This window comes from Flavobacterium mesophilum, assembly GCF_039581405.1.
GTDB lineage: Bacteria > Bacteroidota > Bacteroidia > Flavobacteriales > Flavobacteriaceae > Flavobacterium.
Genome location: NZ_JBCPXZ010000004.1, coordinates 403,064 through 518,406, shown reverse-complemented (window position 1 = coordinate 518,406; position 115,343 = coordinate 403,064). Strand labels below are relative to the sequence as shown.

The following is a 115,343-nucleotide window of genomic DNA, read 5'->3' as shown; positions in this document are numbered from 1 at the left end:
TATTCGCAATCCGAAAGAAAAAATCAGCCTTTTATAAATGTCGATTTGGGTGCTTTGAATTCGAATATTTTCGAAAGTGAGTTATTCGGATATGCAAAAGGCGCTTTTACCGATGCGAAAACCGATACGCCCGGACGTTTTGAAATGGCGCAAAACGGAACTATTTTTTTAGATGAAATCGGAAATGTTCCACTTCATTTGCAATCCAAATTGTTGCAGGTTATTCAAACCAAAACCGTGACAAGATTAGGTGAAACAAAAGCAAGACCTTTAAATGTGCGAATTATTACGGCAACAAATTTGAATTTAAAACTAGAAGTTGCCGATAAAAATTTCAGAGAAGATTTGTATTACCGAATCAATACAATGGAAATTGTTTTGCCTCCGCTTCGCGAAAGAATTGAAGATAAAATTCCACTTGCCGAATATCTTTTGGAAAAAATCAGTGAAAAATACGGTCGAAGCCAAATTGTTTTCGACAAAAAAGTGTTGGAACAAATCGAAAAACACGCTTGGAACGGAAACATTCGCGAAATGGAAAATAAAATTGAGCGCGCGGTAATTCTCTGCGAAAACAATAAAATCACAGTTTCCGATTTGGATTTGGAACAAATTACTGAATATGAAAATCCAGATGATATTCAGCTTTCTTCGGTTGAAAAAGCTACGGTCGAAAAAGCACTTTTGAAACATAATAACAACATAAGTAAAACCGCCGAAGAACTCGGATTATCCAGAGGTTCGTTGTATCGCCGTTTAGAAAAATATAATATCAGCACCAATTAATATGCTCAAATCATTAAAAACATATCAACTTCTTTTCTTGCGGTTAATTTTGATTTTGGCTGGAATTGAGTTCTCGATTTATCTCCATAAAATCAACTTTGTGTTTGCGCCAATTTTTGGTTTTCTAATTGTTTTTCTTCTAATTATTGAATTGTATAATTATGTAAAAAATATCATTTTGCTTTATGATAAAACCATTTCTTCAATCATTCAAAATGATTTTAGTTCTGATTTTTCGAAGCATAAAACAGAAAAAAATGATTTGTTTCAGTTGTATGATATTTTGAAAAACAAACGAAACGAACAGGTTTCAAAAGATATTATTTACACTTCGATTTTAAATAATATCGAAACCGGAATTGTTATTCTGCAAAAACAGGAAAGCGATTGGAATGTTTTTTTGATGAACGATTATTTTTCGACGCATTTCAATGTTCCGAAATTTTCGAAGTGGAAATACCTTAAAAGTCATTTGCCATCCTTGTGTGAGATTATTGAAAAAGATGATTTTCAGGAAATAAAAACTTCGATTGAAATCAGCATCAATCAACAAAATTCGCAAACTTTTGTTTTGCAGGCTTCACGCACGGAGATTTTTGAAAATGATTATTTTATCGTTTTATTGGATTCGATTCAGAATGTAGTCGAGAAAAAAGAGAAAGAAGCTTGGGTCAATTTGATGAAAGTAATTTCGCATGAGCTTTTGAATTCGATAACACCAATTCGTTCCATTTGTCAAAATTTACAAGATTTGGTTGAGCAGGATTCTTTGTCTTCTGAAGATTTGGAAGATATAAAAAACAGCGTCGGAACCATGCTCAGACGAAGTGACCATTTGCAGAAATTTGTTGAAGGTTATCGAAAACTCGCGATGTTGCCTTCGCCGAAAAAGCAAAAAATTGAATTGAAAGATCTGATGAACAATTGTCTCGATATTATGGAACCAATGTTCAAGAAAGAAAATATCGAAATTGTAAATTCGGTTTCGCTTGATTATTCCATTACTGTTGATGCGCAACAAATAGAACAAGTTCTAATAAATCTTTTGACGAACTCTATAAATGCGCTTAAAAATATTAATCAAAAACAGATTTTCATTTCGGCGGAAGCCAAAGAAAACCGAACTTTCATAAAAATCGCAGATAACGGAATTGGAATCGAAAAAGAAATCGAAAACAAAATTTTCTTGCCGTTTTTTACCACCAGAAATGAAGGCGCCGGAATTGGTTTGACTTTGTCTAAAAACATTATTGAAGCGCACGGTGGTTACATCAATTATAAAAGTGAAAGTGGTAAAACAGTTTTTGAGATTTGTTTGATTGAGAATTTATAGGTGTTTTCTGTTAAAATGATTTTTATTTTGACAATCCTATCTTTAAATTTATGATATTAGCTTTGGGAACGTGCTATTATAGTGAAGTGCGAGTTTAATATTTTATTGAAATTAATTTAAAATGATACAATCAAATTTTGAAAATAATATTTCTAAAGACAAAAATATTCTTGTTGTTTTAGGAGAGAATGAAAACAAAGAAACTCAATATGTAACAGATAATTTTTGCGGAATAGTTGTAAAAAACTTTTCTGAAATTCCATTTTCAACTGAAAATAAAAAGATTTATATCTGCGGTGATATAAATCTGCTCGAAGAAATTGATGCTGATTTGTTTGTTATAAAAGAACTTTCTACCCATTTTGAAAATTCTATAAATAAAAACATACATATAATTACGTTGGGTCAGGTTCCAATTGTGGTTTCTAATGCTGGAGTTTATTTCAGAGAAATGTTTACAGAATTGGATTATTTTTCTAAAATAAAATCAGAACATGCTTTTCAGAATTTAACAGAATCAAACAAAGGATCGCAAGCTTTGCGAACAGGTATTTATTTAACCGATATCGCAAAAGAAGAAGCTGATGCCAAAGAAAAACTGCATTATCGCCTTCTAAGATGTTCGAGTAATTTTACTGGACCAACAGATAATTTCCGTGAAACGGATCATTTTATTATAAATACTTTAAATGATTCGATTAAATATTGTTTTGAAAAAGAAACAAAATTGAATCATGTATTGGCGCAAATTTATGAGAACAAAGTAAAGAGTAGCGAAAATTCTAAGGATGTAAAATCGAAGATTAAAGCGCATTCTGATAAAACAAAAGATATGCCTAAAGATGGTCTTATCGCTTTTACGACTTTCTATGATAATTCTAATTTTGATCAGCTAAAGAAATCAGAAAATGACAGATATGACTGGTGTTACAAACAAACAAGCGGCTTAACAAGACTGCATTTTAAATTGAAAGATAGTGTAAAAGATGAAAATTTAGATAAAGAATTCAGCGTAACATTATATCCAAACTCTGCTTTTTTAATTCCTCTTTCGACTAATAGACTTTACACACATGAAATCAGGCCTTCAATGTTAAATGTCGATCAAATTCCTGTGAGATTGGGTTATGTGGCTAGATGTTCTAATTTGGAAGCTGTTTTTATGGATGATCAAACTTTCATCAAAGAAAATAATGAATTAATAAAATTGGAGCAAATGAGTTCTGATGACATGGTAAATTTGCGAAACTCTTATTACGAAGAAAATAGTACAGAGAAGAATGTGGAATACGGAAAAATTTATTTCAGTATGAATTCAGGCGATTACGAGAAACCTATTTATTAAAAAGATTTAAAGAAAATGAATCATCAGGATTTCTTTGTAAGCACAGTTTCTTTAGAAAAAAATGTATTTGATGAATTGTCAAATTCAATTGATTTTGAAAATGTTGCCAAAGGTAGAATCGGAAACCATTTGGTTAAGATAGCTGAAAAAGGTATTCCAATTGTTCGAACTACAACTTTGTATACGATACCAGCTCATGATTTTGGTTCAATTCACCAACAAATTGTACAAAGTATAAACAATTCGATTCAAAAGGATTTTACAAATCAATTAGCGGAATTGGATTTTAATAATGCTTTGATCGAAATATACGATTGTAATTACAGTAAAATGAAATACCATTCAGATCAATGTATGGATTTAGAAGCCGATTCTTATATTGGTCTTTTTACTTGTTACGAAAATCCGTCTCAATTGACAGAGAGGCTTTTGCGACGACTTAAAATAAAAAATAAAGAAACCGAAGAAGAATTTGAAATTCTACTTCAACACAACTCGGTGGTTTTGTTTTCCTTGGCTACCAATACTAAATATCTTCATAAAATTGTTTTGGAATCTTTTTCGGGATTAAAATCATCGGAATCAGATAATCGTTGGCTTGGAATTACCTTTAGAAAATCAAAAAACTTTATTCAGTTTCATGATGAAAAACCGTATTTTCCGGATGGACAATTATTAGTTTTGGCTGATGAAGAGCAAAAAAAAGAGTTTTTTAAATTAAGAGGAGAAGAAAATAATAACATTAATTTTGAATATCCTAAAATGCCTTATACTTTAAGTTTAGGAGATATTCTGCCTCCAAAACAAAATAATTAACAACAATATGATTTTAGCCTTCGATACCTATTACTACGATAATAAAGCCAAAACGGTCTGCATTGAATTTACAGAATGGAACCAGAGTACAGATTTCAAAGTTCACACTGAAATTATCGATAATGTTTCAGAATATATTCCGGGGGAGTTTTATAAAAGAGAATTGCCTTGTATTCTCAGTTTATTAAATAATATTGACTTAAAGTTAGTGAGCATTATAATTGTCGACGGTTTTGTATATTTAGATGACAATAAAAAATACGGTTTAGGTGGACATTTATATGAAAAGTTAAACAAAGAAATTCCGATTATTGGCGTTGCCAAAACCAATTTTGCCAGTATAGAAAAAGATAAAAAACCATTGTTTAGAGGCGACAGCAAAAAGCCTTTGTATGTAACTTCTATCGGAATTGATTTGGAAGATGCATTTCAGAAAATTGAAAGTATGCATGGCGAATTTCGAATTCCGACTTTATTGAAGGAAATGGATCGATTAACAAAAGAACTTTGAAACAAATATGAATACAGCTTTATGGTCTGAAATTGAAAAATTTGACCTTGATAATCCTGGAGAAGAATATGGATTTTCGGTTAGACTGGCTTCTGAAAATGGTTGGACGATTTATTTTACAAAAGCAGCTATTCTGGAGTATAAAAAATTCATGTACCTCGCGGGAACTTCTAATGAAATGGTTTCACCTTCAGAAGTTGTTGATATTGTATGGCACCAGCATTTGATATTTACGAAATCCTATTCTGATTTATGTGCGATTCTGTCTAAGAAAATTGAACATATTCCGTCAACACATAATAAAGCGGAGTTTGAGAAATTCAGAAAGGCAAAAGAGGCAACTAAAAAATTATACGAACTGCATTTTGGGACACAATCAAAGGAATTCTGGGAATACGCCAATCCGCTGGAGTCGCTTGATTTGGATGTTTCCAATTTAAATTTCGGGATGCTGAAAATAGTTTTTTTAGGTGCTCTGGTACTTTTTATTTATCCTATTTCATTATTCCTCAAACCAATTTTAGTCCAAATCGATAACCCTGATTTTTATATTTATTATATCTTCTTGTTTGCGATTGGAATTATTTTCTTGATGCAGTTTGTAAAGAATTCTTGTGCGAAACTGATGCAAGATTTAAAAAGAAAATTAATCATCAATCATCTTACACCTTTTGAATTGGTGTTTTTGCAAAAGGATCGATTGGATTTTGTAATTCACGGTGTTGTAAATAATTTAATTGAAACTAAAAGAGTAGAAGTTATCGGTAATAAATTAAAGCTAATTAATGCGACTTTAACCAATAATGACTACGAAAATTGTATTATTCAGATCATGGAAGAATATGATTTTATGCCGTATTGGCAACTCAACCAAATCATCAAAAGTAAACCGTTATTTGGACAACTTAAAAATGCTGTTGGGAAAATTCGCGATACTATTTTGAATTCAAAACAGTTTTTAAGAATTTATAAAATAGTATTGCTTGTCTTTGGGTTACTTTTAAGCATTGGTTTTAGCAGAATTTTAATTGGAGTTTCGAGAGGAAAAGCTGTTGAAAATATAGTTGTGGTAATGATTATTTTATTGAGCGTTTCAAATTATTATTTCAAGAAAATGAGCAATTATCTATTTCTTGAAACCATACCTTCTAGTTTCGAAGAAGAACGAATTGCTAATAATGCTGGTTACGATTGGCAATGGAACTATTTCTTATACGGGGGAATTGCAGTTTCTTTTATTCCGCTTACGGCGCACATCAATCATAATTTCAATTCTTCCAGCGGTAATTCCGGTTGTGGAACTTCTTGCGGGAGCTCTTGTGGCAGTTCATGCGGGAGTTCATGCGGGAGTTCGTGTGGTAGCTCTTGCGGAGGTTGTGGCGGAGATTAATTAAATCAAGTTGAATATGAAATTGAAAATCCAATCTCTTTTACCAGAAGATTCTATTTCGCATTTTGTTCACAGTTTTTGGATGGTGGAAAACAAAACGGGAAAGGATATTCCTGGAACAATTTTGCCAAACGGAATGGTGGATTTGACGCTCATGAAAATGAATTCAGAAGATTGGGAAATGTCAATTCGAGGACTTGATACAATACCAGCTCAAGTTATAATTGCGGAAAATGCTAAAATATTTTCGGTTGGTTTTAAGCTTTTGGCTGTAGAATATTTATTTGGAGATTCTATAAAAGATGTTTTGAATGAAGGAAAAGTAATTCCGAATGACTTTTGGCAATTTGATGAAAATGATAGGGAAAGTCTAGAGCGTTTTAGAAATAAAGTAACGCAGAAAATAAACTCAATTTCAGTCAAATCCATTGATGAAAGAAAGAAGAAACTGTTTGAATTGATTTATACTTCACATGGGACAATTTCTGTAAAAGAACTTTCTGAAAAAGTGTTTTGGAGCAGTCGCCAGATCAATCGGTATTTTAATCAGCAATACGGAATTTCATTAAAAGAATATTGCAAGATTTTGCGTTTCGGATCTTCATTTAAAGACTTAAGCGAAGGCAAACTTTTTCCGGAATTGAACTTTACAGATCAAAATCATTTCATCAAAGAAATCAAAAAATATTCTGGTGTGACGCCAAAAGAACTCAGTAAAAATAAAGATGAACGCTTCATGGATATTTTGGCAATAAAAAAACTGCCTCCACAAAAAAACGACTGATTTTTACTATTTTAAAAACAGCCTTCTTCGCAATTTTGTATCGTAATTAAATGATACAAAATATGTTACTTCAAAATAAAAAAGTTGCTATAATTGGTGCAGGCCCCGTTGGTTTGACGATGGCAATATTATTACAGCAAAAAGGAATAAACGTAAAAGTTTATGAAAGAGATATAAGTGCCCAAACCCGAATTTGGGGCGGAACACTGGATTTGCATAAAGGTTCGGGGCAGGACGCGATGCAAAAAGCGGGACTTTTAGAACGTTATTTTGCAAAAGCAATTTCGATGGGAAGAACAGTTGTTGATGCAAAAGGCAACATTTTAAATTCTAGAAAAGTTACTGCTGAAGAAGCGCACGACAATCCAGAAATCAACAGAAATGATTTGAGAACGTTATTGCTCGAAAGTTTAAAAGCGGACACTGTAATTTGGAACAGAAAAATAACCGAACTTGAAGCAAATGAAGAAAATTGGATTTTGCATTTTGCAAATCAAAAGACTGAAACTGCCGATTTTGTAATTGGAGCAAATGGAGGAATGTCTACAATTCGAAAATGTATTACCGACGCCGAAGTCGAAGAAACTGGAACATATATGATTCAAGGCGAAGTTTTGGAAGCTGCAATTAAATGCAAAGAGTTTCTGAAAATGTGCGATGGCAATATTTTGATGTCGGCTTTTGATGGGAATTTATTGGTTGCAAATCCAAAAAATAAATCTTCATTGAGTTATAATGTGATTTTTAAAACGCCTGAAGAATGGGGTTCAGGAAATGAATTGGATTTTAAAAATACCAAAGAAATTGCTTCTTTTCTCGAAAACCGATTTTCAGATTGGAGCGAATCCTATAAAGAATTATTTTACGCGACTTCTTTGTTTATGGGATTGCCAACCAAGAAGATTTCATTAGAAAAAGAATGGAAAAACAATCGCATTTTGCCTCTCACGCTTATAGGTGATGCAGCGCATTTAATGCCGCCATTTGCAGGTCAAGGCGTAAATATCGGTTTGGTCGATGCAATGATTTTAGCTGAAAATCTAACAAGCAATAAATTCGAAACTATTGAAAGTGCAGTTGCAGATTATGAAAAACAAATGTTTGTTTATGCCAAAGAAGCGCAAGAAGAAACTTGTAAAAATGAATTGATGATGCGCGAAAAAGATTTTTCTTTTATGCGATTTTAGAGTTTTAAGTTTCAGGTTTCACGTTAAGTTTAATAACCTGAAACCTGAAACCTGAAACAAAAAGAACTATATTTTTAATGTGAAACCGCTTTTAAACCAACGATAGAACCAACCAAAGTTGCTAAGAAAAATAATCTCCAAAATGCTGCGGGCTCTTTAAAAACAAAGATACCAACCAATACAGTTCCGACAGCTCCAATTCCTGTCCAAACCGCGTAAGCAGTTCCAAGAGGAAGTGTTTCAGTCGCTTTCATTAATAAAAGCATACTTACCGTTAATGATATAAAGAAGCCAATATACCAGTAGTACATTTCGGTTCCAGTGGTTGCTTTTGCTTTTCCAAGACATGATGCGAAGGCTACTTCAAATAGACCAGCAATGATTAAAATAATCCAATTCATATAGTTAAAATTTTGTGGTGCAAAGTTCCTTTATGAAAAGCAGAAAAAATTTAACAAATGATAAAAAATGCAATTATTTTATCTCAGAGCGAATTCTGCTTAGACTGACTTGCGTAATTCCTAAGTAGGAAGCAATATGTCCTAATTGCACTCTTTGCAATAATTCGGGATGGTCTTTCATTAATTCCAAATATCTTTCAGAAGCATTTTTGAATTGCTTCGAAATCAAGCGTTCTTCGGTTTTTATTAATTCTTTTTCAGCGAATTTTCGTCCCCAATTTGCAATATGAACATCTTCATTAAAAAGTTTTCTTAGATTTTCAGTTTTGAGTTCGTATAATTCACAATCTTCCAGAAGCTCGATGTTCTCATATCCTGGCTGATCTTCCACATAACTTTTCATTGAAATGACAGTTTCGCCTTCTTTTCCAAACCAAAATGTAACTTCATTATCTCTTTCTACATAAGCGCGAACTAATCCTTTTTTTATAAAATAAATATTAGATTCCACTTTGTTGGCTCGTAGTAAAATGTGTCCTTTTTGGAAAGCAATTTCAGAGACATTATTTTGCAAAGCCAATTTTGACTGCTCGGGAAGTTCATGTATTTGATCAAGAATTTTGAAAATATCCATCAACGGAATTTTAGTATTTTAGAATAAAGGTAAAAAGTAAACGGGAAATGAAAGGTGTTTTAATAAAAAAATCCCATTTCAATTTGAAATGGGATATAAAACAGCTTCTGCGATGAGCTATTATAAACAGAAGCATTTTTGACCAATATATAAACTAATTAATTCCGCCGCCTAAAGCTTTATACAATAGAACTTGTGAATTAGCATTTCGTAATTGAATGTCAACAAAGTCAAGTTCGGCTTGTAATTTATTTTTCTGTGCATTGATGATCTCCAGATAATTGGCATAACCGCTCAGATACAAATCATTCGAAACATTTACTGCAATTTCGAGATGATCAATTTCTTTCAATTTGTATTTTAGAACATCTTCAAAAGCTTCGTTTCGATGCAATAAAGCACTTAATTCGTTAAAAGCAGTGGTAACCGAATTTTGATATTGAAGAAATGAAATTTCCTGCCTTCTATTCGAAACATAAAATTCCTGTTTAATTTGTCCTTTATTGAAAACCGGAGCTGTTAAACCACCCAATAATTGCCAAGCAAAAGAGCCAGAATCAAAAAAAGTATTGAACGAAAAAGAATTGAAACCGGCATAACCGCCCAAATTTACAGTTGGGAAAAAAGCAGCACGAGCTGATTTTGCATCGGCATTGCTCGCTAATAATTCGAAATATGCTTCAGAAACATCTGGTCTTTTGTGAATGATAGAATCTACACTTGTTTTTTGATTTAAAACCTCTAAATGCCCAGCCAAGAAATCGTTGCTTCTGTCAATTTTTCCGCCATATTCTCCCAAAAGAGTTAATAAAGCTTTTTCAGTTTGATCAATGCTTAATTTTAATTCTGAAGCTTCAGCCTGAATGTTATTGTTTTGGGCATTAAACTGTTGTACAGCCAATTCTGTAGCTTTTCCAACAGATCTTTGGGCCGAAACAATATCCAATGCTTTTTCTTGCGTTTTTAAGTTGTTGTCATAAATCGAAGCTTGTTTGTCTAAAGCTATAAGTTTAAAATACAAGTCGGCAACATCTCCTAAAAGACGTGTTTGCAACAAACGCATTCCTTGTTGAGAAGCAAAAAATCGTTGTTGCGCCGCTTTTTTACGATTGCTTAGTTTTCCCCAAATATCAGCTTCCCAAGAAACTTTCGCTCCTAAAAATAGATTAGGCGTAACATCTTCGTTGATTCTTTGTTTTTCAGTAATATTCTGAGAAAAGTTCGTGTCATAATTACCTACACCTTCCATAGTATATTTTCCGAAATGCGTTCCAGAAACATCTGCAACAAGATCTAAAGAGGGAAGAAGTGCCAGTTTTGCCACTTTTAAATGCGAATTGGCGATTAAAATCCTTTCCTGCATGATTAAATAATCAGGATTTTTGGCAATGGCTTTTTTTAGTAATTCTTCTAATTTCGGATCTTTAAAAAAGGTTTCGGTTTTTAATGGAATAAAATCATCTTTAGAAACTTCTTTTCGTTGCGCATCAAAATTTTCTGGAAGTTTTGCCGCGTCTAGTTTACTGCTGACTTTTGGTGCAGAACAAGCCGTCAAAAGTAAAACTCCGGTTATTACAACAGCATTTTTGGTTGTCCTTAGAAACTGCACATCAGCATTTTTATATTGATTTAATATCTCTTTCATTGTTTTAATTTATTTTGTTCAATCTATCGTTTAGTTTTTTTAACACATAGAAACATAGGTTTTTCTTCTCTAAAAAGGAATGGAAAGAAACTAGTTTCTAACACATAGCTTTTCTATGTTTATTTAAAAGAAGTGAAAACGCCTTTCTAAGCCTTCAAAATCCTATGATTCTATGTGTTTAAAAAAATTAAGCATTAAGATTTACTCATTCGTTTTTCCAATTTCGCAAACAGTATATAAAGTCCTGGGATAATTAAAAGACCAAACACAGTTCCGATTAACATTCCACCTGCAGCAGCAGTTCCGATCGAACGGTTACCAATTGCACCTGCACCAGAAGCGATACATAGTGGAATCAATCCTGAAATAAAAGCAAAAGAAGTCATCAAAATAGGACGGAAACGAAGTCTGGCTCCTTCAATCGCTGCTTCGACAATATCGCGCCCGAGTTTGTTTTGTGCCATGGCGAATTCAACAATCAGAATAGCGTTCTTGGCGAGCAAACCAATCAGCATGACGAGCGCTACTTGGGCATAAATGTTATTGTCCAATCCGACCATTATAAGTGCGATGTATGAACCAAAAACTCCAACAGGCAAACTCAATAATACTGGGAACGGAAGCAATAAACTTTCGTATTGTGCTGCCAATAATAAGTATACGAAAAGTATACAAAGCGCAAAAATGTATATGGTTTGGTTACCCGAAAGAATCTCTTCACGCGTCATACCAGACCATTCCAATTCAAAACGGCTAGGAAGTTTTTCTGCAGCGATTCTTTCAACTGCAGCAATAGCGTCTCCAGAACTGTAACCTTCAGCAGGTTCACCGTTAATCATCGCCGACATATACATGTTGTAACGCGTTAAAACCTCTGGACCATAAACTCTTTCTAATTTGATGAAAGTAGAAAACGGAACCATTTCGCCTGCATCATTCTTCAAATACATATCTAAAATGCTCTCCGGATTTTGACGGAATTGCGGACTTGCCTGAACCATTACTTTATACATTTGGGCGAAACGAATAAAATTGGTCGCATAAAAAGAGCCTAACATCGTTTGTAAAGTGCTCATAGCATTATCAACCGAAATGCCTTTTTTAGCCGCTAAATCGTAATCAATATGAATTAAATACTGTGGGAAAGTGGCGTCAAAACTTGAAAATGAGTTCTGAATTTCTGGCGAAGCATTCAATTCTTTGATAAACTCTTTAGTTACTTTATCGGTATTGGTGATACTTCCTCCAGATTTATCTAATAAACGAAGTTCAAAACCACTCGTGTTACCAAAACCTGGAACGGTTGGCGGTGCAAAAATCTCGATTTGTGCGTCGGTAATGTTTTTCGTTTTTTCAGCAAGTTCTGCCATAAAATCGGTTACAGAAATATCACGTTCGCTCCAGTCTTTCAAGTTGATCATTCCCATTCCGTACGAAGCTCCAGCGATTTCAGTTACGATACTGTATCCTGCAAGAGTCGTTACGTTGTCAACACCTTGAATTCCTTTTGCAATTTTGGTCACTTCGTCCAACGCTTTTTCAGTACGTTCAACTGTTGCTCCCTGTGGTGTTGTAACACTTACGTAAACCATACCTTGATCTTCCGTTGGGATAAATCCCGATGCTAAGAATTTTGTCGTTCCCCAAGTTAAAATACAAAACAGCACTAGTAAACCAACTGTAACCGTGTTACGATCAGCAAATTTTACTAATACTTTGATGTATTTTGAAGTAATAGTATCAAACCAATGATTAAATCTGTGGAAGAAACGATCTAAAAGCGATTTTTTCTCTTTATTCGGGTCGTGCGCTTTCAGCATAATAGCACAAAGGGCAGGAGTAAGCGTAAGGGCGTTAATACCCGAAATCACAATACTAATTGCCATTGTCAACGAAAATTGTCGGTAGAAAACCCCAACTGGACCGCTTAAGAAAGCAACCGGAATAAATACGGCAGCCATTACAATGGTAATTGCAATAACGGCACCCGTAATTTCTTTCATGGCGCTGATTGTAGCATCCATTGGCGACATATGTTCTTCGGAAATTTTTACGTGAACGGCTTCGACAACAACAATCGCGTTATCGACCACAATTCCGATAGAAAGTACTAAAGCGAAAAGCGTCAATAAGTTGATCGAGAATCCCATCATTGACATAAAGGTAAACGAACCAATAAGTGCGACAGGAACTGCTAATACCGGAATTAAGGTCGATCTCCAATCTTGAAGAAAAAGGAAAACGACAAATGCCACTAAAATAAAGGCTTCAACCAAAGTTCTTAATACTTCATGAATCGAAGCATCAAGAAAACGAGATACGTCATACGCAATGTTGAATTCCATTCCGGGAGGAAAAGAAGAGCCTTTTAATTCCTTCATTTTTTCTTTTACGCTGGCAATTACTTCTGAAGCGTTTGAGCCCGGACGCTGTTTCAACATAATCGATGCAGAAGGTTTTCCGTCGGTTTTAGAAACCATTCCGTAACTCATGGCACCAAATTCAATTTTAGAAATGTCTTTTAATCTTAAAATTGTTCCGTCTGGATTGGCTCTTAATGGAATTTCTTCGTATTGTTTTGGTTCAAAGAACTTTCCGCCATATTTAATTACATATTGTAATTGATTGTTCATTTGTCCAGAACCTTCACCTACTTTACCAGGTGCGGCAGAAATATTTTGTTTTTGAAGTGAAGCAATTACTTCATTTGCCGAAATATTATACGAAAGCATTTTTTCTGGATCTAGCCAAACACGCATTGAATATTCTTTTTGTCCCATGATTTCGGCACGACCGACACCATCAATACGTTTTAATTCCTGAAGGATATTAATATCCGTAAAGTTGAAGATAAACTGCTCATCTTGAGTTTTATCGGTACTTGTAATGTTCAAGTACATCAACATGCTGTTTACTTCTTTTTCAGTCGTAACTCCGGCACGAATAACCTCTTCTGGAAGTTCGTCTAGAATCGTTGTAACTCTGTTTTGCACGTTTACGGCAGCCAAATCGGGATCGGTTCCTACTTCAAAGAAAACCTGAATTAAAGTCAAACCATCATTGGAAGTTACGGTTGACATATACGTCATTCCGGGAACTCCATTTATGGCTCTTTCTAACGGAAGGGCGACCGCATTGGCCGAAACCTCTGCATTTGCTCCTGTATATTTTGCTGTAACGGTTACAGACGGTGGTACAATATCTGGGAATTGGGTAATAGGGAGCTGAAACAACGCCAGCAATCCCAGAAGGACTATCATAACCGAGATGATTAATGACAATATTTTCCTTCTGATAAATAACTCTATCATTTTAAATTTTTTAGATAAATAATTAAATAAATAACTGTTTTACAGGTCGATAACCTACATTTGTTTCATGTTGATTTTATCGCCGTCTCTCAATGATTGTGTACCTTCTTGTACAATTAGGTCGTCGCTTTTTAGACCTTCGTTCAAGATATAAACATCATCTAGAGTCGTTTCAATTGTAACATTCGTCATTTTAACTACTCCATCTTTGTTCACGCGGAAAACGTATTGTTTGTCCTGAATAGAAAAAACAGCTTTCTGCGGAATTAAAATTGCATTGGTTTTTGGTTCTGAAATAATCAGTTTTCCAGAAGTTCCGTGTTTGATAAATCCTTGTGGATTGTGGAATTTTGCTTTGTATTGAATAGAACCCGTCTGTCTGTCAATTTCTCCGTCAGCGGTTCTTAATTCTCCTTTTTGGTCGTAAACTTGTCCATTTGGTAATACCAATTTAATATCGCCTTGTGTGTTTAAGGTTTTGTCTTCCATCATCTGGAAATACGTATTTTCAGGAATTGAGAAATAGGCATATACATCGTCTAATTGAGAAACTGTTGTCAATAATGAACCATTTTCAACTAAACTTCCTTCTTTAAACGGAATACGATCAATCGTTCCGTCAAATGGTGCGCGGATTGTGGTAAAACTAATCTGTTGGTCGATTGCTTTTTTCTCTGCAACTGCGTGAGCTACTTTCGCGGAAGCGGCTTCATATTTTGCTTTCGATAATTCTAATTCTTTATCTGCAATTACTTTTTTATTAAAAAGCGTTTGAGCTTGTTCCAGTTCAACAGTTGCGATTCTTAAATCGGCTTTTGAACTTTTGTAAACGGCTTCTGCTTTTAGAAGCTGAATCTGAAGTTCAACATCGCTTATTTTGAAAAGGATTTGTCCTTTTTTTACTTTTTGTCCTTCGCTAACGTAAACTTTGTCTAATAGACCAGGAATACGAACGTGAATTTCTACGTTGTTTTTTGCATGTACATCGGCAACAAATTTGCTCGAAACTATGGTGTCTTTTAAGGTTACTTTATAAACCGGAACTGTTTTTATGTTTTTAGAATCCTTTTTTGACTTATCGCCACACGAGACTAAAATGAATAAAGCTAAGGTGCATAAAAGGAATGAATTTTTATAAGTATGGATCATTAGGTTTTAATTTTTGAATAAATAGATCTTCTCCCTTGTTGTTTAAATACAGGGAGTATGAATTTGGATTTTAAAAATAAAAAGGGTTTCGGAGACTTCTTTTTTTTGGAAGTACCGATTTAGAAAATGTTTTTATAGCAAGGTGTATTCATGTACCATAAGGCCATGAAAAATTACTTCAGAAATAACTCCGAAATTATAAAAACAACAAAATTTTGCAGTTTAGAAAAGTTGGTACAAATGCAAATAAGTATGCCTTTGAACCTGGTATATTGAAGCTATACCATATATTAAGCTTTTTTTATAAAGCTTGAAGTTTATTAAATTGCTAAAATACGGAGCTTTGATTGTGCTTTGTTGCGAAATCGTGGCTCTTGATTTTATTTTCTTCTTGATGATGTAATGAACTTCTAGACTTTTTGAAGAAGAAAAATCAGAAGAGGAAAGTGAGTCGTCTGCGGCAACACTGTCCAAAATGATACAATTAGAAAAAGGAATGGATTGCTGAACCGTTTCGGCGCCTCTAAAAAAAGAGAGCAGCGAAAGCAAAACGATATATATGAACTTTACAGGTTTCATTTACAGCACAGCAGATTGATAAAGTTTTATTCCTTAAATCGAGGATTTATAATTGTTCAAAGTGCGCCAAATATACTAATTTGAAAAGTAAGGTTTCTTAAATTTTTTTTAAAACCAAACAGATTTAAATATTTAATAATAATTGGAGTTGGTTTTTATGAAAAAGAAATTAGCAGTTTTGATGTTTGGCAAATTAATAAAACAATGTTTTTCAGAATGATATAAAAAATAAAGCTCCATCATTTCTAATGGAGCTTTTTAGTTTGAAGTTTACATTCCGGGCCAATATAAAAAATTGAATTTATGTCCGTCAGGATCTGTAAATCCGAAAGTGTAACCTTGCTGAAAATTTTCTGGTTCGGAGAATATTTTGGCACCAGCCTTTTGTACAATTTCATACCATTGGTCCACTTTTTCTCGACTTTCTGCAGACAGCGAAAAGATGATTTCATTTTCATTTTTAGAATCGACGACTTTTCCTCTCATCGCATTGTCAAATCTTTTTGGTATAAAAAAATTGATTACAAAGTTGTTTTCTCCATAAATAAAACTGACTAATTCATCTGTTTCTTTCCCATTTTGCTTGAATCCTAGCTCCGAATAAAATTTTATCGTTTTTTGCAAATCATGTGAAACCAAGTTTGCCCATATCATTTTCGTTTCCATATACTTTAGTTTTAGTTGTATAGTTCATAAACTAAGTTAAACAAATTAATGCTTTAATACTTTTAATGAAATTGTAAAGTTTTGCTTTAATTTTGTACGATTGCTGGAAGAGGCAGAAAATAAAGTAAAAGTGAAAAAAGAAGCAACAAGCTGGAAAATTTGTGAGGTATGCGAAGGACGTGGAAAAAAAAGCCAACGACTTAGTAAAAAAGTACGGCTTCAATACCAATTCGAATTAGAACAATTTGAAAAATCGAATGGAGAAGGAAATGCTCCTGTTCGTCCAAAACCCCACAAAATTGTGTGTTCGACTTGCAACGGAACTGGAATAATTCCGTCTGCTGTTTTTCCTTTAACGGATGATGAAAACTATCCTCATGTGGCTATTATCGGTGGCGGAATTGGTGGCGTTGCTTTGGCTGTAGCTTGTCTTCATCGTGGTATTCCATTCACGTTGTATGAACGCGACAATAATTTCGAGGCGCGTTCGCAAGGTTACGGACTTACGTTACAGCAGGCCAGCAAAGCAATCTCGGGATTAGGAATTTTAGATTTGAAAGATGGGGTTGTTTCGACTAGACATTTGGTTCATACAACTGATGGAAAAGTAATTGGCGAGTGGGGCGTTAGAAAATGGATTCCGGCTGAAGTGAAAACATTTAAAAAACGTTCCAATATTCATATTGCACGCCAATCGTTGCGTTTGGCATTGCTTGAACAATTGGGTAAAAATGAAAATATAAAATGGGGACACCAATTAATGGATTTTCAACAAAACGATGATCAAAGTTTTACACTTAATTTTTCTGTAAAGGAAGAAATCAAAAGTGCAAAAGCTGATATCGTAGTGGGAGCTGATGGTCTTCGAAGTTCAGTTCGGAAATTATGGCTTGGTGAAGATGTTGCTCCTTTGCGATATTTGGATTGTATCGTGATATTAGGAATTTGCCCTTTGAGTGCGCTAGAAGGAGTTGACAATTCGTTATTGGATTCAGCAACTGTTTTTCAAACTGCAAATGGAAATGAGCGAATTTACATTATGCCTTATAAATCTGATTCTGTAATGTGGCAATTGAGTTTCCCAATGCCAGAAAATGAAGCTAAAGATTTAAGTGCAAAAGGAACTCAAGCGTTAAAAGAAGAAGCAATCAAAAGAACCCAATGGCACGAACCGATTCCGCAGATTTTACAAGCAACTCAAGAAGCTCAGATTTCCGGTTATCCCGTTTATGATCGCGAATTGCTGAATGCCGAGATATTAAATAAAGGAGGAAATGTTACATTGATTGGCGATGCGGCACACCCAATGAGTCCGTTTAAAGGACAAGGTGCCAATCAGGCTTTGTTGGATGCGCTTTCACTTGCAAGAGCTATTACCAAAGGTTGCAAATCACTATCGCATAGGAAAAAAGTAGGATTACGAGAAAGTGTCTTAAATGATTTTGAAGCCGAAATGCTAAAACGAAGCGCTGTAAAAGTGAAAGATTCTGCGGCCGCCGCACAATTTTTGCACTCTGATGTTGTGCTTCGAGAAGGAGATAAGCCTAGAGGCAGTTGTTTAGAGTAATGTTTTTTATACTTGTACTCTATTTCTTTAATTGTTAGTTTTGAGTAAACCAAGAAACCAAACAATTAAGATGAAACATTTGAAATATTTGCTTTTTATTTTTTTTGCATTAATTGCTTTTGATTTAAAAGCACAAAATGTCACAGAACTAACCTGGATAGGAACTTTAAACGATAAAATACCAATTTCTTTGTCGTATTCTATTTCAGATGGAATTATTACAGGAGAAATCATATACCTCAATACAAAAAATAAAACGCCAATCAAAGTTATTGGAACTGTTGAAGATGACAAAAGCTACCGAATTTTAGAGTTTGAAAAAGACGGAAATATTTCGGGAATCATAACTGGAAAACCAACAGAAACTGTGTTTATTGGTGATTGGTTTTCACCAAAATCAAGAAAATCATTAAGTCTGAATTTGACAAATCCGAAGAAACAGCAAAAAAAGATTTCTCGAAATACAGTTATAACGAATGCAAGTTATCATTATGGTTATAGCGAAAAAGGTTCACAAGGAGATTTTGAAATTGAAAAACTGAAAAATAATAAATACCAATTCAGAATTATATCTGTAACAAGTGACCCAGCTCGAAACATTGCTAATATTGACGACACTGAAGTAAATATTTCAGGAAATAGTTTTGTCTACAACCTTCCTGATGAAAAAACGTGTCAGTTTAAAGTAACTTTCTATTCAGATTTTCTAGTTGTAAAATATACAAAAGGGGATTTTCAAGGGCAATTTGGACACAACGCCACTATTGAAGGGATTTATTTGAAAATAAAATAAAAAATAATCGGCGGACTTATTGAGTCAAAGTCAAAATAATCAGTATATTTGAAACGGTAAAGTATAGAGTATAGTCTATGCTTTGCTGTTTTTTTTATATAAAAAATAATGTTATGCTTATAAACGAATTATCAAAGAAAACAGGCCTGTCAATACATACAATTAGGTATTATGAAAATTTAGGAATGATCAAAGGATTGGCTAATGAAGAAGTGAAATCTAATAATTATAAATATTACGATGGCAATACTATTGAGCGTTTAGAAATTATCATGGAAGCAAGGGAAGTTGGTTTTACCTTGGCGGAAATAAAAAAAATATTGACCACTTGGTTTGAAGGTACGGATTCGAAACCAGAAACACTTGAGCTTTTTCAAGCCAAAATAAAAGAGATTGATGATAAAATGAAATACTTCAAACAAACCAAAAAGCTTCTTGAAAAAGTTTGCGAGAAATTGCAGAGTAATGATTGATGGTGATTTTAAAAAGAAATAAATTATATGAAAAGCTTGGTGATACTATTTTTACTTCTTAATAGTTTATGTTTATTTGCTCAAAATGGACACGAAAAACCTAAATTATTAAAATCTGAAAGTATAAAAATTGACAGTATAGAAGTTCAGATTTCCATTTATGAATGGGACACATTTGTAACAGAAAGTTATTTTGAAAAAAGTAAAAGTAAATTGAGTATTGCTTATACTAAATTTGGTAAATCATCTTATAGGATTTCAACAAGAGAAAACAGTTCAATGCCTGAGGATTTTTGGCGTACGAATGAATTCAATTTTGAGAATGGAAAAATTTCAAATGGAAAAGAACGATTTTGTTTTAGTGGAAAAATGAATGGAATATTTGGAAAAACGGATGAAGAATACAGGAGGTATTTTAATAAGGCTTTAAATTCTGAGTTCGTTAAAAAATATGTGATAGAATTGTTTTTGAAAATTAAGAGCTACTAGGGACAAATCCATCGCCGAGAGGAGGGTTCAGACCCTGAAGCCAAAAAAGACAAAAAAAACTCCTTAATTTCTTAAGGAGTTTTTTTGTGGGCGATGAGGGGTTCGAACCCCCGACCCCCTCGGTGTAAACGAGGTGCTCTGAACCAGCTGAGCTAATCGCCCTATTTTATTAGGTCGCTATCATTTTATGATTGCGAGTGCAAATATACGTTTGTTTTTGAGTTCTGCAAAGAATTTTTCACTTTTGTGAATTTTTAAATATTCTTGTCAGTTCTCTTAATTAAAAGAAAAACTCCCTAATTTCTTAAGGAGTCTTTTGTGGGCGATGAGGGGTTCGAACCCCCGACCCCCTCGGTGTAAACGAGGTGCTCTGAACCAGCTGAGCTAATCGCCCTATTTTACTAGGTTGCTATCATTTCGTGATTGCGTGTGCAAATGTACGCTAGTTTTCGAGTTCTGCAAAGAAAACACACTAAAAATTTAAACTTTTTTTAATGTGTTTTCTATCTTGTTGATGTAGAAAATGTTATAAACGTAAATTTTTTAGGTATTTTTTACTTTGAAAGCGTCGGAACGTTTCTATAGATGTAATCGCTGTGTTTTCCTGTAAAAGATTTCTCCAATTCATCAAAAAAAGCGTCGGCATCTTTTTCATTTGGCCAGGTCGATTTGATAAGTTCATCTATTTTTTCGCTGGATTTTTCCATGTCGGCTAGAGAATCGTAGAAAAAGGCTTCCATAAAATCAGTGCTATTGGAACCCCATGAATGTCGGAACGGATAATACGCTTTTATATACGGATCTTTAAAAGTGATTTTTTCATTAAACTCCTTAACATTTTGTCCTTTTCCTTTTCCGCTCATTTCTGATTTTCGGATATAGATAATCATTGGTTTTTTAGTAACATCCTTATACGCTTTCTCTCCAATAGAAGTAATGCTCTGATAAATTTCATCGGAATGTTTTTGAGTGTAAAAAGCATCATATTTTTCAAAAAATGCTTTTCTGGCCTTTTCATCCGGCCAAGCTTTTTTGGCAAGTTCATCACTAATGGCATTCGCTTTTTCGATGTCTTCCCAATTTTTGTAAACACTGACCAAAACGACTTCGGTGTTGTCATCCGTGTAATAATGGGTTAAAAGTTCTGAACCGATAATGAGATCATTTTTGCTGATAACTTTGTCAAAGTATTCCTGTTCAGTGGCTTTCCAGTCTTTCGCTTTTCCGTCCAGGTTGCGATGTAGTGTAGTCATGGTAATAAAGACTGGTTTTTCTTTTTCTGGAGCTTTGTCTTGTGCGTACGTGGTTACGCACCATAAGGTCATCCATAGGACGAGCCCTACAAGTGTAGTTTTTGTTTTCATGATTTGAATTTGTTTGGTTATTAAAAAAACTAAACAAATTTAATTCATTAAAAATCAAGTGATTATAAATTTTAAATAAAGTTTTCCTTCCAGATTTGGCCTGAAATTTAAATCGCTGTATTTAAAGGGAGTTCGGCGACTACAAACGTACTTCCACCTGCATAAATGAAATCATTTTTTGTAGCGTTTTTCTTTGCATCTAGAAAAGCTTTTTCAACCGAATCGTATTTTTCTCCAAATAAATCATACTTCTTTGCTGTATCTTGCAGAATTTCAGTGCTTAATCCCCTTGAAGAATCGGGTCTGCAGAAATAATATTTAGCTTCTTTAGGAAAGAGGGGTAAAATTGAATCTAGGTCTTTGTCGTTTACAACGCCCAAAACAATATGTAGATTTTCAAAAGTCTCTTTTTGAAGTTGCTTCATCACAACAGCCAAACCATGTTTATTGTGCGCCGTGTCGCAAATGATTTTTGGGTTTTCGCCAAGTTGTTGCCATCTGCCTTGTAATCCCGTATTTTTTACAACATTTAATAAACCTTCTTTTAATTGTTCGGTTGAAATTTTAAAATCGGTTTCATTGTTTAAAATTGAAATCGTCTGCTGAACCGTTTTTTTATTATGAAATTGATAATCTCCAATTAAATCCGATAAATAAATCTGATCAATTAAATCCGAAGCAAAATATATCGGTGCATTGTTTTGTTCGGCTTTCGCCAAAAATACAGGTTGCGTTTCATCCGTATATTCGCCAATGACAACGGGAACATTTGGTTTTATGATTCCGGCTTTTTCGCCTGCGATAGCTTCTAAAGTATTTCCTAAAAACTGTGTATGATCTAAACCAATATTCGTAATTACCGAAACTAGAGGCGTAATAATATTAGTAGCGTCTAATCTTCCGCCCAGACCAACTTCGATAATCGCAATGTCAACTTTTTCAGTTGCAAAATAATCAAAAGCCAAACCAACAGACATTTCGAAGAAGCTCATATCATTGGCTTCAAAAAAACTTTTGTGTTTGCTGATGAATTCAATTACAAAATCTTCTGTAATTTCTTCGCCGTTAATTCGGATTCTTTCTCTGAAATCTTTCAAATGCGGTGAAGTGTACAATCCTACTTTATATCCAGCTTCATGCAAAACAGATGCGAGCATGTGTGAAGTCGAACCTTTTCCGTTTGTTCCTGCAACATGAATGCATTTTAAATGATCCTGCGGATTACCAAGATGCGCTGCCAGTATTTTGATATTGGTTAAATCTTCTTTATAAGCTGAAGCGCCCTGCATTTGGTACATTGGAAGCTGATTAAACATCCAATTTGTAGTCTCTTGATAGTTCATTTATTTTGGATAAAATGGTTGCCGATTGAAATAAATTTCGATTTTTGTAGTTTAATATTACAGCGAAAATTATCTTTAGTGCAAATTTCAAATAATTTTTAGAATTAATCATAAAAACCAGAATTAAAATATGTTTAGCTTCATTCAATTACAAACAGATACAATCGCAAACGCAGCATCTAACGTAGTTATCGAAAAAATTGCTCCAAATAACGAAATCTCAGTTTTAGACTTTATCTTTAAAGGAGGTGTCTTCCTTATTCCAATCGCTATCTTATTGTTTTATACTATATATGTTATTTTTGAACGTTATCTCTATATCAGTAGAGCTTCTCAAATTGATAGCAGATTAATGCAAGATGTTGGTGATAAATTGCATTCTGGAAATATTGAATTAGCGAGAGCTATAGTTGAACGAAATAATACCGCAGTTGGAAATATTCTGAAAGAGGGCGTTATGGTAATTGGAAGACCAATTGCTGAAATTGAATCAAATATGGATCGTGCGGCAGATATTGAAATTGGAGAAATGGAAAGGCATTTAGGTCATCTTGGACTTATTGCCGGTATTGCTCCAACACTTGGTTTCATTGGAACAATTTCTGGGGTTATCAAGATTTTCTACAGCATTTCGGTTACAGAAAATATCAGTATCGGAAATATTTCTGGAGGTTTATACGAGAAAATGATCAGTTCAGGATCAGGGTTAATTGTGGGTATTATTGCTTATAGCGCATACCACTTGTTGAACGGAAAAATTGATAATTTCGCCTTAAAGGTTCAGAAACAGATTTTAGAATTTGTAAACATAATTCAAAGAGCATAAGGTATGTCAATCAAAAGAAAAAGAAGATTTCATGCTGAGGTGGCGACTTCGTCATTAAGTGACATTATGTTTTTCCTGTTGTTGTTTTTTCTTATTATTTCAACACTCGCAAATCCAAATGTCATAAAAATGACTTTACCGAAAGCTAAAGCAAACGAAAAAACGAATAAGCAATTAATCAGTTTGTCGGTTACTGAAGACAAAAAATTCTATATTGACAAAGAACCAGTTGAGTTTGAAAATCTTGAAGCTAGTTTAATGTCAAAAATTGGAACAGATAAAGAACAAACCGTTGTAGTAAGAATTCCATTTAATCTGCAAGTACAAGATTTAGTTGATGTTTTGCAAATAGGAGTGAAGAACAATTTGAAGTTTGTAATTGCAACAAGTCCGAAGTAAAATTATCATTAGGGCGTGACCCCAATAAATAAAATGGGCCAATCAGCATAACGTTGATTCGCCCATTTTTTTATTGCGGTCGGGCTATTCGGGCTACTGCGGTAGTTTCCTTCTATCCCTCACGCAAACATACGTTCTCCAAGTCATTTTGAGGAACCAAGCAATTAGACGACAATTTTTAGCACAAACTAGAAGAAAAAAGGCTTTCAGATTTCTGAAAGCCTTTTTTGTATTGATATTTTATGGTTTTAATTCAAACTAAAATTATAAATAATTTTGCCAACTTGCTTAACAGGAGCATCACTATCCGATTCCCATTTTGTGTTCATCGCAGCAATTCTTGCCTGGTCTAATAAACAACTTGCTGTATTTGTTGTTCCTTTAATTCCGGCAGTTGCACTAATTGTTTTTCCGTTTTGGTCAACTGTGACTTCAACGACTACTTTTCCTTCTTCATTACAATTGTATTTAGGAGCAGGCTTAGATAATGCTTTTCTGTTTCCTAAAGAATATCCAGGTCCGCCACCAGAACCACTGCCGCTTCCAGCGCCATAACCACTTCCAGTTCCTTTACCACCTCCAGTTCCTCCGCCAGAACCGCCACTTCCGTAATAGCCTTTAGAGTTTAAATCTCCTCCAGGTTTTCCTTTATTTCCGGCCACTTTATCATCACCATCTCCGCCTTTGTTTGAACCTTTCAAGATACTAGACAAAGCATCGTTTGTGGAGTTCGAAACTTTTGGTTTTTCAGGAACAGGTTTTTGTACCGGCTTTTCAACAGGAACAGGCTTTTTTGGCTTTTCTTTTGTCGGAATAACTACGTCATTATCTGCAGTTGTGTTTTCTTGTGAAATTATAGCTTCTTCTTCAGGAGTTGCTTTTGCGGGTGCTTGCTTTACATTGTTTTTTACTTCTAGAACTTCGCTTTTATAATTTGCCCCAGAACCTAAATCGCTGTCGCCAAAGTTCACAGTTACGCCACCACCGCCACCGCCACCATCAGCAAGTGCAACGTTGTTTTCAGGATTATAGGGAGGCCAAAAACGGATGAAAAACAACAATAAAATTATCATACCACATATTATACTTGTCATTATAAGCGATTTCTTTTTATCAGAAAGCGAAGATTTTAAAATAAAACCGAAAAGCAATCCAAAAAAAAGGAATGTAAGACGTCTTATATTTCTTGATGTGATACTCATTTATTCGTGTAATTTATTATTTCTTTTAAAAACGTTTAAAAGTAGTAAAAATTGTTTAGAACGAAAGAACAGGATGCAATTTAACCGCAAAGTCCTGTGGTGAAATTAACCACAAAGTTCGCAAAGGTTTTCGCAAAGAAGCGCAAAGTTTTTTTGAGTAAATCTTTAGATTAAAAGTTTACAAAGCTTCGTCAACACAAAGCTTTGCGAACTTAATATTTAGTTCCTGTTTACGTTCCGACTTAATAAACTTAGCATCCTTTGTGGTAAAAAAACATTTGCGGTAAAAAAAAATGAGCCAAAGAATATTTGACTCATTTAGAAGTGAGTGTTTTATAATTATACCAACTGTTTCAAAGCAATTTCAAAAGCAGTCGCACTAATATTTGTTTTTGAAGCACTTAAAGCATGTGCTTTTACAATAGCATTTTTTATAATTTCGGAAGTATCATTAAAAATAGCCTCATCCGTCATTTGAACTTTTTTCTCCATGAAATAAGCAAAAACTCTTGCCATTCCGCAGTTTGAAATGAAATCCGGAATCAAACTAACTTTGCTGTCAACTTCTTCCATAATCGATCCGAAGAAAATTTCTTTATCGGCAAAAGGAACGTTTGCGCCACATGAAATTACCTCTAATCCGTTTGCAATCAAATTATCAATCTGTGCTTGAGTAACCAATCTTGAAGCTGCGCAAGGTGTGAAAATTTCAGCACCTATCGTCCAGATTTTAGAATTGATTTCTTCAAACGGAATCATATTTTCGGCAACTAATTTGTTTCCGTCTTTATTTAAAAACAACGTTCTGATTTCTTCAAAAGAAAAACCTTCTTCTTTAATCAATCCACCATCACGGTCTATAATCCCGATTACTTTTGCCCCCATTTCAGCTAAATAAAAAGCAGCAGCAGATCCTACGTTTCCAAAACCTTGAACAATTGCTTTTTTACCTTTAATTTCTCCGCCATAAATAGAGTAGAAATGACGAACCGCTTCAGCAACGCCATAACCAGTAATCATATCAGCAACGGTATATTTCCTTGTTACGTCAGGAGAGAATTTTGGATTTTCAATCACTTTGATAACACCTTGACGCAATTGGCCAATTCTGTTGATTTTATCTGCTTCTGTCGGTTTGAAATGTCCGTTGAAAACACCTTCCTGCGGATGCCAAACGCCACATTCTTCAGTCATTGGAATCACTTCGTGAATCTCATCAACATTCAAATCACCACCAGTCCCATAATAACTTTTCAATAAAGGCGAAACGGCTTTGTACCAACGTTGTAAAACGCCTTTTTTGCGAGGATCATTTGGGTCAAAATTAATTCCAGATTTAGCGCCTCCAATTGCAGGGCCAGAAACTGAAAATTTAACTTCCATTGTTTTTGCCAATGATAAAACTTCGTTCATATCCAAGCCTTTTCTCATTCTTGTTCCGCCTCCTGCAGCTCCTCCGCGCAGCGAATTAATAACTGTCCATCCTTCAGCTTCAGTTTCAGAGTCTTTCCAGTTAAAAACAATTTCAGGTTCCTTATTTTCAAATTGCTGTAATAAATCTTTCATTTTGTTGAGATATGTTTATTTTGCGTAAAAGTATAAAATAGAATAATGCGAATAATGTATTTTATGCCAAATTTAATGAAAGAAAAAAAAGAAAGCCGAAAACGATAAGGTTTTCGGCTTTCGGAATTCGAATATTTTTAAGAAATTCTAAATTATATTCCTAACAAGTGTTTTTTCAAAGTCTCATCAACTGGTTTGTCTGAAAGCCAGATTCCGAATAAAGCCTGTTTGAAATCAAATCCTTGGATTTTTCCTTTTGGAACATCATTTTTAATTACGTTAACCGTTTGATCCAACGGATTGTAAAATAAAATGAAAACATCTTTTTCTGTAATAGCGTCGCTTAGGAATGTTTTGAACTGCTCAATTCTTGGACGCAAAGCTTCAAGATTGCTTCCAGCAGATTTTTCAAAACCTGTATTCATCGCTTTTGTCAATTTGTTTGACGAAACCATAGATGAGGTAATTTCAATTCTGATCGCCATTTCAGTATCACTGTCGATAATGAATTTTGGGTCTTGGCTTAATTGAGACAAATAAAGTGCCTGAACATAAACTTCCAACCACATTTTTGATCTTCCGCCGGCACCATTTAACTGCATCGTTTTGCTTTGTACTTCAATTTTTCTTGGAACCGTCACGCCGTTTACATCTAGTTGAGCTTGGGCAGAAACAGTAGAAAATTGTACACTAAAAAGGAATACAAATAATAGTAAAATCTTTTTCATACTTCTATCAATAATTTTTGTTTTTTGGCAAAAATACTTTTAATTTCTAAATTTTGCTCTCTAAAAATACATGTTTTTTATGAAAGCATAGTATTTTTTTTAAATGTATTTATTTCATAATCAAATTAGTAAGACTTGCTTTACGTACATATACGCGCTTTTAAACCGGTTGCGCTTTTTTGGAGGAAAAAATCACTAAATTTTTTTAGTAATGCCATTTTTATGCGCAATTATATTCTTAAATTTTAAAGAAAATGTTGCAGTATTGATGTTAGTCGATTGAAATTTCAGAATAATTACGAAAACGTTATCGTAATTATTGCTGATCTATTAATTTTATATGCACGCATTGTTAATTCGACTTTTAAAAATTATCTTTGAAAGCCTTTTTTGAGGTAAGAACAAATAAAAAAACACAAAAAACAAACTATCTCCACCAACGATTTTTTTCGATTGTGGTTTTAAAAAACAATAAACTAACAAGACTATGGATTTTAATCTTACCGAAGAGCATTTGATGATTCAGCAAGCTGCAAGAGATTTTGCTCAAAATGAATTGCTGCCTGGTGTTATCGAACGCGACGAAAAACAAATTTTTCCGACAGAACAAATTAAAAAAATGGGCCAACTAGGCTTTATGGGAATGATGGTTGATCCGAAATACGGAGGAAGCGGACTTGATGCAATTTCATATGTGATTGCTATGGAAGAGATTTCTAAAGTTGATGCATCAGCTTCTGTGGTGATGTCTGTTAACAATTCATTAGTTTGCTGGGGATTGCAAGAATTTGGAACTGAAGAACAAAAACAAAAATATTTGCCAGGTTTGGCTTCGGGAGAAATTCACGGAGCATTTTGCTTAAGCGAGCCAGAAGCAGGAAGTGATGCAACTTCTCAAAAAACAACTGCGGTTGACATGGGAGATCACTATTTGGTAAACGGAACAAAAAACTGGATTACGAATGGAAATACAGCTTCGGTATATTTAGTTATTGCTCAAACACATCCTGAATTGAAACATAAAGGAATCAATGCTTTGATCATGACGAAAGATATGCCAGGTTTTTCTATTGGTCCAAAAGAACAAAAAATGGGAATTCGTGGTTCTGATACACACTCTTTAATGTTTAGTGATGTAAAAGTTCCGAAAGAAAATAGAATTGGAGAAGACGGCTTCGGATTCAAATTTGCTATGAAGACTTTGGCAGGAGGTAGAATCGGAATTGCTTCTCAAGCGTTAGGAATTGCTTCTGGAGCTTATGAATTGGCTTTGAAATATTCTAAAGAAAGAAAAGCATTCGGAACGGAAATCTGCAATCATCAAGCAATCGCTTTCAAATTGGCAGATATGGCTGTAAATATCGAAGCGGCTCGTCATTTGTGCATGAAAGCGGCTTGGGATAAAGATCAGCATAAAAACTACGATGTGAGTGGTGCGATGGCAAAATTGTTTGCTTCACAAGTTGCAATGGATACAGCTGTCGAAGCAGTCCAAATTCACGGTGGAAACGGATATGTGAAAGAATATCATGTAGAGCGTATGATGCGTGATGCAAAAATCACTCAGATTTACGAAGGAACTTCAGAGATTCAGAAAATTGTAATTTCAAGATCGGTTATTGCAGGATAAATTTAGATTTTCATCCAAATAAATATAAAAACCCTTTCAGCTTTTTGAGCTTCGAAAGGGTTTTTTGATTTTTTTTTGTTATTTTTCAGCAACTTAACGTTAGAAAAAGCGATTGTCTTTTGCTAAATAAACAACCTACTTTATGAAAAAGCTTTACTTTCTTTTTGTTCCGTTGGCTTTATTGAGCTGTAAATCGAGTCCTTCTTTAGTAAATGAAACTGCTGAAACTTCAAGTCCGAAAAAAATAGAAATTAATTATAAAGTCAGTGAATCTGAAGTTTCAGATTTTTTGAAATATCTTTCTTCGGATGAATTGGAAGGACGTGAAACGGGGACAAAAGGAATTGAAAAAGCAGCTGTTTTTCTGGAAGATTTCTTGAAGAATAATAATATCAGACCATATTTCGCTTCTTATCGTGATACATTGACTAACTTTAAATCGCCCGCCTATAATATTGTTGGAGTTCTTGAAGGAACAGATCCTGTTTTGAAAAAAGAATTTGTGGTTTTGAGCGCGCATTACGATCATATTGGAATAGAGAAAAAAAAGCAAGCCGATGTTATTAATAATGGTGCCAATGATGATGCATCGGGCGTAACTGCTGTTGCTCAAATGGTGAAATATTTTGCGACAACAAAATCGAATAAACGCAGTATTTTGGTTGTGTTTTTTGCTGGAGAAGAAAAAGGTTTGTTAGGATCTAAAAGTTTAGTTCCGAAATTAAAAAAGAGAGATTTTAATTTGTACACACAGTTGAACATTGAAATGATTGGCGTGCCGATGAAACGAGATTTTTTGGCTTATGTTACAGGTTTTGATAAATCAAATATGGCGCAGAAAATCAATGAGTACACAGGAAAAAACACTATTGGATTTTTGCCAAAAGAAGCAGAATACAAATTGTTTTACCGATCTGACAATTATTCTTTTTTTGAAGGCTTTGGAAAACCTTGCCAATCGATAAGTACTTTTGACTTTGAGAATTTTGAATTTTATCACCATATTTCAGATGAATTTAAGGTAATGGATATTCCGCATATTACTGCGTTTGTTCAAGAATTATTACCAGCAGTAACTCAGATCACGATTACTCCAACAGAGGAAATTACAATGAATTAATAACATGTCTTTTTGTTGGTTTTGCTTATTTTTGTGGCATGAAAAATATTATCGTTACAGGAACTAGCCGAGGAATTGGTTATGAATTAGCATTGCAGTTTGCAAATGCCGGATATCAAGTTTTGGCAATTTCCAGAAAAATTCCGCAATCTTTATTAGAACATCAAAATGTGACTTGCCTTTCAGTTGATTTGGCAGATGAAAGTGCTTTGAGCGAAGTAGATCATTTTCTTTCTTCAACTTGGAAAAAAGTAGATGCAGTGGTGCATAATGCAGGAGCTTTAATTTGGAAACCTTTTGCAGAAACCACGCAAGCGGATTTTGAAAATATTTATAAAGTGAATGTTTTTGCAGTAGCTAATCTGACAAGAATTTGTCTTCCTTATTTAGAAAAAGGAAGCCATGTTGTAACGATCAGTTCTATTGGTGGTGTTCGAGGAAGCTTGAAATTTGCAGGTTTGGCAGCTTATAGTTCTAGTAAAGGAGCTGTAATCACTTTGACTGAATTATTGGCTGAAGAATACAAAGAAAAAGGAATTTCATTTAATGTTTTGGCTTTAGGTTCAGTTCAGACTGAAATGCTGAATGAAGCTTTCCCAGGATATCAAGCGCCAATTTCGGCAGAAGGAATGGCAACTTATATTTATGATTTTACGCTTAACGGAAATAAATATTTTAACGGAAAAGTACTTGAGGTTTCATCTACTAATCCGTAGATAAATTCCAATATTAAAATTCCAAATTCCAATTGACTAAAAACTTATAACTCATAATTATTTTGAGCGAAACATTAGCTAAATATATCCCTGAACACGCTGTAAAGCCCGTTTTTGATTTGATTGTGTCCAATCAGGTGCACTTGAAAATCGTAAACGAGCGACAGACGCGTCACGGTGATTATAGACGTGGGCCAAGCGGAAAACATGAAATTACGGTAAATGCGAGTTTGAATAAGTACCGTTTTTTGATCACGCTGATTCATGAAATTTCGCATTTGGTTGCATTCGAAAAATTTGGAAGAAACATAAAGCCACACGGAAATGAATGGAAATATACGTTTCAGCGCTTGATGGTTCCTTTTATTCGTCCAGAGATATTTCCAAGTCAGATTTTGCCATTATTGGCTCGACACTTTAAAAATCCTTCGGCGAGTAGTGATACAGATACCACTTTGTCATTAGCATTAAAACAATATGATGCAAATAGCGATAAGAATTATGTTTTTGAAATTCCATTCGGAAGCATTTTTAGAATAAAAAATGGCAAAGTATTTAAGAAACTTGCCGTTCGGACAAAACGCTTTGAATGCATTGAAATAAGTTCCGGAAAAACCTATCTTTTTAATCCGAATGCTGAAGTAGAATTGATGGACTAGATTTTTTTAAATTCCAATATTTAAATTCCAAATTCCAATTAATTTGGAAAACGCAATAAAAAAAATCCCAAATTCCAATTTTAAAAGTTGGGATTTGGGATTTGTCATAAGAAATTTAATATTAAATTTAAACACAGTTCGTTCTACATTTGTAGAATTGTGATATATTTGAAAAAATTAAAAGCAATTTATGACAAAAAAATTACTTAAAACATTTTTGATAGTACTTCTCACAAATGTTGCATTTGGACAAGAAGCAGAAGATTCGCAAAGCAAAGAAAATACAAATCCGATTATCTTTTTTGAAGGTTTTGGAGGCCCGTCAGTAGTTAAGAATCTAGGCGTTTCTGGCGGGGTTGAATTGAATTTTCAAACAGAAAGAAGCCTATTTACTTTTCGATACATTAATTCGGCAGGTTATCAAAGGAAAAGTGACGGTCCAGTTATAATTTTTCCCGCGATGTATAAGTCGGAAGATAATGTTGAGCTTGCCTTAATGTATGGAAGACGCTGGGTGAAGTACCACCATTCTTATAGTATTTCGGCGGGAATTAGCCGAAACAATATAGAATTGGAAAAACGTGATCTTGATGAAAATCGAACTGTATCAAGTGTTGGTTTTTATGGATTTCCTTTTGAAGCTAATTATAAAAGGTTTTACACAAAAAAAAGATCTAATCTTATCTATAATGTGTTGATTCCGAGTGTTGGGTTTAAGATTTTTGGTGATATTGGGAGATATACTTTTGTTGGAGTAGGTATTTCAGTAGGTTTTGGTTTATGCAAGCACTACTAGAAATCCCAATAAAAAAGAAAATCCAAATTCCATTTTATATTGGAATTTGGATTTTTTTTATTTTGGAATTTAAAAAGACTTAACCTTTCAAATAAGCTTCTCTTACTTTTTTAAATAAGTTCGAAGAATAAACAAACTTTACAACTGCCTCGTTGTCGGTTGTGAAGATTTCCTCTTTAGTTCCTTGCCAGGCTTTTAATCCTTTCTTTAAGAAAACAATATTTTCACCAATTTCCATCACAGAGTTCATATCGTGTGTATTAATTACAGTTGTGATATTGTATTCTTTTGTGATTTCCTGAATCAAGTTATCAATCAAAGTTGAGGTATTTGGATCTAAACCAGAATTGGGTTCATCGCAGAACAAATATTTCGGGTTGTTTACAATTGCACGAGCGATGGCAACACGCTTTTGCATTCCTCCAGAAATTTCAGAAGGTAATTTTTTATGCGCTTCAACTAGATTTACTCTTTCTAAAACAAAATCAACGCGTTCTTTGATTTGCGCTTTATTGCTATTGGTAAACATTCTTAATGGGAAAGCTACATTTTCTTCAACAGTCATCGAGTCAAATAAAGCACTTCCCTGAAAAACCATTCCGATTTCAGTTCTTAATTCGCGTTTTTCGTCTGGATTTAAGTCAGAATAAACTCTGCCATCAAACTCAATTGTTCCCGAGTCAGGCGTATGAATTCCTAAAAGAGTTTTTAATAGAACCGTTTTTCCAGATCCACTTTGTCCAATAATCAAGTTGGTTTTTCCAGTTTCAAAAACGGTCGAAACACCTTTTAGAACTTTGCTGTCCCCAAATGATTTTACTACATTTTTTACTTCTATCATTATCCTAATAATAATTGAGTTAATATATAATTTAGAAGGATAATGGTAACAGATGTCCATACAAACGATGTTGTACTTGCTTTACCAACTTCTAATGCACCACCTTTCATGTAATAACCATGAAAAGAAGGAATTGTTGCCAATAACATGGCAAAGATTAAAGTTTTTATGAATGCATAAGTAATATGAAAGGGAATAAAATCCTTTTGAGCTCCCATAATAAAATCTGCGCCAGTTGAAAATCCGCCATAAGCACAAGCAAGCCATCCTCCAAAAATTCCTAAAAACATACTGATCCCAATTACAAAAGGATACATTAATAAAGCTATGATTTTTGGGAAAACAAGATAGTTTACAGAATTAACTCCCATAACTTCTAAAGCGTCAATTTGTTCTGTAACGCGCATGGTGCCAATACTTGAAGTAATAAATGATCCCATTTTTCCAGCCATAATTACCGAAATGAAAGTAGGAGCAAATTCTAAAACCACAGATTGACGTGTAGCAAAACCAATTAGGTATTTTGGAATTAAAGGGTTAGTTAAGTTTAATGCTGTTTGAATGGCAACAACTCCTCCGATGAAGAAGGATATAAAGCAGACAATACCAAGAGAGTCAATAATTAAGTCGTCGATTTCTTTGAAAATTAAATTTTTCATTACAGACCATTTAGTCTGTTTGTTGAAAATCTCTTTCAGCATTAAGAAATATTTTCCTATTTGGGATAAATAACGAATTAGCATCATAAGTTTTACAAATATTGGCTAAATTAAGGATTAGTTTACAGTTTACCGTTTTGGTGGGGAGTTTTTTAATTTTTTTTAAGATTAAAAAAGCTTTTGTTTCATTTTTTCAAAACGATATTTCCTGATAAATTTAGCTTGTTCGGGGTTTACTAATAAAGGAGTTTTGGCTTTTTTCGCTTTCCAAAACCCTCTGATATAATCTAAAAACAGAAATGGTTTTTTCTTCATCATCGCCAGTTTTGCCGAAGCGATTGCTGTAATCCAAAAACCATATCCTAATGTATAAAAAGCTTCGCCTTGTTTATAGCGAGCTGTCTTATTGTAATTTGCTCCTGTTGGTTTTAAATGTTTTACATGTAGAGATTCGTCTGTAACGATTTTCCAATTGTAATATTTACAAAGTAATTCGTCAACGGTATCCCAGCCCATTGCAGGTCTTAAACCTCCAATTTGCTGAAAAGTTGCTGTACGATAGGCTTTCAAAGCACCACGAATATGATCTTTGTCGGTAAGATTTTCTAAAACCCATTCGCCATTTTTATCAATATAGCAGAATCCGCCAGCCATTCCAACTCTTGGATCTGATTCGAAATGTTTGATTATGGTTTCGAAATAGTTTGGAGGAAAAATTAAATCGCCGTCGATTTTTACAATGATATCGTAATTTGAATCTAAAGTATCAAAACCTTTTTGAAAAGCCTGAATTACTTTGCTTCCCGGCATATGAATAGCATCTGAAGTTTTATTTACAACCGAGATATATGGATTTTCTTTTGCAAAACCCAATACAACTTCTTCTGTTTTGTCAGTTGAATTGTCATTTACAACCACAACTTTTGATGGCAAAACGGTTTGAGTTACCAACGATTGTAAAGTAAGACCAATAAGATCTTGCTCGTTGTGTGCGGGTATAACAATGTAATATTTCATAAATTTTAACTTTAAATCCCAAAAGGAAAAAGAAATTCCAATTTTTAAATTCCAAATTCCAATCAAACTGGGTTCAATTGGAATTTGGAATTTTATTTTTTGAGCTTTTCAAAGTTGGAATTTGGAATTTTTATTTCTTGGAATTTGCCTTTAGGCTCTTTCCGCTACAACAATATAATATCTTGGAGTGAAATATCTTAATAATGGTCTTAATCCAAACTTTTTTACCGGGTGTGTAAATTGCAAACGGTCTGTTATTTTCCAGCCTGTTTTTTCTAAAAGCCAATCCAATTGCCAGTCTTCAAATTCATGGTAATGTCTGTCCCACATATCAGTTTTAGAACGATATGCTGGCGAAAACCATAAACGTAACGGAATTGAAATTAGTAATTTGTCACATTTTACGTTTTGTAGAATCGTGTATGGATTTAATAAATGTTCGAAAATCTCAAATGCAGTAAAAACAGTATATTCTTCTGTTTGTAAAGCTGTATGATCGTTGTCTAAATCTTCGCCTTTTGTATTTTTTACCGTATAACCATTTTCTTCCATTATTTTAGAAAACGGATTTGGAACTCCAAAATCAAAAATGGTTTCTGATGTGCTAACGTGCTTTTGTAAAAACTCTAAGGTAAGTTTGAATCTTTTATTCGGAAACGTTTTTTCGTACATAGTCATTGCGAACGAATTAATCTCTCGTTCTTGATTTTAATTAGGTCGCAAATATACTAAAAAAGTAATCAGTGTTCAGTTTTTAGTGTTCAGTTGCAACGCTAAGTTTTGGTGAAAAAATAAACCATATAAGTAATATAAGTTCAATTAAGTAAAACTTAAAATATCTTATATTACTTATATGGTTTAAAAAAACTTTGCGAGATTACTTTACTCGATTTTAAATTTTAATATCTGTAAACAAAAGCATTAATGTTCATTCCTGCACCAACTGAAGCAAAAATAAGAACGTCGCCTTTGTTGATTTCGTGGTTTTCAATTTTTCCTTGTAAAATCAAATCGAATAAAGTAGGAACCGTTGCAACACTGCTGTTTCCTAAATCGTGAATGCTCATTGGCATAATATCTTTTGGAGGCGTTTTATCGTAAAGTTTGTAGAAACGTTCGATAATCGCTTCGTCCATTTTTTCGTTTGCTTGGTGAATCAAGATTTTTTTTACTTCGTCAATTGAAATGCCGCTTTTATCTAAACAGCTTTTCATAGCGCACGGAACATTGCTTAGCGCAAATTCGTAGATTTTACGACCGTACATTTTGATGTATTTAATGTCTGGGTCTAAATCTGGATTATATGATTTTCCGAAGAAAAGATAATTCGCTTCATCATTGGCAAAAGTGGCACTTTCGTAAGATAATAATCCAGCATCGTCTGTTGAAGCTTCTAAGATTGAAACTCCGGCTCCATCAGAATAAATCATCGAATCACGATCGTGATCATCGACAACTCTTGATAAAGTTTCGGCACCAATTACCATCACTCTTTTTGCCATTCCAGATTTAATGAAAGCATTAGCTTGTAAAACACCTTCTATCCAGCCTGGACATCCAAAAAGAATATCATAAGCCACACATTTAGGATTTTTGATTCCTAATTTGTTTTTAACTCTTGTTGCTAAACTCGGTAAAACATCCGTTTGATGCGTTCCAGTCTTTACGTCACCAAAATTGTGAGCAAAAATAATGTAGTCTAAAGTTTCAGCATCAATTCCTGCGTTTGCGATTGCTTTTTGTGCAGCGAAAAATGCTAAGTCTGAAGCTGTGTATTGTGGTTCAGCGTAACGACGGTTTTGAATTCCGGTGATACCCTTGAATTTTTTAATCACAACTTCATTCGGATAACCAAAAGGAGTTCCATCTTCATTTAAAAAAACATGCTTGTCAAAATCTGTGTTTTTTACTTCTAAATTAGGAATATAACTCCCAATACCAATAATTTTTATTTTCATTTTTCCCGTAATTATCCGATAAATTTGATGCTAAAATAGAAATAAAATCATGATAACAATCATAAAAAATATTATGCATGCATATAATTATCAAATAACAGATTTTTTAATGATAAACTGATTATTTTCTAATGATTTTTTAATTTTTACGAGATTTCAAACGTTTGAGATTGATTTACGAGCCAATTTTTATTTTGCTGTTTTATTTTAAAATGTTACAGAAACAAGCGGAATCTGATAGAATGTTATAAAAAATGAAAACACTGTTTTTTTGTTTCAAGTTTCTGGTTTTACGTTATGTAGGCAACTTGAAATTGAAATAAAAACAAAACCCGACAAATTCTTAAAATCTGTCGGGTTTGAAATATGTAAAGAAAACTATTTCTTAGTTCTCCATGTAAGCTTCAATAGGAGCACAGCTACAAACTAAATTTCTGTCACCGTAAGCATCGTCAACACGACGAACAGATGGCCAGAATTTATTTTCAGCGATGTAATCTAATGGATACGCTGCTTTTTCTCTAGTATAAGGGAAATCCCAAGCATCTGTAGTTAACATTGCTAATGTATGAGGTGCATTTTTCAATACGTTGTTTGTGTCATCAGCTGTTGCCGCTTCGATCTCTTTTCTGATTGAGATAAGTGCATCACAAAAACGATCTAATTCTGCTAAATCTTCAGATTCTGTTGGCTCGATCATTAAAGTTCCAGCAACTGGGAAAGAAACCGTTGGAGCGTGGAAACCGTAATCCATTAAACGTTTTGCGATATCACCAACTTCGATTCCGTTTTCTTTAAATGCACGGCAATCTAAAATCATTTCGTGAGCTGCTCTTCCACATTCTCCAGTATAAAGAATTGGGTAGTGACCTTCGAAACGTGATTTCATATAGTTTGCATTCAAGATCGCGTGCTCAGTTGCACTTTTTAATCCTTCAGCTCCCATCATAGTGATGTATCCGTAAGAAATTAAACAAACTAAAGCAGATCCGTAAGGTGCAGATGAAATAGCTGTAATCGCTTGCTCACCACCAACTTTTAAGATTGGGTTTGTTGGTAAAAATGGAACTAATTTTTCGTTCACACAAATTGGTCCAACTCCAGGTCCACCACCACCGTGAGGAATAGCGAAAGTTTTGTGTAAGTTTAAGTGACAAACGTCAGCACCAATTGTAGCAGGATTTGTTAATCCAACTTGCGCGTTCATGTTTGCACCATCCATATATACTAATCCACCGTTATCGTGGATTAATTTTGTGATTTCGATAATTGAAGATTCGAAAACTCCGTGAGTAGAAGGATACGTTACCATTAAACAAGACAAATCATCTTTGTGTTCAATCGCTTTTTCTCTTAAATCTTCTACGTCAATATTTCCTTCTGGAGTCGTTTTCGTAACAATGATTTTCATTCCGGCCATCGCTGCTGAAGCAGGGTTTGTTCCGTGAGCTGATGAAGGAATCAAACATACATTACGGTGACCTTCGTTTCTTGACATATGGTAAGCACGAATTGCCATTAATCCAGCATATTCTCCTTGTGCTCCAGAGTTTGGCTGTAAAGTTGTTCCAGCAAAACCTGTAATTACATTTAATTGCTGCTCTAATTTTTTCAACATTGTAAGGTAACCTTCAACTTGGTCAACTGGTGCAAACGGGTGAATGCTGTTCCAGTTTGGCATTGATAAAGGCAACATTTCAGAAGCTGCGTTTAATTTCATTGTACAAGAACCTAACGAAATCATCGAGTGATTCAATGATAAATCTTTACGCTCTAATTTTTTGATGTAACGCATCAGTTGGCTTTCTGAATGATGATTGTTGAAAACATCATGCGTTAAGAAAGAAGATGTTCTTTCTAACGAAGCTGGTAATTGACTAGCCTCAGTTAATTCAGAAACCGAAACGGTTTCTTTTCCTAAAGCTTCAGCAAAAATCGCAACGATTTGGTTGATATCTGCAACGGAAGTTGTTTCGTTTAATGAAATCGAAACTGATTCAGCATCAGGATAGAAGAAGTTTACTTTGTTTTTCTCTGCTACCGCTTTTACTTTTTGAGCGTCTGCTTTTACTAAAATAGTATCAAAGTAAGCCGAGTTAACTTGAGAAACTCCAATTTTATTTAAAGCCTCAGCAGTAGTAACCGCCGATGCATGAACTTTGTTTGCAATATATTTTAAACCTTCTGGTCCGTGATAAACGGCGTACATTCCAGCCATAACTGCCAATAAAACTTGAGCAGTACAAATGTTTGAAGTCGCTTTTTCACGTTTGATGTGTTGCTCACGAGTTCCTAAAGCCATACGTAAAGCGCGGTTTCCGTTCACATCAATCGAAACTCCTATGATACGACCTGGCATAGATCTTTTGTATTCTTCTTTAGTTGCAAAAAATGCAGCGTGAGGACCACCGTAACCCATTGGTACACCAAAACGTTGTGAAGTTCCAACTACAACAGCAGCTCCCATTTCTCCTGGAGAAGTCAAAGTCGCTAATGATAAAATGTCGGCAGCAAAAGCTACTTTAATTTCGTTTTCTTTTGCTTTAGCAACAAAAGCGCTATAGTCGTATACCTGACCATATTTTCCTGGGTATTGTAAAATAGCTCCGAAGAATTCATTTGAAAAATCAAATGTTTCGTGGTTTCCAACAACTAATTCAATTCCAACTGGAGTTGAACGTGTTTGAAGTACAGATAAAGTTTGCGGTAAAATTTCTTCAGAAACGAAGAATTTGTTTGTATTGTTTTTCTTTTGATCACGAGTACGAACGTCAAATAATAACGCCATAGCTTCTGCAGCTGCAGTACCTTCATCAAGTAAAGATGCGTTTGCTATTTCCATTCCAGTTAACTCGATAACCATAGTTTGGAAATTCAAAATAGCTTCTAGACGACCTTGAGCAATTTCTGCCTGATAAGGAGTATATGCCGTATACCATCCTGGATTTTCGAAGATATTTCTTTGAATTGGAGCAGGAACAATAGTTGGATGATAACCCAAACCAATATATGATTTAAATGTTCTATTTTTCTTCCCTAAGTCACGAATATGATTTGCATATTCGAATTCTGTCATTGCAGGATCTAAATTCAACGGTGCTTTTAAACGAATATCGTCCGGAAGGGTTTCGTAAACAAGTCGCTCGATTGAGTCAACTCCAATAGTTTTCAGCATGTGCTGAAGATCAGTTTCTCTTGGACCAATGTGTCTTAAAGCAAAAGCATCTGTTTTCATGTAGCTATCTAAATTTTTTAAATTAATGTGTTCGTGCACCATTTTTGACATACGAATCACATTTAAAAGTAAATGTGTTGTTTTTTTGTGGCGCAAAATTAAGTATTATTAATAATTTAATGGGTATTTTTAACTTCATTTTTTATCAAATTTCTAACTAATGATATGATTTGTTAATAAATGATTAGATTTGAGATATGAAACTTCTAAAACAAATTTTCGATTTTTATTTAAACAGCAGTATTCACGTGGCTTTGTCGTGTTATGCTTTGGTGCGAATTACATTTCATGTATTTCATATTCAGTATGATGAGCCAATGGCGCTTTTTGTTTTTTTCGGAACAATTGTAGGATATAATTTCGTAAAATATGACGCGCTTGTTCGCGTAAAGAAAAATCCAATAGGAACTCAGTTGAAAATTATTGCCGTTTTGAGTTTCATTTCGGTCGTTTTAGTCGGTTATTATTTTTTCCATCTCAAGAGAATTACACAAATTGTCTCCGTCGGAATTTTTGCTATAACAGCACTTTATACTTTGCCGTTTTTTCCAAATAGAAAAAATGCCCGAAATTGGGCGGGAGTAAAAATTTATATCGTGGCGCTTTGCTGGGTTGGTGCGACTTTGGTTTTGCCTTTAATAAATGCCGAACTTCCCTCTACAGTAGATTTTTTTATAAAATGCATTCAGCGTTTCATTTTGGTTTTTGTGCTGATTTTGGTTTTTGAAATTTTAGATTTAGCCAACGATGATCCGCACTTGCAAACCGTTCCGCAGACAATCGGAGTGAAGAAAACAAAACTTTTAGGATTTTCATTATTGATTCCGTTTTGGTTTCTAGAGATTTTTGTTTCAACATTTAATATTCACGATGCCATTATAAACTTGATAATGGTTGTGATGTTAATGTTGTTTATTGCTTTTGCCAATACGAATCGTTCCAAATATTATACTTCTTTTTGGGTAGAAGCTGTGCCAATTTTTTGGTGGCTGATGGTGGTTTTTCTTTAGCGATAAAATTATTTTGGGCGTGCCCCTCCGGGTCGTCCCGATAGCTATCGGGATTCGGCTATATCTTTTATTCCGCTCCGCTTCATAAAAGGATACCGCCTCAATCCCTCACGCAAATCGGAAAGTGAGAAAGTATCATTTTCAAAAGAAATTAAACAGAATATTTGAAGAAACATAGCCAATGGTTTCTACCATTGAGACGCTTTTGTTTTGTTTTTCACAAGGATTTTGATGACGTTTCCCAAGGTTGAAACCATTGACTATGTTTGAAATAGATTGTTTGAAAAATTGAATTTTTATTTGATTTTTTTGAATTGCCTCCAGCTTTAGCTGGAGGTTAAAGAGATGCTTTCAATCTGGCTTTAGCCAAAACATTAGATTAAATTTCTTCTCCAGCTAAAGCTGGAGGCAATTCGTTATTCTTTTCTGAAACTTCTTTCAAAACCTTATTCCTTTCCAAAAGAAAATTAGTCAAATGTTTTTCAAGAAATAAAATGTCAAATAATTCTCCGAAGATTCCAAACGGAGTTTCATATTGCAATTTATCTTTCATGATGGTTATTCCATTTTCTTCTTCGAAAAAATGCTCATGTTTGAAAGATTTGAATTTGCCATCTTTCATTTCATCCACAAAATAATCATAAAGATTCATTTCAGTTATTCTGCTTTTATGAGTGAGATAAAAACCAAAATGTTTGCCACGCCAAGTTACAGTTTCGTTCAAATTAATTAAACCTGAAGTTACTCCCGCAATTGCTTTTTCTTTTGATTTACTCGCAGATTGTTGATGAATATCGATGTTTCTTGATGTATCAAAAACGGTTTTTATTGGAGCGTTTATTTTGGTAATTAGGTTTATTGTTGTCATGATTGATGAAGTTTTTAAAAAAGAGGGTTAAATTAAATCTTCAAATGTCTCATCAATATTCCCAAACTTAAATCGAAACCCATTTTCCAAAAGCCGTTTCGGAATCACATTCCTACTTTTTAAAACCAACTCGGTTTCAGTTCGAATAAAAAAAGAACCAATTTCCAGAAAAAATGTATTCAAAGGAATTCCGAAAGGAAAACCAATCGCTTTTCTAAGTTTTTGCATAAAATCAGCATTTCGAATTGGTTCAGGAGAAACGACATTGATAAGGGCCGAAATTTCTTTTTCAATTATAAAATCAATTGCATTCGCAAAATCTTCTTCGTGAATCCAACTTATGAATTGATTGCCGTTTCCTTGTTTTCCTCCAAAACCAATTTTTGCCAAAGTCTTTAACGGAATCAAAGCGCCTCCATTTTTTCCTAAAACGATCGATGTTCGTAAAGCGGTTTTCAAAGTTTTTGGTGTTTCAGTCTTAAAGAATGCCTTTTCCCAAGATAAAGCAACATTGATAGAAAAATCATTTCCGATTTCGCCGTTGACTTCATCCATTTGTTTGTCTAAAGAAAAGCGGTAAATAGTTGCTGTTGAAGAATTAAGCCAATGTTTTGGTGGATTTACGCAATTTAAAATTGCTTTATTCAAAACTTTGGTACTGTCAATTCTAGACCATAGAATCTTCTTTTTGTTTTCTTTAGTATAACGACAATCCACCGATTTTCCTGCAAGATTAATTAAAATCGTTGCGTTTTCTAATTCCTTTTCCCAACCAGAAAATGTTTTGGCATTCCAGTTTACGTATTTAATTCTGTCTTCCGTTTTTGATTTTCCACGAGTTAGAATCACGATTTCATCAAATCTATTTTTGAAATGATTTACTAAAACTTGTCCGAGAAATCCAGTTCCTGCAGCGATAATAAGTTTTGTCATTTGTGTAATTTTTTTTCCGCCACGAATTCACAAATTTTTTAAATTTTCAATTCGTGAATTGCTTCGCCCGTTCGCTATCGCTCGGGTCGTGGCGAATAATTATTTAATTTAAAATTAAAAACAGAGCAATAATTCTATACAAAATCCAAGTGAAAGATAAATAAAAAGGAAGTTTTAAAAGTTTCACTCTTCTAAAATGTTCCAAAAACATAATGAATACCGTTACTCCAAACCAGCCTAAAATGATCATCTGTGGAAGTTGAACAAACTGACTTAAAAGTAAAATCGGTGTCAAAATCAAACTTCCCATTAAAGAAATCGTCATTAAATTTCCTGTGTAATTAATAACAGTTTGTTTGTCCAATTTTAAAAGAAACAAAGCTTGAAAAACAATTTGTCCAAATGCTAAAATAAGTTCTCTCGTAATAGAGCTTTTTGGAAAATTCAAAATCAAATTAGAATAACCGTATAAAACGAAAGTTGTTATAGTTAAAGCAAATCCAATAAATAGAAAACGATATTTATAATTGAAATCTGGCGTGCATTGCAATTTGTTTTCTTCTTTTACGCTTCCAGGAATAATGACTTTTCTATTATAAGAAACAAAAGAATATAGCTTTTTGAGAATGAAATGAATCGGTTTTATAGTTGCCACTTTTTCAATTAATGGAAAAGAAAAACCGATCACTTTTATCAAACTATCAATTCCGTAAATTACAGTTTGTGTTTTATTGTCGATTAAAGCAATTTCGTTTGGAGCGCGCTGTAAGTCGACAAAATTTTGCTCTTTTTCAGATAATTGGCAATAAGATTTTCTTCCATTTTCATCCAACATACCGCTTTTTACAAATCCAGTAGTGTACAAACTGCAAAGCGGACAATCTTCATCATAAAGCAAAGTTTGGTTTTCGAGCGTTTTCATAATTTTAGGTTTTCAGGTTGATTAACTCTAAGCGTATAATTCCTCTTCAACTGGAATTTGTTGAAGTTTTCGTTTATTCTTCACTGTAATTTTTGATCCTTTTGCTAAGAACACAGAAGTCGGTTTTTGATTTTGGAGAAATCTAAAATTGCTTCCATAAGTTTCTTCAAAATCAATATCAACTTTATGGTTTAGTACTTCAAATTGTTCCCATCGCGGATGCGTTACTTCGTATTCAAAAGTGTTTTCTTCATCAATTTTTGTATATCCAAAATAATGTTCGGTTATAAATTCAGCTTCAGAATCCATTTCGATTTGACTCAAATCTTTTTTGGTTTCAATTTGAATCTTATTCCATTTTTTATCCTTTTTCCATTGATAAATGAAAGTGTTTGTATTGCTATTTTCAACAATTTCATGTTTCATTTTTTGAGCTTCATAATGTTCCTGATACAAAGTATTCGCAATAAAAGCGATGGCTTTTTTCGGAACAATTTCTTTAATAAAAACAACACCACGTTTCCATTCTCCGTTTTCAAAACGTTTGACATAAAATCTCAAATTCACTTCTTCAAAATTGACATGAAATGGAATTTTCAATCCTAAAACTTTGGTGTTTTTGAACATAAAACCAACTAAACTCACATAACATTTGCCGTTCCAAATATCAATCTCAGTTCCAGCGGGAACATATTTTTTTAAAACCTCAGGATCAACTTCATAATTGAATAAGGCTAAATTTTTCCATTCTGCTTTTAAGAAGTTCATGATTATTTTTTTTGATAAATGATTAAAGAAAGATATACAGCAAGTATTAAAGGAATTGGAAACAGGATATAAGTTATAAAGTCGTTATAATCGATAAGGCCATTTATAAACCAAAGTCCAAAGAAGAATGCAACTCCAGAAATATAAGTTTGCAGATTTCTATCTTTAGGAGTGTCAACAATCATTTTAACCCCGATGCAAAATTGGAGAAAGCCCGTAATCATAGTAGATAAAGCTGCAAAAAGTAAGGCGCCTTCTTCAAAAATAGGCCAGGTAATGAGAATTGCAATGGGAAGTCCAATAGCAAATGTGTTGATGTATTTTATGGTTTTCATAGTTATTGTTTGTTTTAAACTTTCAGAAAAAAATGAAAGTTTGGATTAAATTTTTTTATTTCATCATTTTTAAGAACAATTTTCCAAGCCAATTATCATTAAATTCGGTCATTTTGTCTAGCATATTATCGGCTTTTAAAACGAAGTCGTACAATTTAGAAGTTTGATCAACAAAGTGTTTTTCTTCTGCAGATTCACTAGCTTCAATAGTCGAAACTTCTTTTAAGATTTTAAGAGCAGGTTTGATTTCTCTTTTGCTTCTTTCTCTCGAAATTTTAACTGCTAATTCGTCCAAATCTTTTTCTGCCGTGAAAAACTCTCTTCTTTCGCCAGCTTTGAATTCTTTGTAAACAATTCCCCAATCCATAAGAGCTCTTATGTTCATGCTTGCGTTTCCACGAGAAATTTGCAATTCTTCCATAATGTCTTCCATAGAAACAGGTTCGTTTGAAACCATTAATAAAGCGTGAATTTGCGCCATGGTTTTATTAATGCCCCATTGAGAACCTAATGCTCCCCAAGTTTGAACGAATTTATTTTTTGCTTCTCTGAATTCCATGAAACAAATGTATGTAAAAGTTTTTAAACTTTCAAAAATAATTGAAACTTTATTTAAACGACTTATAAAGTTATGTTAACTAACCCTCGAAATTTTAGATTAGATGATGATGCAGCTATTTTTGTAAAAATCACTTTTTATGGAATTATACTACACTTTTTCGGTGCTTATTGTATTAGCATCTTTCTTCGCCTATTTGAATTTACGATTTTTAAAACTTCCAGGAACTATCGGAATCATGATTATTGCCATGCTAGTTTCTGTCGGAATTCGACTTTTGGGAGACTCTTATTTTCCTGCAACCACCAAACATTTTTTTGATTTAATCAAACAATTTGATTTCAACGAAATTTTAATGGGAGCAATGTTGAATTTTTTATTGTTTGCGGGTGCACTGCACGTAAACATCTCGGATCTGAAAGAACAAAAAGTGCCAATTATGATTTATTCTACGATAAGTGTTGTTTTATCAGCCTTGATAATTTCGATGCTTCTTTTTTATATAGCACCACTTTTAGGAATAAAAATCCCTTATATATTTTGTCTCGTTTTTGGAACCTTGATTTCTCCAACTGATCCGATCGTGGTTTTAGGAGTTTTAAAAGAAGCTAAAGTTCCGAAAAGAATCGAAACCAAAATTGTTGGTGAATCACTTTTTAATGATGGAGTAGCAGTAGTAATGTTTGCTGTTGTACTAAAAATGGCAACCGATCCAACTTTTGATGTCAGTTTTAATTCTATTGCATGGCTTTTCGCGAAAGAAGGAATTGGTGGACTTTTATTAGGAGCCGTGTTCGGATTTACGGCTTCAAGAGTTATGAAGAAAATCGACGATTATAAAGTTTCGGTTTTAATCACACTTTCAATTGTAACAGGTGGATTTTTGGTTGCTCAGGCATTACATGTTTCTAGTCCGCTAGCAATGGTTGTTGCGGGATTGATTATTGGAAATTATGGTAAAAAAGTTGCCATGAGCGAAGTTACAAAAGACTACTTAGGAAAGTTTTGGGAACTTATTGATGAAATCTTAAATGCTGTTTTATTTCTTTTTATTGGTTTTGAATTGTTGTTGCTTCCAGACCTGAACAAGCAATTGCTGACAGGTTTTGTAGCGATTTTTATCGTGCTATTTTCAAGATTAACTTCAATAGTTTTACCATGGAAATTCTTTGATATCTTTAAATTCTTCGGAATCAAATCGGCTTACAATAAAGGATCTTTGATGGTTTTAGTTTGGGGAGGAATTCGCGGTGGAGTTTCTATTGCTTTAGTACTTTCGATGCCAGAAAGCGAATATAAAAATTTGTTGCTTGAGGTAACTTATATTGTTGTTTTATTCTCGATTGTCGTTCAAGGATTAACCGTTGGAAAATTGGCGAAGAGAGTTTTAGAGAAAGAGTAAAGGCTTAATAGAAACAAGAGCCAAGAAGAAAGATTTCTATGCTTTGTCTTGAAGTTATAACTAAAAACCCTGCAGGTTCTCTTGCAGGGTTTTATTTTTATCGCTTATCATCTTTAGAATAATTAGATACCCCATTTATATCAATTTCACCACCTAAAAAATGAGGTTCACGATTTCTCAAAACATCAAAAAAAGATTTACATCTTGAAAGACATTCTCTAAATTGAACATAATTGTAACCCAAATATTGTCCCTTATTTGCAGAAAATCCAACCGATTTTACTCCCAATTTATTTCCGATATAAATCGCTCGGTTTAAATGGTATTTCTGCGAAATTAAAGTGGCTCTTTTTATTTTGAAAATATGTTTTGCACGATACATAGTCGAATATGTATCAAAGCCGGCGTAATCAATAAAAATCTTTGTAGTGTCAACACCTTGATTAAAACAGTAATTTTTCATAACCGTTAATTCATCATATTCTTGACGACCGTTATCTCCCGAAAGTAAAATTTTATTGATGCGTTTTGTTTTCCAAAGCATAATTCCAGCATCAAGACGATCCTTTAAATATTTGCTTGGCTGATTTCCGTTGATTCCGGCGCCAAAAATAATTCCGACATCATTCTTAGGGAACTTCTTCGCTGAATAATAAATCTTCGTTTTAGTGGAAGAGGTTACGTAATAATTGATAGAAACAATTGCAACCAATGCAATAATGGAAAGATAGAGTGCTATTTTAAAATATTTTTTCAAAATGTATTTTTGTAAGATAAAGATTTAAAAACGCTAAGATAGTTAGACAAAATCAAATAAAAAAACCGAAGCAAAAGCCTCGGTTTCTAAAATATCTAATTTTCTAAGAAGTCTAAGAAAGTCTACAACAATCCCGCTCTTTTCAACAAAGCCTCAGGTTTTGGTTCCTGACCTCTGAAACGTTTGTATAAAGTCATAGGATGTTCTGTTCCTCCTTTAGAAAGTACATTGTCTTTGAATTTTTTTGCTATTTCTTCATTGAAAATTCCGTTTTCATGGAAATATTCAAAAGCATCAGCATCTAGAACTTCCGCCCATTTGTAGCTGTAATATCCAGAAGAATAACCACCTTGGAAAATATGAGAAAAAGCAGTACTCATTGCGTTTTCTTTTACATCTGGATACAATTGAGTATTTGCAAATTGTTCCGTTTCGAAAGTTTTTAAATCTGTAATATTCGTTGGATCTTGTCCGTGCCAAGCCATATCCAACAATCCGAAACTTAATTGACGCAATGTTGCTAAACCTTCTTGGAAACTCGCACTTTCTTTAATTTTCTGAACATACTCAATCGGAATAATTTCTCCCGTTTCGTAGTGATTTGCAAATAAAGCCAAAGCTTCTGGCTCGTAACACCAATTCTCCATAATCTGACTTGGCAATTCTACGAAATCCCAATACACAGAAGTTCCAGATAAACTTGGATAAACCGTATCAGCTAACATTCCGTGTAACCCGTGACCGAATTCGTGGAATAAAGTTGTTACTTCATTAAAAGTCAATAATGAAGGTTTTGTTTCCGTTGGTTTTGTGAAATTGCAAACGTTCGAAATATGCGGTCTTTCGTTTACGCCGTCTTTTACATATTGTGATTTGAATGAAGTCATCCAGGCACCATTTCTTTTTCCTTTTCTTGGGAAGAAATCGGCGTAGAAAATCGAAACTAAACCATTTTTAGCATCGCGAACTTCATAAGTTGTTACTTCTTCGTGGTATTTATCGATGTCAAAAACTTCGGTAAACGTTAAGTCGTATAGTTTTTTAGCAACTGTGAAAGCGCCATCTAAAACTTTTTCTAATTGAAAATATGGTTTTAGTTTTTCATCATCTAAATTAAAAAGCTGTTGTTTTAATTTTTCTGAATAATAAGCGCCATCCCATTTTTCCAATTGCTCGATTCCGTCTAATTCTTTCGCGAAAGCGGTTAACTCAGCAAACTCTTTTTGAGCGGCAGGTTTTGCTTTTGCTAATAAATCATTTAAAAAAGAGAAAACTTTTTCTGGACTTTCCGCCATTCTTTCTTCCAAAACAAAATGAGCATGTGTTTTATAGCCTAATAAATTCGCTCTTTCATGACGCAATTTGGCAATCTTTAAAACATTTTCTTGATTGTCAAATTCGTTGTTTTGAAAACCTTTTGCTCCAAAAGCAATTGCCATTTTTTTACGCAATTCACGATTATCAGCATAAGTCAAAAACGGAACATAACTTGGATAATCTAAAGTGAAAATCCAGCCTTCTTTTTCTTGGGCTTTCGCCAATGAACGAGCAGCCTCGATTGTGCCTTCTGGCAAACCTGAAAGATCTTTTTCGTCCGTCAAGTGCATTTCGAAAGTATTGGTTTCAGCCAAAACATTTTCGCCAAATTTCAAACTCAATGTAGATAATTCTTTGTCGATTTCTCTTAATTGATTTTTCTTGTCTTCTGGCAAATTCGCTCCGTTTCTAGAAAAGCTTTTGTATTTTTTATCTAATAAAGTTGTTTGCTCTGGGTTGAGGTTCAAACTTTCTTTGTGATCGTAAACGGCTTTTACTCGTGCAAACAATTCAGCATTCAAACGAATGTCATTTCCAAATTCTGAAAGCCAAGGCGAAACTTCCTGAGCAATTTTCTGCATTTCGTCATTCGTTTCAGCCGAATTCAAATTGAAGAAAACGCTAGAAAGACGATCTAAAATATCACCAGAATAGTCCATCGCTACAATTGTGTTTTCAAAAGTCGGCGCGTCTGGATTATTTACAATCGCATCAATTTCGGCTTTGGCCAAAGCAATTCCTTCCTGAAAAGCTGGAACGTAATCTTCGATTTTAATTTGCGAAAAAGGTGCGGTGTTATGTTTGGTATTGAAATATTGTGTTAATACGCTCATTTTAAAATATAATGTTTAAAAATATAAATTAGAAATCATAGTTTGAATTGCTCCAAATTCTGAAAATTATTCCAAAAACGAAGTAATTCTAGATTGTTGTTTTCGATTCGGTAAAAAAGTGAAATGTGTTTGGTGATGACAATTTTGTAAACGCTTTTGTAATTCGTTTTGATGAATAAAACATTGTCATTTTGTAAAAGTGCAATTGTGGTATTTACTTTTTCAATAAAATTAAAAGCTACTTTTTCAGACCATTCTGCTTCTAAATAATCAATGTTGTTCCAAAAGTCTTTTTTAGCTTGTGGAGCCCAAATTACATTCATTATTTAAAATATTTAGAATAACGATTTCTGGTTTCCTCCATTACTACATCATGTTGGATTCCTTCATTATTTTCTAAAGAATAAATGGCATCGTTAATTTTACTTTTCTGTTCTTCTGAAAGGTTTTCTTTTGATTGGATAAAATCAACTATTTCCTGAATCAGGTCAGGATTATCAATGTCTAAAACAATTTTAGCCAATTCTATTTTAGAAGTTTGAATGTTCATTTCGCTTTTTCCTCAAAGTTAAGTTTTTCTTTGAGAATTTTTTATAAGGAATAGTTAATAATTCTGAGATGAATTATTTCGCAAAGTTTCGCAAAGAAAAAACACAGAGATTCACAAAATTTTGTGTACCTCTGTGCTTCTCTGTGAAATTAATTTTTACTTCTTTAAACCTTCAGCCGCTTTATTTACCGTCGCTTTCAATTCTTCTTTATAAGCAATAATCGTATCCAAAACTTTTTTGTCATGGCTTCCGATGATTTGCGCTGCTAAAATTCCCGCATTTTTTGCTCCGTTCAAAGCTACCGTTGCAACAGGAACGCCGCCTGGCATTTGTAAAATAGATAAAACAGAATCCCAACCATCAATTGAGTTGCTTGATTTTACCGGAACTCCAATTACAGGAAGGGGAGACATTGAAGCCACCATTCCTGGTAAATGCGCCGCACCACCCGCGCCGGCAATAATTACCGAAATACCGCGATTGTGTGCATTTTTACTGAAATCAAATAATTTCTCCGGCGTTCTGTGTGCCGAAACGATATCTACTTCAACTTCAACATCAAATTGTTTTAATATGTCAATTGCATCTTGCATAACTGGCATGTCTGAGATGCTTCCCATTATAATAGCTACTTTGCTCATGTTTTTATTTTTGTTTCAAGTTTTAAGTTTCAGGTTTCAAGTTGTTGCTGAGGCTTAAAATATATTTTGTTATTAACTGTAAACTGCTACTGTGACTAAAAGCTAATCACTAATTACTATTGACTAATCACTCGAATAGTATTCTTAACTTCCTGTGCAATTCTTCTTGCTTCGGCCATGTTTTCGTTTACGATGGTTACGTGACCCATTTTTCTGAAAGGGCGCGTTTGTTTTTTTCCGTAAATATGTGGCGTAACGCCGTTCCATCCTAAAATAGTTTCGATGTTTTCATACACGACATTTCCAGAATAACCTTCGGCACCAACTAAATTGACCATAATTCCGGCCACTTTGCTGTCTGTATTTCCTAATGGAAGATCTAAAATAGCACGTAAATGATTTTCGAATTGTGAAGTATAACTTGCTTCGATAGAATAATGTCCAGAATTGTGCGGGCGAGGAGCCACTTCGTTAACCAAAATTTCGTCGTCTTGCGTTTGGAACATTTCAACTGCTAAAAGTCCAACGTGATTGAAGTTTTCAGAAACTTTCAAAGCAATTGCTCTGGCTTTTTCTGCAACTTTATCATCGATTCTTGCTGGGCAGATTACGTATTCCACTTGGTTGGCTTCTGGGTGAAATTCCATTTCTACAACCGGATAGGTCTTAATTTCTCCTGATGGATTTCTGCAAACAATTACAGCCAATTCATTTTTGAACGGAACCATAGTTTCTGCAATGCATTCCACATTTGGAAGCGTATCTAAATCTGAGACTTGGCGAACTATTTTTACACCATTTCCATCATAACCAAATTCAGTGCATTTCCATACAAATGGCATTGCAACATCGCTCGATGTAACAGCAGATTTTAGATTTTCTAAATTTTCGAATCTTTTATATGGTGCAGTTGGGATATTATTCTGAGCGTAAAAGTCTTTTTGAACACCTTTATTCTGAATTCCTTTTAAGGTTTTTGGAGATGGATATACTTTTAAGCCTTCGTTTTCTAGTTGTGTTAAAGCTTCAAGGTTTACCAATTCGATTTCGAAAGTCAAAACATCGACTTGTTTTCCGAAGTTGTAAACCGTATCATAATCCATTAAATCGCCTTGAAAGAATTTGTTGCAGGCAATTTTGCTAGGCGCTTCGTCGCTTGGATCTAGAACGTAAGTTTGTATATCAAATTTTCTGGTATCGAACAAAAGCATCTTGCCTAATTGTCCGCCACCTAATATTCCTAATTTAAAATCAGAAGAAAAATAATTCATTTTGCGTTGTGTTTTTGCAAAGATACTTTTTAATCTTTTTTTAGCCAAAAATTCGTTGTGCGCTAGTTTTTTTTCGCCACGACTCGAGCGATAGTGACTGGCGAAGCAATTCACGAATTTTTTCTTCCCCACTTGTGTGTAAAAATATAATTCGTGGCTAATAAACCTATTTTATTTTCTTCAAGACTTCTTTTGCGACGGCTTTGTAAGCTGCAGAATGATCTCCAAAATCTTTATCAATGATTATTTTTAGTTCCGGATGAATCCAATCGTAATGATTTCCTAAAATATATAAAGTTCTAATGGAATAGGCTTTTGTCGCGACTTTGGTATCATTAATAAGCCAATCAAAAGAAGCTTCAATGCAATCTTGAAGATTTTCTTCGGAGAGTTTTATGCTGTTTTCGTTTTTTTTATAATGTGATTTTATTAGAAGCTGAGCAACTTTCGCAATCGGGCGAAGCGAGCTTTCATCTTTTAAAATTTTCAAATTCGAACAGAAAAAATCAAGATGTGGCTGTAGCCAAAGCAATTCTTCGTAAGAAACAAATTCTAAAATCCAGCAGGCTTTATGATTGTTTTTGTCCGAAGGCGTAAAGCATATCGAAACTAATTCGCCGAAAAGTTTAGGGTTTTCTAAAATATACTGTGCTGCTTTTAGACGATTTTCTCTATAAGCATTTACGTAATCCAGTTTCTTTTGCAGTTCAGAAAGCATATTTTGAAATTAAATTCTATGCTAAAATAAGTAATTTAATGAGATAATTCCGTAATAGTTTATAGGTAAACCTGGATAATAGAATCTAGGTTGCGCGTTTCCAACGCCAGTTGCATTGGTTAAAATCATTGACGCATATTTTTCATTTGTCACATTATTTATTCCTGCGTCAACATGTGCTTTCAATCCTGATAAGATTTCAAATTGATATCCTGTTTTTAAATTTAGCAGAGAATAAGAATCTGAAAAGTCCTTATTTGAATCATTCATCGGAATTTTATCTGTGAACTGGAAATCGGCTGAAAAATAGAAACCCGAATTCGTATTGAAATTAAAACCTGCGCTAGCCGTATTGGCAGGAACTCCAGTTAATTTATTTCCAGAATAATCATTTCCGTTATCGACAAATTCTTTGAATTCATAATTCCCGATGGAAGTTCCAGCATAAGAATTCAGATTAAAAGTTCGATTGATGGTCCAATTGTGTTTCAAGAAAATTTCGATTCCTTCATGAAAGGTTTTTCCAGCATTTACGCCTTCATATTGATCATCACCAATTCTTTTGGCAACCAATAAATCTTTAATTTCCATTCGGTAAACCGCAATTTCGGCATATAATTTTTTACTTAAAAGATGAAGTTTGCTTCCCAATTCAAAATTATAACCCGTTTCAGGTTTTATGTCTTGATTAATATTTCCGGTGCTCGTTAAAGTTTCTTCAGTCGCGGGAAGAGAAAATCCTCGGCTTGTAGAAAAGTAGAAAGTATGAATTTCATTTGGCTTGAACAAAAAAGAAAGTTGTGGCGAAAAAATACCATCATAACTATAATGTTCCGTCGGATTATTCGCGGAAGCGGGAAAATCATTCTGAAGTTCAAATTTGGTTTTGTTGTAATTTAAACCTGCTTGAATCTCAAATTGGTCAGAAAGCAACGTTCTGATTTGCGAAAAAACATTATAAAAATGCCTTTTTTGATTGGTTGCCGAAAGTTGATTTCCTTGCAAACTTCCGTTTCCATTATTTTGCTGATATAAATTCTGAAAAGTATTGCCGCTGTAATTGTCTGCGAAATATTCAATTCCGCTAATAAATTGATTGTTGATTTTCCCGATTTTAAAATCTCCCGAAAACTGCGTTCGTGCGCCCGAAGCAAAAGTGTATTGACGTAAAATATCAAAAGGACGAGGTTCGTTGCTGTCTTTATAATTAATGAAAACTGAAGTCGAATTATTCAGATGATCATTAATTTTAAAATCATAAGCCAATCCGCCTAAAGTCGATTTGTATTCTTTAAAACCTTGTGACGCAACCCAAGTCGGCGCGCCCGCTTGCGGATTATTTTCGTAAGTCGTTTTGTTAATCGAACTCGGAATGTAAGCTTTCAAATACGTATAATTGGAGAAATAAGTCAGTTTGCTATTTTTCTTTCGAAACAATTCTCCGTCAAGCGTAATTCCTTCCCGATTGTACGCGCTGTTTTGACGCCATCCATCTGTCTTTAAATTGTGATAACTTAGGTTTAGAGAAGCATTTTTTTCATTCAAATCAAAACTTATTCGGTTTTTCAATAATCCAAACGAACCAAAAACAGAACTGACTTCAGCTTGATAATTGTGGCTTTTTAAAGATTGAGGCGAAATCAAAATCGCTCCACCCAAACCAGCGCCGTAAACACTAGAAAGAGGCCCCTTTATAATTTCAATTTGATTGATATTTTGAAGATCAATATCGTCAATTACCGTTTCGCTGTTTCCAGAAGTTAGGGGAATGCTTCCGTAAAAAGCTCTAATTTTATTGGTTCCATATGGAGTTCTCGCGCCAATGCCGCGAATCGAAATTCGGGTTGTCGTAATATTTGACGATTGCATAAAAACACCAGGAATCGTATTGATGACATTGCTGATGTCTGTAGTATTATTTCGAAGTAATTCTTTTTCGGATAAAATGCCAATCGAAGCCGGACTGTTCTGCAAATCCCGATTAATGTGAAGCGGACTAATTAAAACTTCATTCAGTTTTTGCGTTTTAACCGAATCAATATTTTGGACTTCTTTTTCTTGTGCCGTCATGTTTTGCAAAACGATCAATGCAAAAAGAAGAAGAAAATATTTTTTAGAAATCATAAAAGTGTGGAATTAAAGGCGCATTATTTTAACACATAGAAACATAGGATTAATTGCTTTAAAAAAGGCATTTCACTTGTTTTCACACATAGAAACTATGTGTGAAAACAAGTTTTCCTTAAGACAACTTTTAATATGAAAAAAAACTATGTTTCTATGTGTTTGGTTTTTTTAGGATTGTAGTTTGGAATTTAAAAGATTGGGATTTATTTATTCGCAGTAACCTTCCAAATCGTATTCCCACTATCATCATTTACTAATAAAGATCCATCGTTCATAACGGTTACCGCAACCGGACGTCCGTATACTTCTGCTTTTTCATCATTCGAAATAAAACCAGTTAAAAAATCTTCTGGTTTTCCTGAAGGTTTTCCATCTTTAAAAGGAACGAACAACACTTTATAACCTGAAATATTAGAACGATTCCAAGAGCCATGCTGTCCTACAAAAGCACCGTTTTTATATTTCGCAGGAAAAGCATCTTTCGTATAAAAAGCCAATCCTAAAGAAGCAGTGTGTGGCCCAACAGGAACGTCAGGAACAATGGTTTTTTTGACCAAATCTTTAGGTCCGTTTTTCCATCTTGGATCTGGAATACTTCCGAAATAAGAATACGGCCATCCATAAAAACCGCCTCTTTTTACACTTGTAATGTAATCTGGAACCAAGTCATCACCAAGTTCATCTCTTTCATTAACTGCAGTCCAAAGTTCTTTTTTATTGGCAGGATTCCAATCCATTCCCATTGGATTTCTTAATCCTTCGGCGTAAATTTTTTCACCTGTTCCATCAGGATTGATTTCTAAAATTGCGGCGCGACGAATTTCTTTGTCCATTCCGTTTTCGCCAACGTTGCTCCCTGAACCAACTCCAATATAAATTTTTGTTCCTTCAGGATTAGCTAGCAAACTTCTTGTCCAGTGATTGTTGTAGCCACCCGCCGGAAGCTCAACAATTTTTGTTCCTTGAGTTTCTAATTTTAATGGTGCATTTTTATATGGATAACGGTAAAGCCCATCAGTATTTGCAACATAAAAAAAGTCTTTTAGAATTAACATTCCTAAAGGTCTGTTGAGACCGCTCAGGAAAACTTCACGAGTTTCAAATACGCCGTCTTTGTCTTTATCGCGTAAAACAATAATTTGGTTTTTACTCGTTCTAGTGCCACTTTCGACAACAAAAATATCATTGTTTGGACCAATATAACTCCAACGCGGATTGCTAAATCCGTCAGCAAATTTGGTAACCGTAAAACCTTCAGGCGCAATCGGCGTTTTTCCTTCTGGCCAGCCCAAAACTTTGCTGTTTTTTGTTTTCGATTCTGTTGCATAGGGTGGTGGCAAGGTAATGTTGCCTATAGCAGTTTTTACAACATTTGCAGGTTGTTTAGATAGTGCTTCTTTTTCTTCTTTGCTTACTTGTCCGTGACACGCAGTAAGGATCAAAAAAGCCGAAAAAATTTGTATCGTGGTTTTCATTTGGGTCTATATTAAAGTTTAGAAGGCCACAATTTACTAAAATTAAAAAGTTTTTTTCCGAAAAGATGTGCTTAATGTGCTTAAAAATGCTCAGACAGTTTATTTTGATATTTAGAGTTAAGTTGTAATTCTGTATCTTTGTCCATTATTTTAAAAAGAAAAATAATGATACAACTTCACGATAAACAATTTGTTCCGTTTATTTCGGCTAAAGAAATTGATTTTGCTTTAACCAAATTAGTGGCTCAGGTAGAAGATGATTTTGGAGATGATACTCCAATTTTTATTGGAGTTTTGAACGGTGCCTTTATGGTAGTGGCCGATTTTCTGAAAAAATATAAAAAGCCATGCGAGGTTTCATTTATCAAAATGGCATCTTATGAAGGTACAGAAAGTACAAATGCGGTTAAAGAATTAATTGGAATTAATCAGGATTTGTCAGGTAGAACCGTTGTCATTATTGAAGATATTGTCGATACCGGAAATACGATCGAAGAATTAAAGCATTTGTTCAAAGCACAAAATGTAAAACATTTTAAAGTGGCAACATTGTTCTTTAAGCCAGAAGCGTATAAAAAAGACATGAAAATAGATTATATCGGAATCAGAATTCCGAATAAATTTATTGTTGGTTACGGATTAGATTACGACGGTTTAGGAAGAAACCTTACCGAAGTTTACAAATTGGCAGAATAATTAAAAACAAACACAACTAAATATTCATTTTAAACTTCTAAAAATAAAGAAGTCACAACACGCACATTCATTATGATTAACATCGTTTTATTTGGAAAGCCGGGAGCAGGAAAAGGAACTCAGGCAGAATTTTTAAAAGAAAAATACAATTTAACACACCTTTCAACAGGAGATATTTTTCGTTTCAATTTAAAAAATGATACTGAACTAGGTAAAAAAGCAAGAGTTTTTATGGACAATGGAGAATTAGTTCCTTGTGAAGTAACAACTGCAATGTTAATTGATGAAGTAAAAAAACACCCAGATACAGCAGGATTTTTATTCGACGGTTATCCAAGAACTATCAATCAGGCTGAGGCTTTGGATAAATTTTTGCCAACAATCGGGTCTAGCGTAACGGCAACAATCGCTTTAGAAGCGGATGACGAAATTTTGGTAAAACGTTTGTTGGAAAGAGGAAAAACAAGCGGAAGAGCTGACGATCAAGACGAAGAAAAAATTCGTGTAAGATACCAAGAATACAATGAGAAAACAGCTCCTCTTATTGGATATTATAAAGAACAAGGTAAGTTTCATGCTGTAGACGGTATTGGAACTATCGAACAAATTACAGAGCGATTAACGTCAGTTATAGATAATTTGTAGAAGCTTATTCCAGCTGTACGTTTCATCCCGATAGCTGTCGGGAAGCAGAGAACTATTTTTCTAACCATAAAACTAGCTTCTTAAAGATATTTAAGAATCACGGTTTTCGGGTTAGAAAAATTAGTTTTTTAAGCAACAGCTAAAATCAACATTACGAATTATTTTTAACGAGACTATTTTATAACGAACCTACACTCAATTGGAAATACTAATTATATTTTTTCTAATTCTATTAAACGGAGTTTTCTCCATGTCTGAAATCGCTTTGATTTCGGCCCGTAAAAACAGGCTTGAAACTGCTGCGAAAAAAGGCAACAAAAGTGCTAAAACGGCACTCGATTTAGCCAATTCCCCAAATAAGTTTTTATCGACAGTACAAATCGGAATTACTTTAATTGGAATTTTGACCGGTATTTATAGTGGCGATAAAATTACATTAGATGTAGAAGGATTTGTTGCTGGATTTGCAGTTTTAAAACCATACGCACATTCAGTTGCAGTAGGAATTGTAGTTGTAGTTCTGACTTTCTTCTCATTGGTTTTGGGAGAATTGCTTCCAAAACGAATCGGATTAAATTATCCAGAATCAATTGCAAAAATGGTGGCAATGCCAATGAAAGTCATTTCGATCATCACGGCACCTTTTATTTGGCTTTTGACTACTTCGACTGATTTTTTATTGAATATTTTTCAAATAAAACCAACAGCTGACGGAAAAGTTACCGAAGAAGAAATTAAAGCGATTATCAAGGAAGGAACCGAAGTTGGTGAAGTTCAGGAAATCGAACAAGATATTGTAGAACGTGTTTTTCACATTGGAGATCGAAAAGTAAGCTCATTAATGACACACCGAAAATCGGTTGACATGTTGCCTTTAAATGCTGATAAAGTCAAAATCAAAGAATTGGTCGTTCAGGATTTGCATGCGGTTTATCCCGTTTATAAAGACAATTATGATGATATTGCTGGTGTTGTTACATTAAAAAATATTTTCGCGCATATTGAAAATGATAATTTCGACTTGGCTTCAATAATGTACGAAGCGCCTTATTTGATGGAACAAACTACTGCTTATAAAGCGTTGGAAAATTTCAAAAAAACAGGAGTACATTATGCTTTGGTTTCAGATGAATATGGTGTTTTTCAAGGTATGATTACGTTGAATGATATTTTAGAAGCTTTAGTAGGCGATGCAGCAGAATTCTATAAAGATGAATTCCAACTAATCGAAAGAGAAGACGGTTCATGGTTAGTTGACGGACATTATTCGTTGCATGATTTCTTGACTTATTTTGAGTTGGACGAATTGACAAACGATTACGAAGTAAACACCGTAAGCGGTATGATTATGACTGAGCTTTCTCATATTCCAAAAGAAGGGGAGAAACTGGTTTGGCAGAAATTTGTTTTAGAAGTCATCGACATGGATGGCGTTAAGATTGATAAAGTGCTTGTAAGAGCATTAAAAGAGTAGAGAAATTTGTTTCAAGTTTAATGTTTCAAGTTTCAGGTTAACAGCAATGTGAGTAAACTTGAAATGTGAAACGTGAAACATGAAACTACACATAAACAAAAACAATGACAGAAGGAAATTTTGTAGATTACGTTAAGATATATGTTTCTTCCGGAAAAGGAGGGAAGGGTTCTACGCATTTACATAGAGAGAAATTTATTGAAAAAGGAGGTCCAGATGGTGGAGATGGTGGCCGTGGCGGACATGTGTATTTAGTTGGAAATAAAGGACTCTGGACATTATTTCATTTAAAGTTTGCGCGTCACATTAAAGCGGGTCACGGTGGAGATGGAGGTTCTGACAGAAGTACAGGTGCAGACGGAGAAGATAAAATCATCGAAGTGCCATTAGGAACTGTTGTAAAAGACAAAGAAACTGGTGAAACACTTTTTGAAATTACGGAAGACGGAGAAAAAAGAATTCTTGCAAAAGGAGGAAAAGGAGGTTTAGGAAACTGGCATTTTAGAAGTTCGACCAACCAAACGCCTCGTTATGCACAGCCAGGTTTGCTTGGTGTCGAAATGGACGTGATTTTAGAGCTTAAAGTTTTGGCAGATGTTGGTTTAGTGGGCTTTCCAAATGCAGGAAAATCTACTTTATTGTCTGTTTTGACTTCAGCAAAACCAAAAATTGCTGATTATCCGTTTACGACATTAAAACCAAATTTAGGAATTGTGGCTTACAGAGATTTTCAATCTTTTGTAATTGCTGATATTCCTGGAATTATCGAAGGCGCTGCTGAAGGTAAAGGTCTTGGGCATTATTTCTTGCGTCATATAGAGCGTAATTCAACTTTATTGTTTTTAGTTCCAGTTGATACGCCAGATATTAAAGCAGAATATGATATTTTAGTTAATGAGTTGACTAAATATAATCCTGAAATGCTAGACAAAGAGCGTCTTGTGGTTATTTCGAAATGTGATATGCTGGATGACGAATTGAAAGCTGAATTGAAAGCGGAATTAGATGTTACTTTCAAAGATGTTCCTTATATGCTTATCTCATCTGTTGCACAGCAAGGTTTGACTGATTTAAAAGATAAACTTTGGAAAATGCTTAACGAATAAATTAGCAATTGAAATTATATTAGAAAAGGTGTTCTGTTTTTCAGAGCACCTTTTTTTATTAGGCAACATGTTAAATTCGTAATAAACGACCAAAAAAACAGAGTCATCTTTAATTTTAAGATAAGTTAAGATTATATAATTGCGAAAAAGGCGTTATATTCGCATCACTTAAATAAAATAACATGAAAAAAATAGTTTTATTCTTGACCATGTGCTTAATGGCTTTTCCTGTAAGAGCTGATGAAGGAATGTGGTTTTTGATGTTTATCGAGAGATTGAACCATAGAGATATGGAGAAAATGGGACTTCAATTAACTGCTGAAGAAATCTATAGTATTAACCATCACAGTTTAAAGGATGCAATTGTTCAGTTTAATGGAGGTTGTACAGCAGAAATCGTTTCAAATAGCGGTTTAGTTCTTACTAATCACCACTGTGGTTATAGCGCTATTGCTGAACTTTCAACTGCAGAACAAAATCATTTGAAAGATGGTTTTTGGGCAAAAAATCGATCAGAAGAATTGAAGCCGAAATCTCTATATGTACGTTTCTTTGTTCGTATGGATGATGTTTCTAAAAGAATTTTGTCTAAAGTAAATGACGCTATGACAGAAACAGAAAGAAACAAAGTTATTCAGCAAGAGATCGCTTTGATTGAAAAAGAGAACAGCGAAAACGGAAAATATACAGTTTCTGTTCGTCCTTTCTTTCAAGGAAATGAATACTACTATTTTGTTTACCAAGATTACACAGACGTTCGTTTAGTGGGAACGCCACCAGAAAGTGTTGGTAAATTTGGTGGAGATACTGATAACTGGGAATGGCCTCGCCAAACGGGAGATTTCTCTATGTTCAGAGTTTACGCTGATAAAGACGGAAATCCTGCTGCATACTCAAAAGACAATGTGCCATTGCAACCAAAACACTATTTGCCAGTTAGCATTAAAGGTGTAAAAGAAAATGATTTTGCAATGATTCTAGGTTATCCAGGAAGAACAAACCGTTGGATGCCAGCTGGAGGAATCGAGCAAAATGTAAAATATGCTTATCCTGCTTGGGTTGAAGGTGCTAAAACTAGCATGGATCAAATGAAAAAGTATATGGATAAAGATGCGACAGTTCGTTTAAATTATGCTTCTAAATATGCTTCGACAGCAAATTACTGGAAAAACCGTCAAGGTATGATCGATGCTTTAACAAAAGCTGGAACAGCTGATGCAAAAGCAGAACAAGAAGATAAATTCTATGAGTGGGCAAGCAAACCTGCTAATAAAGAGAAATACGAAAATGTAATTCCGACAATCAATGATTATTATAGAGAAACGAACTTAAAAGCGCGTCACGATAATTATTTGTCACAAGTTTTACGTACATCGGCGTATGCAACCGGTCCGGCAAATTTAGGAAATGCATTAATTGCGTATTACAAAGAAAATGATGCTAAAAAAGCAGAATTGTTGCCTAAAATCAATGCATTGGTAGAGACTATTTATGGAGATTTTTATGCACCTTTAGAAAAAGATGTTTTAACTGCTCAGTTAAATTTATATGCTGCAAAAGCTGCTGAATATGGACTTGCGCCAGAAATTGCAAAAATGAAAACAGCTAATAATGGTGATTTTACTGCAGATGTAGCAAAAGCGACTGAAATTAGTTATTTTACAAATAAAGAAAAAGTATTAGCATTTTTAGCAGATCCAAAGCCATTGGCAATTGTGCACGATCCGTTGTATATTATTTCTAATGATTTAATGACAAAATACCGTGCTAAAACAGACGATCAAGCAAAAGCTGATGATGGTTTCGCAATTGCTTACAGAAAACTTGTAGAAGGTTTAAGAGAATCGAAATTAAACGCGATTAAATATCCAGATGCTAACTCTACGTTGAGGTTGACTTATGGAAAAGTTCGTGCGTTACCTGCAGATCCTCGTAATGATGCTAAAATCAACAACTATACTACAATGGAAAGTATGGTGAAAAAATACAAAGCAGGAGATCAAGAATTTGATTTACCAGCTCGTTTGTTGGAATTAAACAAGAAAAAAGATTATGGTCAATATGCAGACAAAGCAGGTTATATGCCAATCAATTTCTTGACTGATAACGATATTACAGGTGGTAACTCAGGATCGCCAGTTCTTAACGGAAAAGGAGAATTAATTGGAATTGCTTTTGACGGAAACATCGAAGCTATGGCTGGAGATGTTATTTTCGATTCTAAATTGCAAAGAACGATCAACGTTGATATTCGTTACGTACTTTGGATTATTGACAAATACGCTGGAGCTAAAAACATTATTGACGAATTGACGATTGCGAAATAATTAATTCTGATTTGAAATATTAAACCTAACAGGTTTCTAAAACCTGTTAGGTTTTTTTATGGACTATAATTGTTTAAAATTTTAAACCCGACAGGTTTCAAAAACCTGTCGGGTTTTGTGTTGTTTTGAATGTCAGACTGGGCGGTGTCGAAGCCCTTTACGTAAGCTTCGACACCGCTCAGCCTGACAAAAAAATATTAGATTATTATTTCTTTTTTGGAATTTGGAATTTAAAAATTGGAATTTACTTTTATTCTGATTCCTTTTGTATGACTTGTAAATTCTGGAGCATACATGCTTTGGATGGTTGTAATTCCGTTTGAGAATTCGCCACTATTGTTTACTCGAATATCATATTCTAAAACATAAGTTCCTTTGTTGATTTGATCAAAAAAGAAATGTGTTGCTGCATCTTTTGTATTCATATAATACCCTAATCCATCTTGATACTCATATTCAGAAAGGACATTTACGGGTTCAAAGCAAGAAGCACGCATATCTTTTAAATGAATGTATTCACTATTTTCTTTGGCTGTAATAATTAATCGGACAGTTACTAAATCTCCAATTTTTAAAGCATTGCTACTTGTTATTTTTTCCAGTTTTTCACCTTCAAGAGTGCTTTTCTTTAGAAACAATTCTTTTGAAACAGATAAAACTTCGCCCGAATTATTTTTGATTTTATCCAAATCTTCAAAATACTGCCAATATACACCTCCAAATGCTGGAACTTTAGATTTGTTTTCAATTTTAATGGAAGCCATTTCTTTTTTCACTTCATCGGCTTTCCAATTTAATTTGATGTAGCCTGTTGCCGCCTCTTTTTCGTTTTCAGCTAGTTTTTTGGTCATGATTTTTTCGTCGCCTAATTTTATAACTGTATTATCTTTTACGGAAAGCCAATCTGTTCCTTGCATCAATAAAGCATAAATTGCTTCTGTTGTTGATTTTGTTGTCGGCCAGTTTTTGGTTTGCTTGTTTTTCAACAACCAAACTTTCATTGCATCTACCGATTTGGTATCGTTTGTTACTTCGGCGAAAGCCTCAATCAATAAAGCCTGAGTTTCAATTGGTGCTTGATACCAATACCAACCCGGTTTGTTGGCAATCCAATACATTCCCCAATCTTCGTTGTTTGATGCTGTTTCTTTTAAACTTTCAATGATTTTTTTAGCAGCATCTTTTTCTCCAAAACGATTTAAAGTTATTGCAGCTAAAGCTTTTTCATAAATAGAATAATTCAGCCAGTCTTTTTTAGCTGTTTCCAGATGCAATTTAGTAGCCTTTTTCAAGGTGTCTGATAACGGATATTTTTCCAAATAAAAACTTCTGGTATATAAATAATGCAAATCAGAGTATGGATTAAGCCATATCAATTTATTAGTGCCGTTTAAGTTTTTCGTTCTGGTTTTATAATATTCCAAAAATTTGTTATCAATAAATGGAATTCCGGTTTTGGCTATTTCATTAATTTTGATTTCAATGTCACTGGTTTTGCTGAGCTTTGCTAAATGCCCCAAACCGGCTAAAATATGTCTAGTAATGTATTCGTTTTGTGGACTTCCTTCAAACCACGAAAAACCTCCAGATGCGTTTTGTTTTAGTTTTAGTTTTTCGAAAGTGACTTCTTGAGAAGTTTTCATCTTTTCTAAATCAAACAAAAGAGCCAGATTTTTTTTCTTTATATCTTCATTTTGCGCGTCATTTAGCCAAGGAGTTTCAGCGAGAATTAGAGATTTTAATTCTTGATTTTCTTCTAATTTAGAAATCAGTTTTCCGTTTTTTCTCCAATCTTCAAAAAGCGTTGCAATTTTAGGATTGCTCGAAATGATTTCTGAAGCTAAAGCATTTGAATAGAAACGAGCAAAAGTCTGTTCAGCACATTCATGTTCGTATTCCATTAAATACGGAAGCGATTGAATTGCAATCCAAGTTGGGTTTGAGGTATATTCAAACGTAAATTGATGATTTCTTAAAGTCGTTGAACTATTGTTTTTCAAGTTTTCGAAAGTATATTCTTTAGTTGAATTCTCTCGAACCCAAATCGGAATACTTTCTGTAACCAGCATATTATTGGTTAAAACAGGAAGAATGTTTTCTTCACCATCTGAAAAATTGCCAGCTTTGGCTACAATTTTATATTGAACGCCTTGCAAACCTTCCGGAATCGAAATTGTCCAGTTTGCTGTTGTATTTCCATATGCGGGAATAGTAAAATTTTTGATGTTTTTTGCGTTGAGCATTTTAGCATCTATTGGCTCCATGGTAGTGGCATCAAAAAACTGTAAACTTGCAATTCCTGTTTTCGCGTCGGCGGTAACATTTGAGATTTTGACACTAATGACAATAGTATCTTTTTCTCTCAAGAATCTTGGGAAATTCGGTAAAACCATCAATTCTTTTTGCGTGATGACATTTTTTTCCAAATAACCAGAATCCGCACTTTTATTGTGCGCCAATAAGCGTAATTTCCAAGCGGTCAAAGCCTCAGGAGAAGTAAAATTAAAACTTACATTTCCTTTAGAATCAGTTTTCAAATGTGGATAAAAGAAAGCAGTTTCAGATAGATTTTTTCTTGCTTTTACCTGAGTCAAAGCTTCTAGAGCTTTTTTTGTTGTGATTACAATAACACCGTTTGCGGCTTTGTTTCCGTAAAGTGCTGTCGCTGATGCATCTTTTAGGACATCTAATGATAAAATATCTTTTGGATTTAAATTTGGTATATCGTCCATTATAATTCCATCAACTACATATAATGGAGGAGATCCTGGAATAGTTGATGCTCCTCTAATTCGGACTCCAGCAACTTTTCCAGCTAGAGCATCTGAAATTCCGGCCGTATTATAAACATTATTATCTTCTTCCACGGCACTAGCAGTAACGGGATTGCCTTTAATGGTATGCACTGCACCAGTGAAATCTTTCTTTTTTTGAGAGCCATAACCAACCACAACCACAGCTTCTAATTGATTGCCATCTGGTTTTAAAACTATATTAATTGTTTTGCTGTCAGTAACAATGATAGATTTAGTGTCATAGCCAATGTATGAAAAAACTAGTTCTTCATTTTTAGCCGCTTCAATTTCATAGTAGCCATCAAAATCTGTCGTCGTGCTTCGCTGTGTTCCTTTTACTGTTATTGATACGCCAGGAAGAAGCAATTTGTTTCGGTCACTTACAATTCCTGAAATCATTTTGGCATTTAATGGCTTTTTTATTTTTTTAGTCAGTTGCCTTTGATATTCTTTTTGCAAATAAAGTTGGTTATTTCGGTTATTAAAATCAAATCCAAACCAAATCAATTTGGTGCTTTCATCTTTAAGCGCAACATATTTAGAAGGGGTGTTTAAATTCAGAATTGTAGCAAAGATTCGGTCTGTTCCTAAAAGTGTTTTTGGATTATTTCCGTAATTGTAGTCATAGATTTTTAGGCTATTCCATTCTTTAGTTGTAAACTGGTCTAGAGAGCTGTCGTACATTGAAGCTAATACTTCGGCGCCATTTTTGTTTTGATTTCCGTTTAACTTAAAGGACCAGTTTTCTTTACTTCCCGGTTCTATTTTACTTCTAAATGTTTGGACGTTAAATTTTAGTTCCGGAGTATTTTCTTTTAGGAAGACATAGAGATTGTTTTCGAATCTTTCATTTTCAAAAATACTTTCAAAATTAAAATCGATATTTTCAGTGAAATCTTTTTTAAGAGGAATTTTGATAGTAACTTCATTATTCTGTAGATGATAGGTTTCCTCAGAAAAAGTTTTTCCATTATAAGTTCCTGTTCCTGAAATATATAATTCAGGAATTACAGACTTAAGCTTTATTGTTACAAAGCCATCTTTTTTTGGATTTTCATTGATTTGAAATACAGAAAACAGTTTGCTGGTGTCAAACTTGTCGTTGCTTTGTTTTAAATCAAAATTAGAACTAGTTTCAATCAGGTTATCGAAATTGTCTTTGGCAGAAAACACAATTTTATAGTTTCCTGATTTATAATTTGAAATAAAATCTAAAGCGAGAGTTTTATCTTTCTCGGTGTCAATGCTTTTTGAAAATAGCAATTCCTCTTCTTTGCCTTTTGTTTTAGTATTGATTTCATACGGAAATAACTTTTCAAAATCGGAATCAGATATGCTTTCAATATCCGGTTGCGGAAATGTTCTCGCTTTAAATTTTGGCGAAACCGGACTAACAAGATAAAGTTTTATTTCTCCTTTGACAGGTAAAAATTCACCGTTTAAATTGGTGCTCAAAAGTCTGATTTCGTTTTTGTTTTTAGTTGAAATTGTGCCCGGAACCAAAACCTGAAGTGATAAATCGTGATAGCCAACTTTTAAGGTCGTTACAGAGGAATGCGTTTCGCCATTTATATCGGTAACAGCTGCATTAATTTCGTAAGTGAAAATTGGTAATTTTTCTTTAGGACTATTTGGTGCTGGCGTGGCAGTGAAATCAATACTGAATTTTCCTGATGCATCTGTTTTCGTTTCTCCAGTTGCCAGAACTTCAGCCTTTTCCTGTGGGAAATAATTTCTAAAAAAATAACTTGTATAGCGGGTTACAGTATAAGTGACTGTTGCATCAGAAATTGAAGAGCCAGCAAAAGCTTTCGCGGTTCCTTTTATTTTAACAGGTTGACTGACCTGATAATGTTCTTTTTTTGAATCAAAAGTTACTTCAAATTTTGGGCGTTTATATTCTGCAACTCTAAATTCAAGTTCAGAATTTTGGAAATCTACAATATCCCAAAAAGGATGTTCATCCTCTTTTTTGTCATAAATTTTATCATTTTCGTAGTCATCGGGTTCGTGGGCTGAAATTGTAAAATCACCCAGCAGTCCGTTTTGAGGTAAAATAAATTCACCTGAAAAAGAGCCAAATTCATTTGTAACAACATCGAATTCTTTAAATTCCTGATTGTTTACGTCCTTAATTGAAATGTGAAATGTAGTATAAGGAACAACAGAGGTTTTGTTTTTTACTTTTTGAAAAGCAATTCCTTTGTAATACGCAGTCTGTCCAGGACGATAAATTGCTCGATCCATGTAAAACTCAACTTTTCCCTTGTCTCCAATCCCGTTTTCTATGTTGTATTCGTAATCGTAAACCAAGTAGTTTTTTTGGATATTAAGCGTGTCTCCAATCGTATACAACTGCATTTCTTCATAATTGTAATTGCCTTTTGCCTTTTTGAATACTGCAGTCCCATTTTGATTGGTTTTGATAGTAAAAGACGGTGTTTTTATGGTTACATGCTGCAGTGGTTTTCCTGTTTTTCGATCGAAAACCTGATATTTTTCTAACTTATCGTTTTGCGAAGCCAATACAATAAAATTAGAAACGGTTATCGTATTGTAAGCAAATGCTTTTTTGCTGTTAGAATCAGATTCACTTTCAAAATAAACCAGATAAGATCCTGTTCCAAGTTTTGGCAGTATAAGTTCTGTCGAATATTCTAAATAATTTTTTTTGTTTAAAAGCGAATAGGATTTTGAAATAAATGGCTGTGTTTTGGTCACAATCGAATCTCTTATTTCATTTTTTTCAAGATAAGAGTTGTTCAATTTGGGAATTAGTGCCTGATTAATTCTGAAGAATGAAACTTTTAGATTCTCGACATTTTTATAATGTATAGATGTTCGAGCATTTTGATTATCGTAAATGTATTTCTGAAGTTGTACACTTAAAGTCTTATAAAAAATGTTTTCTCTTTGCTGGACAGCAAGTTTGTAGACGTCCGATTCTTTGTCAGTCTGAAAAATACTATCAAGAATCTTAAGTGCCTGAATATTATAATCAGAATGGTTTTCTTTATTGGCATTTGAATTTAAAAAAGATGCTTTCTCCAATTGAATATTTTGTGTCAAAAAAACGTTGTTTTTCTTCTTTTGTAAAAAAGTTAAAGCTTTTATGTATTCGTCGTCAATGTCGACCAGAAATTTTTTGCAGAACTGAATTCTTTCCCAAAGGTTCTCTACTGTTGGGTTGTAAGTCTCTCGTTTTTGGTAAAGATTTAAGACCATTCTAAGGTCTTTGTTGCTGACAAAGTCAAAATTAAGGTTAGCAAAATCTTTTGATTCTCCTAAAAGATCTTTTTTATAAGGTGTGAAATCACTTTTTTTAATTTCCCACGCACGGATTTTTTTGTTGTAAATACCAATGTTTTCGCCAATTAAATAATCCAACAAATTTTGTTTTTTGAATTTTTCTAAAGTCGAATAATCAAAAATAAGATCATAATTTGTTAAAGGAGTATTTTTTAAAATTGTTTCGTTTTCCAGCGTGCTTTTTAGGCTGGTTCGTATTTCATTTTCAAAAGTATTTTGAGGCCAAGTAAAAAAGTTTTCTTCTTGAATAGTATTGTCGGTTCTCTGTCTTATTTTGTACAGGTTTAGTCCGTAGTAATCATAAATACATTTTGAGTAGACAAGATTCAAAATCGCTTTCGACGGAATTGAAACCAGATTAATGTTAGCTTTAAGATTATTTATGATTTTGCTTTGTGCATTCTCATCCAGAATTTGAAGATATTTCGACTGATAAAAAAAGCATTTTATTATTTGTACTTCGTCTTTCTTAGAAACAGCTTTTTTATAAATATCGGCAACAATTTCATTGGCGGATTTTATTTTTCCTTCCTGTTCTAGAGCAATAACTTTATCCCATTTTTTGTCAGATTGTTGTGCAAAAAGAGCATTTGAAATCAGTAAGAATACAAATAATAGTTTTTTCATAAATGAGTTTTCTTAGATAGATGACGATTTAAGTAAAAAGGTTGGAATCAATTAAAAATATTTTTCGTACAAATTACTAATTTCTGTTTAAAAGCAAAAGATGCATTTTTTATTTCCTTATTTTTGATATATGAAAAAGCTACTACTGTTATTTTTAATTGTTCCAACGTGTTGTTGGTCACAGTCTTTTGAAAGAGCAGAGAAGCTATTTAATGCAAAAAAATATGAAGAAGCGGAGCCTCTTTTTGAAGCCGCTCTAAAAGCAAAACCTTCAGATATAAAAACTCTTGAATATCTAGGAGAAATTGCGGCGCATCAAAAATCTTGGGTAAAAGGTGCTGAATATTTCAAGAAATTAAAAGAATTGAAACCAACTGTTGCCGATTATTTTTTTAAATATGGTGGCTGTCTTGCGATGCATTCTTTAGAAGTGAATAAAATAAAAGCTTTCGGAATGGTAGGCGACATGAAAGAAGCTTTTGAAAAAGCAATTGAACTCAACCCGAAACATGTACAAGCGCGATGGGCATTGATTGAAATTTATTTGCAATTGCCTGGAATTCTGGGCGGAAGCGAATCGAAAGCGCTTGCCTATTCTAATGAGCTAGCGCAATTTTCCCCAATTGACGGATATTTATCAAAAGGCCGAATCGATGAATATTTTAAACGCTATGATGATGCCGAAAAAAATTATAAAAAAGCACATGAAATTGGCAATTCAAAAGTGACGTTTCAAAAATTATATAATTTATATTTGAACAAATTAAAAGAGCCTAAAAAAGCACAGGATCTGAAACGAAAATTTGACGCATAATAATCAAATCTCAAAACTAAATTCGGATTAATAAATTGGAATTTAGAACTTAATAAATTGGAATTTTAAATGAAAACACATTTCATCGCGATAGGCGGAAGTGCAATGCACAACTTAGCATTAGCATTGCATAACAAAGGATATCAAGTTACAGGAAGTGACGATGCTATTTTTGAACCATCAAAATCAAGATTAGAGAAAAAAGGAATTTTGCCAGCTGAATTAGGTTGGTTTCCAGAAAAAATAACTGCTGATATTGACGCCATCATTTTAGGAATGCACGCAAAAGCAGATAATCCAGAATTGCTGAAAGCGCAAGAATTGGGATTGAAAATTTATTCGTATCCAGAATTTTTATACGAACAATCTAAAAATAAAACGCGTGTTGTAATTGGCGGTTCACACGGAAAAACTACTATTACTTCGATGATTTTGCACGTAATGCATTATCATAATATTGCTGTTGATTATATGGTTGGCGCGCAGTTGGAAGGTTTTGATACGATGGTGCATTTGACAGAAGAAAATGATTTTATGGTTTTGGAAGGTGATGAATATCTTTCTTCTCCAATTGACAGACGTCCGAAATTCCATTTATATCAGCCAAATATTGCTTTGATTTCTGGAATTGCTTGGGATCACATCAATGTGTTTCCAACGTATGAAAATTATGTAGAGCAGTTTGAGATTTTCATTGGAAAAATTACAAATGGAGGGATTTTGGTTTACAACGAAAATGATCCAGAAGTAAAACGAGTAGCTGAAGCAGCAACAAACCCGATTCGAAAATTGGCTTATTCGACTCCAAATTATAAGGTAAGCGACGGAGTAACTTTATTAGAAACTCCTGAAGGTGATATGCCGATTGAAGTTTTTGGAGCACACAATTTGAATAATTTGGCTGGAGCCAAATGGATTTGCCAAAATATGGGCGTCGATGAAGCTGATTTTTATGAAGCAATTGCAAGTTTTAAAGGCGCTTCAAAACGTTTAGAAAAAATTGCTGAAGGAAAAGGAAAAGTTGCATACAAAGATTTTGCACATTCGCCAAGTAAAGTTGCAGCAACAACAAAAGCGGTTAAAGAACAATATCCAAACAGAACTTTGGTGGCTTGTTTGGAACTTCATACATACAGCAGTTTAAATGCCGAATTCTTAAAAGAGTATGAAGGCGCATTAGAATATGCAGATGTTGCAGTAGTTTTCTATTCACCAGATGCGGTGAAAATTAAACAACTAGAAGAAGTGACTTATGATCAAATCGCAAAAGCGTTTAATCGTGAAGATCTTGTGATTTATACAAATCCTGCTGAATTCAAAGAATATTTATTCAACTTGAATTTAGATAATTCAGCGCTTTTATTAATGAGTTCTGGAAATTACGGAGGATTGAATTTTGACGAAGTGAAAGGATTGATTGAGTAATTAGTCAATTAGATAATTAGAAAAATGTGTCAATTGTTATGCAGTTGGCACATTTTTTTATTTGAAATAAGAATTGAAAGATATTTCTTTCTTTTTAAATATCTTCGCTTTTTGAAAATTTGTTTTAATATGGAAAAATCTCATTTCCCAATTACCAATTGGTCAGAAGATGATAGGCCTCGTGAGAAATTAATGTTGAAGGGGAAAAATGCTTTAAGCGATGCCGAATTGATCGCAATTCTAATTGGTTCAGGAAGCCGAAATGAATCGGCGGTGGAATTGAGCAAGAGGATTTTGGCAAGTGCGGACACTTTAAATATTTTGGGAAAAATGTCGATTTCTCAATTAATGAATTTTAAAGGAATAGGAGAGGCAAAAGCGATTGCAATTATTGCAGCACTTGAACTTGGGCGTCGTCGACGTGCCGAAGATGCTGTAGAATTGATTAAAATTACGTCGAGCAAATTGGTTTTTGAATTGATGCTTCCTATAATTGGTGAATTGGCACATGAAGAGTTTTGGGTACTTTTTCTGAATAATTCCAATAAAGTAATTTCAAAATCGCAATTGAGCAAAGGCGGTATTACAGGAACTATTGTTGATGTTCGTTTGGTTTTTAAATTGGCGCTTGAAAATGGAGCTACTAGCTTGATTTTGTGTCACAATCACCCGTCTGGAAATGTATTGCCAAGTGAAGCCGATAAACAAATTACAAAACGAATCAAACAAGCAGGAGAGAGTTTAGATGTTAAAGTTTTGGACCATTTGATCATAACTGAATCAAAATATTATAGTTTTGTAGATGAAGGAATTTTTTAGATTATGAATACCATTATTACCGACGTCTTTTTTGATTTAGATCATACACTTTGGGATTTTGACAAGAACTCAGAAATGGCTTTTGACCGCATTTTCAAGACAAAATTTCCAGAAATCAAAACTGAGGATTTTATTGAGAAATACATCCCAATTAATCAGTCTTGCTGGAAGTTATATCAAAACGATGAAATAACTCATGTTGAATTGCGTTACAACAGATTAAAGTTTTCTTTTGATGCGCTGAATTATGAAATTTCAGATGAAAATATAAACGAAATCGCAAATGACTATATCGAATTTTTGACAGACAATAATCATCTTTTTGAGGGAGCCATCGAGGTATTAGAATATCTTAAACCAAAATACAGACTGCATATCATCACAAATGGTTTTGCAAAAGTTCAGGATAAGAAAATCAATAATGCGTCGCTTTCAGGATATTTTGACACCATTACAAATTCGGAATTGGCTGGTGTTAAAAAACCAAATAGTATTATCTTTGATTATGCGGTTAATTTGGCTCAAGCATCAAAAGAAAATAGCATCATGATTGGTGACTGCTTAGATGCTGATGTCAATGGTGCATTAAATGCCGGTTTGGATGCCATTTTCTTTAATGAGAAAAAAATTGATGTTGCTCAAAATATTAAACAAATAAACCATTTATTAGAACTTAAAAAATATTTATAATGATGAAAATTAAATTTTTGTTGACTGTACTTTTTATTTCAGTTGCTGGGTTTGCACAAACTTCTCAGTCTTCTCAAGCTGTTAATGATTATAAAGCCGTTATTGTGCCTTTGAGATATAGTTTCTTAAACTCAGACAATCAATACAGAATGTCAACGATAAGCAAAGGAAATTTGACTAAAGCAGGTTTTCAGGCTTTTTATGCAAACGAAGAACTTCCGGCAGAACTTAACGATCGTTGCCAACTTTTGTATATAGATGTAAAAAAGGATAGTGGTTTTTTGATTACTAAACTTTTTATAGAGCTAAAAGATTGTTACGGTACAGTTGTTTATACGTCAGAAATTGGGAAAAGTAAAGAAAAAGATTACGAAATGGCCTATAGAGAAAGTTTGAATATGGCGTTTATTTCAGTAAACAATCTTCATTATAAGTATAGTGGAAAAACAGCAACACCTACTGGAAAACCAGGTATGATTACTGCCGCTCCAGTTGCTATTGCGGCAGCGGCGGCTCCTTCACAAGCACAAGTGCAAACAACAGTTGCAACTCCAGTTGCTGATGTTAAAGATCCAAATTTATTGTATGCACAACCAACAGATAACGGATATCAGTTAATTGACAAGACGCCAAAAGTAGTTATGAAGTTATTGAAAACTTCACGCCCTGATTCTTTTATTGCGATTAAAGATGGTGTTCAAGGAACTTTGAATGCTAAAGACAATCAGTGGTTTTTTGAATATTACCAAAACGACAAATTAGTTTCTGAAAAAGTTTCAGTTAAATTCTAAAAATAAAATTTGGTTTTAATAACCATATTTATCTTTCCAGCGGTTCTTTAAAAATTCACGGGTGCTGTTCTCTCTAGAATTGTTCCCCGGATTGTAAAGAACCGTTTCTTTTACAGCATCGGGTAAAAATTCCTGTTCAGCAAAATTATTCGCATAATCATGAGAATATTTATACTCATCGCCATAACCCAGTTCTTTCATTAATTTGGTTGGCGCATTTCTTAAATGAAGTGGAACTGGTAAATCTCCGGTTTGCTTTACCAATTGTTGTGCATTTCCAATTGCTAAATATGAGGCATTACTTTTTGGAGATGTCGCTAAATAAATTGCACATTGACTTAAAATGATGCGGCTTTCAGGATAACCAATGGTCGTGACAGCCTGAAAAGTATTATTAGCCATTATTAATGCCGTCGGATTGGCGTTGCCAATATCTTCGCTTGCCAAAATCAACATTCTTCTGGCAATGAATTTTACATCTTCACCGCCTTCAATCATTCGGGCAAGCCAGTAGACAGCTCCGTTAGGATCGCTTCCACGAATCGATTTAATAAATGCTGAAATGATGTCGTAATGTTGTTCGCCCGTTTTGTCATACAAAACAGTATTTTGCTGTACAAGCTCAAAAACACGATCATTTGTAATGGTAATTTCATCTCCTGCAGATGCATTTATGACCAATTCAAAGATGTTAAGCAGTTTTCTGCCATCTCCGCCAGAAAGTCGCAACAAAGCTTCTGTTTCCTTTAAAATGATTTTTTTTGAGGCTAGATACGTGTCTACTTTCATTGCTCGATGCAATAGCGCCTCGAGGTCTTCTTTTGTAAACGCATTTAAGATGTAAACCTGACAACGCGACAATAATGCCGGAATAACTTCAAAACTTGGGTTTTCTGTTGTTGCACCAACTAGGGTGATCCAGCCTTTTTCGACCGCTGCCAAAAGTGAGTCTTGTTGCGATTTGCTGAATCGATGAATCTCATCAATAAATAAAATCGGATTTTTGGCAGTAAATAAGCCTCCGCTTTGTTTTGCTTTGTCGATTACGTCTCGAATGTCTTTTACACCAGAATTGATAGCGCTCAAAATATAAAAAGGACGTTTAGATTCTTGTGCAATAATCTGTGCCAATGTCGTTTTTCCCGTTCCTGGTGGTCCCCAAAAGATTAAGGATGGAATAATTCCTTTTGAAATTTGTTGTGTCAACGATCCATTTGGGCCAACCAAATGACTTTGACTTACATAATCTTCTAATTTCTGTGGGCGAATACGCTCGGCTAACGGTGCTTCCATTTTGTAAAATTACTATTTTAGAATATATTTTATTGTTTTGAGAAGTTAAACCTTTCTTTCAGATGAACTTTTGTTGCTTACGATAACAATTTTATAGGATGATACCTATTCCTGACATTTTATCAGTAAATTAGATTTGGACAGTTTTTTGATGCCATCAATAGAAGAGATTTTCAAAAATATGAATGATAAAGATTTCAAGTTTTCAACTGCTGTAATTGGGCTCCCGCTTTTTTTTGTCCTTTTTTTGTGGATTATTTATTGGGTTCAAATCCGTTTTGATTTTGATTTTTATCAAAATGGAATTTATCCAAGGGATTTTTCAGGTTTGCAAGGTGTTTTATTTAGTCCTTTCATTCATGAAAATTTGGAACACTTGTACAATAATTCAATTCCGCTTTTGGTTTTGTTGGCAGCCTTGCAATATTTCTACCCAAAACAAACTGTTCCTGTTATTGGTTATGGAATTTTATTTTCGGGTTTAATTACTTGGATTATTGGTCGAGAAAATTATCATATTGGCGCAAGCGGATTGATTTATGTATTAGTTAGCTTTATATTTTTTAAAGGAATTCAAACAGGTTATTATCGTTTGGTTGCGCTTTCTCTGTCGGTGATTTTATTATATGGAGGAATGATCTGGTATGTTTTTCCGGATGTAGATGCGGCAATTTCTTGGGAAGGCCATTTGGCAGGTTTAATTACAGGATTTGTGCTTTCATTACTTTATAAAACGCCTGAATATGCTAAGCCTATTGTTTACGATTGGCAGAAACCTGATTTTAATCCAGAAGAAGACCCTTTTATGAAGCATTTTGATGAGAACGGAAATTTTGTTCCCGTTGAAAAACCTGTAGAAGATACAGATTTGAGCAATTCTTATTTTAGTTCAAACTTTCCTGTTTATTATGTTGTAACCAAAACAGAATCAGAGGATAAATCGTAAATGTAGATTCTTGATTTGATTTAAAAAGATTATTTTTGTTAGGAGTATTTTAATTTGGTTTTGATATGAGAATGATCAGTTATACAGTTTTGATTTTTTTTGTTTTAATCAGTTTCAAGATAACGGCGCAATGTGATGTGAAAAATAAAGTACTCGCCGATGGTACAATGATGTATTATTTTGAACCTGCCGTTTTTTATACAACAAACTCAAAATCATTAAAAATAAATATTGTAACAGATAAGGAGCATTATTTTATTGCTTTGCAACCAACGCCATTTCCATCAAAAAAAGAAGGAAAAAAAATAAAAGATGATTTAATCATGCATTTAGCAGATAATAAAATCTACAAATTGGCACATTATGATACGCAGTACATTCATAATGATTCAATCATGCAAGTGCTATATTTAATTGATAAAAATGATGTGAACTCTTTTTCTCAATTTGATGCTGTGACGGCAGAAATCAATATGCAAGGAACTGAATTTATACGAAGTTATAATTTCAAGCTTCATAAAGATGCTATTAGGGAACAGCTTGAATGTTTTTTGAAAAAAGAAGATTGATTTAGTCTTCGTCTTTAATTTCAGTTGGCGTATTGTGTTTTATTTTCTTTTGAAGATTTCGAATAAGATTATTAAAAGTAATGGTAACGGAAGCAGCATTTGTAGTTTGATTGTCGCTATTTCTTGGAAGATATTCATTGCAGTAGGTTAACTCAAATTGAATGTCATCAGTAAACAAGTAACCAGCGCCAATATTAAATCTGTTTCGATCAAAGAAACTTTCTCCGGTTACCTTCGCTCCAGATTTCAAATAGATTTCATCTGATGCCACTGCATATACAACTCCTGATCGAAGCACTTTACTGTTGAGTGGCTGAATGTATTTTACCTGTTGGCGATATCGAAATACGTTTTCATATTCATCATCTTTATTTCTCATATGACGAAATTCTGTTCGCATTCTTGTGCTCAATGTGTAGCCCGTTTTATGGAAATAATATATGCCTTGAAGGGCAAAGCGCCATTCTGGTGACTCAAATTGTCCAATTTCCGGAACATTTCTATTGTTAAAATAAGCTACGAAAGTAGAGAATTTCCATCTCGGAGAATAGTAGTAATGCCCCCAAGCTCTAAAAGATCGTTGAATGGTGTTTTCAAAGGGGTTTGATGAAGATTCTGCTCCGCTGTATGCTGCGGCAATATCTAGTTCAGTTGACCACTTTTTATTTATAGTCTGATTGAGCTGAAATTCATTCCAGAATTGATTGTAAGTAGTGTTTTGTCCGTAGCTGTTTGTTATTGTGAAAAGAACAAACAGCCATCGGAAAAAAGTGATTCTTTGATTTAAATTAGATTTTGAAAGCATTAATTAAGTGAGTTTAATTATTCATTCTAATCCTAACTTTTGATATGGTTTAGCTTCTTTGGCGAACCGTTTCGTATAAAAATGCACCACAAGCTACAGAAACATTTAATGATCCTATAGAACCGAACATCGGGAGTTTTGCTTTTTCATCTACAATTTTCAATACCGATGGATTTATTCCTCGGTCTTCAGAACCCATAATAATAGCGACAGGTTCATTTAGTGTTATATCGTAAATATTTTGATCTGTTTTTTCTGTTGCAGCAACTGTTTTGATGCCTGATCCTTGTAAATAGAATATAGCATCTTTGATATGCTCGACTTTACAAATTGGCACATTAAAAACAGCTCCAGCAGAAGTTTTCACTGTGTCTCCGTTTACAGGAGCAGATCCTGCTTTTTGAATAATGATGCCATTTACACCAGTACATTCTGCAGTTCTGATAATAGCTCCAAAGTTTCTTGCATCAGAAATTTGGTCTAAAATTAAAAATAAAGGTTTAGTGCCAGACTCAATTGTCGATTCAACTAATTGTTCTAATTCCATAAAACCAATAGGCGATATTGTTGCAACGGCACCTTGGTGGTTATTTGGGGTTAAGCGATTTAGTTTTTCAACAGGAACGTATGAGAAATTAATGTTGGCACGTTTCATTACCTTCATTAAATCTTTCATTAATTCTCCAGAAATATCTTTTTGTATAAACACTTTGTCAACTTCCTTTCCTGCCTGAATTGCTTCTATAATGGCTCTAATTCCAAATATTTGATGTTCTTTTTCCATGATGCAAATATAGGTATATTGTTTATATAAAAAAAAACCACTCTGAGTGAACAGAGTGGTTTTAGTATTATGTTTTTTGGTCTAAATTAGAATTTATCCCAGAAAAGTTTTGTAGTTAACAAGTCACCACCGATTGCTGTAGAAGCAGCTTTCCAGTTTGTGTTGTTTACTTGTTGCTCAAGAACTGGGTAAGTCATTCTCACAGGAACTTTTCCACCAGCATTAGTAATTGCTGTTGCAGGAGCCAATAAAACTGGGTAATCTAATCTTCTCCAGAAATTCCAAGAAGTTAGAGCTTGGTTGTACATAGCAACCCAAGCTTGTTCTCCAATAGATTTTTTCCAGTTTGTAGCGTCATATGGATGAGCTAAAAGGTAAGCAGTAGCTTGTGCATCTGTACCACCCCATTCGATGATAGAAGTAGTAACTGCAGTTGCATAAGCTGTAGCCGCTGATCCTGGAGTCCAACGAGCATTTGCTTCAGCAATATAGAAAGCAACCTCAGTGTAGTTTAATAATACACCTGGCGTAGTTTCAGTATAAGCAAAATTTGCTATACGAGAGAAAACACGGTAACTTCCTGGTGAACCGATTATTTGACCTTTGTATACACCTGAACCATCAGCAGCTAATTTGTAATATTTGCTGATTCTTGGGTCAGTAGATGCATTCATATAGTCAACCAAAGTTTTTCCAGCGATGAAGTCGTTTCTTGTAGATAAGTTTTCATACAATGGGTTGAAATTTGGTGATTCTGATAAGTAAGGGAATTGTGCATTGTCATCAGGAGATGTCATTACACCAGCAGCTATAGCAGCTTGTGCTGTAGTTTGAGCTAATGTAGGGTTAGCATCTGCAATTGCAATACCAAGTTTTAATTTTAAAGAGTTTGCAAATACGATCCATTTTGCAATATCTCCATGGTAAAGTTGCTCTCCATCATCAAAACTTTCGAATCCTTCAGCATTAACATCTAAGCTAGCAATATCCTTATTAATTCTTGTAATTAAATCTTGATAGATTGTAGCTGCGTCATCATAAGCAGGCAAAGGGTATTTGTTAAGATCTGCTCCTTGAGTGTAAGGAATATTTCCAAAAGTATCTACTAGCATTTGGTATGTGTATACCTGCATGATGTCGATCATTGCTAGTTGATTCTTTTTATTAAGTTCCCATCCTGGTGCTTCAGTGATAGTTGGTACATACGAATTGATTCCTTCTTTAGCTTTGCCTAAATTGTTCAATACGTTTACGTAGTTATCTCTGTAAATTTGGTTAGAAACGTTTCTGTTAACGAAATCGTAGTTACTTTCGTTAACATAGATTGTTTCTTGCCAATATTGCATCGTTAATCTGAAATTATTCTCATTTACGTTAGGTGTATTTACATAGTCACTTAACTCTTTTTGAGCATAATTTACAAGCGATCCTGGTACAGCTGAATACGCGCTGTTTGGATCTGTGTTTATATCGTCACTAACACAGGCCGTCATTGACAAACCAACGGTTAGTATTGCTATTATCTTTTTCATTTTTTTTTAGAAATTTAATTTGACATTGAAAGAAATGTTTCTTGCAGTCGGCATTGGTCCAGATTGCCATCCTTGAGTGTTTCCTGAAGACAAACCAGCTTCTGGATCTGAGTAAGGTAAGCTTTTGTCAATGATCCATAAATTGTTTCCAATTACACTGAATGAACCTCCTTTAACTGCTTTTCCTAATAAACTTGCAGGGAAGTTGTAAGTTAAAGCTACCTCTCTTAATTTTACAAATCCAGCATCGTAAACAAATTCTGCTGCAGGAGGGTCAGTTCCTAAAACTTGGCTTGACCAATCTCTTCTTAATCTAGTAGTGTTTTGGATGTATTGTGGTTGAGAACCTCCTGGCGTGTATGCAGGATTAGCCATAACTCCATCTAAAATAACTCCACCACCATTAGCGATAGTGTTTCTGATTGGGTTTCCTAACTCATTGTTTCCAACAGAGTTTGCGTAGATACCTGTTCCATAACCATAGTATTGATCAAGAGAGAATACACTTCCACCTTTTTTCATGTCAATTAAGAAACTTAAAGAGATGTTTTTGTATGTAAGTTTATTGTTGATACCACCTGACCATTTTGCTTGGTATGTTCCTAAGTTGTTGTCAGTAGTTGTAGATACTAAGTAAGCACCATTAGCTCCGATAATTTTATTTCCAGAAGCATCTCTTACGTAAGTTGTTCCCCAAATTGAACCGTAATCTTTGTTAAGTGGAGCGTTGATACTGATACCACCTTGAAGAGAGTTGATTTGGATGTTTTCGATACCAGGAGCTAACTCTGTAACTTGAGTGTTAGGGTTAGACCAGTTTACAGCAATGTCCCAAGCGAAATTTTCTGTTTTAACAGGAGTTAAGTTCAATGTTACCTCAAATCCTTTTGTTGTTAATGTACCAGCATTGATGTTATTGAAGCTAGATCCAGTAGCTGTTGATACAGGTAATGGTAAAATTTGATCAAAAGCTTTGTTTTGGAACCAAGCTACGTCAAAACCAACTCTGTTGTTTAAAAATTGCATATTAACCCCTAACTCGACGTTGTCTAATTGCTGTGGTTTTAAGTTTGCATTTTTAGCAGTTGTATTGTAAGAGTAAGATGGTGTTCCAAATGGAGTTTGTGCGTTGTATGTATTCATAAGCACGTTTGCTTGAGTGTCAGAACCAACTTGTGCGTAAGCTGCTCTGAATTTACCGAAGTTAATCCACTCAACATCTTTTAACCAGTTTGAGAAAACAACACTTCCTGAAATTGCAGAATACCAGTATGCGTTATTATCAACAGGCAAAGCAGAAGATTGATCTCTTCTAACAGAACCCTCTACATAGTATGTTCCTTTGTATCCTAATGTAGCTTGTGCAAATAAACCTAAAACTTCTTTTCTTGTTTTAACAGTTCTTGGTAACGTTGGAGCAGATTTTGAGTTAGAGATCGTGTACAATCCTGGAATGTATAATCCTCCAGAAGTTGTTTGTTGCTCAGAGAAATTGCTTTGTACGTTGTAGTTAGTACCTAAAACGAAGTTAAGATTTAAATCTTCAGTTAAGTCTTTTTTGTAAGTACCTAAGAAGTCATAGTTTTGTTCGCTAAAATCATAAAGATCTAAAGCATAACCAGAAGGCTGTGGTGGCTGATTCACTAAGTTTGGATTAGATCCAATAGCGTTAGGATATGAACCAACTGCAATTCTGCTTTCAGTTGTCATGTTGAATCCGTCAGTACCCATTCTACCTGTTAAGTTGATGTTTTTGTTAACATCATAACTAATACTTGCGTTAGCAGCAAATCTCTTTCTACTATCGTTGTTGTAGTTTTCGTATCTTTGGAAATAAGGGTTATCCCAGAAAGCAGGTGTTAAATCATCTGGACCAGCAATGTTCCAAGTATAGTTTTGTCTGCTGTTGAAATACAAATCTTTTTGTTCTTTAAGGTCAACGTTTGTTGGCCACCATTGTCTGAATCCAGCTAATTGGTTACCTCCGTATCCAGTAGAGTTTCTGTTTCTTGTATTTTGAGAAACATAAGTTGCATTAAATGTAGAGCTTAACTTATCGTTGAATTTGTAAGTTGAAGTTGCATTGAAGTTGTTTTTGCTTAATAATGCATTAGGCAAAATATCTCCTGAATTTGTGTTAGAGTACGTTAATCTGTAAGTAGCTTTATCTGTACCACCGCTAATAGCAATGTTGTTTACAGTTGAATTACCAGTTCTGAAAAACGTTGATGGACCATTTTTAGCCATTTGCCATGGAGTTTGTTTACCATAGTTTGGTGATCCTGGAGTAAATGCATCATATTGCCAAACTAGCTCGCCAGTGTATTTTGGTCCGTAAGAAGCGTCATCACCAGTTGAAGCCATTTTATCTCCATTGTAATCTCCCCAGCTATCTTCACCAACATATCCTTCACCATATTCAGTTTGGTATTTAGGGAATGTTGATTTGTCAAATGTAGACATAGTGTAAGAAGAAGAAATTTCAACTGACATTTCATTTCTTAATTTACCTTTTTTAGTAGTGATGATAATCGCACCATTTTGCGCTCTAGATCCATAAAGAGCTGTTGCTGCAGCACCTTTTAAAACGTTGATGTCAGCAATGTTGTTTGGGTTGATATCTGAAGCGGCATTACCGTAGTCATAACCACCTCTACCACTTTTTTGATCAAGACTGTTTACGTTGCTGTTCAAAATTGGCACACCGTCAACTACGAATAAAGCTTGGTTATCACCTAAAAGTGATTTATAACCTCTAAGAACTACGTTAGTAGATCCTCCAAAGTTAGTACCTTGAGTTACGCTAAGACCAGCAACTTTTCCTGATAAGTTGTTTACGAAGTTTCCAGTTGGAACTGTTGATACTTGGTCGCCTGTTACTTGTTGAGCTGAGTAACCAAGTGATTTTTTCTCTCTTTTAATACCTAAAGCAGTTGTTACTACTACTCCTTCAAGTTCTTGTGCAGCTGCAACTAATTTTACGTTTAAAGAAGTTGAGCTTGCAGCTACTTCTTGAGATTTCATCCCGATGTAGCTAAATACCAAAATTTGGCTTGATGATGCTTTGATGGTAAATTTACCGTCAAAATCAGTTTGCGTTCCTGACTTTGTCCCTTTTACTAATACACTCACACCTGGTAGAGGCATTCCTGCATTATCAGAAACAGTACCCGAAACGGCTCTTTCTTGCGCAAAAGTAAGTTGCGCCACTAGTACTAGGAAAAGTACTAAGAATCCATTGAACTTTAGTTTCATTTTTAAATATTTTGAATTAGTATCGCAAAACTCTTAATAATTTGTTAACTATCCTAATATTACTTTAAACTTTTTTCTGTTCTTGCTAAAATTTAACATTATAACATATGTTTACGATAGTGTTATATAATTGTAACTCTTGGATGTTTTGACTCCCGTTTGTAAGGTTTATCTTTAGTAATCCGTTTGGTGTTTGTAATACCGAGCCAATTCCTAGGCCGATTAATTTTTTAGTTTTACTAGGGTCAATCGTGGATGTTAGGTCTTGGTATATGCCGTAATCAGCGATAGTGTGGACATAAATATTTTTTGAAAATTTATATCGATATTCCGTCAGGATTAAAAAATTGAAGTTGCATTGTAGGCTATTTTCTAAAAAACCCCGTATCGAATTCATGCCTCCAAAACGGTATAATTCATTGGAAATATAGTTTTTGCTGGAGAGATAAAAATTTTGTGAATTTATGTTAATGAAATTTTTGTCGTTTATCTCAAAATTGTAAGATGCATTCAAATTTGTGTAAAACTGTGCACTTGATCCGGCTGTTTCAGGATCGTTATTTGTGTTTCTTTTTCCGTAGCCCACAATCCAGTTGACTAAGGCTTTTCTTGGAACAAGATTATTTTTGTAGTCGATTTTTTTATAATCGAAACTTGATGTGAAATAGGCATTCTTAAAGTCGCTGATTAATGAATTGTTTGTGTTTTGAATATCGCTGGATTCGGTTGATTGGTATCCGGCATAAATTCTAGAGTTATAATTTATGTAATAGCCAAGGTCAATTGCAGTTTTTGTATTTTGAAATGTGCTATCCTGCTTGAAAATGTTTAATTGAGCCTTTATTCCTAAGGAGGATTGGAATATATAAGGGATTTCAACTTTTGTATTAAAGGTTTTTTGTTGATTGCCATCACTTTTCCAATACAAAGAGAATTGTTCTCCGGCATGAAGAGTGTTAAAGAGGGAAATGTCGATATATCCATTGATATTCATTTTCTCATCCTTGTCATTTGCAAATCCGATGTATCCGTCAAAAGTATTGGCTTTTCTCTTTTCTATATAGGTATAGATCTTGGTTGAGTCAGTGGTGAATAGTATTTCTGGATATTTTGTTTGAGAAACAAATTCATAGCTATTGATGTCTTCGTAAAGTTGTTGTGTGGTTTCTTGGTTAAATGTTTTGTTTAGGTATTTTTTGTTGAGTTGCTTTAAATGCCCTTTCGGGAAAAAGTCTTTTCCTTTCGTTTCGGCGTAATTCAGAATTATTGAGTTTATAGTGCGTTTTTTTTCTGATTTAAAATTCAAGTCGGCATAGATTGTTGAATTTCTTTTTTTGATGTTTTCAAGTTTGATCTTGCTTAGTGCAAAACCTTGTTTTTCGGCGTCAATTATTTTTTGGTTCAAATAATTCTCGACTTCGTTGTATGGAAGAATTATGGTGTCGCTTTTTGTTTTTTCAGAGTAAAAGAAGGAATTATTTCTACCTATATATATATGTATAGATTTTGTTTGTTCTTTTAATTGAATTTCCGCGCTATAAGTACTGTCATTTATTTGCGTTGTACTTTGAATATTGTTTTCTAAATATCCAATTTTTGATAATTTTTCAGAAGTGAGGTTTATTTCGTCAAATATTGATTTTACATTAATGTGATTGGGTTTGTAGGTCAAGGAGTCAATTGTTTGATTTTCAGCTTTGGTTGTTCCTTTAATTGTTAAATGAAAATTTTGGGCATAGGAGGAGAGGCTGATGAAGCAAAGAAGGAGTATTTGTAAAAGATGTCTCAAAAGCTGTTTTTTCATTTGTTAAAAGTATTGCAAATATCTATTCTTTGTTTGTAAAATCATAAGCTTAAATAATGTTCTTGAAAATTAATGATTTAACGTTTGTATAGTGAAAAATATTTTATACATTTGCAACCCCGTAAAAAGCGGGAATTTAATAAACATAATAATTTTTAGTATTAATTATGCCAACAATTCAACAATTAGTAAGAACAGGAAGAACTCAGATCACTAAGAAGAGTAAATCGGTTGCTTTAGATTCTTGTCCTCAAAGAAGAGGGGTTTGTACGCGTGTTTACACTACTACACCAAAAAAACCAAACTCTGCAATGCGTAAAGTTGCGCGTGTACGTTTGACAAATGGTAATGAGGTGAATGCTTACATCCCAGGAGAAGGACACAATCTACAAGAGCACTCGATAGTATTAGTGCGAGGTGGAAGGGTAAAAGATTTACCAGGTGTTAGATATCATATCGTTCGTGGAGCGCTTGATACGTCAGGTGTTGCAGGAAGAACGCAAAGAAGATCTAAGTACGGTGCTAAACGCCCAAAAGAAGCAAAAAAGTAATTTAAAAACTTTTAAGAAAAAGACATGAGAAAAAGAGCGGCAAAGAAAAGACCACTTTTACCGGATCCAAGGTTTAACGACCAATTAGTAACACGTTTTGTGAACAACTTAATGTGGGATGGTAAGAAATCTACAGCTTTTAAAGTATTTTATGATGCTATTGATATCATTGAAACTAAAAAGCAAAATGATGAGAAAACTTCATTAGAGATCTGGAAAGATGCTTTAACAAACGTTATGCCTCACGTAGAAGTACGTAGCCGTAGAGTTGGTGGAGCTACATTCCAAATCCCAATGCAAATTCGTCCAGACAGAAAAATTTCTATGGCAATGAAGTGGTTAATACTTTATTCTAGAAGAAGAAATGAAAAATCTATGGCACAACGTTTAGCTTCTGAGTGTTTAGCTGCGGCTAAAGAAGAAGGTGCTGCGGTTAAGAAAAGAATGGATACTCACAAAATGGCAGAAGCTAACAAAGCATTCTCTCACTTTAGATTTTAATTCGTAAAGAAATGGCTAGAGATTTAAAATATACAAGAAATATCGGAATCGCTGCTCACATTGATGCTGGTAAAACAACAACAACTGAGCGTATTCTTTTTTATACTGGAAAGTCACACAAAATTGGTGAGGTGCACGATGGTGCTGCAACAATGGACTGGATGGCTCAAGAGCAAGAAAGAGGTATTACAATTACTTCTGCTGCTACAACTTGTACTTGGAACTTTCCAACTGTACAAGGTAAAGTTATTCCAGAATCATTACCATACCACTTTAATATTATTGATACTCCTGGACACGTTGACTTTACTGTAGAGGTAAACCGTTCTTTACGTGTACTTGATGGTTTGGTTTTCTTATTTAGTGCTGTTGATGGTGTTGAGCCTCAATCAGAAACTAACTGGAGGCTTGCTGATCAATATAGAGTTCCTCGTATGGGATTCGTAAATAAAATGGACCGTCAAGGTGCTAACTTTTTAGCTGTATGCGGACAGGTTAAAGATATGTTGAAATCGAATGCGGTTGCAATTACTTTGCCTATTGGTGATGAGGCAGATTTTAAAGGTATTGTTGACTTAGTTAAAAATCAAGCTATTGTATGGCATGATGAAACTCAAGGGGCTACTTTTGATGTTGTTGATATCCCAGCTGATATGGTTGATGATGTTAAGCATTACCGTTCTATTCTTATCGAAGAGATTGCGACTTATGACGAAAATCTTTTAGATAAGTACATGGAAGATGAGAATTCTATTACTGAAGAAGAAATCAACAACGCTTTAAGAGCTGCTACTATTGATATGGCAATCATTCCTATGCTTGCTGGTTCTTCTTTCAAAAACAAAGGTGTTCAATTTATGTTGGATGCAGTTTGTAAATATTTACCATCTCCATTAGATAAAGAAGGTATTGAAGGAATTCACCCTGATGATGCTGAATTATTAGAAGAAGATCAAACTAAAATCTTACGTAAACCAGACGTAAAAGAGCCGTTCGCTGCTTTGGCATTTAAAATTGCTACTGACCCATTCGTAGGTCGTTTAGCTTTCTTCCGTGCTTACTCTGGGCGTTTAGATGCTGGTTCTTATGTTTTAAATACTCGTTCTGGTAACAAAGAGAGAATCTCTCGTATTTACCAAATGCACGCTAACAAACAAAATCCAATCGAATTTATTGAAGCTGGAGATATTGGAGCTGCTGTAGGATTTAAAGATATCAAAACTGGAGATACTTTATCTGATGAGAAACATCCAATTATCTTGGAATCTATGAAATTCCCAGAGCCGGTAATTGGTATCGCTATTGAGCCTAAAACTAAAGCTGACGTTGATAAAATGGGTATGGCTTTGGCTAAATTAGCTGAAGAGGATCCAACATTTACTGTAAGAACTGACGAGGCTTCAGGTCAAACTATTATTTCTGGTATGGGTGAGCTTCACTTAGATATCTTAGTTGATCGTATGAAACGTGAGTTTAAAGTAGAGGTTAACCAAGGTGAGCCACAAGTAGAGTACAAAGAGGCGTTTACTAAATCTGCTCAACATAGAGAAACTTACAAGAAACAATCTGGAGGTCGTGGTAAATTCGGTGATATCGTATTTAGAATCGAGCCTGCTGATGAAGTTGATGGTAAAGTTCCTGTAGGATTACAGTTTGTTAATGAGGTAAAAGGTGGTAACGTTCCTAAAGAATATATCCCTGCTGTTGAAAAAGGTTTCCGTGAAGCTATGAAAACAGGTCCATTAGCTGGATATGCTGTTGATAGTTTAAAAGTAACTTTATTAGACGGGTCTTTCCACCCTGTGGATTCTGATGCTCTTTCTTTTGAATTAGCTGCTAGAATGGGTTATAAAGAGTCTGGACGTGCTGCTGGAGCTGTTATTCTTGAGCCAATCATGAAAATCGAAGTTATTACTCCTGAAGAAAATATGGGTGATATCGTAGGTGACTTGAACCGTCGTAGAGGTCAAGTTAATGACATGGGTGATAGAAATGGTGCTAAAACTATCAAAGCTGATGTGCCTTTATCAGAAATGTTTGGTTATGTAACTACATTAAGAACATTATCTTCTGGTAGAGCTACTTCAACAATGGAGTTCTCTCACTATGCAGAAACACCTTCTAATATTTCAGAAGAGGTAATCAAAAAAGCAAAAGGTAACGCTTAATTTTAAGAAAATGAGTCAAAAAATCAGAATAAAACTAAAATCTTACGATCACATGTTGGTAGATAAATCTGCTGAAAAGATCGTAAAAACAGTAAAAACTACTGGAGCGGTTGTAACAGGTCCAATTCCGTTGCCAACTCACAAAAAACTTTTCACTGTATTGCGTTCTCCGCACGTTAACAAAAAAGCGAGAGAGCAATTTGAAGTAATGTCATACAAGAGATTGATTGATATTTATTCATCTTCATCTAAAACTATTGATGCTTTAATGAAGCTTGAATTGCCAAGTGGTGTTGAAGTAGAGATAAAAGTATAATTTTTTTATATTTTTTCATATAAAAAGCGAGTCAGAAATGTCTCGCTTTTTTTTGTTTTTGAAAATGCCTTTCGATGCGTGTTTTTGCGGATTTTTAAGTTTGAAATTTTTTCCCGATTTTCTTTAAATGCCTTTGTTTTAAAGTGATGCAGAGTTTTTTTGTTGCGATTTCATTAATTAATTGTTAAGTGTTACTTGATTGTAAAGCGAAAAAAACAGATTAAAATTTTGAATAAAAACAGCTGTTTTTGATGGTTGTTTTGAGCTTGGATTTTGATTATGAGCGATTTAATTTTTGTAACTGTTTGGTATATTCAATTTTAATAACTACTTTTGCACTCCCTGTTTGGAAATTTCTGTTATTTTCAAATTGAAGGGAATTTTAGTAATTAATAATTAATATTTATGTCTGGGTTAATTGGTAAGAAAATCGGCATGACTAGTATTTTCGACGAAAACGGGAAAAACATTCCTTGTACAGTAATCGAAGCTGGTCCATGCGTTGTTACCCAAGTCAGAACCAACGAGGTTGACGGGTATGAAGCGTTGCAACTTGGTTTCGATGACAAAAACGAGAAACATTCTACTAAAGCTGCTTTAGGGCACTTTAAAAAAGCTGGAACTGTTGCTAAGAAAAAAGTCGTTGAATTCCAAGATTTTGCAACTGAACAAAAATTAGGAGATCTTATTGATGTTACAATTTTTGTAGAAGGAGAATTTGTAGACGTACAAGGTGTGTCTAAAGGTAAAGGTTTCCAAGGTGTTGTTAAACGTCACGGTTTTGGTGGGGTTGGACAAGCTACTCATGGTCAACACAACCGTTTAAGAGCGCCAGGTTCTGTAGGAGCTTCTTCTTATCCATCTAGAGTATTCAAAGGAATGCGTATGGCTGGAAGAATGGGAGGAGAAAATGTAAAAGTTCAAAACCTTAGAGTTTTAAAAGTAGTTGCTGAAAAGAACCTACTTGTTGTTAAAGGATGTATTCCAGGACACAAAAACTCTTACGTAATCATTCAGAAGTAATGGAAGTAAAAGTATTAGATTTCAACGGAAAAGATACTGGTAGAAAAGTTCAACTTTCTGATTCAGTATTCGCAATTGAACCAAACAATCACGCTGTATATCTTGATGTTAAGCAATATCTTGCTAATCAAAGACAAGGTACTCACAAAGCTAAAGAAAGAGCTGAAGTAACTGGAAGTACGCGTAAGATTAAAAAACAAAAAGGAACTGGTACTGCTCGTGCAGGAAGTGTTAAGAATCCTTTGTTTAAAGGTGGAGGAACAGTTTTCGGACCTAGACCAAGAAGTTATTCATTCAAATTGAATAAAAACTTGAAAAGATTGGCTAGAAAATCAGCTTTCTCAATTAAAGCAAAAGAGTCAAATATTGTAGTTCTTGAAGACTTTAATTTTGAAGTGCCAAACACTAAAAATTTCATTAACGTTTTGAAAGCTTTAGGGTTAGAGAATAAAAAATCTTTATTTGTATTGGGCGAGTCAAATAAAAATGTATATTTGTCGTCACGTAATTTAAAGGCTTCAAATGTCGTAACTAGCTCAGAATTAAGCACTTACGCAATATTAAACGCTAACAATTTAGTGCTTTTGGAAGGTTCTTTAGAGTTAATTGAAGAAAATTTAAGTAAATAATAGGAATATGAGCATCATTATTAGACCTATAGTAACAGAAAAAGTAACCAAAGAAAGTGAAGTTCTAAACCGCTTCGGATTCGTTGTTGACAAAAAAGCAAACAAAGTTGAGATTAAGAAAGCTGTTGAGGCTGCTTATGGAGTAACTATCGTTTCTGTTAACACAATGAATGTGAGACCAGATAGATCTACTAAATACACTAAAAGTGGTTTAATCAGTGGAAAGACAAATGCATACAAAAAAGCAATTGTTCAAGTACAAGAAGGAGAAACAATTGATTTTTACAACAATATCTAAGATAGAAAAATGTCAGTAAGAAAATTAAAACCTATTACCCCAGGTCAGCGATTTAGAGTTGTGAATGGTTATGACGCCATTACAACTGATAAGCCGGAACGCTCTTTGATAGCGCCGATAAAAAACTCTGGAGGTAGAAATAGTCAAGGAAAGATGACCATGCGTTATACGGGTGGTGGTCACAAGCAGAGATATCGTATTATTGATTTCAAAAGAACTAAAGATGGAATTCCAGCTACAGTGAAATCAATCGAATACGATCCAAATCGTACTGCGTTTATCGCTTTATTAGCTTATGCTGATGGAGAGAAAACTTATATTATCGCACAAAACGGATTGAAAGTTGGGCAGAAATTAGTTTCTGGACCAGAGTCTCAACCAGAAATCGGTAATACATTACCTTTAAGCAGAATTCCTCTTGGAACTGTTATATCTTGTATTGAGTTACGTCCAGGACAAGGAGCTGTAATTGCTCGTTCAGCTGGAACTTTTGCTCAGTTAATGGCAAGAGACGGGAAATATGCAACAATTAAAATGCCATCTGGTGAGACAAGATTAATCTTGTTGACATGTTCGGCTACAATTGGAGCTGTTTCTAACTCTGACCACCAATTAGTTGTATCTGGAAAAGCAGGTAGAACAAGATGGTTAGGAAGAAGACCTAGAACTAGACCAGTAGCGATGAACCCAGTTGATCACCCTATGGGAGGTGGTGAAGGACGTTCTTCTGGAGGGCACCCACGTTCAAGAAAAGGATTGCCAGCTAAAGGTTACAGAACTCGTTCTAAGAAAAACCCGAGTAACAAGTATATCGTAGAACGTAGAAAGAAATAATAAGATATGGCACGTTCATTAAAAAAAGGACCTTTCGTTCATTATAAATTAGACAAGAAAGTTCAAGAAAACGTAGAAAGTGGTAAAAATAGTGTAGTTAAGACTTGGTCAAGAGCTTCTATGATTACTCCAGATTTCGTTGGACAGACTATCGCAGTTCATAACGGTCGTCAATTTGTACCAGTTTACGTAACAGAAAACATGGTAGGTCACAAATTAGGAGAGTTTTCACCAACTAGATCTTTTAGAGGTCATGCTGGAGCAAAAAATAAAGGTAAAAAATAAAAGAAGCAATGGGAGTTCGTAAAAGAGAAACAGCAGATGCGAGAAAAGAGGCTAATAAGTCTATCGCTTTCGCAAAATTGAATAACTGCCCTACTTCACCTAGAAAAATGCGCTTAGTAGCGGACTTGGTAAGAGGTCAGAAGGTAGAAAGAGCACTTAACATTTTAAGATTCAGTTCTAAAGAAGCTTCAAGAAAATTAGAAAAACTATTATTATCTGCAATCAATAACTGGGAGCAAAAAAATAGTGAAGGTAATTTAGAAGAGGCTGGATTATTTGTTAAAGAGATCAGAGTAGATGGTGGAATGATGTTAAAAAGACTTCGTCCAGCTCCACAAGGTCGTGCACACAGAATAAGAAAACGTTCTAATCACGTAACAATCGTGCTTGGAGCTATCAATAACACACAAAGCAATTCTTAAGCAGCATGGGACAAAAGACAAATCCAATTGGAAATAGACTTGGTATCATCAGAGGATGGGACTCAAACTGGTATGGTGGAAATGATTATGGCGATAAATTAGCTGAAGATCACAAAATCAGAAAGTATATCCACGCTCGTTTATCAAAAGCTAGTGTATCTAAAGTAATCATCGAGAGAACTTTGAAACTTGTAACCGTTACTATCACTACTGCTAGACCTGGTATCATTATCGGAAAAGGTGGACAAGAGGTAGACAAGTTAAAAGAAGAACTTAAGAAAGTTACTGACAAAGAGGTTCAAATTAACATCTTTGAAATTAAAAGACCTGAGCTAGATGCTTATCTTGTGGCTACAAGCATCGCTCGTCAAATCGAAAGCCGTATTTCTTACAGACGTGCAATCAAAATGGCTATTGCTGCTTCTATGCGTATGAACGCTGAAGGTATCAAAGTTTTGATTTCTGGTCGTTTGAATGGTGCTGAGATGGCGCGTTCAGAAGGTTTCAAAGAAGGTAGAATTCCTCTATCAACTTTCAGAGCTGACATTGATTATGCTTTGGCTGAAGCTCACACTACTTACGGTAGAATGGGTATCAAAGTATGGATCATGAAAGGTGAAGTTTACGGTAAGAGAGAACTTTCTCCACTTGCTGGAATGGACAAAAAACAATCTGGTACAGGTGGTGGTAAAGGTGGAGATGCTCCTAGAGGCAAATCTAACTTTAACAAAGGCGGTAAACCAGATGCTCGTAAAAGAAAGTAAATTTTTAAACTAAAGAAAAATGTTACAGCCTAAAAGAACAAAATACCGTAAGGTACAAAAAGGTAGAATGAAAGGTAACTCTCAAAGAGGGCATGAACTTTCAAATGGAATGTTTGGAATTAAATCTGTGCATGAAGATGGAATGTTCTTAACTTCTCGTCAAATTGAAGCTGCGCGTATCGCTGCAACTCGTTATATGAAGAGAGAGGGACAATTATGGATCAAAATTTTCCCAGACAAACCTATCACTAAGAAGCCTCTTGAAGTACGTATGGGTAAAGGTAAAGGAGCAGTTGAGTATTGGGCTGCTGTTGTTAAACCAGGAAGAATTATGTTTGAAGTTGGAGGGGTTCCATTGTCAGTTGCAAAAGAGGCTTTACGTCTTGCAGCTCAAAAACTTCCAGTAAAAACTAAGTTCGTCGTTGCTAGAGATTTCGAAGCATAATTTATATTTATTATGAAACAATCAGAAATAAAAGATCTTTCTGCAGCGGAGTTGCAAGAAAAACTTAGTCAAACTAAGAAACTATATGCTGACCTAAAAATGGCTCACGCTATTTCTCCAATTGCAAACCCACTTCAAATTAGAAGTGTAAGAAGAACAGTTGCTAGATTAGCTACTGAGTTAACTAAAAGAGAGTTACAATAATTGTATTCTGCTGAAAGATGGAAGAAAAAAGAAATTTAAGAAAAGAAAGAATAGGTGTTGTTACTTCAAATAAGATGGATAAATCTATCGTTATTTCAGAAGTAAGAAAAGTAAAACACCCATTATACGGTAAGTTCGTGTTGAAAACTAAGAAATATGTTGCACACGACGAAAAAAACGACTGTAACATTGGAGATACTGTAAGAATTAGCGAAACGCGTCCTTTAAGTAAAACAAAATGTTGGAGATTAGTTGAAATCTTAGAAAGAGCTAAATAATTATGGTACAACAAGAATCAAGACTAAAAGTAGCAGATAACACGGGAGCTAAAGAAGTTTTAACTATTCGTGTTTTAGGAGGTACTAAAAGAAGATATGCCTCTGTTGGTGACAAAATTGTAGTTTCTATCAAAGATGCAACTCCAAACGGAAACGTGAAAAAAGGAGCTGTTTCAACTGCAGTTGTTGTACGTACTAAAAAAGAAGTGAGAAGAGCTGATGGTTCTTATATCCGTTTCGATGACAATGCATGTGTTCTTTTGAACGCTGCAGGGGAAATGAGAGGAACTCGTGTTTTTGGTCCGGTAGCAAGAGAACTTCGTGAAAAACAATTCATGAAAATTGTATCATTAGCACCAGAAGTGCTTTAATTCGTTTTAAGATGATAAAGCTAAAAATAAAATCAGGAGATATCGTAAGAGTTATTGCTGGAGACCATAAAGGTGCTGAAGGTAAAGTTTTACGTGTTTACCGTGAAAAAAACAAAGCGATCGTTGAAGGTGTAAACATGGTTTCTAAACATACTAAACCAAGTGCTAAAAACCCTCAAGGTGGTATCGTTAAGAAAGAAGCTTCTATTCAAATTTCTAACATTGCTTTAATTGATCCTAAAACTAAGGAGACAACTAGAGTAGGTATTAGAGTAGAAGGAGATAAGAAAGTAAGATTTTCAAAAAAATCTAATCAAGTACTATAGTAATGGCATATACACCTAGACTAAAAGAAGAATATAAGAGTAGAGTAATCTCTGCTCTTAAAGAAGAGTTCGGATATACAAACGTAATGCAAGTTCCTAAACTTGAAAAAATCGTTTTGAGCCGTGGAGTTGGTGCAGCTGTATCTGATAAAAAACTTATTGACTATGCAGTTGATGAGTTGACAAAGATCACTGGACAAAAAGCAGTTTCTACAATCTCTAAGAAAGACGTTGCGTCTTTCAAATTGAGAAAAGGAATGCCTATTGGAGCAAAAGTTACTTTACGTGGAGAAAGAATGTATGAGTTTTTAGATAGACTTATCACTTCTGCTTTGCCACGTGTTAGAGATTTTAGTGGTATTAAATCTACTGGATTCGACGGAAGAGGTAACTACAATCTTGGAGTTTTAGAGCAAATCATTTTCCCAGAAATTGATATTGACAAAGTAAACAAAATTTCAGGAATGGATATTACTTTTGTTACTACTGCAAAAACAGACAAGGAAGCAAAGTCATTATTGGCTGAATTAGGATTACCTTTTAAAAAGAATTAAGACATGGCTAAAGAATCAATGAAAGCCCGCGAGGTGAAAAGAGAAAAAACGGTAGCTAAGTATGCTGAGAAGAGAAAAGCTTTATTAGAAGCTGGAGACTACGAAGGTTTACAAAGATTGCCAAAAAATGCTTCACCTGTTCGTTTACACAATCGTTGCAAATTAACTGGAAGACCAAGAGGTTATATCCGTCAATTCGGAATCTCTCGTGTAACTTTCCGTGAAATGGCTAACAATGGATTAATTCCAGGTGTGAAAAAAGCATCTTGGTAATCTGGCAATAAGTTATTACTTTTGCAAACCAAAAAATAATTTTTAATTGATTAAAGGTTCGGGAGATGAGTATCTCCCGAAAACCATAATCGCAATCAAATACATATGTATACAGATCCTATTGCAGATTATTTGACTAGAGTTCGTAACGCTGTGGCGGCAAACCACAAAGTTGTTGAAATTCCAGCATCTAATCTTAAAAAAGAGATAACTAAGATCTTATTTGATCAAGGTTACATCTTAAGTTACAAATTTGAGCAGAACACAGTTCAAGGTTCTATCAAAATTGCTTTGAAGTATGATAAAGATACTAAAGAGCCTGTAATCAAAGATATCCAAAGAATTAGTAAACCTGGTTTACGTAAGTACGCAGGTGCTGCCAAATTACCAAGAATCCTTAACGGATTAGGAATTGCTATTGTTTCTACATCAAAAGGTTTGATGACTGGAAAACAAGCTAAGCAATTAAATGTAGGTGGTGAAGTAATTTGTTACGTATACTAATTTTAAACACTAGATAAGATGTCAAGAATAGGTAAAAGCCCAATTGTAATCCCTGCTGGTGTAACTGTTGAAGTTAAAGACGGTATTATTACAGTAAAAGGAAAAAAAGGTCAACTAGTACAAGAGTTTTCGGACGTAAATGTAACTGTTGAAGGCGATCAAGTTTTAGTAGAAAGATCGTCTGATCATAAAGACCATAGAGCAAAACACGGATTATTCAGATCTTTGATCAGTAATATGGTTGTTGGTGTATCTGAAGGTTTCACAAAAGAACTAGAATTAGTTGGAGTTGGATATAGAGCTTCAAACCAAGGTCAAAAATTAGATTTAGCTCTTGGATATTCTCACAATATTGTTTTGGAAATTGCTCCAGAAGTATCTTTAGAAACAATATCTGAAAAAGGTAAGAACCCTATCGTAAAATTAACATCATTTGATAAACAACTTTTAGGTCAAGTTGCTGCGAAAATCAGAGGTTTCCGTAAGCCAGAGCCATATAAAGGAAAAGGTGTTAAATTTGTGGGTGAAGTATTAAGAAGAAAAGCAGGTAAATCAGCTTAAAATATAAGATTATGTCATTAACAAAATCTGAAAGAAGACAGAGAATTAAATTCAGAATTAGAAAATCGGTTAGTGGTACTGCTGCAAGACCTAGACTTTCTGTTTTTAGAAGTAATAAAGAAATTTACGCTCAAATTATTGATGATGTAAATGGAGTTACTATATTAGCTGCATCTTCAAGAGAAAAAGAAATAGGAAAAGGTACTAACGTTGAAATCGCTGCTGCTGTTGGAAAATTAGTTGCAGAGAAAGCGTTAAAAGCTGGGATAGATACTATCACTTTCGATAGAGGTGGATATTTATATCACGGTCGTATTAAATCATTAGCAGAAGGCGCAAGAGCCGCTGGACTTAAATTCTAATATATTATGTCTAAATACAAAAATGTAGAATTGGTAAAACCTAGTGGTCTTGAACTTAAAGATCGTCTAGTTAGTGTTAATCGTGTTACTAAAGTTACAAAAGGAGGTAGAGCTTTCGGTTTTTCTGCTATTGTAGTTGTAGGTGATGAAAATGGAGTAGTTGGTCACGGATTAGGAAAATCTAAAGACGTTTCTGAAGCAATTGCGAAAGCAGTAGAAGATGCTAAGAAAAACTTAGTTAGAATTCCTTTGAATGGTCAATCAGTTCCTCACGAACAAAAAGGTAAATTTGGTGGTGCACGTGTATTCTTAATTCCTGCTTCTCATGGTACAGGAGTTATTGCTGGTGGAGCTGTTCGTTCAGTTCTTGAGTCAGTAGGTATTCACGACGTATTGTCTAAATCTCAAGGATCATCAAATCCTCACAACGTAGTGAAAGCAACTTTTGATGCTTTATTACAAATGAGAAGCGCTCACACTGTTGCAAAACAAAGAGGTGTTTCTTTAGAAAAAGTTTTTAAAGGTTAATTCAAGGAAATTATGGCTAAATTATTAGTAAAACAAGTAAGAAGCAAAATCAACTGCCCTCTTTCTCAAAAGAGAGGTTTAGAGGCTTTAGGTCTACGTAAAATTGGACAAGTTGTGGAGCATGATTCAAATCCTGCTATCCTTGGTATGATAAACAAAGTTAAACACTTAGTTTCTGTTGAAGAAGCTAAATAACAAATACTGTTATGAATTTAAGTAACTTACAACCTGCTGAAGGATCAACGCACAATCAAAATAAAAGATTAGGTAGAGGAGAAGGTTCTGGAAAAGGTGGCACTGCTGCAAGAGGTCACAAAGGAGCAAAATCTCGTTCTGGTTACTCTAAAAAGATTGGTTTTGAAGGAGGGCAAATGCCACTTCAAAGACGTGTACCTAAGTTTGGTTTCACAAACATCAATCGTAAAGAATACGAAGGTGTTAATTTAGATACGCTTCAATTATTAGTAGACAAAGGTGTGATTACTGATTCTGTTTCTATGACAGATTTCGTAGCAAACCGTCTAGCTTCTAAAAATGAAATCGTTAAGATTTTAGGAAGAGGAGAATTGAAAGCAAAATTAAAAGTAACTGCTCACAAATTTACTGCTACTGCAAAAGCTGCTATCGAAGCTGCTGGTGGAGAGGCTGTAACAATATAATTTTTCTATTGTATGAAGAAATTTATTGAATCAATTAGCAATGTTTGGAAAATCGAAGAACTAAAGAATAGAATTCTAATTACTTTAGGATTACTTTTAGTATATCGTTTTGGAGCACACGTTACGCTTCCTGGAATTGACGCAACTCAATTGATGGGGTTAGCAGGACAAACTAAAAATGGTTTAGGATCTATCCTAGACATGTTCACCGGAGGTGCTTTCTCTAAAGCTTCAGTTTTTGCTTTAGGAATTATGCCTTATATTTCTGCATCTATTGTTGTACAGTTAATGGGAATTGCGATTCCTTATTTGCAAAAACTTCAAAATGATGGAGAGAGTGGTAGAAAAAAGATTAATCAAATTACACGTTGGTTAACTATTGCTATTACATTGGTTCAAGGTCCAACTTATATCTACAATTTATACAGAACATTGCCTGGTAGTGCTTTTCTACTAGGCTTTAACTCACCTGAGTTTTTATTCTCTTCTGTAATCATTTTAGTTACTGGTACAATTTTTGCTATGTGGCTTGGTGAAAAAATTACTGATAAAGGTATTGGAAATGGAATTTCATTATTGATTATGGTTGGTATCTTAGCTCGTTTACCACAAGCTTTTATGCAAGAATTTAAGTCTGTAGTTACAAACAACACTGGAGGCTTAATGTTAATGGCCATTGAAATTATTGTATGGTTATTAGTAATTATTTCTTGTGTATTGCTTACAATGGCAGTGCGTAGAATTCCAGTTCAATACGCTCGTCGTACAACAACTGGTGACTACGAGCAGGATTTGGCAGGTGGTAACAGACAGTGGATTCCTCTTAAGCTTAATGCTTCTGGAGTAATGCCAATCATTTTTGCTCAGGCAATTATGTTTATACCTGCGGCTGTAGCTGGATTATCAAAATCAGATACATCACAATCTATTGTTGGAGCATTTAGTAATATGTTCGGTTTTTGGTATAACTTTGTATTTGCAACTTTAATTATTGTATTTACATTTTTCTATACTGCAATTACTGTTCCTACGAACAAAATGGCTGATGATTTGAAAAGAAGTGGTGGTTTTATTCCTGGTGTTCGTCCAGGAGCTGAAACTTCAGACTTCCTTGATAAAGTGATGTCTTTAATAACTTTCCCAGGATCTTTATTCCTTGCTTTGATTGCTGTGTTCCCAGCTATTGTTGTAAGTATTATGGATGTACAACAATCTTGGGCAATGTTTTTTGGAGGTACCTCATTAATAATTATGGTTGGAGTTGCAATAGATACTATTCAACAAATCAATTCATACTTGTTAAACAAGCATTATGATGGTTTAATGAAGACTGGTAAAAATAGAAAAGCGGTAGCTTAATATATTTATGGCAAAACAATCAGCAATAGAACAAGACGGATCAATCATCGAAGCGTTATCAAATGCGATGTTCCGTGTAGAGTTAGAAAATGGACACGTTGTAATTGCTCATATTTCTGGTAAAATGCGAATGCATTACATCAAATTATTACCTGGTGATAAAGTGAAATTGGAAATGAGCCCTTATGATTTGTCAAAAGCAAGAATTACTTATCGATATTAAAAGATAATTACTATGAAAGTTAGAGCATCAGTAAAAAAGAGAAGTGCCGAGTGCATTATCGTGCGTAGAAAAGGGAGACTGTACGTAATAAACAAAAAGAATCCTAGATTTAAACAAAGACAAGGATAATTATGGCAAGAATAGCAGGGGTAGATATCCCAAAAAACAAAAGAGGTGTTATTGCACTTACCTACATCTTCGGATTAGGAAAAAGTAGAGCTATTGAGATTTTAGAAAAAGCTCAAGTAAGCCAGGATAAAAAAGTTCAAGATTGGAATGATGACGAGATCGGAGCAATTCGTGATGCTGTTTCATTTTACAAAATTGAAGGAGAATTACGTTCTGAAATTTCTTTAAACATTAAGCGTTTAATGGATATTGGATGTTACAGAGGTATTCGTCATAGATCTGGTCTTCCTTTAAGAGGGCAAAGAACTAAAAACAACTCAAGAACAAGAAAAGGTAAAAGAAAAACTGTTGCTAACAAGAAAAAAGCAACTAAATAATAAGTAATATGGCTAAAGCAACTGCAAAAAAACGTAAAGTTATCGTTGAATCAACGGGTGAGGCTCATATTTCTGCCACTTTTAATAACATTATTATTTCTTTGACTAATAAGAAAGGTGAAGTTATCTCTTGGTCTTCAGCTGGTAAAATGGGTTTCAGAGGTTCTAAAAAGAACACTCCTTATGCAGCTCAAATGGCAGCAGAAGATTGCGCTAAAGTAGCACTTGAGGCAGGACTTAAAAAAGTGAAAGTTTATGTAAAAGGACCAGGTAACGGACGTGAGTCTGCTATCCGTTCTATTCATAACGGTGGAATTGAAGTTACTGAAATTATTGATGTTACTCCAATGCCGCACAACGGATGTCGTCCTCCAAAAAGACGTAGAGTTTAATTTTTTATTTTTATAGTATAAACAAGGTAGAACATAGATTATCGAAGGATTAGACCTGAATTCATAATTTCTACCTTAAAATTTTTTTTAAAATGGCAAGATATACTGGTCCTAAAACCAAAATCGCTCGTAAATTTGGCGAGGCAATCTTCGGAGATGATAGATCTTTCGAAAAAAGAAATTACCCACCTGGACAACACGGGATGGCTAAAAAAAGAGGAAAAAAATCTGAGTACGCTGTTCAGTTAATGGAAAAGCAAAAAGCTAAATATTCTTACGGAATTTTAGAAAAACAATTCAGAAATTTATTCGAAAAAGCATCAGCGACTAAAGGAGTTACTGGTGAAGTTTTATTACAATTATGCGAAGCAAGATTAGATAATGTTGTTTTTAGAATGGGAATTGCTCCATCTAGAAGAGGTGCGCGTCAAATCGTTTCTCACAGACACATTACTGTAAATGGAGAGGTTGTTAATATTCCTTCTTACCACCTTAAGCCTGGTGATAAAGTTGCAGTTCGTGAAAAATCTAAATCTTTAGAAGCTATCGAACGTTCTTTATCAAATTCAAGTCATGTTTATGAATGGATTACTTGGAACAATGATCTTAAAGAAGGAACTTTTGTTTCTGTTCCTGCTAGATTACAAATTCCAGAAAACATTAAAGAACAATTAATCGTAGAGTTGTACAACAAATAATAATTGACTTAGTCGAAATTTATGGCAATATTTAATTTTCAAAAGCCCGATAAAGTTATCATGATCGATTCAACCGATTTTGAAGGTAAATTTGAATTTAGACCTTTAGAACCTGGTTATGGATTGACAGTTGGTAATGCACTTAGAAGAGTTTTGCTTTCAGCGTTAGAAGGTTATGCAATTACATCTGTTCGTATCGAAGGTGTAGATCATGAGTTTTCTACTATTTCAGGTGTTGTTGAAGATGTTACCGAAATTATCCTTAATCTAAAACAAGTACGTTTCAAACGTCAAATTGAAGATATCGATAATGAAGCAGTTACAATTTCTGTTTCTGGTAAAGATCAGTTAACAGCAGGTGATTTTCAAAAATTTATTTCAGGTTTTCAAGTTTTGAATCCAGACCTTGTTATCTGTAATTTAGATTCTAAAATCAAATTGAATTTCGATTTAACAATCGAAAAAGGTAGAGGATACGTGCCTGCTGAAGAGAACAAAAAACAGAATGCTGCAATTGGAACGATTTTTACAGATTCTATTTTTACTCCGGTAAAAAATGTAAAATATGCAATCGAAAATTTCCGTGTAGAGCAAAAAACAGATTACGAAAAATTAGTTTTTGAAATTAAAACTGATGGTTCTATCAATCCAAAAGATGCTCTTACTGAAGCTGCTAAAGTTTTAATTCACCATTTCATGTTGTTCTCTGACGAAAGAATTACACTTGAGGCTGACGAAATTGCACAAACAGAATCGTATGATGAAGAGTCATTGCATATGAGACAATTGCTTAAAACTAAGCTTGTTGATATGGATTTATCTGTAAGAGCATTAAATTGCTTGAAAGCGGCTGAAGTTGATACACTTGGTGATTTAGTATCGTTCAATAAAAATGACCTAATGAAATTCCGTAATTTCGGTAAAAAATCTTTAACTGAACTTGATGAACTTGTTGCAGTGAAGAATTTAACTTTCGGAATGGATTTAGCTAAATACAAATTAGATAAAGAATAATTTACTTCATATTTTGCTCTCCATACTGGATTGTAGCAAGATGAAGATAAAAAAAACACGTCATGAGACACGGAAAAAAATTCAACCACTTAAGCAGACAGACTGGACATAGAAAAGCTATGTTGGCTAATATGGCTTGTTCTCTTATCGAGCACAAACGTATTAACACTACTGTTGCTAAAGCTAAAGCGCTTAAACAATTTGTTGAGCCTTTAATTACAAAATCAAAAGAAGATACGACTCACAACCGTCGTATTGTTTTTGCTTACTTGCGCAGTAAATATGCTGTAACTGACTTGTTCAGAGATGTGGCTGCTAAAGTTGGAGACCGTCCAGGTGGATACACTCGTATCATTAAAGTTGGAAATCGTTTGGGAGATAACGCTGATATGGCGATGATCGAACTTGTTGACTTCAATGAACTTTACAACGGAGGTAAAAAAGAAGTTAAAAAAGCTAAAAGCCGTCGTGGTGGTAAAGCTAAAAAAGCTGAAGGAACTGCTCCTGAAGCTCCAGCTGCTGAATCAGAAACGACTACAGAAGCTTCTGAATAATTATGAAAGTAATCATTCTATAAAAATCAAGGATAAACTAATTTTTAGTTTATCCTTTTTTTTTGATTTTTTTGAAACTGCAAAAATCTAACTTATTTAAAATGATAGGTTTTATTTTTACGAATGAAAGTTTTAAAAAATCTTGGAAGGGCTATTTTAAAGAAGTAAATTTGCAAAATATCTAATTATACTTAAAACCTTAATTTCGGTTTTATAACTTGATTAAAAAACAATACAAATTAAATAATGAAATACACAACACGACAAAGCGCCATTTTATTACTTAGTGACGGAACAATCTTTCACGGAAAATCTATCGGAATTAGCGGTAAAACTTTCGGTGAAGTTTGTTTTAATACTGGAATGACGGGATATCAGGAAATTTTCACAGATCCTTCTTATTTCGGACAAATAATGGTTGCTACAAATACACATATCGGAAACTATGGCGTTAATGATTCTGAAGTTGAATCTGATAGTATTAAAATTGCCGGTTTAGTTTGTAAAAACTTTAGTTTTAATTATTCTAGAGAAAATGCTTCTGGAAGTTTAGAGGATTATTTTGCTAAGCAAAATTTAATCTGTATCTCTGATGTAGATACGCGTGCACTTGTAAGTTACATTCGTGACAACGGTGCAATGAATGCAGTTATCTGTACTGACGGAACTTCAATTGAAGATTTAAAGAAAGAATTGGCAAATGTGCCAAATATGGAAGGTTTAGAGTTGGCTTCTAAAGTATCGACTAAAGAGCCATACTTTGTTGGTGATGAAAATGCTACTTACAAAATCTCAGCTTTAGATCTTGGTATCAAAAAGAATATTTTGAGAAATCTTGCAAAAAGAGATTGCTACATTAAGGTGTATCCTTTTGATTCAACTTATAAAGATATGTCTGAGTTTAATCCTGATGGATATTTCTTGTCAAATGGACCTGGAGATCCAGATCCTTTATTCGGAGCAATTCAAGTGGCGAAAGAGATTTTGGCAGATAACAAACCTTTGTTTGGAATTTGTCTTGGGCATCAAGTAATTGGTTTGGCAAACGGTGTTGAAACATATAAAATGTTTAATGGACACCGAGGAATTAATCATCCAGTTAAGAATATCATTACAGGAAAAGGTGAGATAACTTCACAAAACCACGGATTTGCGGTTAAAAGAGAGCAATTGGAAAATCACCCAGAGCTTGAAATTACGCATGTTCACTTAAACGATGGCACTGTTGCGGGAATGAGAATGAAGAATAAGAATTGTTTTTCAGTTCAATATCATCCAGAAGCTAGTCCTGGACCACACGATTCGTCATATTTGTTTGACCAATTTGTAGAGAATATTAAAAGTAGCAAAGTCTAAAACGATGTAGTTAATAAATAAAGGTGTTTAATGACTAGAATGCGTTTTTAGTATTAAATATTTTTATAATTTCGAAAAAAAAATATAATTTATTAATAAAAAACAAAAATAATGAGTATTATAATTAAAGTTCACGCAAGACAAATTCTTGATTCTAGAGGTAATCCTACTATTGAAGTTGATGTAGTAACTGAAAATGGAGTTTTAGGTAGAGCTGCTGTTCCATCTGGAGCATCAACTGGAGAGCACGAAGCTGTTGAATTACGTGACGGAGGTAAAGCTTATCTAGGTAAAGGTGTTTTGAATGCAGTGAATAATGTAAATACTATTATTGCTGAAGAATTAGTTGGGACATCTGTTTTCGAACAAAACACAATTGACCAATTAATGATTGATTTAGATGGAACTCCAAACAAATCTAAATTAGGAGCTAATGCTATTTTAGGTGTTTCTTTGGCTGCCGCAAAAGCTGCTGCTAACGAACTTGGTTTGCCATTATACAGATATGTAGGTGGAGTTTCTGCTAATACATTGCCTGTGCCAATGATGAATATCATCAATGGTGGTTCTCACTCTGATGCGCCTATCGCATTTCAAGAGTTTATGATTTTCCCTGTAAAAGCAACTTCTTTTACACATGCAATGCAAATGGGAACTGAAATTTTCCACAACTTGAAAAAAGTATTACACGATAGAGGTTTAAGTACTGCTGTAGGTGATGAAGGAGGTTTTGCTCCAAACTTGGCTGGTGGAACTGAAGATGCTTTAGATACTATCAAATTAGCAGTTGAAAAAGCTGGATATTCTTTCGGTGACGAAATTATGATCGCTCTTGACTGTGCTGCTTCTGAGTTTTATGTAAACGGTAAATACGATTACACTAAATTTGAAGGTGAAACTGGAAAAATCAGAACTTCTGAAGAACAAGCTCAGTACTTGGCTGAACTTGCTGCTAAATATCCAATTATCTCTATTGAAGACGGTATGTACGAAGATGACTGGGATGGATGGAAAGCTTTAACTGAAAAAATTGGAGATAAAGTTCAATTAGTGGGTGATGATTTATTCGTAACTAACGTTGCTCGTTTGTCAACTGGTATCGAAAAAGGAATTGCTAACTCAATCTTGGTAAAAGTAAACCAAATTGGTACTTTAACTGAAACTATTGCGGCTGTAAACATGGCTAAAAATGCTGGTTATACATCTGTAATGTCTCACCGTTCTGGAGAAACTGAGGATAATACAATTGCTGACTTAGCTGTTGCATTAAACTGTGGACAAATCAAAACTGGTTCGGCTTCACGTTCTGATCGTATGGCTAAATACAACCAATTATTAAGAATTGAAGAAGAACTTGGAAGTACTGCTTATTTTCCAGGGTTAAATGCTTTCAAAATTAAATAATCACACTAGTTATATATTGATTTTAGACCATCCGCCTTTGCGGATGGTTTTTTTTTGGAGTTTTAACAAATTCATAGCAGGATTCTTTTTTTAGTTAGTCTTAAATTCCTTAGATTTGATAAATTATTATTTTATAGAATTATTTCCGATTATATTATGTCAAAAATAGCTACATTAGAAGTAGATGGTAAGAAAATTGAACTTCCGGTTATCACAGGAAGCGAAAATGAATCAGCTATCGATATTAACAAATTACGAGATTTAACAGGTATTATTACAATTGATCCAGGTTACAAAAACTCAGGATCTTGTACAAGTGAAATTACTTTCTTGGACGGTGAATTAGGAATTCTGCGTTACAGAGGATATTCGATCGAAGATTTAGCTGAAAAAGCTAGCTTTTTAGAAGTATCGTATCTTTTGATTTTTGGAGAATTACCAACAGCAGCTGAATTGGAGCAATTTGAAAATGGTATTAAAAAACATTCGTTAGTAAACGAAGAAATGAAAAATATCATTGACGGTTTCCCAAAAACAGCTCACCCAATGGGAGTGTTATCTGCTTTGACAAGCGCTTTAACTGCCTTTAACCCAAAAGCAGTTAATGTTGATAATGAAAAAGAAATGTATGAGGCAATTTGCAAAACAATGGCTAAATTTTTAGTTATTGCAACTTGGACATACAGAAAATCAATGGGGTATCCGTTGAATTATTATGACAATACAAAAGGATATGTGGAGAACTTTATGCAATTGATGTTCCAATTGCCTACAGGTCCATTTAGTGCAAATCCTGTTGTTGTAGCTGCGTTAGATAAATTGTTTATTCTTCACGCAGATCACGAGCAAAACTGTTCAACTTCTACAGTAAGAATGGTTGGTTCATCTCATGCTGGTTTATTTGCTTCTATTTCTTCTGGAGTTTCAGCACTTTGGGGACCTCTTCACGGTGGTGCAAACCAAGCCGTACTTGAAATGTTGGAAGAAATCAACAAAGATGGTGGAGATACTGATAAATTCTTGGCGAAAGCAAAAGATAAAAATGATCCATTCCGTTTAATGGGATTCGGACACAGAGTTTACAAAAACTTCGATCCAAGAGCAAAAATCATCAAAAAAGCAGCTACTGAAGTTTTAGAAACTTTAGGTGTTGAAGATCCGATTTTAGATATCGCTAGAAAATTAGAAAAAGCGGCTCTTGAAGATGAGTACTTCAAATCAAGAAACTTATATCCAAACGTAGATTTCTACTCTGGAATTATTTACAGAGCTTTAGGGATTCCAACAGATATGTTTACAGTAATGTTCGCTATCGGAAGATTGCCAGGTTGGATCGCACAATGGAAAGAAATGCGTGAAAACAAAGAGCCAATCGGACGACCAAGACAAATTTATACTGGACATCCTTTAAGAGAGTTCAAGTCTAATAAATAAAAAACGAAAGCTTCACTTAACTGTGAAGCTTTTTTTATATTTGCTCAAAATATAATAGAGTTATGTTGCAATTAAATGTAAAGAACGAAACATCGCGGCTTCGCGCCGTAGTTTTGGGTTCTGCTGTTCATAATGGGCCGACTCCAACGCTGGAGGAAGCTTATGATCCTAAGTCATTGGAACATATTAAGGCAGGAACTTATCCTGTAGAAAAAGATATGGTTGCTGAAATGGATGCTTTTAATGCTGTTTTTCAGAAATATGATGTAACTGTTTATCGTCCGGAAATGATCGAAAATTACAATCAAATATTTGCTAGAGATATTGGTTTTGTAATTGACAATGTTTTTGTAAAATCGAATATTCTTCCAGACAGAGAGAGAGAATTGGATGCAATTCAATATGTAATAGATCAAATTGATCCGTTAAAAGTAGTACGACCGCCAGAGGAAGTTCATATTGAAGGAGGAGATGTAATGCTTTGGAATGACCATATTTTTATTGGAACATATAAGGGAAGTGATTATAAAGATTACATCACTGCAAGAACAAATATGCATGGTGTAAATTATATCAAAGAATTATTTCCGAATAAAATTGTAAAAGAATTTGATTTGGTTAAATCTAAATTGGAAGCGAGAGATAATGCATTGCACTTGGATTGTTGTTTTCAGCCAGTAGGAGAAAACAAGGGAATCATCTATAAAAGAGGTTTTCGTGAAGAAGCGGATTATTTGTATCTAGTGAATCTTTTTGGAAAAGAAAATTTGTTTCATATCGAAAGAAATGAAATGTATAATATGTTTTCAAATGTGTTTTCAATTGATAAAAATGTTGTGGTTTCTGAGAAAAATTTCACTCGATTAAATAACTGGCTTCGTGCAAATGGCTTTACTGTTGAAGAAATCCCGTATGCCGAAATTGCGAAACAAGAAGGATTGTTGAGATGTTCAACTTTACCATTAATTAGAGACTAAAAAGTTTCAAGCTTCAGGTTTTCTGTTGTGAACTTGAAACCTGAAACTTGAAACAAAAAAAATATATAAAATGAAACAAACTACTAATGCTATCGTGATGATTCGTCCAGTTGCATTCAGAATGAATGAGCAGACGGCTGTAAATAATTATTACCAAAAAGTATTGGACGGACTTTTGCCGAGTACTGTAAATGCCAAAGCGCAACAAGAATTTGATGCTTTTGTTGAAAAGCTTCGTGCAGTAGGAGTTGATGTTACGGTTATTGAAGATACTTTAGAAACAGATACGCCAGACAGTATTTTTCCGAACAATTGGGTTTCATTTCATGAAAATGGCGATGTGGCTCTTTATCCAATGTTTGCTGAAAACAGACGTCAAGAAAGACGTGAAGATATTTTGGATACTCTAGAAGAGAAAGGTTTTGAGATTTCGAATATAATGGATTATACATCTGCTGAAGATGATGGTTATTTTTTAGAAGGAACAGGAAGTTTGCTTTTAGATCGTGCCAATTCAAAAGCATATTGCGCATTATCGCCACGTGCAGATGAAGAGTTGTTTATTGAATTCTGCGAAGATTTTGACTATGCTCCAGTAATTTTTGAAGCTTTTCAAACGGTAGACGGAGAACGCAAACTGATTTATCATACCAATGTGATGATGTGTTTGGGTGAAACTTTTGCAGTTATTTGTGCAGATTGCATTGATGATAAAAAAGAGCGCAAAATGGTTCTAGAAAACCTAAAAGATGATAATAAAGAAATTATCTTGATTACAGAAGATCAAGTGAATAATTTTGCAGGTAATATGTTGGAAGTTCGAGGAACAAATGATAAAAAATATATTGTTATGAGTGCTTCCGCACATCAGAGCCTTACTCCAAAACAAATTGCACAATTAGAAAAACACGCTGAAATTTTGAGTTCAAGCTTAGATACAATTGAAGCTTGTGGAGGCGGAAGTGCAAGATGCATGATGGCTGAAGTGTTTTTGCCAAGAAGCTAGAATTAGCATTTTGAATAAAATAAAAATGGGATAAAACATTTAGTTCTATCCCATTTTTTATTTTTATAAAAAAAACTGTTACATCAAATTGCCTTTTATAATGTTTACAATCGAACTTACAATATATTGAATTCCGATTGAAATTACTATAAAACCAACAATTCTTGAAATTGCCACAATTCCTGATGCACCAAGTATTCGAGCTAAATAATGTGCACTTTTTAGAATAGCAAAAATTGCAATTGCGATAGCCAAAATAGCCAAACAAGAAAAAATGATTTCTTCTATTTCATGATGTTCTTGATAAAAGGCAATTAATAAAGATATAGATCCTGGCCCAGCCAACATCGGAATAGCAAGTGGCGTTAGTGCAATATCGTTTCGTTGTTGTACTTCATTTTCAATTTTTTTATTGATTCCTCGTTTTTTATTGAATTTACCAGATAATAAAGAGAATCCTGAATTCACGATTACAATTCCGCCGGCAATTCGAAGCGCATCAATGCTGATTCCAAAAAAGGTTAAAACATATTGGCCAATAAAAAACGAAACCAATAAAATGATAAAAACATTAATAGCAGTCCAAAGAGAAATTCTGGATCGTTCTTTTTGAGAATCATGTTGAGTTAGTCCCACAAAAATTGGAACCGTACCTATTGGGTTTAAAACAGAAAAAAGAGCTGCAAATAGGTAAATGAATATGTCCATAAAGTTTTGATTAGTGAAGTAAATGTAGTTAAATTTTTATTTTGGCAGGAAAATTTATATTATGATATTATTTTTTTTGAGTCAATATTCTAAATTGATAAGGCAAGTCAAGCTCATCCTTTTTGACTACTTTTGTAGAATATCTAAAAATGATGAAAAACAAAAAAACTTTGTTGCTTGGAGCAACTACAAAACAAGACCGTTATGCATATAGAGCAATAAATATGCTTACTCAAAAAGGTCATACTGTTTTGGCAATTGGTCAAAATGCAGGAGAAGTTGCCGGAGTGAAAATTCATACTAAAGCAATTCCTGTAAAAAATATCGATACTGTAACCCTTTATTTGAATCCAACTCGTCAGCGTGATTATTATAATTATATTATCGAAGCGCAACCTAAAAGAGTAATTTTTAATCCAGGAACAGAGAATCCCGAATTATATCAATTGTTAGAATTAAATAATATTGAGGTTGAAGTTGCATGTACATTAGTTTTATTGGCCACGAACCAATATTAATTGAAAAAAAACGTTTTTAAAACTTTCCAATATCATTGGAAAGTTTTGTTTTTTATGAGCATATAGCAACAAGAATAATTTCTGTTTCTTTTCGTCTTGAATTTAATTGTTTGAAAGGCTCTGATACCGTTAAAAATGTTACTTTTGTCGTCATGGAATTTTCATCAAAATTAATAGAGAAGGCGGTTAATGAAATGTCGCAATTGCCTGGTATTGGCAAACGTACAGCGTTGCGACTAGTGCTTCATTTGCTTAAACAACCAAAAGAGCAAACTGGCTTTTTGTCTCAGGCACTTTTAAATATGCGTGAGAATATTAAATTTTGTGAAAACTGTTATAACATTTCAGATACAAAAGTTTGTGAAATTTGTGCGAATGCCTCTAGAAATCATCAAACTATTTGTGTTGTAGAGGATATTCGTGATGTTATGGCTATTGAAAACACAGGGCAGTATAAAGGAATTTATCACGTGCTGGGAGGGAAGATTTCTCCAATTGAAGGTGTCGGTCCAAGTCAGTTGAATATTTCAAGTTTGGTCGAAAAAGTAAAATCTGGAAAAGTCGTAGAAATTATTTTTGCGCTAAGTTCAACCATGGAAGGCGACACGACAAATTTTTATATCTATAAACAAATTGCAGAATCACAAATTGTAATTTCTACAATTGCAAGAGGGATATCTGTAGGCGATGAATTAGAATATGCTGATGAAGTTACGCTAGGAAGAAGTATCTTGCACCGCGTTCCATTTGAAAAAACATTCAAAAACAATTAAACAAAATCCCCCAAATAAAATATAGATTTTCTGAAGAATAAATGAAAAGCTATATTTGCGATAAAATTTTAACAATGACAAGAAAAAGCTTTTATATCCTGCTGTTGATCAGTACACTTTTTACTTCGTGTATTCCGATTAAAGATTTAGTGTATCTGCAGGATAAAAACACTTCAGAAGATTCAAATACTGTAGCAGCCGTACAAACTAAGCCTTATAGGATTCAGGTAAATGATGTTTTAAGTATCAATTTAAAAGCGATAGATCCTAAATTGGTTTCTATTTTTAATAAAACAGAAAGCGCAAATTTGACTTCAGGAAGATCAGAGGCTGCATTGTATTTTGATGGTTTTACGGTTGATGATCATGGAAATATTAGAATTCCAATTTTGGGAGAAATAAATGTTATAGGTTATACTTTAGAGGAAGTTCGAGTGATAATTGAGAAAAAATTACTTGAAGATTACTTTAAGACAGATGCAAACATATTTGTAACAGTAAAATTGGCTGGATTTAGATATACAATTAATGGTGAGGTAAGTAGCACAGGAACAAAAACACTATTTCAAGAGCATGTAAATATTATGGAAGCTGTTGCAAATGCAGGAGATATTAATACGGTCGGAAATAGAAAAGCGGTTACTATAATTCGCCAAACTCCTACAGGTGTGCAAATGCATGAGATTGATTTGACAGATGTTAATGTAATGAAGTCGCCATATTACTATTTACAACCCAACGATTATATTTATGTTAAGCCATTGCGCCAAAAAACTTGGGGAACTGGGCAAACAGGAATTCAATCAATTGGTACCATTATTACTTTGCTGTCATTGGCAACAACAGTTTATTTAATTATAAAATAATTATCAAAACTATAATTAGACTTAGAAAATGTTAGATATAAAAGATTTTTCGATTTTTGAAAATCAGTCAAGTTTTGATTTTAAAGGTTTGTTGCTGAAAATTCTCAGCTATTGGAAATGGTTTTTAGTTAGTTTAATCATTGCTTTTACAATCGCATATCAAGTAAACATACGAAAAGAAAAGATTTACGGAATGCAGACTTTAATATCAATTAAGGAAGAAAGCAATCCGTTTTTTACTTCAAATACTAGTTTAGTGTTTAACTGGGGAGGGATTTCAGATCAAGTTAATGGAATTACAACCATATTGCAATCAAGGTCTCATAATGAGTTAGTAGTTAGTAAATTACAATATTATATTGATTACTTAACTATGGGCAAGTACAACCTAATCGATTCCTATGGTGCAGTGCCTTTTTATGTTGATATCGATAAATCCAGAGGGCAATTAGCCAATACTCTGATTAAAATTAAGTTCATTAGTGAAAATGTGTATGAGATTCGAATACCATTTGAAAATAATTCCGTTTCGCTTATTAATTATGCTGAAGATTCATATTCTAACACAGCAGTTCAACCAATTGAATTTATAAAAAGATATAAGGTTGGAGAGCAAGTTTCTTTGCCTTTTTTGAATTGGAAACTTCAAATTAATGACAATCCGGGGCTGTATAAAGGCAATGAATATTATGTCAAGTTCAATGATTTTGATGGTACAGTTTCACGTTATAAAGGCATAAATGTAAGTTCTGATGACAAAGGAGGCTCAATATTGACATTGAGCATGCAGGGTACAAATAAAGCAAGACTTGTAGAATACCTCAATGCCACTGTGAGAATGCTGATGAAAATTCAGTTGGACGGTAAAAATCAATTTGCAACCAATACAATAAAATTCATAGACAGTACTCTTGTCGCAATGGAGTCACAATTGAAACAAACTGGAAATGAGTTGAAGTCATTTAGAAAGGACAAAAATATTTATGAATTGGAGGGCGGCGCTGATAAGTTTTCTTCTAGAATAATGGATTTTGACAATCAGAAAGATCAAATTACCAGAAAAATTACGTATTATAACTCTTTACGAGCGTACTTAAATAATAGTGTTGATTATTCAAGATTGCCTGCTCCATCTGTTGCAGGAATTGATGATCCTAATATCGTAGCAAATATTTCTAAATTGATAGGGCTTTCTACACAAAGATCAGAGATGGCTTATGCTGTAAAAAGCGATAAGATTTTTAAAGATTTTGATAATCAAATGGAGGCAGTAAAAAGTGTTTTGTTAGAGAATATCATCTCAGCAAAAGCTTCTTTGATTTATGATTTATCGTTAATAAATGCTAAAATTGGAGAAGCAGAAAATACAGCAAAAAGGTTGCCAGAGGACCAGCAGGAATTGCTGAAAATCAAAAGGAAGTATGATTTAAATGATAACATTTACACTACATTTTTACAAAAAAGAAATGAAGCTGAAATCGTAAGAGCATCCAATTTGTCTGATATTCATTTTATTGATCCAGCTAAAGGTATTAGCGGAGTTTTGGTGGGACCAAAAACTTCAGTAAATTATATATTGGCTTTGTTTTTAGGGATTTTGATTCCCCTTTCTGTCATACTAGTGATTTTTTTTATTAATAACTCTATTCAAAATACAGAAGATGTTACTAAGCTAAGCCAAATACCAATAATTGGTGTAGTTGGCGTTAATAAGGAAGGAGTAAATCTTGCCGTTTTTGATAAACCAAAATCAGCACTTTCTGAATCATTTAGAGCAATACGATCTTCATTACAGTTTTTGTATAAAAAGCAACAAGTTAGCGGGTCAAAAACTTTGATGATTACTTCTTCAATAAGTGGCGAAGGGAAAACATTTTGCTCTATAAACATAGCTACAGTTTTTGCTTTAAGCGAAAAGAAAACAGTCATTGTTGGATTAGATTTAAGAAAACCTAGATTGGCAGACGAGTTTAGTTTGATCAATAAAATTGGAGTCGTGAATTATTTGATTAAGCAAAATAGTCTCGATGAAATTACAAATCCAACTCAGATTCCAAATCTTGATGTTATACTTTCTGGGCCTATTCCGCCAAATCCTTCAGAACTGATTTTGAGCGATGCAATGCGAGAAATGATCGAAGAACTAAAAAAGAAATACGATTATATCATTTTAGATACACCGCCAGTTGGTTTAGTGTCAGATGCTTTGGAGCTATCTCAATATTCTGATGTTACATTGTATATTGTAAGACAGAATTACACTAAAAAAGATATGATTACGTTGTTGAACACAAGGGTTAAAAGAGGTGAATTAAATAACGCAAGTATTGTTTTGAATGGGTATGAAAATAAGGCGAAATATGGTTCTGCGTATGGATATGGCTATGGTTATGGAAATTATTCAAATGGATATCTTGATGATGAGAAAAAGTCAAATTCAGTAAAAACTTTATTTAATAAATTGACGAAGAAATAAATTTGATTTCAATGGAAATAGCAAATCAAAATACTATTTTAATTACGGGTGGAGCAGGATTTATTGGCTCAAATCTTTCCGAATATTTTTTGGCACGCGGCAATAAAGTGATATGTCTGGATAATTTTTCAACCGGTCATCGTCACAATTTGGATAGTTTTATAGGAAATCCAAATTTTAAATTGATAGAAGGCGACATTCGAAATCTATCTGATTGTGTTTTGGCAGTGCAAGGTGCTGATTATGTTTTGCATCAAGCTGCTTTAGGCTCTGTTCCAAGATCAATAAACGATCCGATTACAACAAATGATGTAAATGTTTCTGGGTTTTTGAACATGCTGGTTGCAGCTAGAGATGAAAAAGTAAAGAGATTTGTTTATGCGGCAAGTTCTTCAACGTATGGGGATTCTGTGGGATTGCCTAAAGTCGAAGATGTAATAGGCAAGCCGTTATCTCCATATGCGATTACTAAATATGTAAATGAATTGTATGCTGAGATTTTTAGCAAAACATATGGTTTAGAAACTATCGGCTTGCGGTATTTTAATGTTTTTGGACGCCGACAAGACCCACAAGGCGCTTATGCGGCAGTAATTCCGAAATTTGTTATGCAGATGATGAAGTATGAAAGCCCTGTAATTAATGGTGACGGAAATTATTCAAGAGATTTTACATATATAGAAAATGTAATTCAAATGAATGAATTGGCAATGAAAAGCGTAAATGCAAATGCTGTCAATACTGTTTATAATACAGCTTATGGTGAACGCAATACATTGAATGATTTAGTAGAATATTTGAGAAAATATCTATCAGAATTTGATCCAAAAATTGCTGATGTTCAAATTGTTTATGGTGAAAATAGAGCTGGCGATATTCCTCATTCTTTAGCAAGCATTGAGAAGGCAAAAAATATGCTAGGTTATAATCCAAAATATTCTTTGCAGGAAGGTTTGAAAGAAGCAGTAAGTTGGTACTGGAATAATTTAAAAGAAAAGTAGACTAAGATAATAGTAGAATAAATGAAAATTACAAAAATTTGTTGCATTGGTGCTGGTTATGTTGGTGGTCCAACGATGGCGGTTATTGCTCAAAAATGTCCACATATTCAAGTTACAGTTGTTGACTTGAACGAACAAAGAATTAAAGATTGGAATGATCCGAATACAGAAAATATTCCAATCTATGAACCAGGCTTGTCTAAAATCGTATCAGAAGCTAGAGGAAGAAATCTTTTCTTTTCGACAGATGTTGAAAAAGCAATTGATGAAGCTCAAGTAATTTTTATATCAGTTAACACACCGACCAAAAC

At 34.1% G+C, this 115,343-nt stretch carries 117 protein-coding genes and 2 tRNA genes (2 of these 119 running past the window's edge); 76 read left to right on the top strand and 43 right to left on the bottom strand.

Annotated features, from left to right (window positions below; all coding sequences use genetic code 11):
- The 8 genes from AAYQ19_RS15595 to AAYQ19_RS15560 form a co-directional block, all read left to right on the top strand.
- A protein-coding gene (locus AAYQ19_RS15595; RefSeq protein ID WP_343537495.1) for a sigma-54-dependent transcriptional regulator crosses the window boundary here: on the top strand, positions 1 to 786 show its 3' portion. The gene continues 561 nt to the left of window position 1, outside the view; only the last 786 of its 1,347 coding nucleotides appear in the window; the start codon falls outside the window, past its left edge; it ends in the stop codon at positions 784 to 786.
- Between the two features lies 1 nt (position 787).
- Positions 788 to 2,119, top strand: a complete 1,332-nt coding sequence (locus AAYQ19_RS15590) for a sensor histidine kinase (protein WP_343537493.1) — start codon at positions 788 to 790, stop codon at positions 2,117 to 2,119.
- 121 nt (positions 2,120 to 2,240) lie between these two features.
- Entirely contained in the window at positions 2,241 to 3,464 is a 1,224-nt protein-coding gene (locus AAYQ19_RS15585; RefSeq protein WP_343537491.1) for a hypothetical protein, read from the top strand.
- Positions 3,465 to 3,479: 15 nt separating this feature from the next.
- Positions 3,480 to 4,280, top strand: coding sequence for a hypothetical protein (locus AAYQ19_RS15580; protein ID WP_343537489.1), 801 nt, complete (start codon positions 3,480 to 3,482; stop codon positions 4,278 to 4,280).
- 7 nt (positions 4,281 to 4,287) lie between these two features.
- Positions 4,288 to 4,791 carry an endonuclease V gene (locus AAYQ19_RS15575; protein WP_343537488.1) on the top strand — a complete coding sequence of 168 codons (504 nt, stop codon included), beginning with the start codon at positions 4,288 to 4,290 and terminating at the stop codon, positions 4,789 to 4,791.
- A gap of 7 nt (positions 4,792 to 4,798) precedes the next feature.
- Positions 4,799 to 6,181 carry a glycine-rich domain-containing protein gene (locus tag AAYQ19_RS15570; RefSeq protein ID WP_343537486.1) on the top strand — a complete coding sequence of 461 codons (1,383 nt, stop codon included), beginning with the start codon at positions 4,799 to 4,801 and terminating at the stop codon, positions 6,179 to 6,181.
- Positions 6,182 to 6,197: 16 nt separating this feature from the next.
- The gene (locus AAYQ19_RS15565; RefSeq protein ID WP_343537485.1) at positions 6,198 to 6,965 is read left to right on the top strand and encodes a helix-turn-helix domain-containing protein; all 768 of its coding nucleotides are present in this window, start codon (positions 6,198 to 6,200) and stop codon (positions 6,963 to 6,965) included.
- Between the two features lie 50 nt (positions 6,966 to 7,015).
- A complete protein-coding gene (locus AAYQ19_RS15560) occupies positions 7,016 to 8,152 on the top strand; it encodes an FAD-dependent oxidoreductase (RefSeq protein WP_343537483.1) in 1,137 nt (378 codons plus the stop codon).
- 74 nt (positions 8,153 to 8,226) lie between these two features.
- Here AAYQ19_RS15560 and AAYQ19_RS15555 read toward each other — a convergent pair whose 3' ends face one another.
- The 7 genes from AAYQ19_RS15555 to AAYQ19_RS15525 form a co-directional block, all read right to left on the bottom strand.
- Positions 8,227 to 8,553 carry a DMT family transporter gene (locus tag AAYQ19_RS15555; protein WP_026728926.1) on the bottom strand — a complete coding sequence of 109 codons (327 nt, stop codon included), beginning with the start codon at positions 8,551 to 8,553 and terminating at the stop codon, positions 8,227 to 8,229.
- Positions 8,554 to 8,626: 73 nt separating this feature from the next.
- Positions 8,627 to 9,187, bottom strand: coding sequence for a Crp/Fnr family transcriptional regulator (locus tag AAYQ19_RS15550; RefSeq protein WP_343537480.1), 561 nt, complete (start codon positions 9,185 to 9,187; stop codon positions 8,627 to 8,629).
- A 154-nt stretch (positions 9,188 to 9,341) separates the two neighbouring features.
- Positions 9,342 to 10,832, bottom strand: coding sequence for a TolC family protein (locus tag AAYQ19_RS15545; RefSeq protein ID WP_343537479.1), 1,491 nt, complete (start codon positions 10,830 to 10,832; stop codon positions 9,342 to 9,344).
- A 194-nt stretch (positions 10,833 to 11,026) separates the two neighbouring features.
- Positions 11,027 to 14,143 (bottom strand): efflux RND transporter permease subunit, encoded by a 3,117-nt coding sequence (locus AAYQ19_RS15540; RefSeq protein ID WP_343537478.1) that lies wholly within the window; start codon positions 14,141 to 14,143, stop codon positions 11,027 to 11,029.
- Between the two features lie 54 nt (positions 14,144 to 14,197).
- Positions 14,198 to 15,292 (bottom strand): efflux RND transporter periplasmic adaptor subunit, encoded by a 1,095-nt coding sequence (locus AAYQ19_RS15535; RefSeq protein WP_343537476.1) that lies wholly within the window; start codon positions 15,290 to 15,292, stop codon positions 14,198 to 14,200.
- A 222-nt stretch (positions 15,293 to 15,514) separates the two neighbouring features.
- Positions 15,515 to 15,871 (bottom strand): hypothetical protein, encoded by a 357-nt coding sequence (locus AAYQ19_RS15530; protein WP_343537474.1) that lies wholly within the window; start codon positions 15,869 to 15,871, stop codon positions 15,515 to 15,517.
- Positions 15,872 to 16,141: 270 nt separating this feature from the next.
- Positions 16,142 to 16,537 carry a VOC family protein gene (locus AAYQ19_RS15525; RefSeq protein WP_343537472.1) on the bottom strand — a complete coding sequence of 132 codons (396 nt, stop codon included), beginning with the start codon at positions 16,535 to 16,537 and terminating at the stop codon, positions 16,142 to 16,144.
- A 130-nt stretch (positions 16,538 to 16,667) separates the two neighbouring features.
- Between AAYQ19_RS15525 and AAYQ19_RS15520 the strand changes: the two genes are divergently transcribed.
- The 4 genes from AAYQ19_RS15520 to AAYQ19_RS15505 all read left to right on the top strand — a co-directional run bounded on the left by AAYQ19_RS15520 (position 16,668) and on the right by AAYQ19_RS15505 (position 19,859).
- Positions 16,668 to 18,104, top strand: a complete 1,437-nt coding sequence (locus tag AAYQ19_RS15520; RefSeq protein ID WP_343537471.1) for an FAD-dependent oxidoreductase — start codon at positions 16,668 to 16,670, stop codon at positions 18,102 to 18,104.
- 70 nt (positions 18,105 to 18,174) lie between these two features.
- Positions 18,175 to 18,897: a hypothetical protein gene (locus tag AAYQ19_RS15515; RefSeq protein ID WP_343537470.1), complete on the top strand. Its 723-nt coding sequence runs from the start codon at positions 18,175 to 18,177 to the stop codon at positions 18,895 to 18,897.
- A 113-nt stretch (positions 18,898 to 19,010) separates the two neighbouring features.
- Entirely contained in the window at positions 19,011 to 19,370 is a 360-nt protein-coding gene (locus AAYQ19_RS15510; protein ID WP_343537469.1) for a MerR family transcriptional regulator, read from the top strand.
- A gap of 27 nt (positions 19,371 to 19,397) precedes the next feature.
- Entirely contained in the window at positions 19,398 to 19,859 is a 462-nt protein-coding gene (locus AAYQ19_RS15505; protein WP_343537467.1) for a hypothetical protein, read from the top strand.
- Between the two features lie 87 nt (positions 19,860 to 19,946).
- On the opposite strand, the gene AAYQ19_RS15500 is transcribed toward AAYQ19_RS15505, so the two are convergent.
- From AAYQ19_RS15500 to AAYQ19_RS15485, 4 genes are all read right to left on the bottom strand, one after another.
- A tRNA-Val gene (locus AAYQ19_RS15500) sits at positions 19,947 to 20,021 on the bottom strand.
- 157 nt (positions 20,022 to 20,178) lie between these two features.
- A tRNA-Val gene (locus tag AAYQ19_RS15495) sits at positions 20,179 to 20,253 on the bottom strand.
- A 160-nt stretch (positions 20,254 to 20,413) separates the two neighbouring features.
- Positions 20,414 to 21,223: a hypothetical protein gene (locus tag AAYQ19_RS15490; RefSeq protein ID WP_343537466.1), complete on the bottom strand. Its 810-nt coding sequence runs from the start codon at positions 21,221 to 21,223 to the stop codon at positions 20,414 to 20,416.
- A 107-nt stretch (positions 21,224 to 21,330) separates the two neighbouring features.
- The gene (locus tag AAYQ19_RS15485) at positions 21,331 to 22,566 is read right to left on the bottom strand and encodes a bifunctional folylpolyglutamate synthase/dihydrofolate synthase (protein WP_343537465.1); all 1,236 of its coding nucleotides are present in this window, start codon (positions 22,564 to 22,566) and stop codon (positions 21,331 to 21,333) included.
- A 130-nt stretch (positions 22,567 to 22,696) separates the two neighbouring features.
- On the opposite strand from AAYQ19_RS15485, the gene AAYQ19_RS15480 reads away from it, so the two are divergent.
- Both AAYQ19_RS15480 and AAYQ19_RS15475 read left to right on the top strand, forming a co-directional pair.
- The gene (locus AAYQ19_RS15480) at positions 22,697 to 23,392 is read left to right on the top strand and encodes a MotA/TolQ/ExbB proton channel family protein (protein ID WP_343537463.1); all 696 of its coding nucleotides are present in this window, start codon (positions 22,697 to 22,699) and stop codon (positions 23,390 to 23,392) included.
- A 3-nt stretch (positions 23,393 to 23,395) separates the two neighbouring features.
- On the top strand, positions 23,396 to 23,791 hold the full coding sequence (locus AAYQ19_RS15475) for an ExbD/TolR family protein (protein ID WP_343537461.1): 396 nt from the start codon (positions 23,396 to 23,398) through the stop codon (positions 23,789 to 23,791).
- 248 nt (positions 23,792 to 24,039) lie between these two features.
- On the opposite strand, the gene AAYQ19_RS15470 is transcribed toward AAYQ19_RS15475, so the two are convergent.
- The 3 genes from AAYQ19_RS15470 to AAYQ19_RS15460 form a co-directional block, all read right to left on the bottom strand.
- Positions 24,040 to 24,885: an energy transducer TonB gene (locus tag AAYQ19_RS15470; protein WP_343537460.1), complete on the bottom strand. Its 846-nt coding sequence runs from the start codon at positions 24,883 to 24,885 to the stop codon at positions 24,040 to 24,042.
- A 447-nt stretch (positions 24,886 to 25,332) separates the two neighbouring features.
- Positions 25,333 to 26,559, bottom strand: a complete 1,227-nt coding sequence (locus AAYQ19_RS15465) for a Glu/Leu/Phe/Val dehydrogenase dimerization domain-containing protein (RefSeq protein ID WP_343537458.1) — start codon at positions 26,557 to 26,559, stop codon at positions 25,333 to 25,335.
- Positions 26,560 to 26,711: 152 nt separating this feature from the next.
- Positions 26,712 to 27,287, bottom strand: coding sequence for a chalcone isomerase family protein (locus tag AAYQ19_RS15460; RefSeq protein WP_343537457.1), 576 nt, complete (start codon positions 27,285 to 27,287; stop codon positions 26,712 to 26,714).
- Between the two features lie 487 nt (positions 27,288 to 27,774).
- On the opposite strand from AAYQ19_RS15460, the gene AAYQ19_RS15455 reads away from it, so the two are divergent.
- The 5 genes from AAYQ19_RS15455 (at position 27,775) to AAYQ19_RS15435 (ending at position 32,208) form a co-directional block, all read left to right on the top strand.
- Positions 27,775 to 28,917, top strand: coding sequence for an acyl-CoA dehydrogenase (locus AAYQ19_RS15455; protein WP_343537456.1), 1,143 nt, complete (start codon positions 27,775 to 27,777; stop codon positions 28,915 to 28,917).
- Between the two features lie 142 nt (positions 28,918 to 29,059).
- Positions 29,060 to 30,037 carry a M28 family peptidase gene (locus tag AAYQ19_RS15450; RefSeq protein ID WP_343537455.1) on the top strand — a complete coding sequence of 326 codons (978 nt, stop codon included), beginning with the start codon at positions 29,060 to 29,062 and terminating at the stop codon, positions 30,035 to 30,037.
- Positions 30,038 to 30,075: 38 nt separating this feature from the next.
- Complete coding sequence (locus tag AAYQ19_RS15445; protein WP_343537454.1) at positions 30,076 to 30,753, top strand: SDR family NAD(P)-dependent oxidoreductase; 678 nt, start codon at positions 30,076 to 30,078, stop codon at positions 30,751 to 30,753.
- A 62-nt stretch (positions 30,754 to 30,815) separates the two neighbouring features.
- Positions 30,816 to 31,412, top strand: a complete 597-nt coding sequence (locus tag AAYQ19_RS15440; RefSeq protein WP_343537452.1) for a SprT-like domain-containing protein — start codon at positions 30,816 to 30,818, stop codon at positions 31,410 to 31,412.
- Between the two features lie 190 nt (positions 31,413 to 31,602).
- The gene (locus AAYQ19_RS15435; protein WP_343537450.1) at positions 31,603 to 32,208 is read left to right on the top strand and encodes a hypothetical protein; all 606 of its coding nucleotides are present in this window, start codon (positions 31,603 to 31,605) and stop codon (positions 32,206 to 32,208) included.
- Between the two features lie 79 nt (positions 32,209 to 32,287).
- On the opposite strand, the gene AAYQ19_RS15430 is transcribed toward AAYQ19_RS15435, so the two are convergent.
- The 6 genes from AAYQ19_RS15430 to gcvP form a co-directional block, all read right to left on the bottom strand.
- Complete coding sequence (locus AAYQ19_RS15430; protein ID WP_343537448.1) at positions 32,288 to 33,049, bottom strand: ABC transporter ATP-binding protein; 762 nt, start codon at positions 33,047 to 33,049, stop codon at positions 32,288 to 32,290.
- On the bottom strand, positions 33,049 to 33,795 hold the full coding sequence (locus AAYQ19_RS15425; RefSeq protein WP_343537447.1) for an MlaE family ABC transporter permease: 747 nt from the start codon (positions 33,793 to 33,795) through the stop codon (positions 33,049 to 33,051). The genes AAYQ19_RS15430 and AAYQ19_RS15425 overlap by 1 nt, the downstream gene beginning before the upstream one ends.
- Before the next feature lie 81 nt (positions 33,796 to 33,876).
- Positions 33,877 to 34,725 (bottom strand): glycosyltransferase family 2 protein, encoded by an 849-nt coding sequence (locus AAYQ19_RS15420; RefSeq protein ID WP_343537445.1) that lies wholly within the window; start codon positions 34,723 to 34,725, stop codon positions 33,877 to 33,879.
- 150 nt (positions 34,726 to 34,875) lie between these two features.
- On the bottom strand, positions 34,876 to 35,397 hold the full coding sequence (locus tag AAYQ19_RS15415; protein ID WP_207294609.1) for a methyltransferase: 522 nt from the start codon (positions 35,395 to 35,397) through the stop codon (positions 34,876 to 34,878).
- 227 nt (positions 35,398 to 35,624) lie between these two features.
- Entirely contained in the window at positions 35,625 to 36,683 is a 1,059-nt protein-coding gene (locus AAYQ19_RS15410) for a 3-oxoacyl-ACP synthase III family protein (protein WP_343537444.1), read from the bottom strand.
- A 385-nt stretch (positions 36,684 to 37,068) separates the two neighbouring features.
- Entirely contained in the window at positions 37,069 to 39,918 is a 2,850-nt protein-coding gene (gene gcvP / locus AAYQ19_RS15405) for an aminomethyl-transferring glycine dehydrogenase (protein ID WP_343537515.1), read from the bottom strand.
- Positions 39,919 to 40,115: 197 nt separating this feature from the next.
- Here gcvP and AAYQ19_RS15400 point away from each other — a divergent pair, with 197 nt between their 5' ends.
- A complete protein-coding gene (locus AAYQ19_RS15400) occupies positions 40,116 to 40,928 on the top strand; it encodes a UbiA prenyltransferase family protein (RefSeq protein ID WP_343537442.1) in 813 nt (270 codons plus the stop codon).
- Between the two features lie 379 nt (positions 40,929 to 41,307).
- Here the strand turns inward: AAYQ19_RS15400 and AAYQ19_RS15395 are convergent, their stop codons facing one another.
- From AAYQ19_RS15395 to AAYQ19_RS15370, 6 genes are all read right to left on the bottom strand, one after another.
- On the bottom strand, positions 41,308 to 41,796 hold the full coding sequence (locus AAYQ19_RS15395; RefSeq protein WP_343537440.1) for an SRPBCC family protein: 489 nt from the start codon (positions 41,794 to 41,796) through the stop codon (positions 41,308 to 41,310).
- Between the two features lie 27 nt (positions 41,797 to 41,823).
- A complete protein-coding gene (locus tag AAYQ19_RS15390) occupies positions 41,824 to 42,729 on the bottom strand; it encodes a TIGR01777 family oxidoreductase (RefSeq protein WP_343537439.1) in 906 nt (301 codons plus the stop codon).
- 103 nt (positions 42,730 to 42,832) lie between these two features.
- On the bottom strand, positions 42,833 to 43,651 hold the full coding sequence (locus AAYQ19_RS15385; protein WP_343537437.1) for a thiol-disulfide oxidoreductase DCC family protein: 819 nt from the start codon (positions 43,649 to 43,651) through the stop codon (positions 42,833 to 42,835).
- Positions 43,652 to 43,678: 27 nt separating this feature from the next.
- The gene (locus tag AAYQ19_RS15380) at positions 43,679 to 44,419 is read right to left on the bottom strand and encodes a YqjF family protein (RefSeq protein ID WP_343537435.1); all 741 of its coding nucleotides are present in this window, start codon (positions 44,417 to 44,419) and stop codon (positions 43,679 to 43,681) included.
- A 2-nt stretch (positions 44,420 to 44,421) separates the two neighbouring features.
- Complete coding sequence (locus AAYQ19_RS15375) at positions 44,422 to 44,754, bottom strand: hypothetical protein (protein ID WP_343537433.1); 333 nt, start codon at positions 44,752 to 44,754, stop codon at positions 44,422 to 44,424.
- Between the two features lie 55 nt (positions 44,755 to 44,809).
- Entirely contained in the window at positions 44,810 to 45,313 is a 504-nt protein-coding gene (locus tag AAYQ19_RS15370; RefSeq protein WP_343537431.1) for a GbsR/MarR family transcriptional regulator, read from the bottom strand.
- A 139-nt stretch (positions 45,314 to 45,452) separates the two neighbouring features.
- Here AAYQ19_RS15370 and AAYQ19_RS15365 point away from each other — a divergent pair, with 139 nt between their 5' ends.
- A complete protein-coding gene (locus tag AAYQ19_RS15365; protein ID WP_343537429.1) occupies positions 45,453 to 46,715 on the top strand; it encodes a cation:proton antiporter in 1,263 nt (420 codons plus the stop codon).
- A 97-nt stretch (positions 46,716 to 46,812) separates the two neighbouring features.
- On the opposite strand, the gene AAYQ19_RS15360 is transcribed toward AAYQ19_RS15365, so the two are convergent.
- The 9 genes from AAYQ19_RS15360 to AAYQ19_RS15320 all read right to left on the bottom strand — a co-directional run bounded on the left by AAYQ19_RS15360 (position 46,813) and on the right by AAYQ19_RS15320 (position 56,405).
- Positions 46,813 to 47,472, bottom strand: coding sequence for a SanA/YdcF family protein (locus AAYQ19_RS15360; RefSeq protein ID WP_343537427.1), 660 nt, complete (start codon positions 47,470 to 47,472; stop codon positions 46,813 to 46,815).
- 122 nt (positions 47,473 to 47,594) lie between these two features.
- Positions 47,595 to 49,622 (bottom strand): M3 family metallopeptidase, encoded by a 2,028-nt coding sequence (locus tag AAYQ19_RS15355; protein ID WP_343537425.1) that lies wholly within the window; start codon positions 49,620 to 49,622, stop codon positions 47,595 to 47,597.
- A 35-nt stretch (positions 49,623 to 49,657) separates the two neighbouring features.
- Complete coding sequence (locus tag AAYQ19_RS15350; protein WP_343537423.1) at positions 49,658 to 49,945, bottom strand: type II toxin-antitoxin system RelE/ParE family toxin; 288 nt, start codon at positions 49,943 to 49,945, stop codon at positions 49,658 to 49,660.
- Entirely contained in the window at positions 49,945 to 50,172 is a 228-nt protein-coding gene (locus AAYQ19_RS15345) for a hypothetical protein (RefSeq protein WP_343537421.1), read from the bottom strand. Before AAYQ19_RS15345 ends, AAYQ19_RS15350 begins: the two co-directional genes overlap by 1 nt.
- Before the next feature lie 156 nt (positions 50,173 to 50,328).
- Positions 50,329 to 50,814, bottom strand: a complete 486-nt coding sequence (gene purE, locus AAYQ19_RS15340) for a 5-(carboxyamino)imidazole ribonucleotide mutase (RefSeq protein ID WP_343537419.1) — start codon at positions 50,812 to 50,814, stop codon at positions 50,329 to 50,331.
- A gap of 116 nt (positions 50,815 to 50,930) precedes the next feature.
- Positions 50,931 to 52,085, bottom strand: a complete 1,155-nt coding sequence (locus tag AAYQ19_RS15335) for a 5-(carboxyamino)imidazole ribonucleotide synthase (RefSeq protein ID WP_343537417.1) — start codon at positions 52,083 to 52,085, stop codon at positions 50,931 to 50,933.
- Between the two features lie 166 nt (positions 52,086 to 52,251).
- Complete coding sequence (locus AAYQ19_RS15330) at positions 52,252 to 52,803, bottom strand: HEAT-like fold family protein (RefSeq protein WP_343537416.1); 552 nt, start codon at positions 52,801 to 52,803, stop codon at positions 52,252 to 52,254.
- 21 nt (positions 52,804 to 52,824) lie between these two features.
- A complete protein-coding gene (locus tag AAYQ19_RS15325) occupies positions 52,825 to 54,927 on the bottom strand; it encodes a TonB-dependent receptor (protein WP_343537414.1) in 2,103 nt (700 codons plus the stop codon).
- Positions 54,928 to 55,133: 206 nt separating this feature from the next.
- On the bottom strand, positions 55,134 to 56,405 hold the full coding sequence (locus AAYQ19_RS15320) for a PQQ-dependent sugar dehydrogenase (protein ID WP_343537412.1): 1,272 nt from the start codon (positions 56,403 to 56,405) through the stop codon (positions 55,134 to 55,136).
- Positions 56,406 to 56,570: 165 nt separating this feature from the next.
- On the opposite strand from AAYQ19_RS15320, the gene hpt reads away from it, so the two are divergent.
- The 5 genes from hpt to AAYQ19_RS15295 all read left to right on the top strand — a co-directional run bounded on the left by hpt (position 56,571) and on the right by AAYQ19_RS15295 (position 62,653).
- The gene (gene hpt, locus AAYQ19_RS15315) at positions 56,571 to 57,101 is read left to right on the top strand and encodes a hypoxanthine phosphoribosyltransferase (RefSeq protein ID WP_343537410.1); all 531 of its coding nucleotides are present in this window, start codon (positions 56,571 to 56,573) and stop codon (positions 57,099 to 57,101) included.
- Positions 57,102 to 57,173: 72 nt separating this feature from the next.
- Positions 57,174 to 57,746, top strand: coding sequence for an adenylate kinase (locus tag AAYQ19_RS15310; RefSeq protein WP_144338078.1), 573 nt, complete (start codon positions 57,174 to 57,176; stop codon positions 57,744 to 57,746).
- Between the two features lie 199 nt (positions 57,747 to 57,945).
- A complete protein-coding gene (locus AAYQ19_RS15305) occupies positions 57,946 to 59,220 on the top strand; it encodes a hemolysin family protein (protein WP_343537406.1) in 1,275 nt (424 codons plus the stop codon).
- A gap of 104 nt (positions 59,221 to 59,324) precedes the next feature.
- Positions 59,325 to 60,326 carry a GTPase ObgE gene (gene obgE / locus AAYQ19_RS15300; RefSeq protein WP_343537405.1) on the top strand — a complete coding sequence of 334 codons (1,002 nt, stop codon included), beginning with the start codon at positions 59,325 to 59,327 and terminating at the stop codon, positions 60,324 to 60,326.
- A 182-nt stretch (positions 60,327 to 60,508) separates the two neighbouring features.
- Positions 60,509 to 62,653, top strand: a complete 2,145-nt coding sequence (locus tag AAYQ19_RS15295; RefSeq protein WP_343537403.1) for a S46 family peptidase — start codon at positions 60,509 to 60,511, stop codon at positions 62,651 to 62,653.
- Between the two features lie 230 nt (positions 62,654 to 62,883).
- On the opposite strand, the gene AAYQ19_RS15290 is transcribed toward AAYQ19_RS15295, so the two are convergent.
- The gene (locus AAYQ19_RS15290) at positions 62,884 to 69,384 is read right to left on the bottom strand and encodes an alpha-2-macroglobulin family protein (RefSeq protein ID WP_343537402.1); all 6,501 of its coding nucleotides are present in this window, start codon (positions 69,382 to 69,384) and stop codon (positions 62,884 to 62,886) included.
- A 130-nt stretch (positions 69,385 to 69,514) separates the two neighbouring features.
- Between AAYQ19_RS15290 and AAYQ19_RS15285 the strand changes: the two genes are divergently transcribed.
- From AAYQ19_RS15285 to AAYQ19_RS15265, 5 genes are all read left to right on the top strand, one after another.
- Positions 69,515 to 70,198 (top strand): tetratricopeptide repeat protein, encoded by a 684-nt coding sequence (locus AAYQ19_RS15285; protein WP_343537400.1) that lies wholly within the window; start codon positions 69,515 to 69,517, stop codon positions 70,196 to 70,198.
- A 69-nt stretch (positions 70,199 to 70,267) separates the two neighbouring features.
- Complete coding sequence (locus tag AAYQ19_RS15280; protein WP_343537398.1) at positions 70,268 to 71,623, top strand: UDP-N-acetylmuramate--L-alanine ligase; 1,356 nt, start codon at positions 70,268 to 70,270, stop codon at positions 71,621 to 71,623.
- A gap of 129 nt (positions 71,624 to 71,752) precedes the next feature.
- Positions 71,753 to 72,442, top strand: coding sequence for a RadC family protein (radC, locus tag AAYQ19_RS15275; RefSeq protein ID WP_343537397.1), 690 nt, complete (start codon positions 71,753 to 71,755; stop codon positions 72,440 to 72,442).
- A 3-nt stretch (positions 72,443 to 72,445) separates the two neighbouring features.
- Positions 72,446 to 73,132: a YjjG family noncanonical pyrimidine nucleotidase gene (locus AAYQ19_RS15270; RefSeq protein ID WP_343537396.1), complete on the top strand. Its 687-nt coding sequence runs from the start codon at positions 72,446 to 72,448 to the stop codon at positions 73,130 to 73,132.
- A 2-nt stretch (positions 73,133 to 73,134) separates the two neighbouring features.
- Positions 73,135 to 73,923: a hypothetical protein gene (locus AAYQ19_RS15265; RefSeq protein WP_445709699.1), complete on the top strand. Its 789-nt coding sequence runs from the start codon at positions 73,135 to 73,137 to the stop codon at positions 73,921 to 73,923.
- 15 nt (positions 73,924 to 73,938) lie between these two features.
- Here AAYQ19_RS15265 and AAYQ19_RS15260 read toward each other — a convergent pair whose 3' ends face one another.
- Complete coding sequence (locus AAYQ19_RS15260; protein WP_343537392.1) at positions 73,939 to 75,216, bottom strand: replication-associated recombination protein A; 1,278 nt, start codon at positions 75,214 to 75,216, stop codon at positions 73,939 to 73,941.
- A gap of 181 nt (positions 75,217 to 75,397) precedes the next feature.
- Between AAYQ19_RS15260 and AAYQ19_RS15255 the strand changes: the two genes are divergently transcribed.
- Both AAYQ19_RS15255 and AAYQ19_RS15250 read left to right on the top strand, forming a co-directional pair.
- Positions 75,398 to 76,162 (top strand): rhomboid family intramembrane serine protease, encoded by a 765-nt coding sequence (locus AAYQ19_RS15255; RefSeq protein WP_343537391.1) that lies wholly within the window; start codon positions 75,398 to 75,400, stop codon positions 76,160 to 76,162.
- Between the two features lie 65 nt (positions 76,163 to 76,227).
- Entirely contained in the window at positions 76,228 to 76,731 is a 504-nt protein-coding gene (locus AAYQ19_RS15250) for a hypothetical protein (protein ID WP_343537390.1), read from the top strand.
- Between the two features lies 1 nt (position 76,732).
- Here AAYQ19_RS15250 and AAYQ19_RS15245 read toward each other — a convergent pair whose 3' ends face one another.
- The 5 genes from AAYQ19_RS15245 to AAYQ19_RS15225 all read right to left on the bottom strand — a co-directional run bounded on the left by AAYQ19_RS15245 (position 76,733) and on the right by AAYQ19_RS15225 (position 84,911).
- Positions 76,733 to 77,536 carry a DUF2490 domain-containing protein gene (locus AAYQ19_RS15245; protein WP_343537389.1) on the bottom strand — a complete coding sequence of 268 codons (804 nt, stop codon included), beginning with the start codon at positions 77,534 to 77,536 and terminating at the stop codon, positions 76,733 to 76,735.
- A gap of 49 nt (positions 77,537 to 77,585) precedes the next feature.
- Complete coding sequence (gene rlmB, locus AAYQ19_RS15240; RefSeq protein WP_343537388.1) at positions 77,586 to 78,320, bottom strand: 23S rRNA (guanosine(2251)-2'-O)-methyltransferase RlmB; 735 nt, start codon at positions 78,318 to 78,320, stop codon at positions 77,586 to 77,588.
- 86 nt (positions 78,321 to 78,406) lie between these two features.
- Positions 78,407 to 79,852 carry a SusD/RagB family nutrient-binding outer membrane lipoprotein gene (locus AAYQ19_RS15235; RefSeq protein WP_343537387.1) on the bottom strand — a complete coding sequence of 482 codons (1,446 nt, stop codon included), beginning with the start codon at positions 79,850 to 79,852 and terminating at the stop codon, positions 78,407 to 78,409.
- 6 nt (positions 79,853 to 79,858) lie between these two features.
- Positions 79,859 to 83,107: a SusC/RagA family TonB-linked outer membrane protein gene (locus AAYQ19_RS15230; protein WP_343537385.1), complete on the bottom strand. Its 3,249-nt coding sequence runs from the start codon at positions 83,105 to 83,107 to the stop codon at positions 79,859 to 79,861.
- An 85-nt stretch (positions 83,108 to 83,192) separates the two neighbouring features.
- The gene (locus AAYQ19_RS15225; protein ID WP_343537384.1) at positions 83,193 to 84,911 is read right to left on the bottom strand and encodes a BamA/TamA family outer membrane protein; all 1,719 of its coding nucleotides are present in this window, start codon (positions 84,909 to 84,911) and stop codon (positions 83,193 to 83,195) included.
- Between the two features lie 167 nt (positions 84,912 to 85,078).
- Between AAYQ19_RS15225 and rpsL the strand changes: the two genes are divergently transcribed.
- The 37 genes from rpsL to ctlX all read left to right on the top strand — a co-directional run bounded on the left by rpsL (position 85,079) and on the right by ctlX (position 108,690).
- The gene (gene rpsL / locus AAYQ19_RS15220; protein WP_007136570.1) at positions 85,079 to 85,462 is read left to right on the top strand and encodes a 30S ribosomal protein S12; all 384 of its coding nucleotides are present in this window, start codon (positions 85,079 to 85,081) and stop codon (positions 85,460 to 85,462) included.
- 24 nt (positions 85,463 to 85,486) lie between these two features.
- Positions 85,487 to 85,963 (top strand): 30S ribosomal protein S7, encoded by a 477-nt coding sequence (gene rpsG / locus AAYQ19_RS15215; protein WP_026727879.1) that lies wholly within the window; start codon positions 85,487 to 85,489, stop codon positions 85,961 to 85,963.
- Positions 85,964 to 85,974: 11 nt separating this feature from the next.
- The gene (gene fusA, locus AAYQ19_RS15210; protein WP_343537383.1) at positions 85,975 to 88,131 is read left to right on the top strand and encodes an elongation factor G; all 2,157 of its coding nucleotides are present in this window, start codon (positions 85,975 to 85,977) and stop codon (positions 88,129 to 88,131) included.
- 10 nt (positions 88,132 to 88,141) lie between these two features.
- Entirely contained in the window at positions 88,142 to 88,447 is a 306-nt protein-coding gene (rpsJ, locus tag AAYQ19_RS15205) for a 30S ribosomal protein S10 (RefSeq protein WP_007803605.1), read from the top strand.
- Positions 88,448 to 88,852: 405 nt separating this feature from the next.
- Positions 88,853 to 89,470: a 50S ribosomal protein L3 gene (gene rplC, locus AAYQ19_RS15200; protein ID WP_132989110.1), complete on the top strand. Its 618-nt coding sequence runs from the start codon at positions 88,853 to 88,855 to the stop codon at positions 89,468 to 89,470.
- Positions 89,470 to 90,099 (top strand): 50S ribosomal protein L4, encoded by a 630-nt coding sequence (gene rplD, locus AAYQ19_RS15195; protein WP_132989111.1) that lies wholly within the window; start codon positions 89,470 to 89,472, stop codon positions 90,097 to 90,099. The genes rplC and rplD overlap by 1 nt, the downstream gene beginning before the upstream one ends.
- 7 nt (positions 90,100 to 90,106) lie before the next feature.
- Entirely contained in the window at positions 90,107 to 90,397 is a 291-nt protein-coding gene (rplW, locus tag AAYQ19_RS15190; RefSeq protein ID WP_091496652.1) for a 50S ribosomal protein L23, read from the top strand.
- 9 nt (positions 90,398 to 90,406) lie between these two features.
- Entirely contained in the window at positions 90,407 to 91,231 is an 825-nt protein-coding gene (gene rplB / locus AAYQ19_RS15185; protein WP_091496650.1) for a 50S ribosomal protein L2, read from the top strand.
- A gap of 6 nt (positions 91,232 to 91,237) precedes the next feature.
- Positions 91,238 to 91,516, top strand: coding sequence for a 30S ribosomal protein S19 (gene rpsS, locus AAYQ19_RS15180; protein ID WP_012022488.1), 279 nt, complete (start codon positions 91,238 to 91,240; stop codon positions 91,514 to 91,516).
- Between the two features lie 8 nt (positions 91,517 to 91,524).
- Entirely contained in the window at positions 91,525 to 91,938 is a 414-nt protein-coding gene (gene rplV, locus AAYQ19_RS15175; RefSeq protein WP_007803631.1) for a 50S ribosomal protein L22, read from the top strand.
- Between the two features lie 5 nt (positions 91,939 to 91,943).
- Positions 91,944 to 92,702, top strand: a complete 759-nt coding sequence (gene rpsC, locus AAYQ19_RS15170; RefSeq protein WP_008464292.1) for a 30S ribosomal protein S3 — start codon at positions 91,944 to 91,946, stop codon at positions 92,700 to 92,702.
- Between the two features lie 19 nt (positions 92,703 to 92,721).
- Entirely contained in the window at positions 92,722 to 93,147 is a 426-nt protein-coding gene (gene rplP, locus AAYQ19_RS15165; protein ID WP_008464295.1) for a 50S ribosomal protein L16, read from the top strand.
- Between the two features lie 12 nt (positions 93,148 to 93,159).
- Entirely contained in the window at positions 93,160 to 93,351 is a 192-nt protein-coding gene (gene rpmC / locus AAYQ19_RS15160; protein ID WP_026727874.1) for a 50S ribosomal protein L29, read from the top strand.
- A gap of 17 nt (positions 93,352 to 93,368) precedes the next feature.
- Complete coding sequence (gene rpsQ, locus AAYQ19_RS15155) at positions 93,369 to 93,629, top strand: 30S ribosomal protein S17 (protein WP_008464298.1); 261 nt, start codon at positions 93,369 to 93,371, stop codon at positions 93,627 to 93,629.
- A gap of 2 nt (positions 93,630 to 93,631) precedes the next feature.
- A complete protein-coding gene (rplN, locus tag AAYQ19_RS15150; protein ID WP_007803649.1) occupies positions 93,632 to 94,000 on the top strand; it encodes a 50S ribosomal protein L14 in 369 nt (122 codons plus the stop codon).
- Positions 94,001 to 94,011: 11 nt separating this feature from the next.
- Positions 94,012 to 94,326: a 50S ribosomal protein L24 gene (gene rplX / locus AAYQ19_RS15145; RefSeq protein ID WP_026727873.1), complete on the top strand. Its 315-nt coding sequence runs from the start codon at positions 94,012 to 94,014 to the stop codon at positions 94,324 to 94,326.
- 2 nt (positions 94,327 to 94,328) lie between these two features.
- Positions 94,329 to 94,880 (top strand): 50S ribosomal protein L5, encoded by a 552-nt coding sequence (rplE, locus tag AAYQ19_RS15140; RefSeq protein ID WP_343537378.1) that lies wholly within the window; start codon positions 94,329 to 94,331, stop codon positions 94,878 to 94,880.
- Positions 94,881 to 94,883: 3 nt separating this feature from the next.
- Complete coding sequence (gene rpsN, locus AAYQ19_RS15135) at positions 94,884 to 95,153, top strand: 30S ribosomal protein S14 (RefSeq protein WP_008464305.1); 270 nt, start codon at positions 94,884 to 94,886, stop codon at positions 95,151 to 95,153.
- A 105-nt stretch (positions 95,154 to 95,258) separates the two neighbouring features.
- Positions 95,259 to 95,657, top strand: a complete 399-nt coding sequence (gene rpsH / locus AAYQ19_RS15130) for a 30S ribosomal protein S8 (protein WP_008464306.1) — start codon at positions 95,259 to 95,261, stop codon at positions 95,655 to 95,657.
- A gap of 18 nt (positions 95,658 to 95,675) precedes the next feature.
- Positions 95,676 to 96,218: a 50S ribosomal protein L6 gene (gene rplF, locus AAYQ19_RS15125; RefSeq protein WP_012022483.1), complete on the top strand. Its 543-nt coding sequence runs from the start codon at positions 95,676 to 95,678 to the stop codon at positions 96,216 to 96,218.
- Between the two features lie 11 nt (positions 96,219 to 96,229).
- Positions 96,230 to 96,580: a 50S ribosomal protein L18 gene (rplR, locus tag AAYQ19_RS15120; RefSeq protein ID WP_026727871.1), complete on the top strand. Its 351-nt coding sequence runs from the start codon at positions 96,230 to 96,232 to the stop codon at positions 96,578 to 96,580.
- Positions 96,581 to 96,583: 3 nt separating this feature from the next.
- A complete protein-coding gene (gene rpsE / locus AAYQ19_RS15115; RefSeq protein WP_085949269.1) occupies positions 96,584 to 97,108 on the top strand; it encodes a 30S ribosomal protein S5 in 525 nt (174 codons plus the stop codon).
- A 12-nt stretch (positions 97,109 to 97,120) separates the two neighbouring features.
- Positions 97,121 to 97,303: a 50S ribosomal protein L30 gene (gene rpmD, locus AAYQ19_RS15110; protein ID WP_026727870.1), complete on the top strand. Its 183-nt coding sequence runs from the start codon at positions 97,121 to 97,123 to the stop codon at positions 97,301 to 97,303.
- 11 nt (positions 97,304 to 97,314) lie between these two features.
- Positions 97,315 to 97,767 carry a 50S ribosomal protein L15 gene (rplO, locus tag AAYQ19_RS15105; protein ID WP_026727869.1) on the top strand — a complete coding sequence of 151 codons (453 nt, stop codon included), beginning with the start codon at positions 97,315 to 97,317 and terminating at the stop codon, positions 97,765 to 97,767.
- A 12-nt stretch (positions 97,768 to 97,779) separates the two neighbouring features.
- Positions 97,780 to 99,126, top strand: coding sequence for a preprotein translocase subunit SecY (secY, locus tag AAYQ19_RS15100; protein WP_029272054.1), 1,347 nt, complete (start codon positions 97,780 to 97,782; stop codon positions 99,124 to 99,126).
- A gap of 7 nt (positions 99,127 to 99,133) precedes the next feature.
- Positions 99,134 to 99,349: a translation initiation factor IF-1 gene (infA, locus tag AAYQ19_RS15095; RefSeq protein WP_026714631.1), complete on the top strand. Its 216-nt coding sequence runs from the start codon at positions 99,134 to 99,136 to the stop codon at positions 99,347 to 99,349.
- Between the two features lie 12 nt (positions 99,350 to 99,361).
- Positions 99,362 to 99,478 (top strand): type B 50S ribosomal protein L36, encoded by a 117-nt coding sequence (gene ykgO / locus AAYQ19_RS15090; protein ID WP_002987490.1) that lies wholly within the window; start codon positions 99,362 to 99,364, stop codon positions 99,476 to 99,478.
- Positions 99,479 to 99,480: 2 nt separating this feature from the next.
- Positions 99,481 to 99,855 carry a 30S ribosomal protein S13 gene (gene rpsM / locus AAYQ19_RS15085; protein WP_026727867.1) on the top strand — a complete coding sequence of 125 codons (375 nt, stop codon included), beginning with the start codon at positions 99,481 to 99,483 and terminating at the stop codon, positions 99,853 to 99,855.
- An 8-nt stretch (positions 99,856 to 99,863) separates the two neighbouring features.
- Entirely contained in the window at positions 99,864 to 100,247 is a 384-nt protein-coding gene (rpsK, locus tag AAYQ19_RS15080; RefSeq protein WP_026727866.1) for a 30S ribosomal protein S11, read from the top strand.
- Positions 100,248 to 100,339: 92 nt separating this feature from the next.
- A complete protein-coding gene (gene rpsD, locus AAYQ19_RS15075) occupies positions 100,340 to 100,945 on the top strand; it encodes a 30S ribosomal protein S4 (RefSeq protein ID WP_111364450.1) in 606 nt (201 codons plus the stop codon).
- 21 nt (positions 100,946 to 100,966) lie between these two features.
- A complete protein-coding gene (locus tag AAYQ19_RS15070) occupies positions 100,967 to 101,959 on the top strand; it encodes a DNA-directed RNA polymerase subunit alpha (protein ID WP_026109818.1) in 993 nt (330 codons plus the stop codon).
- Positions 101,960 to 102,021: 62 nt separating this feature from the next.
- Positions 102,022 to 102,513 (top strand): 50S ribosomal protein L17, encoded by a 492-nt coding sequence (rplQ, locus tag AAYQ19_RS15065; RefSeq protein WP_026727865.1) that lies wholly within the window; start codon positions 102,022 to 102,024, stop codon positions 102,511 to 102,513.
- A 246-nt stretch (positions 102,514 to 102,759) separates the two neighbouring features.
- Positions 102,760 to 103,869: a glutamine-hydrolyzing carbamoyl-phosphate synthase small subunit gene (carA, locus tag AAYQ19_RS15060; protein WP_343537340.1), complete on the top strand. Its 1,110-nt coding sequence runs from the start codon at positions 102,760 to 102,762 to the stop codon at positions 103,867 to 103,869.
- A gap of 111 nt (positions 103,870 to 103,980) precedes the next feature.
- Entirely contained in the window at positions 103,981 to 105,273 is a 1,293-nt protein-coding gene (eno, locus tag AAYQ19_RS15055; protein WP_132989113.1) for a phosphopyruvate hydratase, read from the top strand.
- 156 nt (positions 105,274 to 105,429) lie between these two features.
- Complete coding sequence (locus tag AAYQ19_RS15050; protein WP_343537337.1) at positions 105,430 to 106,707, top strand: citrate synthase; 1,278 nt, start codon at positions 105,430 to 105,432, stop codon at positions 106,705 to 106,707.
- A 62-nt stretch (positions 106,708 to 106,769) separates the two neighbouring features.
- Positions 106,770 to 107,684: a dimethylarginine dimethylaminohydrolase family protein gene (locus AAYQ19_RS15045; RefSeq protein ID WP_343537335.1), complete on the top strand. Its 915-nt coding sequence runs from the start codon at positions 106,770 to 106,772 to the stop codon at positions 107,682 to 107,684.
- A gap of 70 nt (positions 107,685 to 107,754) precedes the next feature.
- Positions 107,755 to 108,690: a citrulline utilization hydrolase CtlX gene (gene ctlX / locus AAYQ19_RS15040; protein WP_343537333.1), complete on the top strand. Its 936-nt coding sequence runs from the start codon at positions 107,755 to 107,757 to the stop codon at positions 108,688 to 108,690.
- A 78-nt stretch (positions 108,691 to 108,768) separates the two neighbouring features.
- On the opposite strand, the gene AAYQ19_RS15035 is transcribed toward ctlX, so the two are convergent.
- A complete protein-coding gene (locus AAYQ19_RS15035; protein WP_343537331.1) occupies positions 108,769 to 109,398 on the bottom strand; it encodes a MarC family NAAT transporter in 630 nt (209 codons plus the stop codon).
- A 152-nt stretch (positions 109,399 to 109,550) separates the two neighbouring features.
- On the opposite strand from AAYQ19_RS15035, the gene AAYQ19_RS15030 reads away from it, so the two are divergent.
- The 6 genes from AAYQ19_RS15030 to AAYQ19_RS15005 all read left to right on the top strand — a co-directional run.
- A complete protein-coding gene (locus AAYQ19_RS15030) occupies positions 109,551 to 109,916 on the top strand; it encodes a CoA-binding protein (RefSeq protein ID WP_343537511.1) in 366 nt (121 codons plus the stop codon).
- Positions 109,917 to 110,068: 152 nt separating this feature from the next.
- Positions 110,069 to 110,689 carry a recombination mediator RecR gene (recR, locus tag AAYQ19_RS15025; RefSeq protein WP_343537510.1) on the top strand — a complete coding sequence of 207 codons (621 nt, stop codon included), beginning with the start codon at positions 110,069 to 110,071 and terminating at the stop codon, positions 110,687 to 110,689.
- A gap of 74 nt (positions 110,690 to 110,763) precedes the next feature.
- Positions 110,764 to 111,555 (top strand): polysaccharide biosynthesis/export family protein, encoded by a 792-nt coding sequence (locus AAYQ19_RS15020; protein ID WP_343537329.1) that lies wholly within the window; start codon positions 110,764 to 110,766, stop codon positions 111,553 to 111,555.
- 28 nt (positions 111,556 to 111,583) lie between these two features.
- Positions 111,584 to 114,031 (top strand): exopolysaccharide transport family protein, encoded by a 2,448-nt coding sequence (locus AAYQ19_RS15015; protein ID WP_343537328.1) that lies wholly within the window; start codon positions 111,584 to 111,586, stop codon positions 114,029 to 114,031.
- A gap of 11 nt (positions 114,032 to 114,042) precedes the next feature.
- Complete coding sequence (locus AAYQ19_RS15010; RefSeq protein ID WP_343537326.1) at positions 114,043 to 115,032, top strand: SDR family oxidoreductase; 990 nt, start codon at positions 114,043 to 114,045, stop codon at positions 115,030 to 115,032.
- 21 nt (positions 115,033 to 115,053) lie between these two features.
- On the top strand, positions 115,054 to 115,343 hold the beginning of the coding sequence (locus AAYQ19_RS15005; protein ID WP_343537325.1) for a UDP-glucose 6-dehydrogenase. 1,102 nt of this gene lie beyond the right edge of the window; only the first 290 of its 1,392 coding nucleotides appear in the window; it begins with the start codon at positions 115,054 to 115,056; its stop codon lies beyond the right edge, outside the window.

Coding starts and splice junctions, on each gene's coding strand:
- AAYQ19_RS15590 (WP_343537493.1), top strand. CDS start 788: ATGCTCAAATCATTAAAAACATATCAACTTCTTTTCTTGCGGTTAATT.
- AAYQ19_RS15585 (WP_343537491.1), top strand. CDS start 2,241: ATGATACAATCAAATTTTGAAAATAATATTTCTAAAGACAAAAATATT.
- AAYQ19_RS15580 (WP_343537489.1), top strand. CDS start 3,480: ATGAATCATCAGGATTTCTTTGTAAGCACAGTTTCTTTAGAAAAAAAT.
- AAYQ19_RS15575 (WP_343537488.1), top strand. CDS start 4,288: ATGATTTTAGCCTTCGATACCTATTACTACGATAATAAAGCCAAAACG.
- AAYQ19_RS15570 (WP_343537486.1), top strand. CDS start 4,799: ATGAATACAGCTTTATGGTCTGAAATTGAAAAATTTGACCTTGATAAT.
- AAYQ19_RS15565 (WP_343537485.1), top strand. CDS start 6,198: ATGAAATTGAAAATCCAATCTCTTTTACCAGAAGATTCTATTTCGCAT.
- AAYQ19_RS15560 (WP_343537483.1), top strand. CDS start 7,016: ATGATACAAAATATGTTACTTCAAAATAAAAAAGTTGCTATAATTGGT.
- AAYQ19_RS15555 (WP_026728926.1), bottom strand. CDS start 8,553: ATGAATTGGATTATTTTAATCATTGCTGGTCTATTTGAAGTAGCCTTC.
- AAYQ19_RS15550 (WP_343537480.1), bottom strand. CDS start 9,187: ATGGATATTTTCAAAATTCTTGATCAAATACATGAACTTCCCGAGCAG.
- AAYQ19_RS15545 (WP_343537479.1), bottom strand. CDS start 10,832: ATGAAAGAGATATTAAATCAATATAAAAATGCTGATGTGCAGTTTCTA.
- AAYQ19_RS15540 (WP_343537478.1), bottom strand. CDS start 14,143: ATGATAGAGTTATTTATCAGAAGGAAAATATTGTCATTAATCATCTCG.
- AAYQ19_RS15535 (WP_343537476.1), bottom strand. CDS start 15,292: ATGATCCATACTTATAAAAATTCATTCCTTTTATGCACCTTAGCTTTA.
- AAYQ19_RS15530 (WP_343537474.1), bottom strand. CDS start 15,871: ATGAAACCTGTAAAGTTCATATATATCGTTTTGCTTTCGCTGCTCTCT.
- AAYQ19_RS15525 (WP_343537472.1), bottom strand. CDS start 16,537: ATGGAAACGAAAATGATATGGGCAAACTTGGTTTCACATGATTTGCAA.
- AAYQ19_RS15515 (WP_343537470.1), top strand. CDS start 18,175: ATGAAACATTTGAAATATTTGCTTTTTATTTTTTTTGCATTAATTGCT.
- AAYQ19_RS15510 (WP_343537469.1), top strand. CDS start 19,011: ATGCTTATAAACGAATTATCAAAGAAAACAGGCCTGTCAATACATACA.
- AAYQ19_RS15505 (WP_343537467.1), top strand. CDS start 19,398: ATGAAAAGCTTGGTGATACTATTTTTACTTCTTAATAGTTTATGTTTA.
- AAYQ19_RS15490 (WP_343537466.1), bottom strand. CDS start 21,223: ATGAAAACAAAAACTACACTTGTAGGGCTCGTCCTATGGATGACCTTA.
- AAYQ19_RS15485 (WP_343537465.1), bottom strand. CDS start 22,566: ATGAACTATCAAGAGACTACAAATTGGATGTTTAATCAGCTTCCAATG.
- AAYQ19_RS15480 (WP_343537463.1), top strand. CDS start 22,697: ATGTTTAGCTTCATTCAATTACAAACAGATACAATCGCAAACGCAGCA.
- AAYQ19_RS15475 (WP_343537461.1), top strand. CDS start 23,396: ATGTCAATCAAAAGAAAAAGAAGATTTCATGCTGAGGTGGCGACTTCG.
- AAYQ19_RS15470 (WP_343537460.1), bottom strand. CDS start 24,885: ATGACAAGTATAATATGTGGTATGATAATTTTATTGTTGTTTTTCATC.
- AAYQ19_RS15465 (WP_343537458.1), bottom strand. CDS start 26,559: ATGAAAGATTTATTACAGCAATTTGAAAATAAGGAACCTGAAATTGTT.
- AAYQ19_RS15460 (WP_343537457.1), bottom strand. CDS start 27,287: ATGAAAAAGATTTTACTATTATTTGTATTCCTTTTTAGTGTACAATTT.
- AAYQ19_RS15455 (WP_343537456.1), top strand. CDS start 27,775: ATGGATTTTAATCTTACCGAAGAGCATTTGATGATTCAGCAAGCTGCA.
- AAYQ19_RS15450 (WP_343537455.1), top strand. CDS start 29,060: ATGAAAAAGCTTTACTTTCTTTTTGTTCCGTTGGCTTTATTGAGCTGT.
- AAYQ19_RS15445 (WP_343537454.1), top strand. CDS start 30,076: ATGAAAAATATTATCGTTACAGGAACTAGCCGAGGAATTGGTTATGAA.
- AAYQ19_RS15435 (WP_343537450.1), top strand. CDS start 31,603: ATGACAAAAAAATTACTTAAAACATTTTTGATAGTACTTCTCACAAAT.
- AAYQ19_RS15430 (WP_343537448.1), bottom strand. CDS start 33,049: ATGATAGAAGTAAAAAATGTAGTAAAATCATTTGGGGACAGCAAAGTT.
- AAYQ19_RS15425 (WP_343537447.1), bottom strand. CDS start 33,795: ATGATGCTAATTCGTTATTTATCCCAAATAGGAAAATATTTCTTAATG.
- AAYQ19_RS15420 (WP_343537445.1), bottom strand. CDS start 34,725: ATGAAATATTACATTGTTATACCCGCACACAACGAGCAAGATCTTATT.
- AAYQ19_RS15415 (WP_207294609.1), bottom strand. CDS start 35,397: ATGTACGAAAAAACGTTTCCGAATAAAAGATTCAAACTTACCTTAGAG.
- AAYQ19_RS15410 (WP_343537444.1), bottom strand. CDS start 36,683: ATGAAAATAAAAATTATTGGTATTGGGAGTTATATTCCTAATTTAGAA.
- gcvP (WP_343537515.1), bottom strand. CDS start 39,918: ATGAAAACAGATGCTTTTGCTTTAAGACACATTGGTCCAAGAGAAACT.
- AAYQ19_RS15400 (WP_343537442.1), top strand. CDS start 40,116: ATGAAACTTCTAAAACAAATTTTCGATTTTTATTTAAACAGCAGTATT.
- AAYQ19_RS15395 (WP_343537440.1), bottom strand. CDS start 41,796: ATGACAACAATAAACCTAATTACCAAAATAAACGCTCCAATAAAAACC.
- AAYQ19_RS15390 (WP_343537439.1), bottom strand. CDS start 42,729: ATGACAAAACTTATTATCGCTGCAGGAACTGGATTTCTCGGACAAGTT.
- AAYQ19_RS15385 (WP_343537437.1), bottom strand. CDS start 43,651: ATGAAAACGCTCGAAAACCAAACTTTGCTTTATGATGAAGATTGTCCG.
- AAYQ19_RS15380 (WP_343537435.1), bottom strand. CDS start 44,419: ATGAACTTCTTAAAAGCAGAATGGAAAAATTTAGCCTTATTCAATTAT.
- AAYQ19_RS15375 (WP_343537433.1), bottom strand. CDS start 44,754: ATGAAAACCATAAAATACATCAACACATTTGCTATTGGACTTCCCATT.
- AAYQ19_RS15370 (WP_343537431.1), bottom strand. CDS start 45,313: ATGGAATTCAGAGAAGCAAAAAATAAATTCGTTCAAACTTGGGGAGCA.
- AAYQ19_RS15365 (WP_343537429.1), top strand. CDS start 45,453: ATGGAATTATACTACACTTTTTCGGTGCTTATTGTATTAGCATCTTTC.
- AAYQ19_RS15355 (WP_343537425.1), bottom strand. CDS start 49,622: ATGAGCGTATTAACACAATATTTCAATACCAAACATAACACCGCACCT.
- AAYQ19_RS15350 (WP_343537423.1), bottom strand. CDS start 49,945: ATGAATGTAATTTGGGCTCCACAAGCTAAAAAAGACTTTTGGAACAAC.
- AAYQ19_RS15345 (WP_343537421.1), bottom strand. CDS start 50,172: ATGAACATTCAAACTTCTAAAATAGAATTGGCTAAAATTGTTTTAGAC.
- purE (WP_343537419.1), bottom strand. CDS start 50,814: ATGAGCAAAGTAGCTATTATAATGGGAAGCATCTCAGACATGCCAGTT.
- AAYQ19_RS15335 (WP_343537417.1), bottom strand. CDS start 52,085: ATGAATTATTTTTCTTCTGATTTTAAATTAGGAATATTAGGTGGCGGA.
- AAYQ19_RS15330 (WP_343537416.1), bottom strand. CDS start 52,803: ATGCTTTCTGAACTGCAAAAGAAACTGGATTACGTAAATGCTTATAGA.
- AAYQ19_RS15325 (WP_343537414.1), bottom strand. CDS start 54,927: ATGATTTCTAAAAAATATTTTCTTCTTCTTTTTGCATTGATCGTTTTG.
- AAYQ19_RS15320 (WP_343537412.1), bottom strand. CDS start 56,405: ATGAAAACCACGATACAAATTTTTTCGGCTTTTTTGATCCTTACTGCG.
- hpt (WP_343537410.1), top strand. CDS start 56,571: ATGATACAACTTCACGATAAACAATTTGTTCCGTTTATTTCGGCTAAA.
- AAYQ19_RS15310 (WP_144338078.1), top strand. CDS start 57,174: ATGATTAACATCGTTTTATTTGGAAAGCCGGGAGCAGGAAAAGGAACT.
- obgE (WP_343537405.1), top strand. CDS start 59,325: ATGACAGAAGGAAATTTTGTAGATTACGTTAAGATATATGTTTCTTCC.
- AAYQ19_RS15295 (WP_343537403.1), top strand. CDS start 60,509: ATGAAAAAAATAGTTTTATTCTTGACCATGTGCTTAATGGCTTTTCCT.
- AAYQ19_RS15290 (WP_343537402.1), bottom strand. CDS start 69,384: ATGAAAAAACTATTATTTGTATTCTTACTGATTTCAAATGCTCTTTTT.
- AAYQ19_RS15285 (WP_343537400.1), top strand. CDS start 69,515: ATGAAAAAGCTACTACTGTTATTTTTAATTGTTCCAACGTGTTGTTGG.
- AAYQ19_RS15280 (WP_343537398.1), top strand. CDS start 70,268: ATGAAAACACATTTCATCGCGATAGGCGGAAGTGCAATGCACAACTTA.
- radC (WP_343537397.1), top strand. CDS start 71,753: ATGGAAAAATCTCATTTCCCAATTACCAATTGGTCAGAAGATGATAGG.
- AAYQ19_RS15270 (WP_343537396.1), top strand. CDS start 72,446: ATGAATACCATTATTACCGACGTCTTTTTTGATTTAGATCATACACTT.
- AAYQ19_RS15265 (WP_445709699.1), top strand. CDS start 73,135: ATGAAAATTAAATTTTTGTTGACTGTACTTTTTATTTCAGTTGCTGGG.
- AAYQ19_RS15260 (WP_343537392.1), bottom strand. CDS start 75,216: ATGGAAGCACCGTTAGCCGAGCGTATTCGCCCACAGAAATTAGAAGAT.
- AAYQ19_RS15255 (WP_343537391.1), top strand. CDS start 75,398: ATGAATGATAAAGATTTCAAGTTTTCAACTGCTGTAATTGGGCTCCCG.
- AAYQ19_RS15250 (WP_343537390.1), top strand. CDS start 76,228: ATGAGAATGATCAGTTATACAGTTTTGATTTTTTTTGTTTTAATCAGT.
- AAYQ19_RS15245 (WP_343537389.1), bottom strand. CDS start 77,536: ATGCTTTCAAAATCTAATTTAAATCAAAGAATCACTTTTTTCCGATGG.
- rlmB (WP_343537388.1), bottom strand. CDS start 78,320: ATGGAAAAAGAACATCAAATATTTGGAATTAGAGCCATTATAGAAGCA.
- AAYQ19_RS15235 (WP_343537387.1), bottom strand. CDS start 79,852: ATGAAAAAGATAATAGCAATACTAACCGTTGGTTTGTCAATGACGGCC.
- AAYQ19_RS15230 (WP_343537385.1), bottom strand. CDS start 83,107: ATGAAACTAAAGTTCAATGGATTCTTAGTACTTTTCCTAGTACTAGTG.
- AAYQ19_RS15225 (WP_343537384.1), bottom strand. CDS start 84,911: ATGAAAAAACAGCTTTTGAGACATCTTTTACAAATACTCCTTCTTTGC.
- rpsL (WP_007136570.1), top strand. CDS start 85,079: ATGCCAACAATTCAACAATTAGTAAGAACAGGAAGAACTCAGATCACT.
- rpsG (WP_026727879.1), top strand. CDS start 85,487: ATGAGAAAAAGAGCGGCAAAGAAAAGACCACTTTTACCGGATCCAAGG.
- fusA (WP_343537383.1), top strand. CDS start 85,975: ATGGCTAGAGATTTAAAATATACAAGAAATATCGGAATCGCTGCTCAC.
- rpsJ (WP_007803605.1), top strand. CDS start 88,142: ATGAGTCAAAAAATCAGAATAAAACTAAAATCTTACGATCACATGTTG.
- rplC (WP_132989110.1), top strand. CDS start 88,853: ATGTCTGGGTTAATTGGTAAGAAAATCGGCATGACTAGTATTTTCGAC.
- rplD (WP_132989111.1), top strand. CDS start 89,470: ATGGAAGTAAAAGTATTAGATTTCAACGGAAAAGATACTGGTAGAAAA.
- rplW (WP_091496652.1), top strand. CDS start 90,107: ATGAGCATCATTATTAGACCTATAGTAACAGAAAAAGTAACCAAAGAA.
- rplB (WP_091496650.1), top strand. CDS start 90,407: ATGTCAGTAAGAAAATTAAAACCTATTACCCCAGGTCAGCGATTTAGA.
- rpsS (WP_012022488.1), top strand. CDS start 91,238: ATGGCACGTTCATTAAAAAAAGGACCTTTCGTTCATTATAAATTAGAC.
- rplV (WP_007803631.1), top strand. CDS start 91,525: ATGGGAGTTCGTAAAAGAGAAACAGCAGATGCGAGAAAAGAGGCTAAT.
- rpsC (WP_008464292.1), top strand. CDS start 91,944: ATGGGACAAAAGACAAATCCAATTGGAAATAGACTTGGTATCATCAGA.
- rplP (WP_008464295.1), top strand. CDS start 92,722: ATGTTACAGCCTAAAAGAACAAAATACCGTAAGGTACAAAAAGGTAGA.
- rpmC (WP_026727874.1), top strand. CDS start 93,160: ATGAAACAATCAGAAATAAAAGATCTTTCTGCAGCGGAGTTGCAAGAA.
- rpsQ (WP_008464298.1), top strand. CDS start 93,369: ATGGAAGAAAAAAGAAATTTAAGAAAAGAAAGAATAGGTGTTGTTACT.
- rplN (WP_007803649.1), top strand. CDS start 93,632: ATGGTACAACAAGAATCAAGACTAAAAGTAGCAGATAACACGGGAGCT.
- rplX (WP_026727873.1), top strand. CDS start 94,012: ATGATAAAGCTAAAAATAAAATCAGGAGATATCGTAAGAGTTATTGCT.
- rplE (WP_343537378.1), top strand. CDS start 94,329: ATGGCATATACACCTAGACTAAAAGAAGAATATAAGAGTAGAGTAATC.
- rpsN (WP_008464305.1), top strand. CDS start 94,884: ATGGCTAAAGAATCAATGAAAGCCCGCGAGGTGAAAAGAGAAAAAACG.
- rpsH (WP_008464306.1), top strand. CDS start 95,259: ATGTATACAGATCCTATTGCAGATTATTTGACTAGAGTTCGTAACGCT.
- rplF (WP_012022483.1), top strand. CDS start 95,676: ATGTCAAGAATAGGTAAAAGCCCAATTGTAATCCCTGCTGGTGTAACT.
- rplR (WP_026727871.1), top strand. CDS start 96,230: ATGTCATTAACAAAATCTGAAAGAAGACAGAGAATTAAATTCAGAATT.
- rpmD (WP_026727870.1), top strand. CDS start 97,121: ATGGCTAAATTATTAGTAAAACAAGTAAGAAGCAAAATCAACTGCCCT.
- rplO (WP_026727869.1), top strand. CDS start 97,315: ATGAATTTAAGTAACTTACAACCTGCTGAAGGATCAACGCACAATCAA.
- secY (WP_029272054.1), top strand. CDS start 97,780: ATGAAGAAATTTATTGAATCAATTAGCAATGTTTGGAAAATCGAAGAA.
- infA (WP_026714631.1), top strand. CDS start 99,134: ATGGCAAAACAATCAGCAATAGAACAAGACGGATCAATCATCGAAGCG.
- ykgO (WP_002987490.1), top strand. CDS start 99,362: ATGAAAGTTAGAGCATCAGTAAAAAAGAGAAGTGCCGAGTGCATTATC.
- rpsM (WP_026727867.1), top strand. CDS start 99,481: ATGGCAAGAATAGCAGGGGTAGATATCCCAAAAAACAAAAGAGGTGTT.
- rpsK (WP_026727866.1), top strand. CDS start 99,864: ATGGCTAAAGCAACTGCAAAAAAACGTAAAGTTATCGTTGAATCAACG.
- rpsD (WP_111364450.1), top strand. CDS start 100,340: ATGGCAAGATATACTGGTCCTAAAACCAAAATCGCTCGTAAATTTGGC.
- AAYQ19_RS15070 (WP_026109818.1), top strand. CDS start 100,967: ATGGCAATATTTAATTTTCAAAAGCCCGATAAAGTTATCATGATCGAT.
- rplQ (WP_026727865.1), top strand. CDS start 102,022: ATGAGACACGGAAAAAAATTCAACCACTTAAGCAGACAGACTGGACAT.
- carA (WP_343537340.1), top strand. CDS start 102,760: ATGAAATACACAACACGACAAAGCGCCATTTTATTACTTAGTGACGGA.
- eno (WP_132989113.1), top strand. CDS start 103,981: ATGAGTATTATAATTAAAGTTCACGCAAGACAAATTCTTGATTCTAGA.
- AAYQ19_RS15050 (WP_343537337.1), top strand. CDS start 105,430: ATGTCAAAAATAGCTACATTAGAAGTAGATGGTAAGAAAATTGAACTT.
- AAYQ19_RS15045 (WP_343537335.1), top strand. CDS start 106,770: ATGTTGCAATTAAATGTAAAGAACGAAACATCGCGGCTTCGCGCCGTA.
- ctlX (WP_343537333.1), top strand. CDS start 107,755: ATGAAACAAACTACTAATGCTATCGTGATGATTCGTCCAGTTGCATTC.
- AAYQ19_RS15035 (WP_343537331.1), bottom strand. CDS start 109,398: ATGGACATATTCATTTACCTATTTGCAGCTCTTTTTTCTGTTTTAAAC.
- AAYQ19_RS15030 (WP_343537511.1), top strand. CDS start 109,551: ATGAAAAACAAAAAAACTTTGTTGCTTGGAGCAACTACAAAACAAGAC.
- recR (WP_343537510.1), top strand. CDS start 110,069: ATGGAATTTTCATCAAAATTAATAGAGAAGGCGGTTAATGAAATGTCG.
- AAYQ19_RS15020 (WP_343537329.1), top strand. CDS start 110,764: ATGACAAGAAAAAGCTTTTATATCCTGCTGTTGATCAGTACACTTTTT.
- AAYQ19_RS15015 (WP_343537328.1), top strand. CDS start 111,584: ATGTTAGATATAAAAGATTTTTCGATTTTTGAAAATCAGTCAAGTTTT.
- AAYQ19_RS15010 (WP_343537326.1), top strand. CDS start 114,043: ATGGAAATAGCAAATCAAAATACTATTTTAATTACGGGTGGAGCAGGA.